Raw genomic sequence first — 112962 nt, 5'->3', positions numbered from 1 at the left:
CGGCGGCGATATCGACGCATATAAGGACAAGGTGGCCATTGTCGCCGATGCCGGCATCTTCGGACCTGAGCAGCGGCGGCAGGTGATCGCCGACCGCATCGCCGCGTGGGGTGTTGCCGACGAGCCGTCGCTGAAGCAATTCGCCTGACGAGTTAGCCAACTCGCCGCTACGGCAGGCGGCATCGGATACGGCGCGCCTGCACGGCGCGAAGCGAGAAGCCGGAGTAGCGTCGTTTCTCGATGGCTAGCGACATGCTCTGCTATCCGGGCGGTACCGATCGTCATCACGAGAGGACCGGCCCCGGTCCTGGTACCGCAGCGTCCGCCGATGTGTTCGTGCGGGGTCGCATGAACTCCCTCGCCTCGAGGAGCGCTACGTGACCAAAACTACCGTCCGGACCTACGTACTCGACACCTCCGTGCTGCTGTCCGATCCCTGGGCCGCTACGAGGTTTGCCGAACATGAAGTCGTGGTCCCGTTGGTGGTCATCAGCGAACTGGAAGCCAAGCGGCATCACCATGAGCTTGGCTGGTTCGCCCGGCAGGCATTGCGGATGTTCGACGATCTGCGGCTCGAACACGGACGGCTGGACCAGCCGATTCCCGTTGGGACGCAAGGCGGAACGCTGCACGTCGAGCTCAACCACAGCGATCCCACTGTATTGCCCGCCGGGTTCCGCAACGAGAGCAATGACGCGCGGATTCTGACGGTAGCGGCCAACCTCGCTGCAGAGGGCAAGCGAGTCACGTTGGTCAGCAAGGACATTCCACTGCGCGTGAAGGCAGGCGCCGTCGGTCTGGCCGCCGACGAGTACCACGCGCAGGACGTCATCACGTCCGGCTGGACGGGGATGGACGAGATCGAGTTGTCGGCCGACGACATCGACAAGCTGTACGCAGACAGCGAGATCGATCTCGAAGCGGCGCGCAATCTGCCGTGCCACACCGGAGTTCGGCTGCTGGGCGGCAGCTCGCATGCGCTGGGCCGGGTCAACCCGGAGAAGCGGGTGCAGCTGGTGCGCGGCGATCGCGAGGTGTTCGGGTTGCGCGGGCGCTCCGCCGAACAACGGGTGGCACTGGATCTGTTGCTCGACGAGTCGATTGGCATCGTTTCACTTGGCGGCAAGGCCGGCACCGGCAAGTCTGCGCTCGCGTTGTGCGCGGGACTGGAGGCGGTGCTGGAACGCCGCACCCAACGCAAGGTCGTTGTGTTCCGGCCGCTGTATGCGGTCGGCGGGCAGGATCTCGGCTATCTGCCCGGCAGCGAGAGCGAGAAGATGGGCCCGTGGGCGCAGGCCGTCTTCGACACACTCGAAGGTCTGGCGAGCCCCGCGGTGCTCGAGGAGGTGCTCTCCCGCGGCATGCTCGAGGTGCTGCCGCTGACGCACATTCGCGGGCGCTCGTTGCACGACTCGTTCGTGATCGTCGACGAGGCGCAGTCGTTGGAACGCAACGTGTTGTTGACCGTTCTGTCGCGGCTGGGCGCCGGATCGCGGGTGGTGCTCACCCACGACGTCGCCCAGCGCGACAACTTGCGGGTGGGCCGCCACGACGGTGTGGCGGCGGTGATCGAAAAGCTCAAGGGCCACCCGCTGTTCGCACACATCACGCTGCTGCGCAGCGAGCGCTCGCCGATCGCGGCATTGGTCACCGAGATGCTGGAGGAGATCAGCCCCGGCGCGCTGCCGTGAGCCTGGCGCGCTACCCGTGCAGTTGCGGGAGGTACTGCGGGCAGTAGGCCGTCATCGAGGCGACGATCATCGCCCTGTTCTGCCCGTGCGTGGCGAACACGTGCTTCGCGTCGAACGCCGCGAGCACCAGATCCGGGTTGGTCGTGCCCTCGTCGAGGTTCTGGCACACGGCGTGGCCTGCCGAGATCTCCATGGCCGCCGGAATCTGCGGAATGCCGGCCTGGGCCAGGCTGGCGACGAAGGTGTCGTCGACGGAGTCGGCGTTGGCGGCAGCGGCCCCGGCGATCGCGCCGAAACCCAGCGTGGCGGCGACGAGTGCGGTTCCTGCGATTGACTTGGTGAAGCGGTTGGTGAGCATCGTGGTAGGTCCTCTCCTGGTAGTGCCGACCCTGGTGGCCGGGCATGTCCAGGTTGTGGCGGACGCCTCTTGCGACTCTCAACGGTTTCTTGGCGAATCCTTGTAATGGGGGGAGATACTTCCTCGGTGGACTCGCGCGTCGGCACGACGTTCGGCAAGTACAACGTCACGCGCCTGCTCGGCAAGGGCGGCATGGGTGAGGTGTACGAAGCGTACGACAATGCCAAGGGACGCACCGTCGCGCTGAAGATACTTGCCCACAAGCTGTCTGACGACGACTCTTTCCGCACCCGGTTCCAGCGCGAGTCGCAAGCGGCTGCGGTTCTGCAAGAGCCGCATGTCATTCCGATCCACGACTGGGGCGAGATCGACGGCAGCCTGTATATCGACATGCGCCTGGTGCAGGGCCAGACGCTGCTCGACCTGATCGAACAGGGTCAGCTGGATGCTTCCCGCGCGGTCAACATCGTCTGCCAGGTGGCCGCCGCCCTGGATGCGGCCCACGCCGAGGGGCTGATCCATCGCGATGTCAAGCCTCAGAACATCCTTGTCACCCCTGCTGATTTCGCATACCTGGTCGATTTCGGCATCGCCGAGGCCACCGGCGAGACCCGGTTGACGACGGCGGGCACTCAGATCGGCACCTTGGATTACATGGCACCTGAACGGCTTAGGGGCCAGCCCAGCACCCCGGCGGTCGATGTCTACTCGCTGACGTGTGTCCTTTACGAGGCGCTGACTGGTGAAATCCCTTTTACGCGTGACAGTTTGGAGAACTTGATAGCGGCGCATATCGCCTCGCCGCCGCCACGGCCCACTGAGGTCAATCGGCGCCTCCCGGCTGCGATGGACGACGTCATCGCCCGCGGAATGGCCAAGGAGCCCGACGACCGCTACGGATCGGCGGGCGCACTGGGGCGCGCGGCGCAGCGCGCGATGCAGACGGTGGCCAATGTCGATGTCACCTCTTTGCCGACCGCGCCGACGTACTCGGGTGTCACCGTTACGCGGTCGTCCGAAGCGGCCATGGCCGAACCCACGGAGGTGCACAACGATTCGCGGCGGCGACGATGGTTGGTGCCGACCGTGATCGCGGTCGCCGCAGCGTTGATTCTCGGGGGAATCGGCGTGGTGATCGGGCTGCTCGCTAGCAACAACAATGGGCACGCGGGCACCGACGAACCGGCGGCCGCGGTGCCGCCGCTGGTGACCGGACCAGACCTGAGCGTTCGGCACGAACTCTGCGACGCGGGCTTCTCGTTACCCGACGCCACCGGATTCGGCACCCACGGCGGACGCGGGACGCCCGAAACGTCGTGCCTATTCGCCAACAGCGTGTTGACGTCGTACTGGGCTGCTTACGGCAATGCCAGCCCGCTGCCACGGGCCGTGTCCGCGCCTGGCGCCGTCGACTGCCAGGCCGTGCCGGGCGCGTTGTGCAACGGCTCGAACTTCCTCATGCACTGCAAGAAGGAGCCGGGGGACAGCTGGATCACGTGCATCGGCGGCAACAACGCTCGCGTCTACTTGTGGTAGTCGCAGTGGCCCGCCGGCAGTGCCGATAGGTGGGCGGTCAGCCATTTCGCCATTTCAGTGACCGCGGTGACCCCGTCGTCGAACTTTCCCGACGACGGCTGCGCGGCCAACGCAACGGCGATCATTCCGGTCGGGCCGGTCAACACTCCCATTTGCCTGACCACATAGCTACCGCTGGGCGACGGCCCCCAGCCGCCTTTGAACCGACTGTCCGGGAGTGTGCCGATACCCCAGCTCTGGTCCGACGTGACCTGGCCCATCAACGCAAAGACTGGCTCAGTTGCCCTGTCGCACACGGCAACTGAGATGAAGTGCACTTGATCGGTCAACGGCCACTCGGTCTGGCCGAAGGCGGAGAACTCCGGACGTACTCGTTGCGACTGCACCGTCGTCGGATCGCCTGCCTGTCTCAGCACCGCGTCGACCTTGCGCGCCGCGGTAGCCGGATCGCCAAGGCCGGCCCAGATCGATTCCGCCGCCGCATTGTCTGATTCGGTGACAGCGGCCCTCATCGCTTCGGTGAGTACCGGCGGCTGATGTTCACCAAGCGCAGCGATGACGAGCGGCACCTTGATAGTCGACCAGGCGGGGCCACTGCGCCAGTGGCCCAAGACGATCGGGGCTCCTCCTGCGCCAACGGCACTGAGTGCGATGCCGACCTCCGCATGCAACTGCGACTCCAATCCGGCGAAGTCAGTCGCCAGCGCTGACTGCACCGACGGGTGTGTACGGCCGCCGAGGTGCAGGCCGACAAGCACTCCGACCACCAGCACCAGGGTCGCGAGCACGACGAGACCCGCGATGAGCCAGACAGGCCGACCGCTACGCATTACTGTCCGCGGTGGACGACTCACAATGGGTCCTGACGCATTGCCGAATTGAAGGGGTTGCTGCCGCGATGGCCAACAGCGCTCTGCAGTTCGGGGTGCTCGGTCCTCTGCAGATGAGCGTCGGCGGCTCCGATATCTCGTTGGGCGCCGCCAAGCAACGGGCGGTGCTGGCGGTGTTGGTGATCAATCGGAATCGCGCCGTCGCGATCGATTCGTTGTTGGACGCGGCGTGGCGAGGAAACCCACCCCCGGACGCTCGAGCCAGCCTGCACACCTACGTCTCCAATCTTCGCCGCCTGTTGACCAAGGCTGGTGTCGATCCTGCCGTTGTTCTGGTCAGCGCACGGCCGGGGTATCGCCTGAACGTAGCCGACACGGAGTGCGATGTCGGCCGCTTCAACGCTGAACTCGCGGCCGGCGTGCGGGCCGCCGCGAGCGGGCGGTTCGACGAGGCCAGCGGTCACCTGTCTACGGCGTTGGCCCCGTGGCGCGGCCCGGTGCTCGACGACCTGCGCGAGTTCGAGTTCGTCGAGCCATACGCCGCCGCGCTGGCTGAGGACAAGCTGGTGGCGCAGACGCTGCGGGCGGAAGCCGAGATAGCCTGTGGCAGAGCTCATTCCATCATATCTGAGCTCGAAGCGCTGGCGTCAGAGCAGCCGTACCGAGAACCGTTGTGGGCGCAGTTGATCACTGCCTACTACCTGATGGAACGGCAATACGACGCGCTCGAGGCGTATCGACGATTGAAGACCACGCTCGCCGACGAATTGGGCATCGACCCCGGACCCACACTGCGAGCCCTGCACGAGCGGATCCTTCGCCAAGAACCGCTGGACGTCAAACGAGTAGCCCGCGCGACCGCCAAACGTGCTGTCGCGACACTCGCGCGAGGCACCAGTGCGTCTTCGCAGTCTTCCGTCGCGCATCTGCGCGACGGCTCCGGGGACCTGTATCCGCTGAGGGGCGCCATCGTCCGCATCGGTCGTCTTGCCGACAACGACATCGTTATCGACGATGCGATGGTCAGCCGCTACCACGCGATGATCGTCGATACGGGCACCAGCTTTGTCGTCACCGACCTCCGCTCGGTAAACGGAGTCACCCTGGCGGACAACCGGATTCGCGGCAGCGCCACGTTGGCCGACGGGGATCGCATCCGCATCGGCGACCATGAATTCACCTTCGAACTCGGCCCCTAGCAGGATTCCGCCGGAAACCCGCGGCTAGCATTCGAGTTCGGCGACGATCGACGGTGGTACGCCCTCGTTGGTGCAATTGAATCCACTGCCGTATGTCACGACGCGCCAACTGCCGCCGACGCTGTGGAACGGCCACGAGTCCGGGGGGATTCGTGTCGGGGGGTGCCAGTCGGTGCAGCGTCGCGTGAGACGCCTGCTTCGCAAGCTGTTACCGATGCCACGGCAGCCGCACAGACCGCCGCGTACTGGATCATGTCCATCGCATTAACACCTCGCTCGGGCCCGAACGGTAACCGTGCCCACGAGGTCACCCGAGCTCGTAGGAGTCGCGGGACACCCGAAAGAAGTGGCCGGAACTGGTGTCGGTGCACATCACACCCGAGGTCTCGCTGACGCAAGTCATTACGCCTTCGGACTTCGATTGCCCGTAGTCGAGCGTCATGTTCTTGCCTATGTCCTGATACGTGCTGAGCGGCTTGTCGGTGCACCACAGCGTCGCCACCGCGCCCTTGTTGAGCGAGAACGAATGGGGCGAATCGGGCGACACGCAGTCCGCTGATTGCCCTTGCACTGAATACGAGTGGTCGACCACCTGGCAATCGGACGAGTACGGCGTCATCCAGCACAGGATGTTGCCGGACGGCGTATGAAAAGCCTCAGGAGGCGGCTCCCCGCAAGCGTAGGCGGCTGCCGGGAGGGCGACCGTCGCCGCGATCGTCGCCGCGGAGAGCATCGTGAACTTGCCGATAGTGGTCATGTCGGTTCCTTTCCGGCGGCCGGTGTGGCGGCTCACGGAAAGGCTGCGACGGACCCCTCAAGCGGTTCTCAAGGAAATCTTGGCGGCGGTTTCGGCGTGAAAACCATCGCTCAGCGCTTCAAATCGCGCCGAAGTCGCAGCCGGTAAACTCGCGGCGTGCCGAAACGACCCGACAGCCAGCGCTGGCGCTACGCCAGGACCGCCATTGGCGTGCTCGCGGCCGCCGCGGTGCTGATCATCGGCGGGCTGACCGGGCACGTCCGCAAGGCCAGCGCCGAGGACGTCGACTGTTCGAAAGAGAAGTGCGTTGCGCTGACGTTCGACGACGGGCCGAGCCCGTACACGGACCGACTGCTGCAGATCCTCAAGGACAACCACGCGCGCTCGACGTTCTTCCTGATCGGCAACAAGGTCGCGGCCAACCCCGCGGGCGCCAAACGTGTCGCCGACGCCGGCATGGAGGTGGGCAACCACACCTGGGAACACCCCAACATGACGACGATCCCGCCCGAGGACATTCCGAGCCAGATCTCGAAGGCCAACGACGCCATCCAAGCGGCGACGGGTCAAAAGCCCAACCTTCTTCGGACCGCCGGCGGGCTGATCAACGACAACGTCCTTGCCGCGGCCAAGCAGCAGGGGATGGCCGACATCAACTGGGACGTCATTCCTTTCGACTGGGCGAACGACTCCAACACCGGCGCAACGCGCTACATGCTGATGACCCAGATCAAACCTGGCTCGGTGGTGTTGTTCCACGACACCTACTCCAGCACAGTCGATTTGGTCTACCAGTTCATCCCTGTCCTGAAGCGCAACGGCTACCACCTGGTGACCGTCAGTCAGCTCGTCGGCCCGCGCGAACCGGGCAGCAGCTACGGCAGCCGGGAGAACGGCCCGCCGGTCAACGACTTGACCGACATCCCGCCGGCCGAGATCCCGACGCTGCCGAATACGCCGTCGCCCAAACCCATGCCGAACTTTCCGATCACTGACATCGAGGGTGCGAACTCCGGCGGCGCGAACAACGGCGCCTGAGTAGGGGACAGGGTGCGCACCGACACGGCGTTCGTGCTCACCATCCTGGTGCTCTGCTACGCGGTTGTCTCGGGTCTGGTCAAGCGGTGGTACATCGCTCCTGCGCTGATCTTCGTCGCGTCCGGAATAGTGTTGGGCCCGTTCGGGTTCGGCGTCATCGAGGTCGGCCCTGACACCGCCGGGTTCACCGTCCTGGCCCAGTTGGCGCTGACCGTCATCCTGTTCAACCAGGCCGCGATGCTCGACCTGCCGTCCGTGGTGCGTCGCGGCCACGTGACGTTTCGGTTGCTTCTCTTCGGCTTCCCCCTGACCATGGTCCTCGGCACCGCGCTCGCGCTGTGGGTGATGCCGGTGATGCCGTTGTGGGAGGCGGTGTGTCTGGCGGCCATCGTCGCGCCGACGGAGGTGGCGCTGATCGACGCGCTGCTCGACAACCGTCGCATCCCGGAACGCGTCCGCCACGCGCTGTCGGTTGAGAGCGGTTGCTATGACGGCCTTGCGCTCGCGGCGATGCTGGCCGCATTGGCGCTGGCCTCCGAGCAGAACGACCCGGACCCCGGTCGGTGGGGTTGGTTCGCCATTCGCACCGAGGTGGTCTCGATCGGCGTCGGCCTCGGCATCGGCGTGCTCGGTGGTTGGGTGATCATGAGGTCGCGAAAGCGCGGCTGGATGAGCGACGTCTGGGCCCAGTTGGCCACCCTCGCACTGGCATTGGTCTGCTTCGAAGTCGGAGAGCGGTTGCACGGCAGCGGATTCGTCGCGGCCTTCGCCGGTGGTTTGGCGTACTCCATGATGGCGCGCCGGGCAGACGCGCAGTTGCCGTCACAAGTGACCGACGCTGCCGGACAACTGCTGGAGCTGATGGTGTTCGCGATGTTCGGCAGCTACGCGGTGTTCGTGGGATGGCGCGACGCCGATTGGCGGGTGGTGGTTTTCGCCGTCGGCGCGCTGTTCGCGGTGCGAATGATCGCGGTGTCCGTTGCGCTGCTCGGCACCGACCTCCCCGGCCGCAGCAGGCTGTTCATCGGATGGTTCGGGCCGCGCGGGATCGGCACCCTGGTGCTCGGTTTGTTGATGATCCAGCGAGGCGAGATCCAGCAGACCGCGATGATCACTCAGGCGGTCGTGGTCACAGTCACGGTCAGCCTCGTGTTGCACAGCCTCACTGCACCGTTCGGGATTCGGCTGTGGCCTGCCCGGCCGCCGGAGACCGCGACGCCAGAATCGTGAATTCCGGTTCGATGAGCCGTGTTTCGATGATGCCGCTGGACGGCTTCAGCCAGGACGCCTCGGGCGACGCGTTTCCGGCGTCGTACTCCCACTTCTTGCACACCTTGTCGATCCCGATCGGATAGACGGTGATGGCAGTCGTCGTCACATGGATGCGCAGAAAGTTCTTGTAGCCCGAGTAGCGGAACGACGAGAAGGCCTCTGTGCTGTTCCAACCGAACAGGGTGAACCACAGGAACAAAAACGTCGCGAAGATGAGCGAGCCGACAACGCTGCCGACCAACCCGACCAGCACCATGCACAGCAGCAGGCGCCAACTCGTCAGCGGCGAGAAATACTGAACGCACAGCCACGTGATCGTTGCCTGTGCCACGACATGGCATGCGGTCTGAGCCAGTCCGGCGAAGCCCCGCAAAAAGCGCGAGGGCCATACGGGCACGCGTTTGGGGACGATACAGAAGGCCGACAACAGTGCCGCGACACCGAGGATCAGGGTGAGTGGCGCCAGGCCCACCTGGCTGGCCAGAATGTCGTGAAACTTCCACGGCTGTGGGTCGACACGTATCTCCCCGCCGTTGTCCTGGCTTGCCAGTCTGGAGACGGTGGCAAAGAACAGCAGTATGTACAACATCGCGGGGATGACCATGAACGACGGATTGCGCAGTCCCAGTAGGAAAATGCGACCGTTGAGCCTGCGCGACTGGGGGGCGGTGGGGTAGCGGCTCTCGAGCTTGAATCGTTCCGTTTCGTCGGTCGCCGGATCGTTGTCGGCTTTTGGTCTCGGCACGCTCAAGATGTCATCGAGCTTCTGCGTGGTCGACAGGAATGCGCCGCCGCCGCCGGCGGTGATCCTCATTCGCGGGCCTTTTGCGCCGACGTCTTCGACCGCCTCATAGCGCGCGTAGTGGTGCTTGTCGCCGGACAGCATGAGAACGGTCCTGACATACCGAGGCACCATCGTCCGTTCGACGAACGCGAGATTGCGATAGGCATCCTTTGAATTGCCGACTTCGGTCCAGCTGGGTTTGGCCGTGCACAGGATCAGCGCATCCCCTGCGGCCATCCGCGTTGCGGCGGTGTGGAAGTACTCGATCTGTGCGGCATCCACATAATTGTCGCTCTGAATGTCGATGCCCCACAGCCAAAATGGGCCCGGCAGGTCGACGGCGAAGTAACTGCGGGTCTGCTCGAGCTCACGGCCACCTATCCAATTGGCCTGCGCGAACAGCCGCATGAACCCGGTGAGGCCGTCGTACCAGTCGTGGTTGCCCGGGATGGCCAGCATCCGCGGATGCTTCTCGTGCGGGCGTGACTCGTCGGGCTCTGTCCACGGCAGAGCGGCAAGGTATGGCCCGCTGAACCTGTCTTCGTATTCCTTGGGGGTGGCATACGGATACACTTCGTCGCCGCCGAAGACGACGAGCTGCGCGCGGGGCAACTCGCGGTCGAGACCGATCGGCGCAATTTCGGACTGCGAGGCGCACCACGCAACGGAATACGTTTGATCGAATCCGTCTGCGGTGTCGGCGATGAAGTCGATCCACACGTCGTCCGAACCGGCGCCCGCCGTCAGCACGCGGGCCTTCAGCGTGCTTTCCATTTCCCGCTTGTCGAGATAGTCACCGAAGGCCGCCGACAGCACGACCTTGGCGGCCGCTCGCGCCAACGTGGACGGGCTGAACCAACGCACCGCCTTGCGCCGGGTGAACCCGAGTTCGACGTCGCTGTTTGGTCGCGGTCGCGGTCGAATATCCGATGTCATGTCGCCTCCCCGAACAGCGACCATATCGTTTGAAACCGCAAGAAGTGACCGCATTGCGCACCGGGCCGCGGGCCCGGCGCAGTCAACGGGGGGCTAGCGGCGCCTGCTGCCCCGCACCAGGAACCAGCCCGCTGCCGCCGCACCGCCGAGCGCGACCACCCGATCCGCACGGTCCGCCTTGGGCAGGTCCAGCAGCGAGATCAGGCCGAGCAGCGCGAAGCCGGTGCGCAACGCCGGCTGACTTGTCGCGGTGGTCACCAAGGTTGCCGGGCTCCGGGTTGCCGGGTCCAGGGTTACCGTCACCGTTCCTCCTGCTGACTGAGATCCATCGCGGGCCGGAGTCGACGGTAATTTGCCCAAGGGCATTCAGAAATAGGGTGTTTCCCTACTTCTACCGGGTCAGGACTTGCCCATATGGCGGCCGAGTTCAGCACGCGACTTGATGCCCAGCTTGCGGTAGATCCTCGCCAGGTTCGCCTCGACAGTCTTCGGGCTGATGAACAGGGCAGTCGCAACATCGCGGTTCTTCATTCCCGACGCGGCGAGCTCGGCGACCCGTCGTTCGGACGGGGTGAGCTGCCCGCTCTGCCTGGGGCCCACGTTCGCGCGGGCCAGCTCGGCGCGGGCACGGTCGGCCCACAGCGGGATGTGCAGCCGCTCGAAGATGTCCAGAGCCTCGGTCAGGCTCGCCGAAGCGGCTTCCTTCCTGCGTTGCCGCCGCTGTAATTGACCGAGCAGCAACAACGTTCGGCCACGCTCGAACGGCATCGGCAGCCGGTCGTGTTGCGTCATCGCGGACGCGGCCGCCGCGCTCGCCGCGTCGAGGTCACCGCCTGCGGCCAGCAGCATACTTCTGCCGCGCGCGCCCGACGCCAGCATCCACGCCCGGTCGTGCCGGTTCCCGTTGCGCTCGAGCGCTTCGATCAGTGGCTGCGCCTCGGCCCCGCGGCCCAGCTGGATCAGCGCCTCGATGGCGTCGACCAGGAAAGCGGCGTTGGGAAGCTCGGTGGGTGTCGATGCCGGGTCGAACTTCGCGAGCAATGGCCCCAGCGTTGCCAGCGCCTCCTCGTAACGGCCAAGCGAGAGGTCGAGGAAGCCGAGCGCCGCAACCACCCTGTCCGTCAACCGAACTGCTCCTGTGCGCTTGCCGCTCTGCAGGGCCTGCGCGGCTGCCTTCCTCGCGTCGTCCTCACGGCCGGCATATGTCGCCAGCTTCGTGCGGAGGCTGTACGCAAGGAACATCGGGGTGTCGCCACCCAACTGGCGGGCGCGCTCCATGGCGTCCTCGGCCACCAACTCGGCTTCGACGAACTCGCCCCGCCAGATGCTGCCCAGCACCACGTGCTGGGAGATGAAGATCAACTCGCCCTCTTCACCTGTCTCAAGGCAACGACGACGAACACCCTCGAGCACTTGGTGAGCTTCGTCGAGCCTGCCCGTCCATTCGAGCAGCAGGGCCCGCTGGACCGAAGGCCGAAACACCAAGGGGGTGAAGATCTTCGGATCTTCGAGCTCCGTCGCCCGACGCAGCTGTTCTTCGTCGAACCCGCCGCCGCCGAGGAACCGCTGGATCACCCGCATACCGAGCGCAAGTCCGAGCAGATGCGACTGGTCGAGGTGTTCGGCCTGGGTCACCGCCTCTTCGGCTATCTGTACGCTCTCATCGAGCTGGCCGGCTTGAAGCCGGGCGTAGGCCAACGTGATCAGTATCTGCACGCGTAGCTGGCTGTCCGGGTGCAGCTCACTGACGGCGCGCTGCAGGAGGGCCGCGGCCTCGAGGAATCCGTCCGCATACAGTCGCACCACGGCGAGCCGGTTCAATGCCTCTGCGCGTAGGTCGCCCGGCTCCAGTCGCTCGACCGTCTCTTCGAGAATGGTGCGCGCGCGTTCGTGGTCGCCTGCATCGAAATGGTGTAGCGCGGAACGGAGTCGACGTTCGGCGGTGTCGCCGCCGAGGCCGATCGCCAGGTCCATCAACTCGGCGGCTGCGGCGGGCGCGCCGCGGACGCGCGCGGACTCCGCGGCCGTGTCGAGCGCTCGCAACGTGACCTGGTCGCCGCTGGTGGCTGCCAACGCCAGATGCCGTGCCCGCAACTCGGGCTCGTCGACGATGTCAGCGAGCCTCCGATGCATCGTTCGCCGCAGGCCGGGCGCGGCTTCGGTGTACACACCTCTTGCCAGCAGGGGGTGGGCGAAGTGGATCCTGTTGCCGTCGATGGCGATGATGCCTTTGGTTTCGGCGTCCTCGAGCAATTCGATCAACCGGTCCTCATCGCCGATCGTCGCGCGCGAAACCAACTCCACGGTCGGCGACGCCATGCACGATGCCGCGAGCAGCGCATCGTGGACGTCGGAGTCGAGGCCGGACAGTCTCGTGCGCACAGCATCGGCCAGCGTGCGGGGCAGCGACGTGTCGACGCCGGGGCTGCGTTCGGCGATTGCCCGCGCCAATTCGATTGCGTAGAAAGGATTCCCGCCGGACAGCTGGTGAATCCGGCCCATCGTCGGACGTGAGAACGGCCGACGCAGCCGCGCCGAAACCGCCTGATGTAAATCTTGGATACCCAAGGGATGCAACCGAACTCGGTTCACTGCGTCCGGCCGCGGCATCTGCAGCCAGGCGGCGCCGCTGCCGTCACCGTTGGTGCGCACGCTGCCGAGGATCCCGACGGGGCCGGAGAGCCGGCGCGCCGCGAAAGCCACGACGTGCATGCTGGACGGGTCGATCCATTGCATGTCGTCGATGGCCAGCAGCAACGCGCGGTCGTCGGCCAGGTATCCGAGCACCGACAAGAAGGCCGCGGCGACTGCGCGTTGATCCGTGGCGGTCCCGTCCTCGGCCCGCATCAGCACCTGGGCGACCGCATATCGCTGGGGATCGGGCAGGTCGGCCCATGCCGACGCGGGCACGCCGTCCAGCAAGTCGGCAAGGGCCGCGTAGGCCAGCACGGATTCGGCTGCGGCCGCGCGCGCCGACAGCACCCGGAACCCGGAGTCGCGCGCCAACTCGACGGTCTCGAGCCACAACGTGGTCTTGCCGATTCCCGGCTCGCCTTCGATCAGCAATGCCGACGGCTCGGCCGTCGCCGACGACAGGAACCGGTTGATCGCGCGGCCCTCCGTCGGGCGGCTCTGCACGTCTGGTCCTGGCACAGCTAAACAATTCCAGCTAACGGCAAATTGGTCTACTTTTCGAATCAACTAGGTGGAACATACGCTCTGGCAACATTCGCGCCAGTATGGTTACCCGCTACTGCCCGATCGTATCCATGTGCCTGCCGAGCTCTGCGCGCGACCGGATACCCAGCTTGCGGTACACCCGCGCCAGCGTGGCCTCGACGGTCTTCGCGCTGATGAAAAGCATGGCCGCCACATCGCGGTTCGTCATCCCCGACGCCGCCAGTTCGGCGACGCGTTGCTCGGCCGGAGTCAGGCCTTCCTGGGCCGTCCTGACGCGTGGCCGGGTGCCGGCAAGCTCCGCGCGCGCACGGTCGGCCCACAGCGGGGTGCCGAGTTCCTCGAACACGGCCAAAGCCTCCCGCAACACGGCCGTCGCCTCGGCGCGTTCTCTGTGCAGCAACTGGCCGAGCAGCAACTGGGTGCGCGCCCGCTCGAACGGCATCGGCAGCCGGTCGTGGTCAACCAGCGCCGCTCGCGCGCTCTGCACGGCGGCGTCGGTGTCACCGCGGGCGGCCTGCACCATCGCGCGCCCGCGGGCGCCGACCGCCCGCATCCAGGCACGGTCGAGCCTGCGTCCGTTGCGCTCGAGCGCCTCGACAAGCGGTTCGGCCTCGTCCGCTCGCCCGGTGGCGGTCAACGCCTGCACCGCGTCCGGCATGAACGACGCCGCGTTGATCTCGGTGGAGTCCGGTACGTACGCGGACAGCAACGGCTGCAGTGCGTCCACCGCGGCGCCGTAGTTGCCGAGTGAAACTTCGAGGAATCCGAGGGCCGTGAGCGCCCATCCCTCGTGCCACGCGGTACCACTGCGTTTACTGGCGTCGATCGCGTACACGACGGCCTGCCGGGCTTCGTCTTCAGAGCCGCCGTATACGGCGAGCCATGCCTGCAACACGAGGCTCAACATGGCCGGGAAATCGGCGTCGAGTTGCCTGGCCAGTTCCCTCACGTCGTCGGCCAGTCGCCTGGCTTCACCGAGATCTCCCCTCCAGATCCGATTCACCACGACGTAGAAGTCAACGAAGATCAGCTCGCCTTCTTCACCCCTGTCGGTGCAGCGTCGCTCGATGGCCTGCATGCGGTCATACGACGCATCGAGTTCGCCGATGCAGGCCAGAATCAGCGCGTGTTCGACGCTGGGCCGAAGCATGATCGGGGTGAACGAGTTGTGGTCCTCCAGCTCCAGCGCTCGCCGCAGGCTTTCGTCGTCTATGCCACCGCCGACGAAGAAGCGAATGGTCGCCCGTGCCCCGAGGGCCTCGCTGAGCAGGCCGGGGTGCCCGAGGCGTTCGGCGAGCACCACGGCTTTTTCGGCACACTGCCACGCGGGGTCCGGCGCCCCGGTCATATACAGCGCGTATGCCAACGTGGTCGACATGCGAACCTGAAGCGGCACACCGGGATTGTCTTCGTCCAGCGCGCGCTGCAGTAACGCCGACGCCTCGAGGTAGCCGTCGTCGATGAACCGGACGACGGCCAACGCATACCGGGCCTCTGCTCGAAGCGGTCCGGCAGGCACGTCCGCAATGACCTTCTCGAGCAACACGCGTGCTCGCGCGGGTTCACCGGCGTCAAATGTATTGATGGCCAATTTGATTCGACGTTCGGGCGTATCGCCGCCGAGACCGATGGCCAGCTCGAGTAGCTCGGCGGCCGCTGCGGGTGCGCCACGTGCATGCGCCGAAGCCGCCGCATCGTCCAGCGCGGCGAAGGTCTCGGTGTCACCCGTTGTCGAGCCCAGGGCCAAATGCCGTGCGCGCAGCTCCAATTCGTCGACGATCCCGGCGAGGCGACGATGCATCGATCGACGCTGTGTCGATGAGGCATCGGCGTATACGCCACTGGCCAGCAGGGGATGGGTGAACCTGATCCGGTTTCCTTCGATGGCGATGATGCCGTGGCGTTCCGACGTTTCCACGAGCTCGATCAGCCGATCTTGGCCGACGCCCACCGCCTCGCCGACCACCTCGACTGTCGGCGTGGCCAGGCACGCGGCAGCGAGTAGCACCTCCTGTGCCGCGGAGTCCAAGCTGCCTATCCTCACCCGCACCAACTCGGCCAGCGTGCTCGGCAGCGTCTCGCCGGCCTTCGCTACGAATGCGCGGGCCAATTCGATGGCATAGAACGGGTTTCCGGCCGACATCCGGTGGATGCGGGCCATCACTGGGCGCGGTATCGTTCGGCCCAGCTCGTCTTTGATGATGGTCTCCAACGCCCGAGACGGCAACGGCTGCAACGTGATCCGGTGGACGGCATCAGGACGGGGAAGATGCAACCACGCGATCGCGCCGCCGTTGTCGGGTTCGGTGCGGACGGTGGCAAGCAACCCCACCGGGCCAGACAGCCGACGCGCCGCGTATGCGATGACGCTGGCGGACGACGGGTCGAGCCACTGCAGGTCGTCGATCGCCACCAACACCGGTGCGCTGTCGGTCAGGCGATCGATGACCGAAAGGAATGCGGCGGCCACGGCCCGCTTGTCGGTGGTTGCTTCGGCCGCTTGTTCACGCACCAACATCCGGTCGAGGGCGATGCGCTGAGGAGCCGGCAGGTCCGCCCAGATGCTCGCATCGACATCGGCCAGCAGGTCGGCCAGCGACCCATACGCCAGAACAGACTCCGCATCGACCGCGCGCGCCGAGAGCACCACAAACCCGAGGGCGCGCGCCCGCGCCAGGCAGGCATGCAAGAGGGTGGTCTTGCCTATCCCTGCTTCACCGTCGAGCAACAGCGCCGCCGGCTCTTGCGCCGCGACGGTCAGGAACTCACCGAGAGCCTGTTGCTCGGCGGGGCGACTGGCCATGCCCGTGGTCATTGCCGCAAGGATGTCAGTTAACACCCGCGGTCGGTACCCGATTGCCTCGCTTGCTAGGCGTCGCCGTCGTTTACCTTCGCCATCGCCAACACATCCAGGCGCTTGTCGAGTTCCTCTTCCGACAGCTTGTCGCCGATCAGACCACGGTCGATCACCGTCTGACGGATGGTCTTCTTCTCCTTGAGCGCCTGCTTGGCGACTGCGGCGGCTTCCTCGTAGCCGATCGCGGAGTTCAGCGGCGTCACGATCGATGGTGAGGATTCGGCGAGTTCACGCAGCCGCTCCTCGTTGGCGACCAGCCCGTCGATGCAGCGCTCGGCGAACAGCTTTGAGACGTTGGCCAGAATCTTGAACGACTCCAGCACGTTGCGGGCCATCATCGGGATGTACACGTTCAGCTCGAACGCGCCGTTGCCCCCACCCCACACGATCGCCGCGTCGTTGCCGATCACCTGAGCTGCGACCTGCGTAACCGCTTCGGGGATAACAGGATTGACCTTGCCCGGCATGATCGAGCTGCCTGGCTGCAGGTCTGGCAGCTGGATTTCGCCAAGACCAGTCAGCGGTCCTGAGCCCATCCACCGGATGTCGTTGGCGATCTTGGTCAGCGACACTGCGATGGTGCGCAGCGCCCCGGACGCCTCGACCAGCCCGTCGCGCGCGGCCTGGGCCTCGAAATGGTTTGCGGCGACCCGCAATTCAGCAATACCCGTCTGGTCGGTCAACACGGCGACCACACGCTGGTCGAAATCGTCGGGGGCATTCAGGCCGGTGCCGACAGCCGTTCCGCCGATGGCAAGTTCGCCCAGTCGCGGCAGGGTGGCCTTGACCCTCTCTATGCCGGCTTCGACCTGCCGCGCGTAGCCGGAGAACTCCTGGCCCAGCGTCACGGGCACGGCATCCATCAGGTGCGTGCGACCCGACTTCACCGTCGTGCGCCATTGCCGAGCCTTGCCCGCCAGCGATTCGTGCAACACCTCGAGCGCCGGAATCAGATGGCGCACAGCTGCTTCCGTCGCCGCGATGTGGGTAGCGGTCGGGAAGGTGTCGTTGGACGACTGCGACATGTTGACGTCGTCGTTGGGATGCACGGTTACGCCGTTCTGCGCGGCGATGCCTGCGATCACCTCGTTGGTGTTCATGTTGGAGCTGGTGCCCGAACCGGTTTGGAACACGTCGATCGGGAACTGGTCGTCATGCAGGCCGTCAGCGATCTCACCTGCCGCCGCGATGATCGCGTCGGCCTTCTCGGGAGCCAGCAGCCCGAGGTCCTTGTTCACTTGCGCGCAAGCGCCTTTGAGCAGTCCGAGCGCGCGGATCTGCGTGCGCTCCAGGCCGCGTCCCGAGATCGGGAAGTTCTCCACCGCCCGCTGGGTTTGCGCGCGCCACAGCGCGCTGACAGGCACCCGGACCTCGCCCATGGTGTCGTGCTCGATGCGGTACTCGACATCTTCCTTGGGGGACGAGTCGATGCTCATGTGGATCCTTTTCGGTCTGGTGGTTACGGGAGCGGATAGACGGCGCTGCTGTCGCCGGTGAAGTCGATGGCGGAGTATTCGTTGAGCTTGGACAGCCGGTGGTAGGCCTCGATCATCCGCACGGTGCCCGACTTCGACCGCATCACGATCGACTGCGTGGTGCAGCCACCGCCGTAGTAGTGCACGCCCTTGAGCAGGTCACCGTCGGTGACACCGGTGGCGCAGAAGAAGACGTTGTCCCCTGAGACCAGGTCTTCGGTGAACAGCACCTGGTCAAGGTCATAGCCGCGGTCGAGGGCCTTCTGGCGTTCGTCGTCGTCCTTGGGCGCCAACTGGCCCTGGATGGCGCCGCCCATGCAACGGATCGCGGCAGCGGCGATGATGCCTTCGGGCGTGCCGCCGATTCCGACGAGCAGGTCGGTGCTGGTGTTGGGCCGGCACGCCGAGATTGCGCCCGCGACGTCACCGTCGGAGATCAGCCGGCACCTGGCGCCCGCGGCGCGCACGTCGGCGATCAACTGCTCGTGCCGTGGCCGGTCCAGAATGCACACGGTCAGGTCGGACACCGACACGTTCTTGGCCTTGGCCACCTTGCGGATGTTCTCGCCGATCGGGGCGGTGATGTCGATGGCGTCGACGGCATCGGGTCCGACGGCGATCTTGTTCATGTAGAACACCGCCGACGGGTCGTACATGGTGCCGCGCTCGGACACCGCGAGCACCGAGATCGCGTTGGAAAGGCCCTTGGCCATCAACGTCGTTCCGTCGATCGGGTCGACGGCGAAGTCGCATTCGGGACCGTCGCCGTTGCCGACGTCCTCGCCGTTGTACAGCATCGGAGCGTTGTCCTTCTCGCCCTCGCCGATCACCACGACACCGCGCATGGACACCGAGTTGACGAGCTCACGCATGGCGTCGACGGCAGCGCCGTCGCCGCCTTCCTTGTCGCCGCGGCCTACCCAGCGGCCTGCGGCCATGGCGCCGGCCTCGGTGACTCGCACGAGTTCGAGGGCGAGGTTGCGATCAGGGGCTTCACCGCGCGCGGGGCTCATGGGTGCAGATTCTCCCATTGCCAGGTCGGAGTTTGGCAGCTGGGATACTGGCGGCCATGACGATGGAGCCACTACCGGCCCCCAAGCCCCCAAAGCCCCGGATCCTGCAGGACGGCCGGGACATGTTCTGGTCCATCGCACCCCTGGTGATCGCGTGCATCGTGCTGGCGGGCGTGCTCGGCATGTGCTCGTTTGCGCCGAACGGGCCCGGCAAAGGTCCGGCGCCCAACTACGACGCTCCCGCCGCGCTCCAGGCCGACGCCGATGCCCTGAAGATCCCGATCCGGGTACCGAAGCTGCCCGACGGCTGGCACGCCAACTCCGGCAGCCGCAAAGGTATCGACGGCGGTCGCACCGACCCGGTCTCGCGCCAGCAGGTCCGCGCCGTCAGCTCCACCGTCGGATACCTGACCCCGAGCGGGATGTACCTCAGCTTGACGCAGAGCAACGCCGATGAGGACAAGCTGATCGCCTCGCTGAACACCGACGTGTATCCGACCGGGGCCCAGGACGTCGACGGCGTGAAGTGGGTGGTGTACGAGGGCGCCGAGGGGTCCGGCCAGGACGGCAAGCGGGCTGAGCCGGTGTGGACCACCCGGCTGAACGGTCAGGGCGGCCCGGCGCAGATCGCCATAACGGGCGCCGCGGGTACCGGCGAGTACCGTACGCTGGCTGCGGCGACGCAGACCCAGTCGCCGCTGCCCGCCAAATAGGAGAATCCATGACTGCGCCGGACCCCAATGTCGCCGGCCAGGCGGCCCCGGAAGCCGACTTGACCGGTTGGACCGCCTCGCCGTTCTCGGCTGCCGGTTTCACCTATGACGTCTACCGCAAAGGCGAAGGCCCCGGCGTGGTGTTGATCCCCGAGATGCCCGGTATTCATCCAGGAGTACTGGCACTGGGTAATCACTTGGTGGACAACGGATTCACCGTCGCGTCGCCGTCGCTGTACGGCACGCCCGGCGCCCCGGGTGTCCGCCCCGGTGCGGTGCCGGTGATGCTGCGCGGTTGTGTGGCAAAGGAATTCGCGGCGTTCGCCACCAACGCGGACCGTCCGGTCGCGCACTACCTGCGTGCGTTGGCACGCGATCTGAACGAGAAGACGCCGGGTAAGGGCGTCGGCGTGATCGGCCAGTGCTGGAGCGGCGGTTTCGCGCTCGCGGCCGCCGTCGACGACAGCGTGCTGGCACCCGTTTTGAGCCAGCCGTCGCTGCCGATCGGGTTGACGGCCAAACATCGACGCGACCCAGGCTTGTCCGAGGCCGAGTTGAAGGTCATCGAGCAGCGTGCCGCCAACGACGGATTGTGCGCACTGGGCCTGCGTTTCAGCGAAGACCCGCTTTCGCCGGGCGCGCGCTTCAAGACGTTGAAAGATCGGCTTGGCGATGCGTTCGAGGTCATCGAGATCGATTCCAAGAAGGGCAACGAGCACGGTTTCGGCAAGATGGCCCACTCGGTGTTGACGCTGGAAGTTCGCGAGGTCGACCTGCATCCGGCCTACGAGGCGCGTAAGCGGGTCGTCCAATTCCTCAAGGAGCGACTGGCTTAGCGGGCGCCTGCACCGGCGCCTTGGCCCTGCCGAGGCGCGCGAACCAGCCGGGAAGCCTTCGCTGCTTTGGTTTTTCGTCCTCATCGGGGTCATCCATCGGTACGCCCTTGTACACGGCGAGGTAGACGCTGATCGTGGTGACGATGACGATCATCAACACCGGGCCGATCACGATGCCCCACGCGCCGAACATGGCGATGCCGGAGAACACCGCGAGCAGCATCAGCGCCGAGTCGAGGCGCGCGGTCCGCGGCACCAGGATCGGTCGCAAGAAGTTGTCGATGTTCGTCACCACGATGAGATGGAAGAGGATCACGAAGGCACCGCCGAATACGTTGCCGAACAAGATCATTCCGATTCCGAACGGGATCGTCACAATGCCGCTGCCGAGCGGTATCACCGATAGCGCCGACAGCAGCACCGCGAAAAGGAAGAAGCCTTGGTGGAAGCCGGCGATGTAAATGGAGGCCGCGCCTGCGATGCCCTGACAGATGGCGATGACGAACTGGCCCATCACGGTACCCTTCACCATCGCGCCCATCTTCGACATGTAGAGGTCGGTGATCTCCTCGCCGAGCGGGTTGAGTCGACGGATCAGCATGAGCACCTTGTCGCGGTTGGTCAACAGCGACAAGAACACGTAGAGAAACAGGATCGCCGCCGTCACACCGCCGAACACGCTGCCTGCCGCACCCTGCAGCAGACCCAGCAGCCACTCACCGACCTTCTGCGCCGCGGTCGCCATCGACCCCCGTAGCGAGTCGGGCGTGACGTCGACATTGATGAACGGCACCTTGTCCAGCGCGTCGTTGACGAAGCGCAGCGCCTGATCGCCGAGGGTCGACAGGTCGGTGCGGCCCACCCACTCCGCCACCCGTTCGACCATGTTCGTGATCTGCACGACGGCGAGCATCACGAACAGCCCCATGGGCACCACCACCGACGCGATCGCCGCCAACAAGGTCAGCGTCGCCGACAAGCCGGTGCCGAAGCGCTTGTTGAGCCGGTCGAACAACGGCGTGAACAGGTAGGCGGCGACGGCCGCGACGACGATCAGAATGAAGTAGCCGCGCAGGAAGTAGGCGCCGAACAGCAGCGCGATCACGGTCGCAACGGCCAGTGCACGCCTTTGTGTCAGCGTGAACTCGGTGTCCATGGCCGTGACGCTAGCCCAGCTGGGAACGTGCTGTGGCCTGGCTGGCGCGCTGGCGTTCGATGAACCCGATCGATACGCGGTTCATCAGAGTCGGCGCGAGTCGGGCGAAAAGCCACTGAGCGTGTGCCAGTCGCGGCTTCACCAGGATCGCCTTGTTCTTCTCGATGGCGCGCAACGTGTCTCGCGCGAGCCGGTCGGGGTCGTAGGCGGTCTTCACGCCTTGGCCCTCGAGAAAGTAGGTGCGCCCGACGAATCCGCCGATTGCGCCCTTGTCGAGGATCGGAGTCTCGACGGCTGACGGGCACACCACCAACACGCCGACGCCGCGACTGACGGCTTCGGAGCGAAGGGCCATCGACAGCCCGACGACGGCGTGCTTGGTGGTGACGTAGCTGGTGATCTGCCCTGCCGCGGTCAGCCCCGCCATCGAAGCGGTGTTGATGATGTGGCCGTGGCCTTGTTGGACCATCAGCGGGTAGGCCGCCGCGACGCCGTGCACGACGCCTCGGATGTTGACGTCGATGATCGCGTTCCACTGGTCGAGCGTCAGCAGTTCGGTGTCGCCGCCCCACACGATGCCTGCGTTGTTGAACATCAGGTCGAGCCGTCCGGCGCGATCCACCACGTCGTCGACGACGGCCTGCACTGCGGCCGCGTCGGTCACGTCGACTCGGGCGGAGCGGGCGTTGCCGCCGAGCGCCGCGGCGGTGCGCTCGGCGGCGTCACCGTCGATATCGGTGCAGACGACAGTGACGCCCGCATTGACCAGCGCGCGGCACAGCGCAGCACCGATGCCCGATCCGGCGCCGGTGACGATCGCGTTTTTACCCGCGGAACTCATTGCGGCGCCTCCGCCAGTTTCATGACGTGGCCGAGGATGTCGGGGTAGCGCTTGAGGTGCGCGCCGCCGTTGAGGTCGAGCACCTCTCCGGTCAGCCACGACGACGCTGGCGAGCACAGGTACAGCACGGCGCCCGCGATGTCCTCCGGCGTGCCTGCCCGGCCCAGCGCGGTGTTCTCGACGTACTCCTCGATCACGCCGGGGATGGCGGCTGCCGGCTCGGTGAGAGGGGTGTGGACGAAGCCGGGCGCGACGGCGTTGACGCGGATGCCGCGCGGGCCGAGCTCGAGCGCGGCGACCTGAGTGAGCATCGAAAGCCCGGCCTTGGCAGCGCAGTACGCGCTCATGCCCGCTGCGGGTTGACGGCCGTTGAGCGAGCTGATCGAGACCAGCGCACCGCCGGAGCGCAACGTGCGCCCCGCGTGCTTGGCGACGATGAACGCTCCGGTGAGGCAGACGTCGATGACGTCGCGGAACTGGTCGACGGGCATGTCGGTGATCAGCCCGACGTTGGAGAACCCGGCGGTGTTGACGACGATATCGACCGGTCCGGTCTGTTCGAACAGCCGCTGTACGGAGCCCTCGTCGGTGACGTCGACGGCTGCGCCGGTGTGCGGATCGCCGAGTTCTGCGGCCCGGCTGCGCGCGCCGTCGGCGTTGCGGTCGGCGATGGTGACCCGGTCTTGTTGGGCTGCCAGCGCCTGCGCCGTCGCCCAGCCGATTCCGGACGCTCCGCCGATCACGATGGCGCTGCGCTGATTACCGTTGCTCATGCCGGACGGCCCTTCGACGGTGAACTAGAACGCGTTCTAACTTAGCGCTAGGGCAGACTGCCAATGTGACCGAATTGAAGATGTCCGATTCGATTTCTGTTGCCCTGACACCCGATGAGTTGTATGCGTTGGTGTCCGACGTGACCCGGATGGGTGAGTGGAGTCCGGTCTGCAAGGCGTGCTGGTGGGACGACGGCGCGGGCCCGGAAGTCGGTGCCTGGTTCACCGGCCGCAACGAGCTTCCGGAGCGAACCTGGGAGACCCGCAGCCAGGTGGTCGTCGCGGACCCCGGTCGTGAGTTCGCGTGGGAGGTCAACAACGGCTGGGTGCGGTGGGGATTCACCTTCGCACCCGAGGACGGCGGCACCCGGCTCACCGAACATTGGGAGTTCCTGCCCGCAGGCATCGCCGGCTTCCACGAGCGTTGGGGCGAGCACGCCGACGCGCACATCGAGCATCGTCGCGAACTCGCCAGGACAGGCATCCCCGCCACGCTCGCGGCGATCAAGAAGACCGCGGAAGCCTGACTGCTGGGCGCGGCGAAAAACAACCTCAGCGCTTGACGCAGCGAAAGCCGATGTGGCTCATGCCCGTATCGACGGGTTGCGGTCGCCGCGCCGCCGGACGGTAGCGCAGGCAGTAGTTGTCGGCGCACAGGAACGACCCACCCTTCACGACCTTGCGCGGCACCTGGAACTGCGGCTGGCGCGGGTCGTAACTGCCTGCCTCGCAACAAGGATCGCCTTCGCGCGAGTCGGCGTAGAAGTCCGTCGTCCACTCCCACACGTTGCCTGCCATATCCGCCAACCCGTAGCCGTTCGGCGGGAATCTGCCGACGGGCGTGGTGCGGCCATACCCACGATCGGGCCGCCACGGGAATTCGCCGTGCCAGTAGTTGGCCATCGGCTGGTCTGGCTGTTCCGGCTCGTCGCCCCAGGTGTAAGTCGCGCCGTCGAGACCGCCGCGCGCGGCCGTTTCCCATTCGGCTTCGGTGGGTAACGCCAGCCCCGCCCACGCCGCGTATGCCTCCGCGTCTTCGAAGGCGACGTGCACGACGGGGTGATCGGCGCGCTTGTCGATCGACGAGTTCGGGCCGACCGGATGCCGCCACGACGCTCCCGGCGTCCACGTCCACCACAGATTCAGGTGACGCAGGTCGACCGGTCCGTTCGTGCGGGTGAACACCATCGACCCCGGTTGCAGGTTCTCGGCAGGTGCGCCGGGATAGTCGGCCGGGTTCAGCGGCCGCTCCGCGACCGTGAGATAGCCAGTGGCGGCAACGAATTCGGCGAACTCGGTGTTGGTCACCGGGTGGGTGTGGATCCAGAAGCCGTCGACGCTGACCGCCCGCGCAGGCCTCTCCTCGTCGTAATGTCGATCGGATCCCAGCACCGATGTCTGCGGTGGGATCCACACCAGTTCGTTAATCACCGAAGACGGTCGTCCAGTCGTTGCACACACTGACCACGGTCCAGTCGTCCTTGCTCGCCTGCTCAAGGGCTTTCTCCGCGCCGGCGGTGTAGTCGAATTCGCGATCGGCATCGTCGTGCAGCACAAGCAGCCGCAGACCGCGGGTGAACTCCAGCATTTCGATGTCGCCGTCCGAATTGCCGGCGGCAAGAATAGGTCTGCGCCCGATCCGGCTCCACAGTCGCACCGGCTTCATCGGCCCGTCATCGAGGAATTCCGGCTGCGCCGTCGTATACAGATGACCGTCCTGATAAATCAATCCCACCGAGCTGCCGACCACGCGTTCGGGCGGAATCCCGTACAGCGCAGCGGTAATCGGCCGCATGAAGTCCCGACCCCCACCGGACACGATGTAGTTCGTGAAGCTGTGCGCTTCCAGGTAGCGCAACAGTTCGACCATCGGCCGATATCCACAGGACGCATAGGATCGCTTGAGTGTCGGATGCTTGGCGTCGGCGAAGAAGTTTTCGACGCGACGGCGGTGCTCCTCGACAGTGATCGCTTCGTGTGCGGTGAGCACGGCCCCCATCAGCGTCGTGATGTCGGCGTCATCGCCCTGATAGTGCTTGGTGACGGCGTCGGCCAGCCACTTCAAGTTCCCCTCGAAGGCCGACTTGTACGGTTGCTTGTCCCGCAGTGACGGATCGGCCTTCGCCTGTTCGGCGAATCTGCGCACGAGGAAGTCGAGCTGTATGTACATCGGTTTCTCACACCACAGCGTGCCGTCGTTGTCGAAGACCGCGACACGCTGTTGGGGCTCAACGTAATCCGGCCCGCCGTGGGTGGTCACGCGGTCTACGAAGTCGACAATCGCCGCCTTCGCAGAACCGTCTTGCCATGACTCCAGCACGCTCACCCGCCGCGGGAGGAAAGGAACTTGTTGAGCTCTTCGACCGCGTGGTTGATGGTGAACGACGACGGCTCTTGACGCGGTGGGAACTCCTTGAACGTCTCGAGGAACTGGGTGGCGATCGCCGATCCGAAGAGGACCAAGTAGATACGGTCGATCATCCAGTCCCAGTAGGTGTTCGACGTGATGTCCGCGCGTTCGTATGGGTCCGTGCGCAGATTGAACAATTTCGGCGCCCGCAGTGGCGTGAACGGCTCGAACCAGATCTGCAGCGTGCCCTGGCACCGCTGCTCCATGAAAACGACCTTCCAGTTCTCGGCCCTGATTCCCAGCACGTCGCAGTCGTCGGAGAAGTAAATCATGCCGCGGCGTGGGCTCTTGTCCACCTCACCGGTGAGATAGGGCAATAGGTTGTACCCGTCGATGTGAACCTTGTAGGTCATGTCACCGACGGTGTGGCCGGCCTTCAGCTTGTCGATGATGCCCGGATCCCCCGCTGCGGCAAGGAAAGTCGGTAGCCAATCATGATGCTGGACGATCTCGTTGGAGACACTGCGGGGCTTGATCTTTCCCGGCCAGCGGATCATCTCGGGAACACGGAAGGCCCCTTCCCAGTTGGTGGCCTTCTCGCTTCGGAACGGCGTCGTGGCGCCGTCCGGCCAGCTGTTGGCGTGCGGGCCGTTGTCGGTGCTGTAGATGACGATCGTGTCCTCGGCAATGCCCAGCTCATCCACCAGGTCGAGCAGTTGGCCGACGTTGCGGTCGTGGTCGATCATGGTGTCGTGGTACGGCGACTGCCAACGGCCCGCCTGGCCAAGGCTCTCCGGCTTGGTGTGCGTCCGGAAGTGCATGTGCGTCATGTTCATCCAGACGAAGAACGGAGTGCCGGCCTCATGCTGGCGCCGGATGAAATCGGTGCACGCACCGGTGGTTTCGTCGTCGATGGTCTCCATCCGCTTCTTGGTCAGCGGCCCGGTGTCCTCGATGCGCTGCTTGCCGACGGGTCCGTATCGTTCATCGACTTCGCCGGAGTCCTCGTCGGTGGCCCAGGAGTGGATGACGCCACGCGGCAGCAGCGCCCGGCGCAGTAGCGGTGCTTCTTCCTCGGTGGGGTAGTCGGGGTTCTCGGGCTCTTCTTCGGCGTTGAGGTGATAGAGGTTGCCGAAGAACTCGTCGAACCCGTGCGCGGTCGGCAGATACTTGTTCAGGTCCCCGAGGTGGTTCTTGCCGAACTGGCCGGTGGCGTACCCCAGCGGTTTGAGCAACTCGGCGATCGTCGGGTCCTCTTTCTGCAGCCCGACGTCGACCCCTGGCATGCCCACCTTGCTCATGCCGGTGCGGTAGACGCTCTGCCCGGTGATGAACGATGACCGCCCTGCGGTGCAACTTTGTTCACCGTAGGAATCGGTGAACAGCATCCCCTCATCGGCGATGCGATCGATGTTGGGGGTGAAGTAGCCCATCATGCCGCGGCTGTAGCAGCTCAGGTTACTGATGCCTATGTCGTCGCCCCAGATGACGAGAATGTTCGGCTTTTCGTTCGGCACGGCTGCTCCTTGACCAATTGACGATTAGGTCGAAGCCTAGGGGCGCAGTGCGGCAGTGATCGGGTATTCGGCCAACGGTTCACCGATTCGTGAGCTCTCGGACCAGCGTCGGGTACCGGGCGCGGTCGGGCCGGAAGATGTCGTGGGGGGAGTCGTGGAACTCGTGCAGTTCCGCCGACGGAAACAACCGCCGATAGCGGGCCCATGCGGCGTCATCGATCAAAGGGCTGTTGGGGCTGCGCACCACCAGCATCGGCGGCTGCAGCGCCGACAAATCTTCCCAATACGACCGACCCCGCGCCGCGCGGAACATCTTGACCGCCGCCTCGTAGTCGAGCCGGTTGCGAACCGGCGAACCGCGCCACCGGCCGTCCAGCAGGTGACGCATATGCGGCTCGGGCAACACGATTTCCGCTGGCACGTAATCGCCGATCGAGAGCGACAGCACGCGATCCGGGTGCGCCAGCGCCCACGCGATCGCATACGTCGTGCCGCGGGAGAACGTCATGAGGTGCACCGGTCCGTCCGTGACCGCGTCGACCACCGCACCGACGTCCGCACTGAGCGCGCCAAGGTCATACCCGGTTTCAGGCGCGTCGCTTTGGCCGTGCCCGCGCAGCTCCACCACGACCGTTCGCCGCCCGAGCAGTGGCAGGATCTCGACGTAGTCGTCCGCGAGATCGGTCACCCCTGGGACGAAGATGATCGGCGCACCGCGATCGTCGCCGCCAGAGTCGAGGTAGTGAATGCGGGTGTCGCCGTTGGTGGCAAAGCGGGAACGCGGCACTGGACCACGATGCCGTCTCGCGGTCGGCCAGTGTGCGGTTTCGGTGCAAAGCATGCCTGAGAGGCGCACCCTGGTAACCGGAAGGTGATGGCAGGGGAAGACCATGTATGACAAGGATTTGAGCAACAAGTGGCGCGTCGAGATCGACTTCGACGAGGACGAGACGCACACGCATGCGATGGTGCACGCCCAGTGCGGCGACGGTAAGAGCGTGACCACGCTGGGGGACGCTTACCGCAACCCGAAGGACTCGGCTGCGCCGATGATCGGCGAGGAGATCGCGGCCGCGCGCGGGCTCATCGCACTGGGCACCGAGCTGTTGCATCGGGCGTCATCGCAAATCGAACAGGTCACGCATCAGCCGGTGCATCTGTATCGCTGACCCGCGACAGCAGCGCGCAGTGGCTGCAGATCAGCCCTCCAGCGGAGATGCCGTCATCACGCCGACCGCCGGCTCGTGGACCTCACCCTTCATCTGGTGGAACAGGTCGACGTAATACGGCAGGCACTCCGCCATGGCCTGCTCGGTGGTGAACAGCGGCTGGTAGCCCAGGTCGCGCTGCGCCTTGGCGATCGAGAAGTAGTTGTCCAGGTAAAGCCGTTCCACCCCAAGGGGTTCCAGCAGCGGCTTGGGCAGGCCGAACCGGAAGTGGAACCACTGCCACACCGTCATCACGGCTTTGACCAGCCGCCCCGGCACCCAGATCTTCGGCCACGGCTGACCGCACGCCTCGACCACCGGTTGGGAGAACTCGAACATGTTGATCGGTTCGCCGTCGTTGATGAAGTACGCCTGACCTGGCGCCGTTCCGCCCGGGACCAGATGCTCGGCGGCAAGGATGAATCCGTGAATCAGGTTGTGTACGTAGGAGTTATCGAGCTTGACCTTCTTGCTGCCGACCAGCACCTTGACGTGGCCTGCGAGCACGTTCTCGAACACCTTGCGGAACATCGTCTGATCGCCGCGGCCCCAGATGCCGCTGGGCCGGATCGAGCACGTCAACAACCCGTCAACGCCGTTCTGCGAAAGGACGAATTGCTCCGCGGCGACCTTCGTCTCGGTGTAGAGGTCGTTGAAGCGTTTGGTATAGGGCAGCGTTTCGTCTCCGCCGGAGATCCGCTGCCCGCCCATCACCACGCTGTTGGAGGCGGTGTAGACGAACCGCTTGGTGCCTGCGGCCTGCGCGGCGTGCACCAGGTTCTTGGTGCCCTCGACGTTGACCGCGAAGCTGCGCTTGCGGTACTCCTCGGTGACCGACCCGCCGCCCATCAGATCGATGATCGCCGCGGTGTGGATCACGGTGTCGATGTCCTTGACGGCGGCGGCCACCGTCGCGGCATCACAGATATCGCCCTCGAGGACCTCGAGCCGCGGATGCGCGGGCAGAGGGGAGGGAACTCGGTCGAACGAGCGGACGTGGTGTCCTCGGTCCAGCAGTTCGGTCACCAGGTTGGCGCCGACGAAGCCGGAGCCTCCGGTCACGAGCACGCGGCCCAGTTCGGTGGTCAGCGTTGAATCACCCATGCCGGAGAGCATAAATGAAACGTGTTACAGTTTCGAGTCCTCGCGCGAAAAATTGTTTCGAACTCAAGCGTCGTCGGCGTCCTTCGAGGCCAGTGCATCCGCCACCCGCTTGCGCGCGCCAGCTAAGTGCTCTTCACAGCGTTTAGCCAGCTCTTCGCCTCTTTCCCAGAGTTTCAGCGATGCCTCTAGATCCAAGCCGCCCTGTTCCAGTTGCTGCACCACGGCGATCAGTTCGTCGCGCGCATCTTCGTACCCCAGCTGACTAATAGGCTTCATTCAATGCCCCTCGCTGCCCTCGCTCGTTGCGATGACCGCCCCGTCGGCGACCCGCACCCGCAGCCGCGTCCCCGCGGGCGCATCTGCTGTCGTGCGCAGGATCGTGCCCGCCGCCGTCTGCACGACGGCGTACCCGCGGTCCAGTGTGGCCGCCGGCCCCAGTGTGGCGAGCCGCGCCGACAGATGGCCGATCCGGTCGGATTCGGCGGCCACCAGCCGGTTGATATCGCGTCGGATGCAGCTCGTGGCTCGCTGGATCTCGTCGCCGCGCGCGGTGAGCGCGGCCAGCGGCTGGGCCAGCACCGGCCTGCTGCGCAATTGGGAAACCACATGCTCTTCGCGGTGCACCCAGTTGCGCAGCGCGCGGCCGCAGCGCCGGCGTAGGTCGGTGATCAACGCCTGCTCGGCGGCGGCGTCCGGGACGATCCGCTTCGCCGCATCGGTCGGCGTGGCCGCGCGGACATCGGCGACCAGGTCGCACAGCGGGTTGTCGGGTTCGTGGCCGACCGCGCTGACGACGGGCGTGGTGCACGCCGCTATCGCGCGGCACAGCGTCTCGTCGGAGAACGGCAGCAGGTCCTCGACGCTGCCGCCGCCGCGGGCGAGGACGATCACGTCGACGGCTTCGTCGCGGTCCAGGTCGCCAAGCGCCTCGACGATCTGCGGGACGGCGTTGGGGCCCTGCACCACGGTGTTGCGCACCTCGAATCGCACGGCGGGCCAGCGGCCCGTCGCTACGGTCATCACGTCACGCTCGGCGGCCGATGCGCGACCGGTGATCAGCCCGATGGTCGAAGGCAGGAACGGTAGCGGTCGCTTCAGCCGCGGATCGAACAGCCCCTCGGCATGCAGCAGTTGACGTAGCCGGTCGATTCGGGCGAGCAGCTCGCCGACGCCGACCGCGCGAATCTGGTTGACCCGCAACGAGAATGTGCCGCGGCCGACGAAGAAATTCGGTCTGCCGAGCATGATCACCTGGGTGCCCTCGGCGAGCTTCACCGGTGCGTTGTGAACCAGCTCCCGCGGACAGGTGATCTGCAGGGACATGTCCGCGGCGGGGTCGCGCAGCGTGATGTAGGCGGTGCTGGAGTTCGGGCGCACGTTCATCTGCGCGATCTGACCCTCGACCCAGACGGTGCCCAGCCGGTCGATCCACCCCTTGACCATCATCGCGACGGTGCGGACCGGATACGGATTGTCCGCGGAGTTGGGTTGCTCCTGCGCTGTCACTTGGCGGTCGCGCGGGTGATCCTGTTGGACAGCAGGGTCTGAAACGGTGCGCGCGACTTGGTGGCGTCCTCGTAGGCGAGCAGCGCCTCGAGATCGGCAACCCGCAGCGAGCTCAGGCGGGCCCGCAGCTGGGCCAGCGTGAGCGACTCGTAATCGAGCTCGGTGACGATTTCGGGCGTATCGGCCTGCGCTGAGTTCGTCCCGCTGTCGGCCTTGGCCCGTGTGTCGGCGGTCTCCGGCTCGCCGCCGGTGAACAGCGCGAAGCGGCCCTCGGTCAGCCGTTCGCCGTCACCGCTCGGCGCTTGCTCGCCCTGTTCGAGATCCTCGTCGAACGTCGCCCACTCCGGCTGCTCATCCTTGGGCGGAAACAGCTGCTCGAGCGTCTCGTCGCCCTTGATGACCAGATCAGCGACGTCCTGCTGCATCTTCATCACGAGGTGGGCAACCTGACTGGCGACGGTCATCGGGTACATCAGGATGGTCTGCGGAAGCTTGCGGGTTTCCTCGAGGGCGGTCACCGCCGCACCTACCAGCAGGCGGACCCCATACGGTGCAGTTGCCATGGCCCCCAGCGTACGGCTGGCCTCCCGCGGGCGCGGGTCAGTACCCTTGGAACCATGCCGCCGACGATAAACATGGGGATTCCGGGTGCCTCCAGCTCGGCGACCGGCGGTGTTACCGGTAAGCGGGTGCTGCTGGCCGAGCCGCGCGGGTACTGCGCGGGCGTCGATCGGGCCGTGGAAACCGTGGAGCGCGCGCTGGAAAAGCACGGCGCCCCGGTCTACGTGCGCCACGAGATCGTGCACAACCGCCACGTGGTCGACACGCTGGCCAAGGCGGGCGCGGTGTTCGTCGACGAAACCGACGAGGTGCCCGAGGGCGCGATCGTGGTGTTCTCCGCCCACGGCGTCGCGCCGACAGTGCACGAGACCGCCGCCGCGCGCGACCTGAAGGTCATCGACGCCACCTGCCCGCTGGTCACCAAGGTGCACAACGAAGCCAAGCGGTTCGCCCGGGACGACTACGACATCCTGCTGATCGGCCATGAGGGCCACGAGGAGGTCGTCGGCACCGCAGGGGAGGCGCCCGACCACGTACAACTCGTCGACGGACCCGACGCGGTCGACAACGTGACCGTGCGCGACGAGAACAAGGTGATCTGGCTGTCGCAGACCACGCTGTCCGTGGACGAGACGATGGAGACCGTCCGGCGGCTGCGCGAGAAGTTCCCGACGCTGCAGGACCCGCCGAGCGACGACATCTGCTACGCCACACAGAACCGTCAGGTCGCGGTCAAGGCGATGGCGCCGGAGTGCCAGCTGGTGATCGTGGTCGGCTCGCGCAACTCGTCGAACTCGGTGCGGCTGGTCGAGGTGGCGCTGGGCGCGGGCTCTGATGCGGCCCATCTGGTCGACTACGCCGACGACATCGACCCGGCCTGGCTCGAGGGCGTGACGACCGTCGGCGTCACCTCCGGTGCGTCGGTACCCGAGGTGCTGGTGCGTGGGGTGCTCGAGCGGCTGGCCGAATACGGCTACGGCACCGTGCAGCCCGTCACGACCGCGAACGAGACGCTGGTGTTCGCGCTGCCGCGGGAGATCCGCCCGGCGCGCGCATAATGCGCTTGCGCCACAAGCTGTTTGGTCTCCTCGCGACGCTCGTCTTCCTCCTTGCCGGCTGCGGTGACGACGCAGCGAACCGGTTGAACAGCACCGTGCACGCGTTCGCCGATGCGCTCAGCAAGGGCGACACGCAGGCGGCCGCGGCAGTCACGACCGATCCGGCGCAGGCCTCCGACACCCTTGGCAAGCTGTTCGACAGCCTCGGCCACAACGCCCACTTCGACGTGTCGGCCGTCGATCACAAGGACGACAACGGAACGTTCACCCTTGCCGCCACATGGAAATTCGGCAAGGACGACCGCAACCAGTGGACCTACAGCACCACTGGCAGCGCCAGCCAGAACGGCGGCCAGTGGAAGCTCCAGTGGAATCCGGCGACCGTCGCGCCCGGTCTTGACGCCGGGCCGCTGTCGTACAGCACCCTGACGCCCGATCCGGCGGCCAGGGTGCTGGACCGGACAGGAGCAGAGTTGTTCACCCAGCAGGTCGTCACGCTGGTCAATGTGTCGCCCGGCGTCGACGCGAATGCCGTTGCAGCGCTGCTGAATCCGATCGACGGCGGCATCACGGCAGAGTCGCTGCAGTCGCAGCTGGCCGCGGCCAACGGCCAGCCCGTCACCGCGATCACGCTGCGCGCGGAGGACCTCGCGCCGATCCAGGATGCGTTGTCGGCCCTGCCGAACGTGACGCTGGCCGCGCAGACACGGTTGCTCACCACCGACAAGGCGTTGACGTCGCCGACGCTGTCGGGGCTGTCCGACCTGTGGCAAGCGGCTACCGACGACGCCACCGGGTGGTCGGTGAGCACCAAGACCGCCACCGGCAGTCAGCATGTCGGCGGACAGGACCCCAAGCCCGTCGCCGACGTCCACAGCACGCTCGACATCGGAATGTCACGCGCCGCCAAGGACGCACTGGCCCCGATTCCCACGCCCGCCGCGATGGTGGTGATCCAGCCCTCGACCGGCGACGTGCTGGCCATCGAGCAGAACCCCGCCGCCGACGCGCAGGGGCCGATCGCGCTGACGGGGCTTTATCCGCCTGGCTCGACGTTCAAGACCGTGACGGTCTCGGCGGCGCTGCAGGCCGGCCAGGTGACGCCTGACAGCATCGTCGGCTGTCCGGGGACCGAGAACATCGAGGGCCGCCAGATCCCCAACGACGACAACTTCGACCTCGGTCAGGTGCCGTTGCACACCGCGTTCGCGCGGTCGTGCAACACCACGATGGGGCGGCTGGCGGTCAACTTGCCGCCTGATGGCCTGACGAAGGCCGCCGCGCAGCTGGGCCTCGGCATCGACTACACCGCCCCGGGCATGACGACGGTGACCGGCAAGGTGCCCGTCGCCGACACGTCGGCGCTGCGCGTCGAGGAGGGTATCGGGCAAGGCCAGGTCACCGCGTCGCCGTTCGGCATGGCCCTCGTTGCGGCCGCACTGGCGCACGGTTCGGTACCCGCGCCGACGATCGTGGCAGGCCAGCCCGGGAAGCCCGATCACGCTCCTGACCCGCTACCGGCAAGCATCGACGATCAAGTGAAAACGATGATGCGCGAAACGATTACGAGCGGCACCGCCACGCAACTGCAGGACATCCCCGACATGCTCGGCAAGACCGGAACAGCCGAATACATCGACAACACCCACGCCCACGGCTGGTTCGTGGGTATCGACGGCGACCTCGCGCTGGCGGTATTCATCAGTGACGCGGGCAGTTCCGGCCCCGCTGTGGACGCGGCAGGCCGATTCCTGCGCACGCTGCACCCCTGAATCTCGTTTCAATCGCAATCTCCGCTATCGGCCCGGTGTTTGCAGTTACGATCTGCGGTGATGGGGAGGTAGGCCGAAAAATTGGGTTCTCCGGGCATAGAGGACACGCGGTTCTCCACGGCTTGGCTGCGACGGTTTGCCCGAACGACGCCCGGTGTCATCGCCATCATCGCGCTCGCGGTCGGGGCCATCTGCGTCGTCGCCGGGGTGGTGTGCGGCGGCCAACTCAACGGGCGGATCGACCAACGCGATGCCATCCTGGCTCGCTCTGAACCGTTCGCCTATGCAGCGCAAAATCTGTACGCCGCCTTGTCGGCCGCCGATGCCGCGGCAGCATCGGCGTTCCTGTCGGGCGGGATCGAAACCGGCCAGATGCGTGCGCGGTACCAGGAAGCCCTTGCGCGCGCTTCCTCGGCGCTCGCCGACGCGACCGCAGGCGCTACGGACAGGGAAACCCGCACCTCGATTGCGGAGATATCGGCGCAGCTTTCCGCGTACACGGCGCTTGTCGAGTCGGCAAGGGCGAACAACCGGCAGGGCTTTGTGATCGGGTCGGCATATCTGCGCGAAGCATCGTCGTTGATGCAGACGTCGCTGCTGCCCAGCGCCGAAAAGATCTACACCCGAAATCTCGCCACGGTCGCAGACGATCAGCGCGCCGTCGGTTCCCTACCGGTCATCAGCCTGGCGCTGCTGCTGCTCGCCCTGGTGGCCATCGGGGTTGGTTCGGTGATGATGTATCGCCGAACGAACCGGCAGTTCAACATCGGGCTCGTCGTCGCGGCGACAACGGTGGTGGTGGTGATCGGCTGGGTTGTGCTGGCCACTCAGCTCGCGGCAGGCGAAATCGAGCACAGCCGAACCGAAGGCAGCGAACGGTTCGAACAGCTCGCGAAGGCGCGCATTCTCGCGCAGCAGGCACGGACCGACGAAACTCTTGAGCTGATCGCGCGGGGTGACATCACCGCAAGAGAAAAATCGTTCAACGACCACATCGACGAGATGGGCAAGCTGATCGAAGCTGCGCCGGCAGCCACGAAGGACGCGGTCGAAAAGTGGACCACCAGCCACGCCAAGCAAGCCGAGGCGTATGGCAGAGGTGACTACGACGCCGCCGTCGCCCAGGCGCTCGGCCCCTCCGCGACGCAGTTCTTCGCCGTCGAAGCCAGCCTGCGCGACGGCACCGAGGGAACGCGGAATACGTTGCGCGACCGGGTGTCCGCCGCGGGGCGATGGATGGCATGGAGCCCAACAGGAACCCTTGTGTTGATGGTCGTTGCTGCCACAACAGCCGTGGTCGGCTTGTGGCCGCGGCTCAAGGAGTTCCTGTGAGAACACGAATTATATTGGCACTGAGCGCCATTGCGCTCACCGTCGCCGCGTGTGGGTCGTCCGCGGCGCCGGCATCGGTTTCGGTCGCCCCTGTCGAGCCGCGGCCGGCGGGCGCGACGGAGGTCACTGCACCGCCGGCCGCCGTGAATGCGGACTGCGACAGAGAAGCAAGCCCCCGTCCCGAGCGGCCGCTGCCGTCGCCGGGTGCGATGCCTGCCGGTTCGACGATGGCAAAGATCTTCGACCGCGGCCGGCTTATCGTCGGCGTCGACCAGAACACCTATCTGTTCGGGTTCAGGAATCCGGCCACGGGGCAACTGGAGGGGTTCGACATCGACATCGCCCGCGAGATCGCGCGGGCCATCTTCGGTGATCCGGACCGGATCCAACTGCGCGTGGTCGATGCCAGCCAACGCGAGTCGGTGTTGGCCAACGACGAGGTGGACCTTGTCGTCCGGACGTACTCGATCACCTGTGCCCGCAAGCAGAAGGTCGCATTCTCGACCGTCTACTTCAACGCCAATCAGAAGGTTCTCGCGGTCAAGGGCTCCGGAATCGAATCATTTCAGGCACTTTCGGGCAAGCGGGTGTGCGCGGTGTCGGGCACGACGTCGCTGTCGAAGTTGTTCGAGCTGAACCCGCGACCACAGGTGTTCGGGGTCGCGACGTGGACGGACTGCCTGTTGATGTTGCAGCAAGGGCAGGTCGACGCGATCAGTACCGACGACGTGGTGCTGCGGGGACTGGCACATCAGGACCCGACGGTCGAGGTCATCGGCCAGAGTGTGGCCGTCGAGCCCTACGGCATCGGGATCAAGAAGGAGAACATCGATCTGGTCCGATTCGTCAACGGTGTGCTCGAGAAGATCCGCGATGACGGCACCTGGCAACGGCTCTACGACGCCAGGCTGCAGGAACTCGGGCCGTCGGCAGGTCCTCCGGAACCGCGCTACGAGGGCTGATCATGCGCGTGCTGACCCCCGACGAGATCGATCGCGAACTCCAGTCGCGCACAACGGAAGTCGCGGCGATGTCGTCGACGCTGGTCGAACTGGAGAACCACCCGGGGCTGGAACACGTACGGGTGTATGCGCCGATCGGCCTGACAGCGCAGCGGTGGACGGTGATCGAGAAGTCGCTGAGCCAGCTGTGGGAGGATCTGCGCCGCATGACGTCGATTCTGGAATCGGCCCGGTTGGTCCGGTCGCGCCGGTCGAGGCCCGATGACGATGACTGCCGGGAGTTGACGAAGTTGCTCCGTGAGCCGACGCTCGAGGTGTCCCGGCAGCCGATCCCGTTGGCGAAGCGCAAGATCAGCGGAGTCAGCGAGTCGGTCGAATACGTCGGGCTCGCAGATACGGCAGAGCGGATGCACGCCGCCTATCCCGCCGTCGTCGAATTCCTCGACGCCGTCGATCGCGTCAACTCGCTTGTGGCCGAAAAGCTCGCACCGACACGGAAACGACTCGACGCAGCCGGCGTATCCGGGCCCGCCGAACTTGCCGACCTGTTGGAGGTCACCGCGACGGATCCGCTGTCCTTGACCACCCGGGACATCGAAGCGCGCATCAACTCGATAGCCGAAACCGTCGAGCGGCAATCGGCCGAGCTCGCCGAACTCGCTGCAATACAGTCGAATTGGCCAGCCAGTCTGGCCGCCGCCGCGGAGAGCCTCGACGCGCTGCGCGAGGCGGGCATGCGTGCTACGGAAATTCGCAGACATGCGGTGCAGAAGGTATTGGCGGGCGCGTTCCCGGCGCGCAGCGACGCCGAGCCGGCCCTGCGCGCCGAGCTCGCTGCGCTCGCCTCCCCGGACCCGAAGGCGCTTCGATCGCTTCGGCGCCGCATCGATGCCGCGCTGCACGCCGCGCGTGAGGAGGAGCAGCTCGCACAGGGACTGCTCGACCGTCGCGATGAGCTCAAGGGGCGGCTGACGGCATACCAGGCGAAAGCCGCCAGGCTCGGCTTCGGAGAGGACCGAGACCTGCTGGCGTGCATCCGAATCGCGAAGGGGCTGCTGTCGCGGCAGCCATGCGATCTGCGCGCCGTCACCCGTGCCATCTCGGACTACCAGCAGTTGATTGCGGACAAGCAGGAGAAGACGGAATGAAATGCGCTGAAGCGGGATGCGATGGGACCGTCGTCGACGGCTACTGCGATGTCTGCGGCACCGCCCCGGGACCCGAAGCACCGCAAGCGGTTTCCGTCGCAACCGCGCCACGGCATTCCGTCCCGTCGGCTCGCACCGCCTCGGTGCGCACGTCTCGTACCGGTTCGTCGACTCGAGGCAGTTCCCGCGGCCGCCTCGGCGCAGGAATTGTGGAGATGCCGCGCATACCGAAGGGCGACCCGGCGGCGGCGATACTCTCCGATCCGCAGGTACCCGAGAGCAGCCGCTACTGCGGCAACCACGACTGCAACAAGCCGGTGGGTCGCCAGCGTGACGGGCAACCCGGCCGCACCGAGGGCTTCTGCCCCGAGTGTGGCACGCGATACTCGTTTGTTCCCAAGCTTTCTCGCGGTGAAGTCGTCGGCGGCCAGTACGAAGTTCAGGGCGCGATAGCGCACGGCGGCCTCGGCTGGATCTACCTGGCGACCGACCGCAACGTCGAAAACCGCTGGGTGGTGCTCAAGGGCTTGCTCAACTCCGGCGATGCCGAGGCGATGGCCGTGGCCAAGGCGGAGGTTCTCGCGCTCGCGGGGGTCCAGCATCCGAACATCGTCCAGATCTACAACTTCGTCCAGCATCCGGATGCGACGGGGGTCCCGGTTGGCTACATCGTGATGGAGTTCATCGGCGGCAAGTCGCTGAAGCAGATGCGCAAGGAGCTCAACGCTCCGCTGCCGCCGGATCAGGCGGTCGCCTACATGGTTGAGATCATTCCGGCGCTCGGCTACCTGCATTCACAAGGTCTCGCCTACTGCGACTTCAAGCCGGACAACGTGATGCAGACCGAAGACCAGGTCAAGCTGATCGACCTCGGCGCCGTCATCCGCATGGACGACGAAGAGAGCGCGATCTACGGCACCATGGGCTACCAGGCGCCGGAGATCGCCGAGACCGGCCCGACAGTCGCCAGTGACGTCTACACCGTCGGCCGAACGCTCGCCGTGCTCGTGATGGACGTGCCTCAGGAGCGAGGCCGCTTCGTCGAGCAGTTGCCCGGCCCGGAGACGGTACCGATGCTTGCCAAGCACGAATCGCTCTATCGCGCGATTCTTCGTGCCACCGACCATGATTCGGGATACCGGTTCGCGTCCATGGAAGAGCTGGCCGACCAACTGACCGGTGTGCTGCACGAGATCGTGGCCGTCGAGCGCGACACGCCACAACCGCGAATGTCGAGATACTTCAGTCCGCAACGCGGCATCTACGGCGCGGGTATCGAGGTGGCCGTGAACCCCGAAGACGTGATCGCCGCGCTGCCTGTCCCCGTCGTCGACCCCACCGACCCCGGCGCCGCAGTGCTCGCCACCACCAGCGGCACACCTGCGGCTCAACTCGAGCATGCGCTCGATCTGGCCAGAACGGGTGCGCAGCAGGCCAACCGGTCCTCGGTCGAGGTGCCGTTGCGTCTGGTGCGCGCATCACTCGAGATCGGCGCGCCCGACAACGCCAGAAAACGTCTCACCGAGTTGGAGACGGTCATCCCCGGAGACTGGCGGCTGAGTTGGTACGGCGCCCAGTGCGCCTTGCTGGAGCACGCATTCGACAAGGCCGCAGCCGATTTCGAGGCGGTGTTGGCCGCGCTGCCCGGCGAACTCGCCCCGAAGATTGCGATCGCCGCCACCGCCGAATTACGCGGCGACCGCGAGGTGGCCGCCCGCTACTACGAGACGGTGTGGCGCACCGACCGCAGCTACGTCAGCGCCGCATTCGGGCTGGCACGGCAGCGGGTGCACGCCGGCGACACCGCGGGCGCGGTCGCCGCACTCGACCAAGTGCCCAACGACTCAGCGCATTTCACGCCCGCCGGCGCGACCGCGATCGAGATCCTGCTCGAGGGCAGAACCGCCGACAAGCTCGACGAGCAGATCCTGCTCGACGCGGGCAAGCGCGCCGACGCGCTGAACATCGAGTCGGCCACCAAGCGCGCAATGATCCGCTTGCGGGTGCTCGGCGCGGCGCTGGACTGGGTGGGCGCCGGGCACAAGAGCAGCGCGGGGTGGCTGCTCGGTGCGGCGTTCGACGAGCCGAGAATCCGGACCGGGATGGAACGCAGCTACCGCGAGTTGGCGCACGAGACACCCGACATGTGGGACAGAATTGCCTTGGTGGAGAAGGCGAACAAGATTCGGCCGAGGTCACGCGTATGACAAGTTCAAACAGCAGGTGTCCGCATTGCGCTACTGCAGTTGCGCCCACCGACCGGTTCTGCGAGGACTGCGGTGGCTCGTTGTCCGAGCTTCAAAAGGTGGCCATCCCGCGTCCCCCTTCGACGGATGGACCGTGCACGGACTGCGGCAACGAGGGTCAGTTCGACGAGTACTGCACCGTCTGCGGGCACCGCCGCGAGCAGCCCGACCGAGACGAGGCGTGCCTTGGCGAGGTGGTGCTGATCACCGACCGTGGCATCGAACACGCAGGCAATGAGGACGCCGCCTCCGCAGGGATGTTGGTGGGCAACGACGCAACGCGACCCGATGCGATCGCCGTCGTGGTGTGTGACGGGGTGTCCAGTTCCGATGAGGCGCACAAGGCGGCGGTCGCCGCTTCGGCCGCGGGCGTCGACGCGATGCTCGCAGCGATCGCGGCGGCCAAGAAGTCGCGTGCGGCTGTGCTGGCGGGATTGGATGCGGCGGCCAAGGCTGCGGTTGCGGCGGGTAGCGGTTCCGCCTCCGCGCCGTCGTGCACCTACACGGCGGCGATCGTTCTCCCCGGCGAGGGTTCCGCGCAGGTCACCGTCGGCAACGTCGGTGACAGCAGGGCGTACTGGCTGCCTGAGCCACCCGCAGCCCCGCAGCAGCTGACGGTCGACGACTCGCTGTCACAAGAGCTGATCACCGCAGGCGCCTCGCCGGAATCGGAAGCCGTCCGCCGTGGCGCACACACGCTGACGCGCTGGCTCGGCGCTGACAGCGATGCCGAGCCGTGGTCGGAGTCGAGCGTGCAGACCATCACCGCCGAGGGCCCGGGCACGCTGTTGCTGTGCAGCGACGGACTGTGGAACTACCTGCCTGAGGCCGCCGACATCGCCCGGTTCTGCATCGGCGTCGAGCCGAGCGCCGCGGCGCGGGCGCTGACCGAATACGCACTGAACGCCGGTGGCCAGGACAACATCACCGTCGCGATAATCCCGATCGGAGGGACGTCATGAGTTCGGCTGAACACCAAGGCATTTCCGTAGACGTCGATCACAATCCCTACCTCGCAGAGGGCAGCGGCACCGTCGACGCCATTGTCAGCATCACCGCCGATGTCGACGCGACGGCCTCGGCACCCGAGCGGGTCGAGGCCATCATCATCGACTGCTCGACGTCCATGCAGGCACCGATCGAGAAGTTCGAGGCGGCCAAGCGGGCCACCGCCGCGGCCATCATGGAACTCGTTGACGGCACGTATTTCACGATCGTCGACGGCACCGAGAAGGCCGCGAGTGTCTACCCGAACGAAGGGCTGGCGCGGGCGAGCACGGAGACCAAGGCCGCGGCCATGCGTGCCGTCGACGGCCTTCGGCCCCACGGCGGCACCGCGATGGGCACCTGGCTCGCACACGTCCGGGGCATCGTCGGGCAGCGCAAGGGCGCGATCGTGCACGCGATCCTGCTCACCGACGGCAAGGACGAGCACGAGACGCCGGAGGAGTTGGGGCAGGAAATCGGGCTCAGCGAAGGCGAATTCACGTGTGACTGCCGGGGTGTCGGCACCGCCTGGGAGGTCGACGAGCTGCGTGCGATCTCGACCGCGCTGCTGGGCACGGTCGACATCGTGGCCGACCCGGAAGATCTCGCAGACGACTTCGCGTCGATGATGAAAACGTCGATGAGCAAGGCGATCCCCGATCTGACGCTGCGACTGTGGACGCCGGCCGGGGCGAGGGTCGAATTCGTCAAACAGGTCGCGCCGACTGTGGAAGACCTGACACACCGCCGCGTCGAGGCCGGAAATCAGTGCGGCGAATACCCGTTGGGCTCGTGGGGCTCGGAGGACCGCGACTACCACATTCAGGTCGAGGTGGAGCCGGCGGCGATTGGGCGGGAGAAATTGGCCGCCAGGGTGAGCGTCGTTGCCGGCGACGAGGTGGTGGGCGAGGGGCTGGTCAAGGCGATATGGACCGCCGACACGGGATTGTCGGCCCAGATCAGCCGCCGGGTTGCGCACTACACCGGCCAGGCAGAGCTGGCGCAGGCGGTTCAGGAGGGCTTGAGCGCGCGCAAAGTGGGTGACGTCAGGACCGCGACCGCCAAACTGCAACGCGCGATGGAGTTGGCGGTCGAATCGGGCAACGACGGCACGGCCAAGCTGCTCGGACGGGTCGTCGAGGTCGACGAGCGGACCGGCACGGTGCAACTGCGGCGGGAGGTCGCGGCGGCGGACGAGATGGCACTCGACGCCCGGTCCACCAGAACTGCTCGAGTGCGGAAGGAGACCTGATGCCGACCTGCGTCGAGGGACACTCGTCGAAGGCCGCCGACTATTGCGACGTATGCGGTGCGCCGATCGGAAGCGCTGCGGCACAACCGGATTCGCCGGCATCGGGGGAGGCCAAGGCCTGCCCGGCATGCGGGATGCCGGTGAGCGGCCGATTCTGTGAGTCGTGCGGGCACGACTCTGCGCTGCCCGAACCGTCGGCGACCGTCGCGCCTGCCGCCGTTGCCAAGCCGGTCGGGTGGACCGCCGTCGTTAACGCCGACAGGGAGTTCTATGAACGGGTGCTGGCCCAGGGCGGCCCCGACACCGTCGAGTTCCCACAGTTCTTCCCCGCACGCCGAATCGCGCTGCAGAGCGACACCACACTGATCGGAAGGGGAAACGCAAAGCAGGGCGTGGAGCCCGAGATCGATCTGGGCATCCATCCGGCCGACCGCGGCGTCTCGACGCAACATGCCGTGCTGCGGCTGCGCGACTCCGGCCTGACCGTCACCGATCTGGGCTCCACCAACGGCACCAGCCTCAACGGCAGCAATGACCGCTTGACCGAAGGTGAAGAGACCCCGCTTGCAGACGGCGACCGCATCCACGTCGGTGCCTGGACCACGATCACGGTCGTGCAGGGCTAGATGTCGTACTCCCAGCTGTCGGCTTCCCAGCTGCTGCGCGATGCGCGCGGCCGCGACCGATGCTCTGCGCGGTCGTCGCCCTCGTCGGAGCCGCGGTAACGCACGCGCGAGACCGGGTGATGCGTCCCGTTCCCGTTGCTGGAGCGAGGTTCCCGGGGCGGGTAGTCGTCGTAGCGACGGCGCCGTTCGGGGCGCTCGGACCGCTCCGGCCGCTCGGTTCGCTCGTAGGAGGAGCGTCTTTCGGTCGGCACCGCCTTGCGGGGCTCGCGGGTCGATGACGAGCGCTGGCGGCGGCGAGGCTCGGCCGGAGGCACCGGCGGCTGGTCGGTCTGCCGCGATGGGCGCGGCCGGCGGGGCCGCTCGGTGACCGGTTCGATGAGTTCGGTCTCAGGCGGGCGGGCGTGCCGGGACCGCGACGGGGCCGTGCGCTTGCTCGTTCTGGGCGTGCGCGTGGTCCCTGCGCCCGGCTTCGCGGCCTTGGTCGCGCGGGTTGGGCGGTCGATGGTGTGCCTGCGGCGCGACGACGCTGCGGTGTCTGCGGCGTCGTCGTCGGCCTCGTCCGTCTCACCCGTCAGCAACGAGGACATCTTCGATGTGACCGAAGACACACGGCTGCTTGCCTTCTCTGCGCCGTCCTTGGCCGTGGATCGGGTGGTCCCGCGGCGCGACGACATGCCGTAATACCACCGGCCCATGCCGATGAGCAGGACGGCGGCCGATGTGAAGAACATCAGCGGGAACCGCTCGATCAACGGGTAGCCGCAGTTGATGGCCAGATCTTTGATGCCACCGAGCTGGCCGCCGTGGAACAGGAAGTAAGCGGTGGGGACGGCGCCGAACAGAATCAGCGGCGGCTGGATGACAGCGGTGAAGAGGCCGGACTGACGAACGGCCAGCACAGCGAAGATGCAGCCCAGCACGTATGTCGCTGCGAAGAACATGCCCAGCTCTTTGGCACCGGACCCTGCGTCATAGGCGAAGCCGACAGCGGTCAGGGTGACGGCGACCAGCACGGCACCCCACCACGGAACACCCGGGATGTTGGGGTGCGCAGAGCGATGGTCGGGCGTGACCGCCGACCGCGCGCGCTGAGCTGACACAGGTAGACCGTACCGGCTCTACGTAAAAGTAGCTGTCAGCGCGGTTCTGGCGTGCCTGTCAGATTCTCCTAGACTCTGGTGCCTGTGGGCCTGAATCTGGGAATCGTCGGATTACCGAATGTCGGCAAGTCGACCTTGTTCAATGCGCTGACGCGCAACAACGTGCTGGCAGCCAACTACCCGTTCGCGACGATCGAACCGAACGAGGGCGTGGTGCCGCTGCCGGACCCGCGGCTGTCGAAACTCGCCGAGATGTTTGATTCCGAAAAGATCGTGCCGGCGCCGGTGACGTTCGTCGATATTGCCGGAATCGTCAAAGGCGCGTCGGAAGGCGCTGGTCTTGGCAACAAGTTCTTGGCCAACATCCGCGAGGCCGACGCGATCTGTCAGGTGGTGCGGGTCTTCACCGACGACGACGTCGCCCATGTCGATGGCCGCATCGATCCGAAGTCCGATATCGAGGTGATCGAGACCGAGCTGATCCTCGCCGATCTGCAGACCCTCGAGCGCGCGGTGCCCCGGCTGGAGAAGGAGGCCCGAACGCACAAGGACAAGCGCTCGGCGCACGAAGCCGCGGTGGCCGCGCAGGAGATTCTCAACGGCGGCACGACGCTGTTCGCGGCGGGCACGGCGGTCGACACGTCACTGCTGCGCGAGCTGAACCTGCTCACGACCAAGCCGTTCCTCTATGTCTTCAACGCCGACGAAGCGGTGCTGACCGACGAGGCGAAAGTGGCGGCGTTGCGGGAGATGGTGGCGCCGGCGGATGCGGTGTTCCTCGACGCGAAGATCGAGGCCGAACTGCAAGAGCTCGACGACGAATCGGCCGCGGAGTTGCTGGAGTCGATCGGTCAGACCGAGCGAGGGCTGGATGCGTTGGCGCGGGCGGGTTTTCACACGTTGAAGTTGCAGACCTATCTGACGGCTGGTCCAAAAGAGGCCCGCGCGTGGACAATTCACCAGGGCGACACCGCGCCTAAGGCTGCCGGCGTCATCCACACCGATTTCGAGAAGGGCTTCATCAAAGCCGAGATCGTGTCGTTCGACGACCTTGTCGAGGCCGGGTCGATGGCTGCGGCCAAAGCCGCAGGCAAGGTGCGGATGGAGGGCAAGGACTACGTGATGGCCGACGGCGACGTGGTCGAGTTCAGGTTCAACGTCTAGGGGCCGATCTACAGTGCCTGCATCAAGGAGTCCGGCATGTCTCTTCTTGAACGCCTCGCCGAGATGCTCCGCTTGTTCGAGGGTCGAGTACCCGAGCGTGACATCGCCATTGCCCGTGAGTTCCTTGACGTTGGCGAGTATGGCGTCGCTCTCGAGCAACTCACGTATGCGTTGACGGAGTACGAGGCAGTGCCGTTGCGCACCTCCGAACGTGCTGAATTGCTCGACCTTGCCCACACAATGGGGATTGAAAGGTCCGTCGAACAAATCGGCGATTGTCCCCCGTATAGCGATGAACAATGAACCGCAACTTCGTCGAGTTCGGGTTCAACGTCTAGGGGCCGATCGGAGCCTTTGCTCGACCGCCTCCGTCAGCAAGGATCAGTCGGTAACCTTCGGCAATGGCGCAACTCGACTTCGATGGAAGTCTCGTCAAATCGATGGAGATTCTCTATAACCGACGCGACATACTGCGCCGGCGGCATCTGGTTCATGAAGCCCTGGACGCCCAACCCGGTGAACGGGTGCTCGATGTCGGATGTGGCCCGGGATTCTACGTAACCGAGTTGCTTGATCGTGTCGGCCCGCAGGGATGGGTGACGGGGGTTGACGCCGCACCGGCAATGCTTGCGGTGGCAACCAAGCGCAGCGAGGGTCACGCGAATACAACTCTTTGTCAGGCCGGTGCTACCGAGTTACCAGTCAACGACGGTGATTTCGATGCGGTTCTGTCGGTTCAAGTGCTCGAGTACGTGCCCCACGTGGCCGCTGCACTCGCCGAAATGTACCGGGCCCTGCGGCCGGGCGGTCGTGTGGTGATCTGGGATGTGGACTGGACGACTGTGTCATGGCGGTCGGACGACGCTGATCGAATGCAACGAATGCTCGCAACGTGGGACAAGCACCTGACTCACCCAGCGCTGCCCCAAGTCCTTGCAGATCATCTGCGGGACACCGGTTTTGTCGACGTCACTGTCGCCGGCCATGCCTTCGTCACCCTTGAACTGACTCCGGAGGCCTATGGCGGTGCGCTGGTTGACATCATCTTCGATTATGCGGTGAAGCAAGGCGGAGTGGACCGAGCCCATGCCGCCGAATGGCGCAGCGAACAAAAGGAACTCGACGCCGCCGGCAGGTTCTACTTCGCATGTGTCCAATGCTGCTTCGAGGCGCACAAGCCGGCATGAGACAAATCGTCTGAGGGCGGATTCGTTATTCGTCAGGCGAGTGTTCTGGCACCCGATTGGCCGGAAGGACTCTTTCGTTCATCTCCCGAATCAGTTGCTCCACGCTTTCCTGGTGGTTTGCGTACGAGCCCAGTTCCCGCGACGGTCCCAGCGGATGTTCGATCGCATACCAGAAATTGTTCAGACGACTATTCATTTTTCCTACTTCTGTAGGTGTTCAACCTAACACAGTTTTTGGCCTATGACCTGCGAATATCTGCCGACAGAGCATATTGGCTGGGACCACCGGCCAACCGACGTACGCTTTCTCGATGAGTTTCGCTGTTTCGCCGGACAAATACACGCGATATATGGGCCGCTACGCCGAACCTCTTGCCAAGGTCTTCGTGACATTCGCCGGGATCGGCGCTGGGGGAAGGGTGCTCGACGTGGGCTGCGGGCCTGGCGCGTTGACGGCGGAGTTGCTCTCGGGTGGCGCCGAGGTCTCGGCAATCGATCCTTCGCCGCCGTTCGTCGACGCGATCCGGGACCGCTTTCCAGAAATCGACGTGCGGCAAGGCACGGCCGAGGAATTACCTTACGACACTGCAGCTTTCGACGCTGCCCTTGCGCAGCTGGTGGTGCACTTCATGACGGATCCGGTGCTGGCCATCGGGCAGATGGCGCGCGTGACCCGGCCCGGCGGCGTCGTTGCGGCGTGCGTGTGGGACGGGCCGACCGGTGCGCTGGCGCCATTCTGGGATGCCGTTCACGTGATCGACCCGGATGCCGAGGATGAGGCGCTTCTTTCCGGCGCACACAGGGGACACCTGACTGAGTTGTTCGACGCTGCGGGACTGCGCGATGTGAAGGAAGACTCGATCGCGGTCGACGTTGTTCATCCGACCTTTGAGGAATGGTGGGAGCCCTACACATTCGGTGTCGGCCCCGCGGGGGATTATGTCCAGCGACTCGATGACGAGGGTCGCGCGCGTTTGGCTTCGGTGGCCCGCGAACGTCTGGGCAACGGCCCGTTCACCGTTACCGCAACCGCATGGGCCGCGCGCGGCACAGTGTGACCGAACTGTAGTCGGCCCGCTCCGCCCAAATGCCGATTTGGGCTGCTCGGCCGGGGCTACTGTCGCCTATGGGCAGAGTCTTGGCTGCGGCGTGCGTGGCAATGTTGGTCGCTGCCTGTTCGTCGACGAGCGCCCCAGTGTCGTCAGCACTTAAACCCATCGATCCGAAGGCATTTCAAGCGGTTGTCGACGCCGCGGCGAAGAAGCTGATGGTCCCCGGAGCGATGGTGCTGCTGCACACGCCGCGTGGCAGCTTCAGAGTGGCCTACGGCACCACTGAACTCGGCGCGCACACACCACCGGCGCCGAACACCCACTTCCGGATCGCCTCGAATACCAAGACGATGATCGCGGCGCTGATCGTGCTTCTTGCTCAGGACGGCAAGCTGAAATTCAGTGACCGGGTCTCCGACTACGTGGCGAACGTGCCGAACGGTGAGAACATCACCGTCGCAGAGCTTTTGAAGATGCGCAGCGGGCTGTACGGCTACTCGGCCGATCCCGGGCTTGCGGCCGTCATGGATGCTGACCCCGCGAAGGCGTGGACGCCGCAGGAAGTACTTGACATCGCATTCCGGCATCCGCCGCTGTTCGCGCCTGACGCCTCCTACGACTACAGCAACACCAACTACGCGCTTCTCGGCCTCATTGCCGAGAAGGTCGGCGGTCGCCCGTTGGGCCAGCAGTTGCAGGAGCGACTGTTCGGCCCGTTCGGTCTCAAACAGACGTCCCTTCCCGCTGCCAACGACACGTCCATGCCTGCGCCGTTCTCGAATGGCTACATGTACGGCGGCAGCGTCTACGCACTGGCCGACGAGCCGTATCCCGCCGAGATTCAGGCAGGCGCGCAGGCCGGGACGTTGCGGCCGAACGACTACACGAACCAGAACGCCTTCTACGCCACCGCGGCCGGTGGAGCGATATCCACAGCCGACGACCTGGCGAAGTGGCTGAAAGCCCTCGTCACGGGCGCGGTTTTCGACGCCGACTACCAGCAGCAGTGGATGGCGAGCCTGCAGGCCGAGGACCCGAACGCCCCTGACGGCCAGAAGTACGGGTACGGAATCTCATATCAGCGCTTCGGTCCGGCGGCGGCGATGTTCTATCACGGCGGTGAACTTCCCGGCTTCAATTCATTCATGGGCTATGACCCCGATAACGATGTGGCGCTGGTCATTTGGACGAACCTGACGCTTTCGCCAGACGGCAAGACGACCGCGCAGGCCTTGTTGCCGGTCCTGCTCGACGAGATCTACGCGGGCCTGTCGCTGGCCTCTTCGCCGACACCGACGACCACACGGTGAGTTCTGGCTGCCAAGAATCCTCCAAGGATCCTGTGATCGGTTTGCTGATAGCCAGCGGGGAGGCGCCGATCAGGAAGGGAACCACCATGAATCAACTCAAAGCGGTCGTCGCCGGGCTGGCCACGGCTGTGGCATCGGTTGGGCTCGGTATGGGATTGGCCGCAGGCGTTGCCGAAGCCCAACCTGCGCCGATGGTCTGCCAGGACCCCAACTCGCCGCCGGCCCCGGACAACTTCTGCACCTATCAGTGGTGTCCGGGGTCCCCGGTGATGAAGCACATGCCCGACTGGGACATGAATACGTGCCATCCCTGGTATTTCGATCCCAACAGTCCGGTGACTGATTCGACAATCATCGAGGGCTTTCCCGACCCGCCTCCGCCGCGGTTCTATGGTCCATGCCCGCCGTTCGCGTTCCTGTGCCCGTAGCCGCAGCACACGCGAAACAGCCCGCCACCCAATAGAATTCACGGGTGGCGGGCCGCTCCGGCGGTGAGGGCGCCGAGTCAGAAGGGCACGTCGACGTCGTCGCCGAGCCAGGTGTGGTATCCGAAGATGGCCGGGCTCTCAGGATCCGTGCCGTACGGCGTGGCCGGATCGGTATCGGTGACCGCGGCCGGCGTTGTGTGCGTCGTGGCGGTCGGGACAGGCGTCGGCTGGGTGGCAGCACTGGCGATCGGCGCGAGCGTGATCGCGGTTCCCATCGCGGCTGCGGCCAACCACGGTGCGGCGAGCGTGAGGATCTTCATTTCGATCTCCTATGTGAGGGCCGGTGAATCAGAACGGCACGTCGACTTGGCCGTTGGTGGTGTCGGACTCGTCGTGGTCTGAGGTGTGGTAGCCGAACACGTAGGGGCTGTGGGGGTCCGTGCCGAAAGGCACCAGCGGATCGGTGCCTGCAGTGCCGGTGGTGACTGCGGGCGCGGGAGCGGGAGGGGTTGCAGCGCTGGCGGTCGGGGCGAGGGCCACGGCTGCACCGATTGCAGCTGCCGCCAACCACGGCGCAACGTACTTGATTGCCTTCATGATGTCCTCCTGGCTTGTGGGGTGGCCCTGTTGGGCTGTGTAAAGAATCCCGCCTCAGCAAGCCAATGTCGTCAGTGTTACCGCCCGTTCCCGGCCTGCTGCTAGCAGGAAGTCGGCGCGGCAGCCAGCCGGTAATGCGCAGGTCGGCGGACTGCGGCGAAGAGGATTGAAGTGATGCCCAACCGGACTTGCCATCAAATGTTGACAGCGCACGGCTACCACCATTCAGTCCAAGCCGCGATGACACACCGAGATCAGCGTGGTCTGACTCCGATATGAGGCAGAATCGCGCACGTGACTCCGCCTCAACGCCCCGGGCAACCTGACTGGCGCGGCAGGGGTACGCCACCGCCGCCGGGGCCGCCTGGACGCCGTCCACAGCCTCCCCGTCAGCCCGAGCCGCCGACCGAGCAGCTGCGCCAGCCGCAGCGACCCGATGTCGGGCCCACACAGCGAATCCCTCGGCCTCAGTCACCCGCGGATGTTGCTCCCACACAACAGATTCGGCGCACACCCCCGCCGCCGCCCGCTGCGCCGCCGCCGCCGGCGGTACCGCCGCAGCCCGAGAAAAAGCGCCGCTCGCGCGGTTTCTCCCGGACGTCGATGATCCTGATCGTCGTCATCGTGGTTGCACTGCTCGTCGGCGGACTGGCGGGCGGCGAACTCTACGCCCGGTACCGCGCCGACCAGGTCTTGACGGAGGTCGCCGAGTGCGTCGTGCAGGACGGCGTATCCATCTCGTTCGGGGTGAATCCGCCGTTCCTGTGGCAGCACATCACCGGTCACTACACCAACATCTCGGTCACCACCGCCGGCAAGCGGGTGCAGAGCGCGGACGGGATGACCGCCGACGTGACGCTCAAAGACGTCCGGCTGCAGGACTCGGCCAACTCCAAGGGCACCATCGGATCGCTCACGGCGACCCTGTCGTGGACGTCGGCAGGCATCAAGGACACCGTGGCCGCCAACCTTCCGGCCGTAGGCAACCTGGTTACCGGCGTGAGCACCGACCCTGCAGCGGGCACAGTCATCATGGAGGCCAGCGGCAGCAGCATCAGCGCCAAGCCCGTCGTCACCGACGGTGACCTGAACCTGGATGTCGTCGACGTCAGCGGCCTGCTGCCGAAAGACGTGGTTCAGACGGCGCTGAATGGTCTTACGAAGAAGTTGAACGACAACTATCCGCTCGGCATCCACGCCGACAGCGTCAAGGTGACCGATACCGGAGTCGTTGGTACCTTCTCGAGCCAGAACGCGTCGATCCCCAAAGAAGACGCGAATCCATGCTTCGCCCGACTCTGAGCACCAATTAGTCGACGGTGACAGCGATTTCGTCGCTGAGTTGATACCCGGGCGCCAGGGGCAGCGCGTCGCCGCTCCAGAAGCGGCCGGGATCAAACCAATTCGAATCCTTGTCGGTGACGATCAAGCCCATCTCCTCGTACGTGATGGCGACGGTCTCGGCACAGTACGCGGTTTCCAAACCCATCTTGCGCTTGGCGGCCTTCCGTCGCTTCGTCGACTCCTGGACCCTCTTGTCGAGGAACGGTATCCCCCTGGTCCAGTCGCCTGCGGTCGGCACCCGGCCACGAAACCATCGGCCTGTCACGCGCGCGGTACTGGGAAACGGGGTGCCGTCCATCCGGGCGATGACCCGAAGCAGCCGGTCCTCCTGCTCGCGGGTCGCGTACGGCGTCAGCTGACGCAGCCAGCAGCGCTGCCCGTAGACGTTCCACCACTGCTCGACGGATTCACGAGCGTCGTTGAGCTGAACGCCACGATGGTGGCCACCGGTCCACACGTCGATCAGCTTGTTGCCGAGTTCCGCACTCCACATCAGCGGCGGCAAGTCGTCGATGGCGACCGTCATTCCCACGTGGTTGACCGGGGCGTTGCTCAAGGTCCGGATCGCCCGGTCGGGTCCAGAGCTGCCCCGGAACAGCCAGATGTCCCCGGTTCGGGTCTCCTCGAGTGCCCGCTGCAACGACACCGTGCTTTCACTCACCCGGGCAGCTTAGGCAGACTGTTGCACTATGCGCGGTATATGGAAGTGGGTTGGACTGGCCGGTGTCGCCGGCGTGGTGGCCGGCGGAGTGCTGGTTGCGCGGGACCAACGCAAGCGCAACTCCTACACGCCCGAGGACATCCGCGCGCGGCTGCATCAACGGTTGGCCGAGGCCGGCGAGACCACCGACTAGTTGGCGACGGCGTAGAGCCGGTGCGAGCCGGAGAACCCCTTCAGCGCGACCTCGCGACCGTCGTCGAAGTCGATGTCCTCGTCGCTGAGGGCGTCGCGTACCACCTCGCTGACGAGGATCTCGCCACCGTCGGCCTGCGCGGCCACCCGGGCCGCCATCGCGACGTTGCGACCGAACAGATCGTCCCCGCGGCGCACCGACTTGCCCATGTGAATACCCATTCGAACGCGAATACCATTGGGTCGCAGGCGAAGTGAGCGCTGCAGATCGATGCTGCACTGTACCGCCTGCTCGGGTTGTGCGAACGCGATCATGAAGCCGTCGCCTTGACTCTTCACGACGTGGCCGGAGTGTTTTTTGACGTGTTTGCGAACCAGCTTGTCGTGGCTGCCGATCAGCCGCACCCACGCGCGGTCGCCGATGCGCTCGTTGAGCGCCGTCGACTCCTCGATGTCGGAGAACACGATCGCCACCTTGCCGTTGGGCGCCAGCCGCGCCAGATCCGGTCGCTCCACCTCGGCCCAGTCCGCGAGGTCTTCGATCGAGGACCTGACGGCCGCGCCAAACCCGTCCTTGCGCAGGATGTTGGCGGTCTGCCAGACCTGTTTGACGGCTTCCCGACCGCCCGACAGCAGGGTGTTCCTGGCGTCGAGGCGGTGGCGCAGCTGCTCGAGTTCGTGCTGCTGGTGCCGGTAGCGCAGGCCGAGCACGACCAGCGCCACCGCCTCCACCGCGGCGAGTCCTGCAAGCACATAAGCCGCAATCTGCGCTCCGATCACCCGTCAAGTATTGGATGCTGATCCCGTGATGCGTGAGGCGCCCTACTACGAGAGCCGCTACATCCGTGCCAACCACCCCGAGCGGCCGCTCGCGCTGTGGCTCCGCGAGACCCTGCTGCTGCCAACGGCAGGTGACGCGGTGGCCGATGTGTGGGTGATGATCTTCGACCCCGAGGGGCACGGCAATCGGGCGCTCAAGCAGTCGTACCCAATTGACGCTGCCGACTACGAGTACGACAACTGGACCGCCCGCATCGGCGCGACATCCATCGACGACCGCTCCGCGGAGGGAACGGTGACGGGCGGAAACCGTTCGGCGCGATGGGATCTGCGGATCGACCCTGGCTCCGAAGACGCGGTCAAGCTCCTTACCGAGCGGGCCTATAAGGCGCGCGTTCCGACGGCGAAGACGACAGTGCGCCATCCCCTCGCGCAGTTCGACGGGGTCGTGGAACTCGACGATGTCACGCTGGTCCTCGACGGCTGGACCGGCAGCGTCAACCACAATTGGGGCACCCGACATACGCCGGCCTACGCGTTCGGTCAGGTGTGCGGCTTCGACGACGCGCCCGACTCGAGCCTGGAGATCGTGACGGCGCGCGCCGCGATCGGACCGCTATTGACGCCCGCGGCAACGCTGTTCGTGTTCCGGCACGCGGGCCAGGAGTTCGCGGTGCGCACGATCCTGGGCAGCCTGCAGACCCACGGCCGATATCGGCCGTTCTCGTGGGCGTTCGGCGGGCGAGTCGGCGATCAGATGATCGAGGGCGAGATCATCACCGAGCCAGCCGACGTCATCGGCCTGACCTACACCGACACCGACGGCGGTGCGAAGTTCTGCTACAACTCGGCAGTTGCAAACTGCCGAGTTCAGGTCGCGGGCAAGGCTTTTGAACGTCGGGAGCTGTTGGCCCCCCGGCGGGCGATGTTCGAGATCCTCACCGACGAGCGCCACGCCGAGGTGCCGCTCTTGGCTTAGGTGAATGCGTTGGTGACCGTCGCCATGTCGAAGTAGTCCCGCCACTTGGCGATCTTGCCGTCGACGATCTCGAAGACTCCCACCACCGGCAGCGGTATCGCACCGCCGTCCTTACGGCGCATCGTGTCGGTTCGCTCGTTCATCACCACGTCGCCGTCAGTGATCTGCCGGTGAATCTGGAAGTCGATCCCGTCGAATGCGGCGGTGAAGCCTGCGATGAACTGCTTGATGGCCTCGCGTCCCTGCACCGGGTCCATCGGGATGTTGTGGTAGACGGCGTCTTCGGTGAAATACTCGGCGAGCTCGTCCGGATCGGGCGAGGCCCACTTCTCGGCGAATTCGGTGACCACGTCGGCGGGGGAGAGTGTCATGCGTCGATAGAACCCAGCGGCGCGACGTAAATCAACCCCGCTGTCCCTCACAGGGCGCATATGTTCAATTGCCCGGCTCTAGGCGACAAAGTCGGTGCGAGCGACTTTGTCGCCCAGAGCTGGGCACTTCGGATATCCATACCTCAGACACCGGTCGTCGACCCCGGCCGCACGATCATCAGGACGGTGACGACAACCCAGAGCAGGTTGAAGATGCCCGTCGTCATCGCCAGCCGAGCGGCCGTCTTACCTGCCAAGGCCGCGCGCTGATCCGGCAGGATGCTCACGATGAGCAGGATGGCGGCGACCGCTGTCAGCGCGATCGACACCAACACCCACGCCTGAGTCAGCACCCCCATCGAAGCGGCCGTTGCAATGCCCAGCAGTGGAACGGCAACGCCCACCACGGCGTACGTCCGGCAGACGCGGTAGAGCACGCCCGCGACTGCACCATCTTCGCGGGCGTAGCGGGGGAACATGCTGGCAGCGACCGCGACTGGGCCAACCGCGAGGATCGCCACGATGACATGGGCGCTGAGCAGTATCGCAGACATCAACGCCGAGGCTAGGGGAGTGAAAGCAGTCCGAACCTCTCGGTTTTGGCCAAGATGCGAACGGATCTGGCCAGCAAGGCCTTACCAGCCTTCGGTCAGTACCCGATCCAGTGTGTCGACATAGAAATCCGCGCCCTCGACGTCAATGCACAACGGCGGCTTGGTCTTCAGGATGTTGCCGTGGTCACCCGTTGGCTGGATGATCACCCCGAGTTCGAGCATCCGATCGCAGATCGCCGACGTTTCTTCCACCGCCGGTTCCAGCGTCGACGGGTCGCGGACCATCTCGACACCCAGGTACAGCCCGACGCCATGAACCGTCCCGATGATCGGGTGCTTTTCCTGCAGCGCTTGCAGTCTCGACTTCAGATGCGCGCCCACCTGCCTGGCGTTCTCCTGCAGCCCTTCGTCGCGCAGCACATCGAGCACCGTCATCCCGATCGCACACGACAGCGGGCTGCCGCCAGTCGACGAGAAGAAGTACCCCTGCGACCGGAATCCATCAGCGACCGCACGACTGGTGATCACCGCGCCGAGCGGATAGCCGTTGCCAACCGACTTCGCAATCGACACGACGTCCGGCACGGCGTCCTGTTGCAGGAAACCCCAGAACCATTCGCCGAGACGGCCATACCCGACCTGCACTTCATCAGAGATGGCCAATCCGCCCGCTGCCCGCACCGCCGCATAGACCTGCCGCAGGTAACCATCGGGCAGCGCCATGCCGCCTGCGTTGCCGTACACGCTTTCGCAGATGAACCCTGCCGGCGGGCGACCCTCCGCCACCAAACGCTCGACGACCTCGACTGCCTCGCCCGCGTATCGACCGGCCTCGGCCCCCCGGTACTTACCGCGAAAGCTGTTCGGCGACTCGACCGTGTGCACCCAATCCGGCCGGGTGGCAAGCGCATTGGGGTTGTCCGCCATCGATGTCGAGACCGCGTCCGTGCCGTACGTCCAGCCGTGATACGCCTCGCGAACGGCGACTATGTCGCGTCTGCCCGTCGCCGCTGTCGCCAGCCGAATCGCCAGATCGCTTGCCTCCGAACCGGAGTTGACCAGAAAGACCGTGTCGAGCGGCTCCGGTAGCAGCCCGGCGAGGCGTTCGCTGAACTCGACCACGCTCGAGTAGTTGAACCGCGAGTTCGTGTTCAGCTTGCGCAACTGCCTGGCCGCGGTGTCGGCTATCCGCGGATGCGCATGGCCCAGCACGGTCACGTTGTTGACCATGTCGAGGTAGGTACGGCCGGCCGTCGACATCAGGTAATGCCGTCGGCCCCGTTCGATCTGCGGCGGCCTGCGGTAGTAAAACTCTTGCACTGGAGCGAAACTCGCGTCGCGCCGCGACAACAGATCACCGGTCTCCGCCACTTCAACAGCGGGCAGGCCGAGTAGCGGCCGCGGGTCACGGGTCAGCCCCAGCCAACCGGGCGCCATCTCCGGCCGGACAAAAGCCGGCGCCGGCGGCGCGCCGACCGGTCGCACGCCGACCTCGATCCACGCGCCCGCGGGTGCTTCGCCCAGCGGATCGCCAGCGCGCACGCGCCCCGTGACCGGTTCGAACCCGGCCAATGTCAACTCGTATTCGGATCCGCGGAGCACCGATCCCTCGACCTCGCCGTCCCACGGGGCGACGAGCGGGGTCACCGAGGCCGCCCACATGCCGATGCCCGTCGCGACGGTCTCCGGACTCTGTTGGCTGAGCCTGCGAGTGCGACTGAGCCGCGCTTGGCCGTACTGGGTGACGACCAGCTGGGCGCCGTTCTGCACTGCGGCCGAGGCTAATTCGTCTTCGACGTCGGCCTGCAACGAACCGTCGTCTTCGAAAGCGAAGTCGTAGACATCGGACGTGGTTGACAAGTCCAGCGTCACCACCGATGCGGGATCTACGTCGACGAGGGCGCCGCTCACAGGGCCCGATGTTTCAGCGAACCCGAGGTCGGCCTTGATCGCCTCGGTCATCACATCGATCGGAACCGACGTCGCCTGGTCGAACATGCGCCACTCGCCGCCAGATTGATCGGCGAGATACTGGTTGTCAGGATCCAGGGTCGCCTGTTGTGCGCCGCTGACGATGAGCACCGCGGTCCGCAATACCAGCAGCGGCCACAACACCTCCACCTCAGCGGCCGTCAACGGTCGGATGGAATGAAATGCGCGCACGGCAGGAAGGATCGAAATCGGTTCGCAGCCAGGATGGCCCAGTACCGATGACGCCGCGATCGCGAGTTCGCAGACCGCCCAGCTGTCCGTCAGGTCGCCGAAGTCGATCACGCCGTCGGGCTGTCGCGACGGCGAGACCACGATGTTGGCATCGGTCAGATCCAGATGTACGGCCTGCCGCGGCAATGCATCGGCCAGCGGCGCGATCCGCGCCCACGCTTCGGTCACCGCAGCGTCCAGCCGCGCGCGGTGCAATGGGTCGGCGACATACGAAATCAGCTCCGCGACAACGGCGGTGCTGTAGCGCAGGTCCCATTGCAGTACGCGGTCGAGGCCGGCGTGTGTGAAGCCCTCGAGTGCCCGGCTGACACGTGCAGCCACCTCGCCGAGCCCCGCTACTGCGTTCGGCGAGAGGTATCCCGACTTCAGCAGCGTCCCGCCCGGCAGGTAGCGCAGCAGCCGCACGTATGCGTTGCCCTCCACCAATCCCTCGATGGCCGTACACGTTTGACCGGAGACGTTACGCAGCGGTACCGCCATCCGCAGCGTCGTCTCGGCCGCGGCGATCCGCTCCGCCGCCAGATCCTGCGCCTCGATTTCAATCGCATTGAACACCGGATTGGCGATCTTCAGCACCCCGACGATCTCACCGTCAGCATCGGTTACGGTGAAGTTCTTGTCCTGGTTGCTGCCAAGCGATGTCGCGCGAGCCCGCAAACCGTAGTGCGTGGCGAGGATCTCCTCGGCCTGCTCCTCGCTGACCTGAGGTGCCGGAAGTTCCGGTGCCTCAAGGAAATTGAACCCGACGGTCACCGGCTGACAAATTGGACGACGGCTTCGGAGAACGCATCGTTGTCGTCGCCTGCCGCGGTGTGTCCGGCATCGGAGAGTTCGACGAACTCGGCGTGCGGCACCTTCTCCAGAAAGTCTTTCACGCCCTCGGTGCTGACCACATCGGACAGCTTGCCACGAATCAGCAGGATCGGGATGGTCAGGTCGATGACCGCCTGCTCGAGCTTCTGCATTCGGACGAACCTGTCGTCATCGGGTGCGGTCAGGAACGCCGGATCCCAGTGCCAGTACCACCGACCGTCGCGCAACCGCAGGTTCTTCTTCAGGCCCTCGGGACTGCGTGGCTTGGTCCGATACGGCAGGTAGGACGCCACCGCATCCGCGGCGTCTTCGAGCGTCTCGAATCCGTCCATACCGCTCGCCATGAAGTCGCGGATCCGGGCGCTGCCGTTCTTGTCGTAGCGCGGTACCACGTCGACGAGCACCAGCTTCTTGACCGTGTTCGGTCCGGCGGTGTCGGCCACCAACATCCCGGTCATCCCGCCCATGCTGGCCCCGATCAGCACCACCGGCCGCCCGATCTGCTCCAGCACGGCCAGCGTGTCGGCGCACAGCGCGTCCACGGTGTAGTTCCCGTCAGGGGAGCGGTCGCTGTCGCCATGGCCTCTGCTGTCCAATGCCACGACGTGGAAGCCCTCGTCGGCCAGGATCTGGCCGGTGTTCTTCCAGGAAAACCGGTTCTGACCGCCGCCATGAAGCATCAACACGGACGGCCCCGACTGCGCCGAGGGGTTCCATTCGTCCGCGACCAGCACCAAGTCCTCAGAGCCGCGGAACTTGACGGTCTGCGGTTCGCTTCGTGTCGTGGTCATGGACGTCCTCTCGGCTGGCCCCGAGCCCTGACGTTACCCAGCCGATAATTTGCGTCAATCTTCGGCCCGGCCGGTACCAGGCGTCCCTAGACTTTGCGATCGTGCAGCCTGATTCCGCCAACGAAGACGACCGCGGCTGCATCATCGACGCGGCCTACAGCTGCCTGTCGGAACCGCACACCGGCCCGATCCCGGTCGCCGCGATTCTGCAGCGCGCGGGGGTCTCCACCCGGGCGTTTTACCGGCACTTCCAATCCAAGGACGAGTTGTTCCTCGCGTTGCTGCGACAGGAGAGCGACACGCTCGCCGAACGCCTCGACCGCATCGTCGACGAAACCGGCGACCCGGTCGGCCAGCTGAAGGCGTGGATCAACGGGATGTTCGGCTGGATGCACGACGAAGAGATGCGGATGCATCTCATGGTGATCGACTCCGACGAGGTGCGGGCCGCCAAGGGCTATCGCGAGACGCGTGAGCGTGCACACGCCGACCGGGAACGCTCCCTGGTCGAGATCCTGCGACGCGGCCGGGCCGACGGCTCATTCCCGCGGGCCGACCCCGAACACGACGCGGTCGCCATCAGCGCGGTCATCAGCCGCGAGATGGCCAACCAGTCGCCGGGCGACGAAGCGCGGCTGCAACGGTCCCTGGACTGGGTCCTGGAGTTCGCGCTGCGTGCGCTTGGCGCCGAGCGGACCGCCGGTCGGCGATGAATCTGCGGCGTCTCGACAGTCGATAAGGGAAAGCCGCCTAGCCGAAGGAACCCGCCATGCCGTCGATCACCCCCTCCCTGTGGTTCGACAACAACCTCGAGGAAGCTGCAGCGTTCTACACATCGATCTTTCCGAACTCGACGATCGAGTTGCTCAACCGGAACACGGCCTCCGCAACGCCCGACGACGTCGTGTACGGGATCTTCGTCCTCGACGGTCAGCGGTTCCTTGCGATCAACGGGGGTCCGGAGTTCGTCTTCACCGAGGCGGTCTCGTTCATGATCCACTGTAAGGATCAGGACGAGGTCGACTACTACTGGGATCGGCTGCTCGACGGCGGCGAGGAGTCGCAATGTGGCTGGCTCAAGGACCGGTTCGGACTGAGTTGGCAGGTGGTGCCAGATCGGCTCCTCGAACTGCAGCAGGACCCCGATCCCGCGCGCGCCGGGGCGGCGATGAAGGCCATGATGGGGATGCGCAAGATCGTCATCGCGGAACTGGAGGACGCGGTGAGTTCGTCAGGCGCCTGAAGCAAGTTATGCATTCCATGCCGGGATGGAACGCACTTCTGAAAGGATGGCGGCTACCAGGCCCTGTATATGTGCTGTAACTGGCCGTGGGTAGGCGGGCGTGGTGTTCCTTGCTGTGGGGTTCGTGTTGCTGGTCCCGAAATCGGTGATGTACGGTTCTGCGGCGTCCTCCCGTGCAACACTCACACCTTGCGCGCACGGGTTGTTCGATGGAGGGATCGTCAGCCGATGGCGGTGAGGAGAACGCGAGGGAGGGCCCGGTAATGGTCACTTCCAATCTCATTGCCAAACCGGTACGTGGTTTCGGCGGCTTCTACTCAATGGCGCTCGACACGTTCGTGGCGATGTTCCGGCCGCCGTTCGCATGGCGCGAATTCATCTCGCAGTCTTGGTTTGTCGCGCGGGTGTCGATCGTGCCGACGCTGATGCTCACGATTCCGTACACCGTGTTGCTGACGTTCACGTTCAACATCCTGCTGACCGAGTTCGGCGCCGCCGACTTCTCCGGCACCGGCGCGGCGCTCGGCACAGTGCGACAGATCGGCCCGATCGTGACCGTGTTGGTGGTGGCAGGCGCCGGGGCCACCGCAATGTGCGCCGATCTCGGCGCACGAACGATCCGAGAAGAACTTGACGCCCTTCGAGTGATGGGCGTCAATCCTATTCAGGCCCTTGTTGTTCCGCGGGTTCTCGCCGCGACACTCGTGTCGCTGGCGCTGGCGGCGACGGTGATCCTCGTCGGCCTCGCGGGCGCGTACTTGTTCTGCGTCTACATCCAGCACGTCTCGCCCGGTGCGTTCGCGGCGGGCCTGACACTGATCATCGGTGCTGCCGACGTCACGATTGCACTGCTGAAGGCCGCGCTGTTCGGTCTTTCCGCCGGCATGATCGCCTGCTACAAGGGCATTTCCGTCGGTGGCGGCCCCGCGGGTGTCGGCAACGCGGTCAACGAAACCGTGGTGTTCACCTTCATGGCGTTGTTCGCGATCAATGTGGTCGCAACCGCCGTCGCCGTAAAGGTGACGATGTGACAGTTTCCCGCCCGCATTCTCAGTTTCCCTGGCTGAAGGCCAGGTTCGCCGCGGTGGCCGAGCCGTGGAACCGGGTCGGCAGGCAGACGAAGTTCTACGGCAATACGCTGCGCTCGATCCACATCGCCGTCACGTCCTACCGGGTCGAATTGATCCGGCAGATCGCCGCGATGGGCCTTGGCGCGGGCGCGCTGATCATCATCGGCGGAACCGTCGCGATCGTCGGCTTTTTGACCGTCACGACCGGCGCGCTGGTGGCGGTGCAGGGCTACACCGACTTCTCCGAGATCGGCGTCGAAGCACTGACAGGGTTCGCGTCAGCGTTCTTCAACGTCCGACTGATCGCACCGGCGACCACCGCAGTCGCGCTGTCGGCGACCATCGGTGCCGGCGCCACGGCGCAACTCGGTGCCATGCGCATCAACGAGGAAATCGACGCACTCGAGGTGATGGGCATTCGCTCGGTCGCCTATTTGGCTTCCACGCGTGTGCTTGCCGGCCTGCTGGTCGTCATCCCGCTGTATTGCGTTGGCGTGATTGCGGCGTTCTGGGCGGCGAAGTTCGGTACCACCGTCATCTACGGTCAGTCGAGCGGCGTCTACGACCACTATTTCCGAACGTTTTTAAATCCCACCGACCTGATGTGGTCGTTCATTCAGTGCGTCGTGCTGGCGATCGTCATCATGCTCGTGCACACGTACTACGGCTACACCGCAAGCGGTGGCCCTGCAGGCGTCGGTGAGGCGGTCGGGCGTGCCGTGCGCACCTCGCTGATCGTCGCCGCATTTGTTCTCGTGATGATGTCACTGGCCGTCTACGGCCAGTCCGGAAACTTCAACCTGGCCGGGTAGCACATGGACAGCGACGAACACGGCCTCCACCCAGGGTGGTACACGCTCATCCTGGTGGTGGTCTTCGCCGTCCTGATCTGGTTGAGCTACGCGCTGTTTGCAGGAACCCTCAAGAAAGAGGTTCCGGTCACGCTTACCTCCGACCGGGCGGGCTTGGTGATGGAGACCAACGCCAAGGTCAAGATGCGAGGCGTTCAGGTGGGCCGGGTCGCGGCCATCAACGGCGGCAAGGAGCCTGTCTCGTTGAAGCTGCAGATCGACCCGGACCAGATCAAGTACATACCCGCGAACGTTGAGGCGCAGATCCGCGCGACCACGGTGTTCGGGGCGAAGTTCGTCGACCTGGTGTATCCGGAGGACCCCAGCCCGCAGCGGCTGGCCGAAAATCAGGTGTTGAAGTCGCGCAACGTCAGCACCGAGGTCAACACGGTGTTCCAGAACGTGGTGTCCGTGCTGAACCAGATCGACACCGCCAAGCTCAACGCGACGTTGTCCGCTCTCGCCGAAGGTGTTCGCGGACAAGGGCAGCGGATCGGCGAGGCCACCACCGACGCGAATCAGGTGCTGCTGCAGCTCAATCCGCGCAATGAGACGATCCGCGAAGACTGGCAGGCCCTCAAGGGCTTCAACGACGCGTACAGCGGTGCGGCGCAAGACATTCTGACCGTCTTGAACGCGGCGAGCACCACCAGTCAAACCATCACCAGCCACACCAAGCAGCTGGATGCGTTGCTGCTGGCCACGATTGGGCTGTCCAACAGCGGGATCAGCCTGCTGGCGCCGAATCAGGCCAACCTGATCAAGGCCATCAACGTGCTCGAGCCGACAACCAACCTGTTGTACAAGTACAACCCGGAGTACACCTGCCTGCTGATGGGCGCCAAAACCATCCTGGACACCGGCGGTTATCAGTCGGCTGGCGGCAACGGCCGAACGCTCGTGCTCGACACGTCCCTGGCGCTCGGCGACGACCCGTACCACTATCCGGACAACCTGCCGGTCATCGGTGCCAAGGGCGGCCCTGGCGGCAAGCCGGGCTGCGGTTCGCTGCCCGACGTCGCAAAGAACTGGCCGGTGCGCAATCTCGTCACCAACACCGGATTCGGCACCGGTATCGACTGGCGGCCCAACCCCGGCATCGGCTTCCCGGCATGGGCGAACTACCTGCCGGTCACTCGCGCGGTGCCCGAACCGCCGAGTATCCGCAATCTGTTCGGCGGCCCTGCGCCGGGACCCATCCCGTATCCGGGTGCCCCGGCCTACGGTTCCGATCTGTACGCGCCAGACGGCACCCCGCTGTGGCCGGGGCTTCCGCCGGCGCCACCACCGATGGCGCCGCGGGATCCGGGTGCGACGCCAGGTTCGGAACCGTTCGTTGTGCAGGAGCCCGCGCATATGCAACCGACGCCGTTGCCGCCCGTTCCCCTTCCGGAATTCGCGGCCCCGTCGCCCTAACCGTCCCGTCTCAACGTCACGAAAGGCAACCCAGTCATGAGAGAGAACCTGCGAGCCACGGTGGTGCGCCTCGCTGTCTTTCTGACTGTGTGTCTGCTGGGCGTGTTCGGGCTGTACGCGGTGTTCGGGCAGTTGCGCTTCGGTGAAAAGGCCAACACCTATCGGGCGGCTTTCACCAGTGTGACCGGCCTGGAGACCAACGACTTCGTCCGCATCGCGGGTGTAGAGGTCGGCCAGGTGAAAAAGGTTGCCATCCAACCTGATACGACGGCATTGGTGGAGTTCACTGCCGACGATTCGGTGGTGCTGACCGAGGGCAGTAGAGCGGTCATCCGATACGACGACCTGATCGGCGGCCGGTACCTGGCATTGGAAGAAGGTGTCGGCGGCACCAAGAAGCTGAACCCCGGCGACACCATTCCGCTGGCCCGCACGTCACCGGCGCTCGATCTGGATGCACTGATCGGCGGGTTCCGGCCACTGTTCCGGGCGCTGGACCCGGACCAGGTGAATGCGTTGTCCGGCCAGCTGATTGCGGCGCTGCAGGGTCAGGGCGGCACGATCAACTCTTTCCTGTCGCAGACCGCTGCGCTGACGAGCACACTGGCCGACCGCGACCAGTTGATCGGGCAGGTCATCGTCAACCTCAACACCGTGCTCGGCTCGCTCGGCGACCAAAGCGACCAGTTCGCAAAGGCAGTCGACGCGCTCTCCGGACTGGTCGAGGGTCTCGCGTCACGCAAACAGGACATCAGCAACGGTCTGGCCTACAGCAACGCCGCGGCTGCGAGCATCACCGATCTGTTGTCACAGGCGCGTCCGCCGTTCGCCAAGACGATCCACGAAACCGATCGCGCCGCGGGGATCGTCGTCGCCGACCACGATTACTTCGACAACCTGCTCAACACCCTGCCGGACGCCTACCAAGCGCTTGCACGGCAAGGCATTTACGGTGACTTCTTCAGCTTCTACCTGTGCGACATCGTGCTCAAGCTCAACGGCAAGGGGGGCCAGCCGGTGTACGTCAAGGTCGCGGGCCAGAGCACCGGGAGGTGCGCGCCGCGATGAAGCCCTTCTCCGAACGCAACCAGCTCGTCATCGGTGCCATTGGCATCGGTGTCACCATCGCCATCATCTTGGGTGCGATCAACTACGACAAGCTGCCGTTCATCAACCAGACCAAGGAGTATTCGGCCTACTTCGCCGAGGCCGGCGGGCTGATGAACGATGCGGCCGTTCAGGTTTCGGGTTTCCAGGTGGGCAAAGTGGAGTCCATCGAGCTCGACGGGCCACGGGTGCTTATCAAATTCACCGTCGACAAGACCATCCGGCTCGGTGATCGCACCGAGGCGTCGATCAAGACGAAGGGTCTGCTCGGCACGAAGATCCTGGAAGTCACGTCGCGCGGCGACGGTCGACAAGACGGCACGATTCCCCTCGACCGCACCACGTCGCCGTATCAACTGCCCGACGCGCTCGGCGAATTGGCAACCACGATCAGCGGTTTGAACACCAATCAGCTGTCGGACTCGCTGCGAGTCCTTTCGGAGACGTTCGCCGACACCCCGCCCGAACTGAAGATCGCGATCGAGGGCGTGTCACGGTTCTCGCAAACGCTCAACGAGCGCGACGCCCAGTTGCGTGGGCTGCTGACCAACGCCGACAAGGCCACGTCAGTGCTGGCCGAGCGCAGCAACCAGGTGGTCAGCCTGATCGGCAATACCAACGCGCTGCTGGCCGAGCTCCAAAGTCAAAGTGCGGCAGTGGATCAAATCGCTGGAAACATCTCGGCGCTGTCGCAGCAGCTGCAGGGCTTCATCGGCGAGAACAAGGCCACCATGAGACCCGCGCTCGACAAACTCAACGGTGTGCTGACGATATTGGACAACCGTAAGGAACGGCTGCAGAGATCGCTTCACCTGCTCACCGAATACTCGATGTCGCTTGGTGAATCGGTGGCCTCCGGACCATTCTTCAAGACCTACGTCGCCAACCTGCTGCCGGGCCAGTTCCTGCAGCCGTTCATCGATGCCGCGTTCTCCGATCTGGGCCTGGATCCCAACGTGAAGCTTCCTTCGGAACTGTCCGACCCACAGGTCGGCCAGCCGGGGACGCCTGCACTGCCGGTGCCTTTCCCGCGCACAGGACAGGGCGGGGAGCCGCGTCTGACCATTCCCGATGCGATCACCGGCAACCCCGGCGATCAGGGTTGCGGTCCGCCCGGCTTGCCGTTGCCAGGACCGACGGGGTGCTACCCGTACCGTGAGCCGCCGCCTGCGCCGCCGCCAGGCGGTCCGCCGCCGGGGCCGCCCGCGCTGCCGCCGCCCGGGCTGGATTCGACGGCCCTTCCGACGCCAAGCCCGGTCATGGTGCCTGCGCCCGGGGAGGCTGGACAATGAGCCACGTTCGCAGGAGCTGGGTCGCCGTCGGCCTCGTGGTGCTGTTGGTCGCGGGCGTGGTCGTGCTGTTCAGAACCAGTGACACCATCAACCGCACGAATGCCGTTGCGTACTTTGAGAACAGCAACGGCATCTATGTCGGCGACGACGTGCGCATCCTGGGCGTGAACGTCGGCAAGATCACCGAGATCCAGCCGCAGCCCGAGCGGGTGAAGATCTCGTTCTACTACGACAGCAAGTACAAGGTGCCCGCAGATGCGAAGGCCGCGATCCTGTCGCCGACGTTGGTGACCGCGCGGGCCATTCAGCTCACCCCCGTCTACACCACCGGCCCGGTGATGAAGGACAACGCGGTCATCCCGCGGGAGCGCACCGCGGTTCCGGTCGAATGGGATCAGGTGCGAGCACAGTTGGAGAAACTGGCCACCTCATTACAGCCGACCGAGCCGGGCGGTGTCGCCCCGCTGGGATCGTTCATCAACACCACGGCCGACAACCTGCGCGGCCAGGGTGCCAACATCCGCGACACCATCATCAAACTCTCACAAGCGTTTTCGGCGCTTGGAGATCACAGCACCGACATCTTCTCTACGATCAAGAACCTGGCGATTCTGGTGTCGGCACTTCAGGACAGCACCAACCTGATGCGGCAGCTCAACCAGAACCTCGCATCGGTGACCGGCCTGCTCGCTGACGACCCGAACGAAGTCGCCAACGCGGTGAAGGATCTCAACGCCGTCGTGCCACAGGTTCAGCAGTTCGTCGCCGATAACCGCGAAGCCCTTGGTACCACGTCGGACAAGTTGGCCGGGGTGACTCAGGCGTTGAACGACAGCCTTTCCGACCTCAAGCAGTTCCTGCACGTGGCGCCCAACACGTTGCAGAACTACGTGAACATCTGGCAACCCGCCCAGGGGGCGGTGAGCAGCGTGCCGATGATCAACAACTTCGCCAATCCGATCTCGTTCCTGTGCGGCGCGATTCAGGCAGCCTCACGGCTCGGCGCCGAGCAGTCGGCGAAGCTGTGCGTGCAGTACCTGGCGCCGATCATGAAGAATCGGCAATACAACTTCCTGCCCCTCGCGTCGAACGTGTTCGTCGGTGCCACGACGCGGCCGAATGAGTTGACCTACAGCGAGGACTGGATGCGCCCGGATTACATTCCGCCGCAACCGTCGCCGGGTCCGGCGCCGCAGCCCAGCGAAGGCGCGCCACCGCCGCCTCCTGGCCCCCCGCTCCCTGCGGAGGCCCCAGTCACGCCGAACCCCGCTGATGGACTGCAGGGCCTGATGGTGCCGGCGGGAGCCGGATCATGATGCGCACCAAGGGGATACGCGTCGCGATCGGCACGCTGGTGCTCGCCGTCGCATTGGCTGGCTGCAGCGACTGGCGCGGGCTGAACTCGGTTCCGTTGCCCGGCGTGGAGGGTGTGGGCCCAGGTGCGTACACCGTCCAGGCTCAGATGCCCGATGTGGACAACATCGAGCAGAACTCGCGCGTGCGCGTCGGCGACGTGAACGTCGGCACGGTCACCAAGATCGAGCGGCAGGGCTGGCATGCGCTGGTCACCATGCAGCTCAACCGCGATGTCGAGCTGCCTGCCAATGCGACGGCCACGCTTGGCCAGACCAGCCTGTTGGGGTCGCTGCACATCGAGCTGGCGCCGCCGAAAGATGCGCCACCGCAAGGAAAGCTGCATGAGGGCTCGCTGATTCCGCTTGCCTCGTCTGGAAAGTATCCGAGCACCGAACAGACCTTGTCCGCGATTGCGTTGCTGCTCAATGGCGGTGGTATCGGCAACATTCAAGACATCACCGAGGCGTTGAGCGTCGCCTTCACGGGGCGTGAGGACGACCTGCGTAGCCTGATCGAGCAGCTCGACAAGGCCATCGGCTACCTCGACGACCAAAAGCACGACATCATCGCGGCCAGCGAGAGTCTGAACAACCTGGTCGGTCAGTTCGCGGCGCAGAAACCCGTGGTGGACAAGGCATTGAAGACCATCCCCGACGCGCTTGCGGTGCTCAAGGATCAGCGCAACAACCTCTCGGATGCGCTCACACAACTGGGCAAGTTCAGCGCGCTGGCCGCCGACTCGGTCAACCAGACCAAGGACGCGCTCGTCCAAGAGCTCAAAGACCTTGGCCCGGTGGCGCAATCACTGGCTGACGCAGGCCCGGCGCTGACCCGCGCGCTGAGCTTCCTGCCCACCTTCCCGTTCCCCAAGGAGACGCTGACCAACTGGATGCGCGGCGACTACGCGAACCTGACGTTGATCCTCGACTTGACGCTGAGCCGAATCGATCAGGGCATCTTCACCGGATCCCGGTGGGAATGCGATCTGACCTGGCTCGAGCTGCAGTGGGGCCGCACCATCGGCCAGTTCCCGAGCCCATGCAACGCGGGCGGCCCTGGCACCGCCGGCAACCCGCTTGTCGCTCCGTATCGCTTCGATCAGGGGCCCTGACATGATTCTGACGAGGCGCATCCTGATCCAGATGGCCGTCTTCGCCTTGATCGCGACGACGGCCCTCGCGGTCATGCTGTTCGGCTACATGCGGGTGCAGGACATGGCCGGCATCGGGCAGTACACCGTGAAGCTGAACCTGCCGGAGACTGGCGGCCTGTATCCGCGAAGCAACGTCACCTACCGCGGCGCGCAGGTCGGCATCGTGGACAGCGTCAACCTGACCGATACCGGTGTGCAGGCGGTCCTTTCGCTGGACTCCAACGTCAAGATCCCCGCCGATCTCAAAGCCGAAGTGCACAGCGTGTCGTCGGTGGGTGAGCAGTTCGTCCAACTGGTCCCACAAAGCGGCAGCGGACCGTCGTTGAAGGACGGCGACGTGATCGCCGCGAACCGCACGACGGTGCCGACGGACATCAACAAGGTCTTGGCGGACACCACCCGTGGGCTGCAGGCGATTCCGCAGGAGAACCTGAAGACGGTCGTCGACGAGGCGTATGTGGCGGTTGGCGGGCTCGGTCCCGAGCTGCGCCGGTTGGTCAGCGGCAGCACCACGCTGGCCATCGACGCGCGCAAGAATCTCGACCCCCTGACGACATTGATCGATCAATCCAAGCCGGTGTTGGACTCGCAGACGGACACCGCGCCCTCGATTCAGGCCTGGGCATCGAACCTGGCCAGCATCACCGGTCAGCTGCAGAGTCAGGACCAAGCCGTCGCAGGGATTCTGGAGAACGGGCCTGGCGCGGCTGACGAGGTGCGGGCGCTGTTCGATCGGCTGCAGCCGACATTGCCGATCGTGTTGGCCAACCTGGTCAGCCTCGGGGATGTGGCCGTCACGTATCAGCCGAGTCTCGAGCAGCTGCTGGTCTTGCTGCCGCAGGGCACCGCGGTCACGCAGGCCGTCGGCGTGCACAAGCGCAACACCAAACAGGACTACATGGGCGACGCCCTGACCTTCAACCTCAACCTGATGATCCCCGCGTTCCCGGCGCCCATCCCGCTGCCGCCGCAGCAGATTCCGCCGCCGTGCACCACCGGCTTCCTGCCCGCCCAGCAGCAGCGGGTGCCCACCTTCCAGGACTACCCCGACAGGCCGGCGGGCGACGTGTATTGCCGGGTTCCTCAGGACGCGCCGTTCAACGTGCGCGGGGCAAGGAACCTGCCCTGCATCACCGTGCCCGGCAAACGCGCGCCGACCTGGCAGATGTGCGAAAGCAATGAGCATTACGTGCCGCTCAACGACGGCTACAACTGGAAGGGCGACCCCAACGCGACGTTGTCCGGTCAGGCCGTTCCGCAGTTGCCGCCGGGTTCACCACCTGCGCAAGCAGCTCCGCCGCCGGGTCCGGCGCCACCGCCAATAGCGGCCGCCGAATACGACCCAGCCAACGGCACGTACGTTGGACCGGACGGACGTGTGTACACACAGTCCAACCTGGCCAACGGTGCCAAAGAGGAGCAAACATGGCAGACGATGCTGCTGCCCCCGAAGGGGAACTGACCGAGTCGACGGCCGCCGAGCCGGAATCGGGCGGTAGCGAACTTTCGGACGCGGCGAAGACGGACGAGGCCACCGACGACGCTACGGAAGTTGCCGACGAAGCTTCGGAGGAGGAAACCGCACCGGCCAAGCCGCGGATGTCGCACGTGCGGCTGGCGATGATCGCCGGTCTGGTTCTGGTGGTCGCACTGGCGGGCTTGACGGGTTGGCTGGGCTTCCGCGCGTATCAGTCGCATCAGGCCGATGAGCAACAGAAGCTGTTCCTGTCCGTCGGCAGGCAGGGTGCGTTGAACCTGACGTCGATCGACTGGCAGCACGCGGACGCGGATGTGCAGCGCATCCTCGACTCTGCGACCGGCACCTTCTACGACGACTTCCAGAAGCGCGCTCAGCCGTTCATGGAGGTCGTCAAGCAGGCGCAATCCAAGTCGGAGGGCACCATCGCCGAGGCAGGGCTCGAGCCGCAATCCATCACCGCCAACGGTGCTCAGGTCTTGGTTGCGGTGACGGTCAAAACCTCCAATGCCGGTGCGCCCGACCAAGCGCCGCGCGCGTGGCGAATGCGCCTCACGGTGCAGAAGGTCGGGGATGAGGCCAAGGTCTCCAACGTGGAGTTCGTGCCATGAGTAACCACAGCCAAGACCAGACCACAGAAGAAGAGACCACTGTGCCTTCCGACACGGATACCGAGCAGGTCGAGGATGCGGTCGCCGAGGCCGACGCGCCCGACGACGCCGAAAATGTCGATGAGTCAACGGAACCCGCTGAACCGGACAAGCCCAAGCGGAAGATCCAGTGGGCGCGGGTATTCGCCTTCGGGGTACTGCCCGCGATAGCGCTGCTGCTTGCGCTGGGCGCCGGATACCTGAAGTGGATGGACAATTCGGTGCGCAACGACGAGTCGGCGCGCGATGAGTCGCTGAAAGCCGCCAAGGACAGCACCGTCGCGTTGCTGTCCTACAAGCCCGACACCGTGGAGCAGCAACTCCACGCCGCGCGCGACTTGTTGACCGGAGACTTCCGCGACTCGTATACCTCGCTGACCAACGACGTCGTGATCCCGGGCGCCAAGCAGAAGCAGATCTCCGCGGTGGCAACGGTTCCCGCGGCGGCGTCGGTGTCGGCCAATCCGCGCCACGCCGTGGTGTTGGTGTTCGTCAACCAGACGGTGATCGTCGGTCAGGACGCGCCGACCGATACCGCCTCGAGTGTGCGGGTGACGATGGACAAGGTCGGCGACCACTGGCTGATCTCGAAGTTCGACCCGGTGTAGCAGTGATGCAACCTCAATGGCTCGACGTGGCGGCGCCGACCGTGCAGTTGCGTGCGTTGACGTGGGGTCCGGCGGACGCACCAATAGCGTTGTGCCTGCACGGTTTTCCAGATACCGCTTACGGGTGGCGCAAGGTCGCGCCGACCTTGGTGGACGCGGGATGGCGGGTGGTGGCACCGTTCATGCGCGGCTACGCGCCGTCCTCGTTGCCCTCGGATGGCAGTTACCACGTCGGCGCGTACATGGACGACGCGCTGCGGGTGCTGCAGGCCGCGGGCCCGACCGGACGCGACGTGTTCATCGGCCACGACTGGGGGGCGCTCGCCGGCGCCGGGCTAGCGGCGATGCCGGACAGCCCGTTCAGCAAGGCGGTGATCATGTCGGTGCCGTTCAGTGCCGCGTTCCGGCCGCTCGGTCGGGTACCACAAGTGGCCCGGTTGGCCGCGAAGCTGCCGCGTCAGCTGCTTTTGTCCTGGTATCTCGCCTACTTCCAATTGCCTTGGCTACCAGAGCGTTCCGCGTCGTGGGTGATACCTCGGCTGTGGCGGAGGTGGTCACCGGGCTATCGCGCCGACCAGGATCTGCGCTACGTCGAGGACGCGATCGGTGCGCCCGAGCGATGGCGTGCCGCGCTGGCGTTCTATCGCGCGACCATCCGCGGCACCCGTCCGCCTGCGCAGTACGCACAGCTCAACAAGCACTGGCTTGAGGCGCCGCGGCTGCCGACGCTGTATCTGCACGGCACCGACGACGGCTGCTCGGAGGACTACACGCCGTGGATCGAGCGGGTGTTGCCCGAGGAGAGCGAGGTCGTGCTCGTCGAGGATGGCGGGCACTTTCTTCAGCTCGATCAGCCCGAGGTAGTTGCGCGGCGCATCGTCGACTTCGTCGGGCAGGCTTAGTCGATCGGTGGCGGCGCGCCGTGCGACGCCCGGAAGGCCACTTCTATTTTTGCCCGGCTCTAAGCGACTTTGTCGCCGTGCGTGACTTCGTCGCCGCCGGCTGGCTCCCCGTTTTACTTCTTCAGTCCCGGATGGTTGCGCGCCACCAGTCGGGTGAGCAGTCCGCGCGGTGAGTGGTGGTTGACCACCGCCGCGATCCGGTTGGCCGCACCGGGAACGATCACACCCTTGCCTGACGCGAGACCCTTGACCGCGACCCTGGCCACGGCATCTGGCTGTTGCCAGAGGAACTTCGGCAGCGTCTTCTCAGTTTCCTCGTCCGCGATGCCGTAGGACTCGAGAAACCCGGTGTAGACCGGCCCAGGGCACAAGGCGCTGGCGGTGACGCCCGTGTCGCGCAGTTCTTCGCGCAGCGCCTGCGTGTAGGACAGCACGAACGCCTTGGCCGCGCCGTAGGAGGCCTGACCCGGAACGGGGCCGAACGCGCCGACCGATGCGACGTTGAGCACCGCTCCGCGTCCTCGCTTCACCATTGCAGGGACGAACCGACAGCAGAGGTCCACCACCGCGGCGACATCGACTTCGACCAGGTTGAGTTCGGCTTGGACGTCGGATTCGGCGATCGGGCCAAGCGTTGCGAGCCCCGCGTTGTTGACCACGACCTCCGCCACCAGCCCCAGCGCGGCCACCTGGTCGGGCAGCGTGGCTCTTTCGTCACGGTTCGACAGATCGAGCGGCAATACATGGGCGCGTCCGCCCAGTTCCTCGGCGATGCCGCGCAGTCGGTCGGCCCTGCGCGCCACCAAAACCAATCGGTAACCGCGGCGCGCGAATTCACGGGCGATCTCCTCGCCGATACCCGACGACGCACCGGTGACTATGACGGCGCTGTCGGCGCTTATAGGCGGAAGCATGGGCCAGACAATAGCCTCTAGACATGATGGTCCGTCGGCTCTCGGCGGTCGATGCGCAAACGTATTGGATGTCGGCCAAGATTCCCAACGATTCGTTCCTGCTTTACGCGTTCGCGGGCGAGGTGTCCGAACCCGACCGGGCGGTGGACGCGATACGCGGGCGAGCCTGGGCATGCCCCGAGTTGCGGCTGCGCATCGAAGACAGCAATCCGCTGCGCTATCCCGCTTGGGTGACCGGCCACATCGGGTCCGATCAGTTCGTTGTGCACGATCTCGCCGACAACACCTGGCCGGGTTGCCTCACTGCTGTGGCAGGGCTGGGCGAGCACCAACTCGACCCTTGCGAGATGGCGTGGCGACTGCACGTGTTCACAGCTGTCGAAGGGATACCCGGTAGCGGCGTTGGGACGGTGGCGGTGCTGCAGGCCGCTCATGCGCTCGGCGACGGCATCCGGTCGTCGGCGCTGGCGGCGTGGCTGTTCGGCCGCGCGAAACCGGTACCGCCCGTGCCGGCGCCACCGCCGTTTCGCGGCGCAGCGCTGCCGTGGCGCAGCATTCGGGCCGCCCGGGCACATCAGCAGCTGGAACACGATACCGAGGCGGGACTCGTTCCGCCGCAAGCTGATTCGCGCCCAGCGTTGCGTTGCAACACCCCGCCTGACGGTCTGCGGAGTGTCCGCACTGTGGTCAGGAAGCGCGCCGGCCTGGCGGGCCCGACCGTGACGGTCGGGGTGCTGGCGGCGGTGTCCACCGCGCTGGCGGGACACCTGGAGGAGCTAGGTGACGACGCGTCGACGCTGGGCGCCGAGGTGCCGATGGCGAAAACCGGTGTCCGCAAGGCGAACAACCACTTCGGCAACGTCGGCATCGGACTGTATCCGCAACTGGACATCGACGCGCGCACCGCCCAGATCGTCGGCGATCTTGCCGACCGTCGCCGCAGGGCCGCGCATCCGGCGATGCTGGCTGCCAGTAGGGCGTCCGCGGCGGTACCCGCAATCCTATTGCGTTGGGGTGTCAAGCAATTCGACCCGTTGGTGCGATCGCCGACCGTCACGGGTAACACCGTCGTCTCCAGCGTCAACAGAGGGCCGGCCGATCTGTATTTGGGTGACTTGCCGGTGGTGTTGACCGCGGGCTATCCGGGGCTCTCGCCGATGATGGGCCTGACGCACGGCGTGCACGGCATCGGCGACACCATCGCGATCAGTGTGCACGCCGCAGCGTCGGCGATCGGCGACATCGACGCCTATGTCGATCGGCTGGAACGCGCGCTAGGTCCCGCGCAGTAACCCGAAGGCCCAATTGGTGCCGAAGCCGCGGCGCAACGCGAGGTGGATCCACACCAACGCGTACGGTTCGAGCAGTCGGGCCAGTGTGAGGTCGCCCGCGTCGACCGCCTCGAAGCCCAACTGCGTAACCAGCTCGGCGGTGACCTGCTTGGCCTCGTCGTCGTCACCGCAGACGAACATGACCGGCGCGCTTGGCAATTGAGGGTGATCCATCATCGGGGCGCCGATCTGGTTCATCGCCTTGCACACCCGCGCCCCCGGCGCCCACGCCGCGACCTGCTCGGCCCCCGATGTGGTGTGCCCGACCTCCAACGCGGAAAAGTCGGGGGTCAGCGGGTTGGTGCAGTCGATGAGCACCTTGCCCGTGAGGTCGCCGCATGCCTTGACCGCTTCCTCGGTGGCCTGCCACGGCGTGCACAGCACGACGACGTCGCCGGCGGCCGCGGCCGAATCGTTGGTCGAAACGGGCGTGTCGAGGTCGGCGTATTTGTCGTCGTCGGGGGAGCGGACGCCGTAGGTGATGTCGTGGTCTGCGCTCCATGCCCCGCCGAGCGCGCGACCGACGTTGCCTGCTCCGATGATTGCGATCTTCATTGGGGCTACGCTACGGCCGAGGGCGGACACCGATAAGTACGCACTTTGAGGTGAGCTACTGACCGGGAGGTGGGTGTGGACGATCAGTTCAACTGTCCGGTAGAGGCGACGCTCGAGGTCATCGGCGGCAAATGGAAGGCCGTGCTGATCTTTCACATGATGCACACCGGGCCGCATCGCTTCGCCGAACTCAAGCGCAAGACGCGGGGAATCAGTGACCGCGTCTTGACTCGTCAACTGCGCGAACTGGAGACCGATGGCATCGTCCGCCGCGAGGTGTTCGCCGAAGTGCCGCCGCGCGTCGAGTACTCGCTGACCGAATACGGCGAATCGCTGCGGCCCGTGACCGAGGCGATGTGCACGTGGGGTAAGCGGCACATGGCCACCGGGGCCGCCTAATCCGCTTCGCGCAGCGACGAGATGCCGACGTCGAGGGCGGCCTCGAGATAACCCAGATCGCCAGTTGCCAGCATCACGCCGACGCCGCCCTGGATTCCGGCGAGCAGCGCGGCGGCCACCCGATCGGCGTCCAGCCTGGCATTGACCTTGCCCTGTGATTGCATGTGCCGCACGCCCGCGGTGATCTCGTCGTGCCACTGGCGCATCAGCGCCTTGGTCACCGCCTGAGCGCCCGGTGTGCTGCGACCGATCTCGGACATCAGCACACCGAGCGGGCAATGTTGACCCTGCCTGCGATATCGGTCCACGACCGCGTCGCGCCACCGCTGCCATGCCGCCCACGATGTCAACGCGCCGAGATAGGGCTGCTGATCGTCGAGGACCATCTGTGCCTCATGCTCGGCGACGGCGAGCAGCAGCTGCTCCTTGCCGTCCGGGAAGTAATGGAATAGCTGGCTTTTGGAGGTTCGGGTGCGCGCTCGAATATCGTCGAGCGTGGTGGCGGCCACCCCGCGGTCCCGGATCTCGGCGGCCGCCCCTTCGATGATGCGCTGCCGCGTCGCCTGACCCTTGGCCGTCAGCTTCTGGACTTGCTGGTCCATTTTTGCAAGCGTACCAGTGGAGCCATGGGTTCAAACAACGCGCGGCTCGCTGGCCGCACAGCACTGGTTACCGGTTCCACCGGCGGTCTCGGCGTCGCGATCGCGAGAGCGTTGGCGGCGGAGGGCGCGTTCGTTGTTGTCAGCGGCCGCGACAAGTTCCGCGGCGATGCCGTCGTCGCGGACATAAAGGCCGCAGGCGGCACTGCGGAATTCGTCGTGGCCGATCTCGGTGCGGGCGAGCGCGAGGTAAGGCGCCTGGCCACGCAGGCCACCGCCGCAGCGGGAGGCCAACTCGACGTCCTGGTCAACAATGCGGCGATGCTGCTGATGCCGACACCGACGGCCGAGGTCTCCGAAGAATTGCTGCGAGATGCGTTCGCGGTCAACGTGTTTGCTCCGTTTCTGCTCACCGGTGTGGTGGCGCCGGCCATGGTGCAGCGAGGTGCGGGCGCGATCGTGAACATCGGGTCGATCGCCGGGCTTCGCGGTATGGCGGGTTCGGCGGTCTACAACGCCAATAAGGCCGTGATGCATTCGTTCACCCAGGCGTGGGCCGACGAGTACGGGCCGTCCGGTGTCCGAGTGAACGCCGTCGCTCCCGGGCCGATCGCGACCGAACGCCAGGCGGAGTTCGCCGATCACACCGCGCCGCTGCTGGCCCGCATCCCGTCGCGCCGGCTGAGTACGCCCGCGGAGGTCGCCGCGGCGGTGGTCTTCCTGGCCAGCGACGACGCGGCAAACATTCACGGGATCGTGCTGAGTGTGGACGGGGGCTGGGCGGCGGTTTAACACATGGCCTAGATTTTGTTACATGACTGCGTACCACACGGCGATCGACACCGGCCTGCTGATCCTTCGGGTGGTGCTGGGCCTGACGATGGCCGCACACGGCTACAACAAGTTCTTCGGTCCTGGCGGCCTGAAGGGCACCGCGGGCTGGTTCGACAGCATGGGAATGAAACCGGGCATGTTCCACGCTCGCGTCGCCGCCACCACGGAGATGTCGGCGGGCATCGGTTTGGCGGTCGGACTGCTGACGCCGATTCCCGCGGCGGGCTTCGTCGCGCTGATGCTCGTCGCGGCGTGGACTGTGCACCGGCCCAACGGCTTCTTCATTGTCAAGGAGGGCTGGGAGTACAACCTGATCCTGGCGGTGTCAGCGGTCGCGGTCGCCACGATCGGGGCAGGCAAGTTCAGCCTCGATTACGCGCTGTTCCGCACGTCCGGGCTCTACGACTTCCTGCACGGCTGGTGGGGTCTGCTGATTTCGGCTGGGCTCGGCCTCGCCGGCGGTATCGGCCAGCTGGCCATTTTCTATCGGCCCCCAGCGAAAACCGAAGCCTGACAACTTGACTCACGTGAGCGCAGGTGGCCGAGAGCGCGGCCACCTGCTCACGTAGCGCGACTAGTTGCTCTTGCCGAGAAGACTGTTCAGCAAGCCCTTGATCGCCCGGCCTGTCTGGACGCTGTAGTAGGTGCCCGCATGGCCAACCTGATGGTTCAGGAACGTGCCAAGGTGCCCCAGCTGATGGTTGTAGTACGTACCGGCGTGACCGATCTGCTGATCGATCGTGTCACCCGGTGCCGCGGACGCCATTCCTGCGCCCCCGAGCGCAATGCCGCACGAAACAATGGCGGCTCCGCCGACGTACGCGATCCTCGACAACATGCCTTTGCGACGCATGGCCGTATCTCCTCTTCCTATGTGAACTCCCTACCCAGCAAACGGCTTTGCCAGGCGCGAAGAGGGATTAGCCATCCTGCTCAGCGTTAAAACCGTGAAATTTCAAATAGTTGGCCCGTTTGCCGCTCACAGGATTCCTACAGGCTGGCTGTGCGATCCAGTGGCGATGACGTTAACCACCGTACGATCACCCGCGGGCGGCTCGGCACCTCGCCCGTTCAAATCATGATCGGCGAAACGGCATCCAGTTAACCAAATTTGCCAATTTCGTCCAGGCCGAGCCGATGTTCGTCGTAACTATTTCCCGAGCGGCTCGCGATGTGATTTGCTGCCAACGCGTCGCGCGGCGGAATTACCCGGCCAGGCCGATCAACACGTCGGCCAACTCGGCAGGCCTGGAGTAGAACGGCGAGTGTCCACCGGGAAGCTCGACCAAGTCGGCGGAGAGCCGCTCACGCACTGCCCATCGAGACCAATCCGGTCGTAGCATCTGGTCGTCCTTCGACAGGATGTATGTCGTTGGCACCGTTGGGTGTTCGACGAGGGAGCACGGAGCAAGGGCCGGACTGACCGACTGGGGTCGTAGGCGGTCACGCGCGGCGTGCGCGAGTTCGCCATCACAGTCGCCATAAAAGACCTGACACGCGATGTCGAGATCGATCCATCGCTGGCAGAGGCTCTCGTCGAGCTCGCTGAGACCCCGCATGTAGACCGGGTTGAGCATCTCGGGTGTATCGGTCAGTTGCTCGGCGAGGCTCCGGCCGACGTCAGGAATCATGGCGCACAGATAGACCAGATGGCGCAGCGGTCGGCGCGCCGCCACCAGCGGAATGGTGTTTCCAGCGTAGGAGTGCCCGACCAGCACCACATCGCCGTCGCGATCGTCGAGTGCGGTGCACACGACGTCGGCGTAGGTGTCGAACGTCGCCGAGCTGTCCTCGAGTGGCAGGTCCATCGTCACGACCTCGTGGCCTGCCTGCTGCACGAGCGGGGTCAGCAGTTCCCAGCACCACGAACCGTGGTATCCGCCGTGCACGAGGGCGAAGGTCGTCACCCGGCAAGGCTAAACGCATTCCGCTCGGCTAGAACACGTTCTAGTCTGATGCGTCATGGGGTTTCTGAAGCAGGACGCACCCGTCGTCGATTACCAGGAGTGGAGCAAGGGCACCCGCGCCGAGAAGATCGTCCCGATGGCCCGGCACTGGGCCGAAGTCGGCTTCGGAACGCCGGTCGTGCTGCACCTGTTCTACGTCGTCAAGATCCTGCTCTACATTCTCGGCGGTTGGCTGTTCGCGCTGGCGACCAAGGGCATCGACGGCTTCACCAACGTCGCGCAGTGGTACGCCGAGCCGATCGTGTTCGAGAAGGTCGTGCTGTACACGATGCTGTTCGAGGTTGTCGGACTGGGTTGCGGCTTCGGCCCGCTGAACAACCGGTTCTTCCCGCCAATGGGATCGATCTTGTACTGGTTGCGGCCCAACACCATTCGGCTGCCACCGTGGCCGACTCGGGTGCCACTGACCAAGGGCACCACGCGCACGCTCTTCGACGCAGCGTTGTATGGGGCGCTGTGTGTGGTGCTGCTGATCGCGTTGTTCTCCGACGGCACCGGCCCGGTACCTGCGCTGGGCACGACGGTCGGTGTGCTGCCGATGTGGCAGATCTGGGCGGTGCTCGGTCTGCTGGCCGTGCTCGGACTGCGGGACAAGGTGATTTTCCTGGCCGCGCGCGGCGAGGTGTACGCGTCGTTCACCGTCGCGTTTCTGTTCGTCGGCTACGGCGTCGACATGATCATCGGGGCCAAGCTGGTCTGCCTGGTGATCTGGCTGGGCGCCGCCACCTCCAAGCTCAACAAGCACTTCCCCTTCGTCATCTCGACGATGATGAGCAACAACCCGGTGTTCCGGCCGCGGTGGATCAAACGCCTGTTCTTCGAGCACTTTCCGGATGACCTACGGCCGGGCCGGCTTTCGCGGTGGCTCGCGCACTTTTCCACCGCGATCGAGGGCCTGGTCCCGCTGGTGTTGTTCTTCACCCACGGCGGCTGGCCGACAGCCATCGCCGCGTTCGTCATGTTGTGCTTCCACTTCGGCATCCTGTCTTCGATTCCGATGGGCGTGCCGCTGGAGTGGAACGTTTTCATGATGTTCTCCGTGCTGGCGTTGTTCATCGGCCACGCTGGAGTTGGGTTGGGTGACATGACGACGCCGCTGCCGGTGCTGTTGTTCGTCGTCGTCGCAGGGACTGTGGTGATCGGAAACCTCTTCCCGCGCAAGGTGTCCTTCCTACCCGGCATGCGGTATTACGCAGGCAACTGGGACACCGGACTGTGGTGCGTCAAGCCCTCGGCGGCGGAGAAGATCGAGAAGCACATCGTGTCGATCGCCAGCATGCCGCAGGCCCAGATGGAGCGGTACTACGGCAGTCCGGAGACCGCGCAGATGTACCTCTACATGGGATATGCGTTCCGCGCCTTCAACACTCACGGTCGCGCGATGTTCACCCTCGCCCACCGGGCGATGGCCGGGCAGAACGAGGACGACTACGTGCTGACCGACGGCGAGCGGATCTGTTCGACGGCCATCGGCTGGAATTTCGGCGACGGGCACATGCACAACGAGCAGCTGATCGAGGCGCTGCAGGAACGCTGCCACTTCGAACCGGGCGAAATCCGCATCCTGCTCCTGGACGCCCAGCCGATCCACAAGCAGCGCCAGGAGTACCGGCTCGTGGATGCCGCTACCGGTGAATTCGAAAGGGGCTACGTGAAAGTCGCCGACATGGTGACGCGCCAACCGTGGGATGACACCGTGCCGGTGCACGTTACATGGGAGAAGGACAGCGCGGACGCACCCTGACCCGGTGGTTGTCCGGTCGGCTTGCGGTCTGGCCGGACTAGGGGAGCACATACCAAAATGCCCGGCTCTGAGCGACTTTGTCGCTACTGACGACTTTGTCGCCAAGAGCCGGGCAATTTGATGACCACTACCTCAGGGACCCTCTGGGACGTCGCGGACGTTAGCCCATCACGTCGCGGACCTTGACGGTCTCGAGTCCCTCCAACATGAGGTTGCGGGCGACGTCGAGATGTTTGCGCCAGTGCGCCTCGGCCGCCGCCCCATCGCCTGCGCGCAACAGCTTCATCAGGCGTGCATACGAGCGCATCAATTTGTCGTAGTCGGCCTTGGATACCGGCCGGTTCTCTTTGAAGACGAATGCGGTGTGGCGCACGGTGATCTCGTGCAACATGCCGGCCATGATGGCGAGGGTCGCATTGCCGGAGAGCTCCACCATGCGGCGATGAAAATCCCCGGTCGTCTCGGCCAGCCGGCCGGACTGCCAGCCAGAGGGAATCTGGTCGGCAAGCATCTTGTCCAGTTCGTCGAACGCCTCGGCATTCCCGGATTCCGCGAGCAGTCGCGCGGCCATCGGCTCGATACCGGCCTGGGCCACCATGACATCAGCGATGGTGGCACCGGTCAGTTCGAGCAGCAGCCCCGCAGGCCGCGCCACGATCTCGGGCCCGGGCACTCGGACACGGGCCCCGGTGCGCGACCCGCGCCGCACCTCGACGAGCCGTTCGGACTCCAGCACCCGGACCGCCTCGCGCAGCGTCGGGCGGCTGACACCGAAGTGAGCCATCAACTCGGCCTCGTTGGGCAGGAAGTCGCCGTCCTTGAGTTGACCGTCGACCACCATCCGGCGCAGAGTGCCCGCGACAAGCTCGGCGGTCTTCGGTGACCGGACCGCGGCGCCGGCTGAAACGGCGTTAGGGCCGATCATCGGCGCCAGCGGTGTGCTTCGCGTCACATCTTCTCCCAAACAGTGTCTCCCCGAGCTATGCAACTCAGTAAACCATGTCGGGGAACATGAGTCCGGCACGAATGCTCGTCCACAGCCTACCAACCAGTAGGTTGACCTAGTAAACTTTGTTGCTCTACCTTCGGGGAAACACCACGTTCAAAGGAGAAGTGTCATGGCTGAAGCCGTCATCGTCGAGGCTGTGCGGTCGCCTGTCGGCAAGCGCAACGGTGGGCTGTCGGGTGTGCATCCCGGTGAGCTGTCCGCGCAGGTGCTCAACGGACTTGCCGAGCGCACCGGCATCGACCCCGGGATCGTCGACGACGTGATCTGGGGCTGTGTGATGCAGGCCGGGGAACAGGCCCTCGACATCGCCCGCACCGCGGTGCTGGCGGCCGGCTGGCCCGAGAGCGTGCCGGGTGTGACCGTCGATCGGCAGTGCGGATCCAGCCAGCAGTCGATCCACTTCGCGGCGGCAGGCGTCGTCGCCGGGCATTACGACGTGGTGGTCGCAGGCGGTGTCGAGGTGATGTCACGGGTGCCGATGGGCTCATCGTTGGCCAACGGTGGCCACCCGTACCCCGAGGCGTTCCGCAACCGCTACAGCCAGACCCCGAACCAGGGCATCGGCGCCGAGATGATCGCAGACCAGTGGGGTTTCGACCGCACCATGGTCGACCAGTTCTCGCTCGGCTCACACGAAAAAGCCGCGGCGGCACAGGATTCCGGTGCATTCGATGACCAGATCGTGGCGATCAAGGACCAGGACGGCAATCCAGTGCTCAAGGATGAGGGCATTCGCCGCGGCACCACGATCGAGAAGATGGGCCAGCTGAAGCCGGCCTTCAAGGAGGACGGCGTCATCCACGCGGGCAACTCGTCGCAGATCTCCGACGGATCGGCCGCGATCCTGTTCATGTCCGCCGAGAAGGCGAAGTCGTTGGGCCTCAAGCCGCTAGCCAAGGTGCACACCGCAGTGCTGGCCGGTGCTGATCCGGTGATCATGCTGACCGCACCGATCCCCGCCACGCAGAAGGCGCTGAAGCGCTCCGGCCTCTCGATCGATGAGATCGGCGTGTTCGAGGTCAACGAGGCGTTCGCCCCGGTACCGATGGCGTGGCTGAAGGACATCGGCGCCGACGAGAAGAAGCTCAACCCCAACGGCGGCGCGATCGCCCTCGGCCATCCGCTCGGTGGCTCCGGCGCCCGCATCATGACCACGATGCTGTATCACATGCGGGACAAGGGAATTCAATACGGCTTGCAGACGATGTGCGAGGGCGGCGGCCAGGCCAACGCCACGATCATCGAGCTGCTGTGACATCAGACGTTCAGGCACCCGCCGCTCTCACCGAGCGGCGGGGCAACGTCTTGATCATCACGATCAACCGGCCCGAGGCCCGCAACGCGGTCAACAGTGCGGTGAGTACCGCCGTCGGTGACGCGCTGCAGGCGGCGCAGGATGATCCCGACGTGCGGGCTGTCATCATCACCGGCGCCGGCGAATCCTTCTGCGCCGGAGCTGATCTCAAGGCCATCTCCCGCCGGGAGAATCTGTTCCATCCCGATCACGGCGAGTGGGGCTTCGCGGGATACGTGCACCATTACATCGACAAGCCGACCATCGCCGCCGTGAACGGCACCGCGCTCGGCGGCGGCTCGGAGCTGGCACTCGCCAGTGACCTCGTTGTCGCGGAGGAGCGCGCGAAATTCGGCCTGCCAGAAGTGAAGCGGGGACTGATCGCCGCCGCTGGCGGAGTGTTCCGCATCGTCGATCATCTGCCCCGCAAGGTAGCGATGGAGTTGATCTTCACCGGCGAGCCGATGAGTTCGGCCGACGCGCTGAAGTGGGGGCTGATCAATGAGGTCGTACCCGACGGCACCGCGGTGGAGGCGGCTCTCGCGCTCGCCGAACGCATCACGTGCAACGCGCCGCTTGCCGTGTGGGCGAGCAAGCGGGTCGCGATGGGCGTCGACGACGGGGTGATCACCGGCGACGAGGCGGGCTGGGCGAGAACCATGCGCGAAATCGGGACGCTGATCCGTTCCGAGGACGCCAAAGAAGGACCGCTGGCGTTTGCGGAGAAACGTCAGCCCGTATGGAAAGCAAAATAAATGAAGCGTCTGGTATTCGAAGCCGAGCATGACCAACTGCGCGAGACCGCGCGCCAGTTCCTGGAAAAGGAATGCGCGCCGCACGTCGAGAAGTGGGAGAGCGAACGCCTCGTCGACCGCGAATCCTACGTGGCCGCAGGCAAATACGGCCTGATCGGGTTCAACATGCCCGAGGAGTACGGCGGCGGCGGCGTCGATGACTTCAGGTTCAACGCGGTGATCGTCGAGGAGTTTTCGAAGTTCGGTCCCGCGACCCCGGGGGTGAGTCTGCAGAACGACATCGTCGGGCCGTACTTCGCGTCGCTGGCCACCGACGAGCAGAAGGAGCGGTGGCTGCCGGGCTACATCACCGGTGAGCTGATCGGCGCGATCGCGATGACGGAACCCGGCGCGGGCAGCGACCTGGCCGGCATCAAGACCACGGCCGTTCGCGACGGCGATGACTGGATCCTCAACGGCTCCAAGACATTCATCTCAGCGGGCATCAACAGCGACCTGGTGATCGTGGTGGCCCGCACCGACCCAGAAGCCGGCCACAAGGGTTTCTCGCTGCTGGTCGTCGAGCGCGGCATGGAGGGCTTCGAGCGCGGACGCAAGCTCGACAAGATGGGCCTGCACGCCGCAGACACCGCCGAGCTGCACTTCGAAAACGTCCGCGTGCCCGGCAACAACCTCCTCGGCGAGGAAGGCAAGGGCTTCTACCATCTGATGCACAACCTGCCGTCCGAGCGGTTGTCCATCGCGATCGCCGCGATCGCCGGTGCGCGTGAAACCTGGCGCGAGACACTGCAATACGTCAAGGACCGCAAGGCGTTCGGGCAGCCGATCGGCAGCTTTCAGCACAACCGGTTCCTGATGGCCGAGATGGACACCGAACTCGAGATCGCCGAGCAGTACATCGACCGGTGCCTGCGCGCCGCCGTCGACAAGGACCTGACCGCGGTGCAGGCGTCCAAGGCCAAGTGGTGGTGCACCGAGCTCGGCAAGCGCGTCGTCGACAACTGTGTACAGCTGCACGGCGGGTACGGCTACATGAACGAGTACAAGGTCGCCCGTGACTACGTCGACGTCCGAATCCAGACGATCTTCGGCGGTACGACCGAGATCATGAAGGAGATCATCGGCCGCGACCTCGGGCTCTAGCCGGCCGGCCGGCGTGGCCTCTAGCCGGCTCGGCCGGCGTGGCCTCTAGCCGGCCGGCGCGGGGGCCGGTGCCGCCGGTGCCTCCGTCGACGTGCTGGTGGTCGTCGTGGTGGTGGTCGTGGCGCTGGTGCCGGTCGGTGTGACCGGCTCCGGCGCCTGGTTCGGATCCAGCACCTGATCGATGATGTAGATCCGGGCGTTGTTGGCCTGGATGCCACCGCAGACGACCTTGGCCGTGTCGTTGACCTTGATGTCGCCGCCCTTGCCGGTCACCTTGATCTCGGCACCCTGCTGTGTGGGCCGCTGGCCCTTCAGGTCGTCGGGGCCGAGCAGGCCGAGGAAGGCGTGGTAGTAATCGAGCTTGTACAGCGCCGCGGGGTCGGCCGTGATGGTTGCGAGATCCGGCATCGCCGCGAAAGCGTCGTTCGTCGGGGCGAAGACGACGTACGGACCGCCGTCGAGCACCGAGAGGATGTTGACGGCCGGGTTGGCCCCACCGGAGATCAACGAGTTGAACGTCGAGATCTCGGGGATGCTGCCGAGCACCTGGCTGACGGGCTGCTTGGCGAAGGCCTTCCAGTTCGGCAACTCGGTCTTGAAGGCGTCACAGCCAGAGCCTTGAGGGTCGGGAATCGGCGCAACGGGCGTCGAGACGTCCGTCGGCGGCGGATCGGCGTACGCGTTGCCGGTGAACGGGGCGTTCAGCGCGAACGGCACCGATACGGCGATCGCGGCAATCCCGGCCGCGGCTCCCAATGCCTTGCTGGCGCGAGTCTTCAATGTCGGCTCCTTCGTCAGGTCGCATCGCATGTTAAGGGCAGCGAAGGCCCAATTCCAAAGTCGTTCCGACGGCCTGGTTACGTTACAGGTGCGCTGACCTGCACATTTCTGACTTGGCCACACAGCAGCGCAGCGACGAAACAGAGGCCGGCCGCCAGGTAGAACGCCATGTCGTAATTGCCCTGCAAATCCCGCAGCCGGCCCGCGCCAGCGGCGGCGATCGCGGCGCCGAGCTGGTGGGAGGCGAACACCCACCCGAACACGACGGGGGAGCGGGTACCGAAGTAGTTGCGGCACAGTACGATCGTCGGCGGCACTGTCGCGACCCAGTCCAGGCCGTAGAAGATGACGAACACCCAGGTGCTCGGTTCGGCCTGCGGCGAGAGCAGCACCGGGAGCAGCAGCAGGGATATGCCGCGGCCGGTGTAGTACACGACCAGCAGCAGCCGGGGGTCGACGCGGTCGGTCAGCCAGCCCGAGAACACCGTGCCCGCGACGTCGAGGATGCCGATCGTCGCCAGTAGTCCCGCAGCCACCGTGGTTGGCATGCCGTGGTCGTTGGCGGCGGGGATGAAGTGCGTGCCGATCAAGCCGTTCGTCGTCATTCCGCAGATCGCGAAGCTGCCCGCCAGCAGCCAGAAGGCCGGCACCCGAGCGCCGATGCGCAACCCGTCGAACGCGGCCTTGAAACTCGACGCGGGCACGACGGCGGGCTCGGTGGCCGTCCCGCCGTATGCCGTTAATCCCTTGTCCCGCGGGTAGTTTCGCATGAACACGAGCACCAACGGGACCACGCTGAGGGCCGCGGCGGCAACGATCAACGACGCCCACCGCCAACCGTGCCGGGTGGTCACCTCCGCGACGATCGGCAGGAAGATCAACTGCCCGGTCGCGCTCGCCGCGGTCAGCACACCGGTGACGAGGCCGCGGCGGGCCTCGAACCAGCGGGTCGCGACTGTCGCGACGAAGCCCATCGAGATCGAGCCTGTGCCGACGCCGACCAGCACGCCCCAGAGCAGCACCAGCTGCCAGCTCGCGGTCATCGTCACGCTGAGCGCCGACCCGGTCGCGATCAGCAGCAGCGCCACCGACAGCACCGGGCGCACACCGAACCGGTCCATCAGGGCCGCCGCGAACGGCGCGGTCAGCCCGAAGAGCGTCATGTTGACCGACATCGCCAGCCCGACCACCCCGTGCGACCAGCCGAATTCGTGGTGCAGCGGGTTCATCATCACGCCGGGCACCGAGCGGAACCCGGCCGCGCCGAGGATCGCGACGAAGCTGACGGCGGCCACCACCCAGGCCCAGTGAATCCGGGCCAAGGGCGTGCGTTTGCGTGCGGCGGTGAGCGTCACCGGATCACTGTCGCGGATCTGTCGAGCTGCGACTAGTGGCATGAATGACACTAATCATCAAAAACATGCCAAAATGGCGGCATGCATCGCGTCGCTGTCCTGTTGTTGCCTCCTGTGGTGGGGTTCGACGCGGCGATCCCGCCCTTGCTGTTCTCGAACGCGACCGACCCCGACGGCAACGCGCTCTACGAGGTCGTCACATGCGGGCTGACGCCGGGTCCGGTGACAGCGACGACGGGCTTCGCGGTGGTGCCTGAGGCGGGACCTGAGGCACTGGAGAGCGCAGACACGGTCGTCATCCCCGGCACGCGGTTCCCGTCGGCCCGCACCGAGGGGGTGGTCACACCTGAGGTGACCGAGGCGCTGGCGCGGATCCAGCCGGGCGCCCGCTTGGTGTCGATCTGCACGGGCGCGTTCATCCTCGCCGCGGCCGGACTGCTCGACGGGCGCCGTGCGACCACCCATTGGAAGTTCGCCGACGACATGCGACGGCTGCATCCGCGGGTGCTGATCGACGAGAATGTGTTGTTCGTCGACGAAGGAGATGTGCTCACCTCGGCTGGCCTTGCCGCGGGAATCGACTTGTGCCTGCACATAATTCGATCCGATCACGGTGCACAGGTGGCCAACGCGGTAGCCAGGTACTGCGTGGTGCCGCCGTGGCGAGAAGGTGGTCAGGCGCAGTTCATCGACAGGCACGTACCTGCGCCGGATCACTTTTCGACTGCGACGACGCGCGAGTGGGCGCTGCAACACCTCGACGAGGAGCTCACGGTGCAGCGGCTGGCGCGGCACGCGAAGATGAGCGCGCGCACGTTCAACCGTCGGTTCCGCGAAGAGACCGGGCAGTCGCCGGGCACGTGGATTCGTCAGCGTCGGATAGATCGCGCCCGCGAACTCTTGGAGTCGCGCGATCTACCGGTCGACGAGGTCGCACGGTTGTCTGGTCTCGGGACGGGCGGCAACCTGCGGCACCATCTGCGCCGCGGGATGGGCATATCACCGTCGAGCTATCGCAAGGTGTACCAAGGCGCCTAGTCCGGCCACGGCGGGCGGGCGACGAACCGGCAAACCGCGGGTGAATACGATGTCCGTCATGCCAGAGCCCCTGATCCTGCCCATCCGCGGGCGCGCGCCCCAGTTGCACGCCGAGTCGTGGGTCGCGCCGACTGCGAGCGTGATCGGCCCGGTCACGCTGGCCGCGAGGGCGAGCGTCTGGTACGGCGCGACGTTGCGCGCAGAGGCCGAACCGATCGAGATCGGCTTCGGCGCCAACGTCCAGGACGGCGCGACGATCCACGTCGACCCGGGTTTCCCGGCAAGTATCGGCGCCCATGTCAGCGTCGGGCACAACGCTGTTCTGCACGGCTGTGAGATCGAGGACGGCTGCCTCATCGGGATGGGGGCGGTGATCCTCAACGGTGCCAAGATCGGTGCGGGGTCGCTGATCGCTGCGAGTGCGTTGGTGCTGCAGGGCGTGGTGATCCCGCCGCGGTCGCTGGTGGCAGGCGTGCCGGGCAAGGTCCGTCGCGTACTGTCCGACGCCGAGGTCGCCCACAACCGCAACAATGCGCAGGTGTACCAGGCAATGACCGAACTGCACCGCGAGGCCCTCAGCTAGGCGCCGATCGGCGGATTGAGCCGCGTGAACCCCTCTTGCCGGAAGTACGGGAAGTAGGGGTACGGCGCTTCGCGTGAACTGACGGCATCCAGCCGGGCCATCTGGTCGGAATCGAGCCGCCAGCCGACGGCGCCGAGGTTGTCCCGTAGTTGCCTCTCGTCGCGCGCGCCGATGATCACCGACGCCACCGTCGGCCGACGAAGTAACCAATTCAACGCAATCTGAGCTACGGACTTGCTTGTCTCGGAAGCGATCTCATCCAGCACGTCGACGATCGCGTAGAGCTGATCGTCGTCGACCGGGGGGCCCGCGGCTGCGGTGGCACGCAGCCGGCTGCGTTCGGGCAACGGCGTGTCTCTGCGGATCTTTCCTGTCAGCCTGCCCCAGCCCAGCGGGCTCCACACGATTGCCCCGACGCCTTCGGCGACGCCGAGCGGCATCAGCTCCCATTCATAATCGCGGCCAACGAGTGAGTAATAGACCTGGTGCGCGATATACCGCGGCCGGTGGTCTGCGTCGGCAAGCGACAGCGACTTCATCAACTGCCAGCCCGAGAAGTTGGATGCGCCGGTGTAGCGCACCTTGCCCTGCTCGACGAGCATCTCCAGCGTCTGCAGTACTTCGTCGATGGGGGTGAACGCGTCGAAGCCGTGCAGTTGGAACAGGTCGATGTGGTCGGTCTGCAGCCGCTGAAGCGCACGGTCGACCGCACGCAACAGGCGGGGACGCGACGAGCCCCAGTCGTTGGGCCCGGTGGGCAGGCTGGCCTTGGTCGAAATCAGCACGTCGTCCCGCCGGCCGCGCAGCGCCTGGCCGAGTAATTCTTCGGCTGCACCGTCGGAGTACACATCCGCCGTGTCGACGAGGTTGACTCCCGCTTCCAGGCTGATGTCGATGAGTTTGCGCGCCTGTTCGACGTCGGTGTTGCCCCAGGCACCGAAAAAATCCCCGACTCCCGCGAATGTAGCGGTGCCCAGGCTCAGTTCCGACACCACAAGTCCGGAGTCGCCAACTCTTCGATACTCCACGATCTCTCCTTAATAGGAATCCAGTCTCATTAGTCCTCGCCTCCCTCCAACCTGGACTAACGAAACTCTATTCCCGTTAATATCGATGGCATGAGCACCCCGGGCTCGCTGCGGCCGGGCGGACGAACGGCCGCCGTGCGGACTGCCGTGCTGCGTGCGGCCGGCGACATGCTGGTTGAGTCCGGTTTACACGGCCTGGAATTGACGGCCGTCGCCGAGCGGGCGGGGGTCGGCAAGTCGACGGTGTACCGGCGGTGGGGATCAGTGCCCGGGCTCGTCACCGATCTGCTGTGCGACATGGCCGCTCAGTCGCTGCCGCGTGCCGACACCGGATCGCTGCGGGGTGACCTGCGGGCGAACGCCGCCCTCGTGCGGCGGACTCTGGCGAACCCGCGGCAGGGCCGCCTGTTTAAGGCGATTATCGCGGCGTCGAGCTGCGATGACCGCACTGCGGCCGCGCTGTCGACGTTCTATGACCGTCGGGTCGCCGAGTGGTCGGTTTGCGTCGACGACGCGGTGGCGCGCGGTGAAGCGCCGGAGGGGACGGATGCGGCCGCCGCGATTCGGCAGGTCTCGGCGCCGCTCTACTATCAATTCCTCACCAGCACAAGGCCTCTCACCGCAAGAGATGCTGAGCGCGCTGTCGATGCCGCGATTTCGGCGATTACTGCCGGGGTTTTCGTGCGTGGCCGCCGCCGATAATTTGATTCCGAATCGACAGCTGCGGGTACCTCCGTACGGTGACTCCCGTGCGAACTCTGGTTACCGGTGCGACCGGTTACGTCGGCTCCCGGCTCGTCAGTGCGCTGCTGGACGAGGGCCATGACGTGATCGCCGCCACCCGGAACCCCGATCGGCTGGTGAACTTCGGCTGGCATGACCAGGTCACGGGCGTGACGCTCGACGCGCACGACGAAGAGTCGGCCAAGCAGGCGTTCGCCGATGCCGGTGCCGTCGATGTCCTCTACTACCTGGTGCACGGCATCGGCCAACCCGACTTCCGCGAGGCCGACAACCGCGCCGCGGCCAACGTCGCCAACGCTGCGAAGGACGCCGGGGTGCGGCGCATCGTGTATCTGGGCGGCTTCGTCCCAGATGACGACGAACTCTCCGAACACCTGACCAGCCGCGCCGAGGTGGCGCACGCGTTGAGCGTCGACGGCGGACCCGATGTGGTGTGGCTGGGCGCGGCGATGATCATCGGGGCGGGATCGACGTCGTTCGAGATGCTCCGTTACGTCAGCGACCGGTTCGTGCTGATTCCGATGCCCGCGTGGTCGGCGAACCCGATGGACCCGATCTCGATCCGCGATGTGCTGTATTACCTCGTCGCTGCGGCTGACTCTGCGCGAGTACCCGCCGGTGCCTATGACATCTTCGGCCCCGAGACGACGTCCTACAGTGAATTGCTGCGTACCTATGCGCGGATTTCCGGCCACTGGCGCGCGGAGCTGCCGGTACCCATGGTCGACACCGGTGTGGTGTCCTGGATGACGGCGGCCGTGCTACCGGTGCCCGGCGGCCTGGCATCGGATCTGGTTGAGTCCCTTGACTATCCGATGATGGCGTCGGACGCACGACTGCGTGATGTGGTGCCCGACCCGCCGGGTGGACTGGTGGGCATCGACGACGCGATAGCTCGTTCGTTGTCCAGTGATCGGCCGCGACCGGTCAATGATCTCGCCGATCCGCATCACCTCGCCGACTCCGACCCGTCGTGGGCCGGCGGCGACACGGCCCGCATTCGGCAACTGGCGCAGGCGATTACGCCGTCGATCATGTGGCCCGCGCTCGGGCTGCTCGGGCTTGTGCCGGGACCGGTCGCGGGCGCAGTGCGCACCGGGCTCGACACGGTGATCAACCTCGCGCCGAAGGCGGGTTGAGAATGTCTCAATCCACCGCCACTCGGCCCGGTTGGCTCGCCGAGGTGAAGGAGATTGTGGGTGCCTGTCCAGTCCCGCACCACGAACCGCCTGCAGTCGTGCGGCGGCGCCGGATCGTCGTCGCGATCGTCCTCGTCATCGGTGCTGCGCTGCTTGGATATTCGCTCACACGGCGACCTGGGGACGAGTCGTTCTACTGGTTGACGCTCGCCCTGGCGGCAGTTTGGGCGGTGGGCGCGCTGCTTTCGGGACCCCTGCATCTCGGCTGTATCCGATTCCGCGGGCGCAACCAACGTCCACTGATCACCGGCGCGGCGGTTGGCTTGCTGTTGGGCGGCGCTTTCCTTATCGGCGGCCTGATCGCGCGTGAGATTCCCGGCGTACGCGAATACATCACGCAGGTACTGGAATTCGCCCGTTATGGCCCGCTGGCGTTGGTCGTGTTCATCACCGTGATCAACGGAATCACGGAAGAGATGTTCTTCCGTGGTGCCCTGTACACCGCGTTGGGCAAGGCCTATCCGGTGGTGATCTCGACGGTCATCTACGTGATCACGACAGCGACCACCAGTAATCCGATGCTCGGCTTCGCCGCTGTGATACTTGGTGCGGTGTGCGCATGCGCCCGCCGCATCACCGGCGGTGTACTCGCTCCCATGCTGATCCACTTCTTCTGGGGTCTGGTCATGGTGCTCGCATTGCCCCCGATTTTCGGCGTCTAGCGCAGCGGGTGGGCCACCTCATCGCGGCGCATCCGAGCCGCATACATGGCGACGGCCGCGAGCACCACCGGCACGATCCCGGCCACCAAGAAGATCGTTTGCATGGAAACGACTTTCGACAGCGGACCGACGATCGCGAACGACACCGGCATGAACGCCAGCGACACGAAGAAGTCCAGGCTCGACACGCGGCCCAGCATCTCCGTCGGGACGCGCCGCTGCAGCAGCGTGCCCCAGATGACCATGCCTGCGCCGTCAGTGACACCGATGACGAACGTCGCCGCTGCCATCAACGGGAACGACGAGGTGATCCCGACGATCACGAGTGGTATCGAGCCGACGCTCCACATCGTCATCATCACCGAGAGATAGCGCCGCGGCAGTCGTCGCGACGAAACCGCGAGCGCGCCCAATGCGCTGCCGACGCCGAAGAACGCCAGGATGAAGCCGAACGTGCGGGCGCCGTCCTCGAAGCGTTGCTTGGCGATGAAGGGCAGCAGCACTTCGATCGGGCCGAGCACCACGAGCACGAACATGCTCGCGAACAGCAGCGTCCACAACAGCCACGGCGTGCGGATCATGAACACGAATCCTTCGCGAAGGTCCCGCAGCAGATGGGGCTGATCCGGTTGGTGCACAGCCGCTTTCACCGCTGGCCTGGTGGCCACCAGCAATGTCAGGCCGATCGCGAACAATGCCGCGACCACGACGGCGCCCAACGAAGGGAATGTCGCGCCGACGACGAGGCCGGCGATCGCGGGCCCAACAGCGCGCTGAAACACCGGACGCACGACACCTTCGACACCGTTGGCGGCGAGCAACTGTTCGGCGGGCAGGATCCTGGGCAGGATCGCGCTGTAGGCGGGGAAGAAGAACGCCGCCGCGATGCCGAGCGCAGCGGCAGCCACCGCCATATGCCAGATCCTCAGGGCGCCGGTGAGTCCGAGGACCGCGACGGTCGACACCGCGATCAAGTTGACCGTCTCGACGGCAATGATGATGGCGCGCTGACTGATTCGGTCGGCAGCCAGCCCGCCGACCAACACGAACGTGACAAGGCCTGCGCCAAGGCAGGTGGCGACCAGCGACAGCGACGCGGGGTCGTTGTCGAGTTCGATGACCTGCAACGCCATCACGACGGCCCACATGCCTTCGGCGAAGATCGACAACGACACCGCGGCGATCAGCAGGCGGTACTCGCGGAATCTGAAGGGTGCGAGCACGCGCCAGCCGCCGGCGTCGACCACCGGCTGTTCGATCTCGAATTGCGTACTCACCATGAGATGGTCGCGGAGCGACGATGCTCCAGTCCACCGAATTTCGGCTAGTAGGCGAGCCGCCCCAGGTCTGGGTGGGTGACGATGATTGCTCCGGGACGAGGTGTGCGACCGGAATCGGAATCGGCCGGCGGCCAGATGCAGAAGCCGTGGTGATAGTCGCTCGTGCTCCACGACCCACCGGTGGTGAGGCAGCAGTCGTGGGTGGCGCTGTCGGCGTCGTCCTGTGTCGGCGGATCGTGCGGGGCGTGCGAGATCATCTCCTTGTAGCACGCTAGGAACGCGCCTTGACCTTGGTTGTTGTCGACGGCATGCGCCGTCGCCGCTGAGCTGATGCCGAACGCCGCCGCGAATAGCGATACGGACGCGAGTCGAAGCCACCGGCGGCAGGTGTCGTTGCTGGTCATGACTACTCCTTGAGGTGCGTCGCAGCCCCGGGTGGGCTGCGTTCACCTCGTAGGAGCACGCGCTACCGGCGATTCCCACAGTTTTCTGTCGAGCAGTTTTTGCGAGCCGCTCAGGAGTCGGTGAAGGTCGCCGCCCGACGCTGCTGAAAGGCCCGGGTGCCCTCGCGGAAGTCCGCGGACTCGAGCAGCACCAACTGGCCCCGCTTCTCGCGTTCCAGCGCTGCCTCCAACTCCACCAGCGTCGCGGCGTTGATCGCGTCCTTGGTCTTGCGCAGCGCCACCGCGGGCCCTGACACCAGCGTTGAGATCACCTTGGCGACCTCGGCATCGAACTCGTCGGCCGGATACACCGCCGTGACCAGGCCCCAGTCGAACGCCTCCGCGGCTGAAATCCGTTCGGCCAGCAGTGCCATGCGCATCGCCCTGATCCGCCCGACCGCCGCGGCGATCAACGCCGAAGCACCACCGTCGGGCATCAGCCCGATCTTCGTGAACGCCAGCATGAAAAATGCTTTCTCCGAAGCCAATACGATGTCGGAGGCCAACGCCAGCGACGCGCCGACCCCTGCCGCCGGCCCCTGCACGACCGCGACCACCGGTTGCGGCAACGCCACGATCGAGCGGACCGCCCGATTTGCGGCGTCGAGCACATCGGCAGGCGTGCCTGCAGTACCTGGATTCGCGTGGTCTTCTTCGCTGATCCCTGCGCCCGACGAGAAACCGCGGCCCGCTCCGCCGAGGCGCACCACGCGCACCCGCGGGTCGTCCGCCGCCTGCTCCAGCGCATCGCCGATGCCCGCGAGCATCGCCGCGGTCAGCGAGTTCAGGCTGTCCGGACGGTTCAGCGTCACCGACAGCACACCGTCGGCAAGCTCGACGGAAAGGTCGTCGATGCTCGTGTACGCGCCCGCGCGGGAGTCCGTTGTCGTCATACCAGGCACCCTAGGTCGGGCCACATGGTTATACAAGTAAGCTATGTCGCGGTCACCTAACGGAGGGCGGGTTTGGACATGGCTGGACCACTGCACGGACTGCGAGTCGTCGAATTGGCCGGCATCGGCCCAGGCCCACACGCTGCGATGCTGCTGGGCGACCTCGGCGCCGACGTCGTCCGCGTCGAGCGTCCCGGCAAGGGGCCAGGGCCGGCGACCGAACCCGGGCGCGACTATCTGTTGCGCAACCGGCGCTCGGTCACGGCCGACCTGAAGAGCGACGAAGGTCGCGAGTTCGTACTGCAGCTGGTGGCCAAGGCCGACGTGCTGATCGAAGGCTTCCGGCCCGGTGTCACCGAGCGGCTCGGGCTCGGCCCGCAGGACTGCGCGAAGGTCAACGACAAACTGATCTACGGCCGGATGACCGGCTGGGGTCAGACCGGCCCCCGCAGTCAGCAGGCCGGCCACGACATCAACTACATCTCGCTCAACGGTGTGCTGCACGCGGTCGGCCGCGCAGGCGAACGTCCGGTTCCGCCGCTGAACCTCGTCGGTGATTTCGGCGGCGGCTCAATGTTTCTCGTCGTCGGCATTCTGTCGGCGCTCTGGGAGCGCGAGCGCTCCGGCAGGGGACAGGTCATCGACGCGGCGATGGTCGACGGTTCGAGCGTGCTCTCGACGATGATGTGGGCGTTCCGCGGGATGGGCATGTGGAGCGACGAGCGCGGCGTCAACATGCTCGACACCGGCGCTCCTTATTACGACACCTACACCTGCGCCGACGGTCGCTATGTCTCGGTCGGAAGCATCGAGCCGCAGTTCTTCGCCGAGCTGCTCGACAAGCTCGGGCTCGACGCCGCTGACCTGCCCCCGCAAAACGACATGAGCCGCTGGCCCGAGTTGCGCGCCAAGCTGACTGAGGTGTTCGCGTCACAGGATCGCGACCACTGGGCCAAGGTGTTCGCCGACAGCGACGCCTGCGTCGCGCCCGTGCTGTCGTTCGGCGAAGTCGAAACCGAACCGCACAACACCGAGCGCGACACGTTCTACCGCGAGAACGGTTTTCTGTATCCCGCACCGGCGCCGCGGTTTTCGCGCACTGTGCCCGACCAACCGAAAGCGCCGGGAGTACCCGGTGCCGACACCGACGCCGTCCTGCGCGACTGGCAGTAGAGGAAAGGAACGCAATCAGTGGAGATCAAAGACGCCGTAGCGGTTGTCACCGGGGGAGCCTCGGGTCTCGGCCTGGCGACCACCAAGCGACTGCTCGACCGGGGCGCATCCGTTGTCGTCATCGACCTGCGTGGTGAGGACGCGGTGAAGCAACTCGGCGATCGCGCCCAGTTCGTGGAGACCAACGTGACCGATCCCGAAGCGGTGTCCGCAGCACTGGACGCCGCCGAGAAGATTGGCCCGCTGCGCATCAACGTCAACTGCGCCGGCATCGGCAACGCGGCCAAGACGTTGTCCAAGGACGGACCGTTTCCGCTCGACGCGTTCAAGAAGGTCGTCGAGGTCAACCTGATCGGCACGTTCAACGTGCTTCGGCTGTCCGCCGAGCGCATCGCGAAGACCGAACCGATCGACGGCGAGCGTGGCGTCATCATCAACACCGCGTCCGTCGCGGCGTTCGAAGGGCAGATCGGCCAAGCCGCGTACTCCGCATCCAAGGGCGGCGTCGTCGGCATGACACTGCCGATCGCCCGGGACCTGTCGCGCGAGCTGATCCGCGTCGTCACGATCGCGCCCGGCCTGTTCAAGACCCCGCTGCTGGGCTCGCTGCCCGAAGAGGCGCAGCAGTCGCTTGGCAAGCAGGTGCCGCATCCGGCCCGCCTGGGTGATCCCGACGAGTACGGCGCGCTGGCCGTGCACATCGTCGAGAACCCGATGCTCAACGGTGAGGTGATCCGTCTGGACGGCGCAATCCGGATGGCGCCGCGATGATCACGACGAAGTTCACCGAGACGTTCGGCATCGAGCATCCGATCGTCCAGGGCGGTATGCAGTGGGTCGGTCGCGCGGAACTTGTTGCCGCCGTTGCCAATGCGGGTGCGCTCGGCTTCATCACCGCGCTGACGCAGCCGACGCCCGCGGACCTGGCCAACGAGATCGCCAGGTGTCGCGATCTGACGGATAAGCCGTTCGGGGTGAACCTGACGATCCTGCCGACGATCAACCCGCCGCCGTATGACGAGTATCGGCAGGTGATCGTCGACGCCGGAATCAAGATCGTCGAGACGGCAGGCTCGAACCCCGCGCCGCATCTGCCGATGTTTCACGACAACGGGATCAAGGTGCTGCACAAGTGCACCTCGGTGCGGCACGCGGTCAAGGCCCAGAGCCTCGGCGTCGACGGCATCAGCATCGACGGATTCGAGTGCGCCGGGCATCCCGGCGAGGACGACATCCCAGGCCTGGTGCTGATCCCCGCGGCGTCGACCAAGATCGACATCCCGATGATCGCCTCCGGCGGCTTCGCCGATGCGCGCGGCCTGGTGGCCGCACTGGCATTGGGCGCCGACGGCATCAACATGGGCTCACGGTTCATGTGCACCGTGGAATCGGCGATTCATCAGAACGTCAAGGAAGCGATCGTCGCGGGCAGCGAGCTGGACACCGAGTTGATCTTCCGTCCGCTGCGCAACACGGCGCGGGTGGCAAGCAACACGGTGTCGCGCGAGGTCGTCGAGATTCTCAACCGCGGCGGGCAGTTCGAGGACGTCAAGGATCTGGTCGCGGGCAAGCGCGGTGTGAAGGTCTACGAGGTCGGCGATCTGGATGCGGGCATCTGGTCGGTCGGCACGTCGATGGGCCTGATCAACGACATCCCGACGTGCGGAGAGCTGGTGGCCCGGATCGTGGACGAGGCCGAGGAGTTGATCACCGGCCGACTGGCCGACATGGTCGAGCCTGAGGCTGCAGAGAACGTGGCCTAGAAACCGAGAAAACGAAAGATCGACGAAACGCCCGTACTGGGCAAACTGTCATGGGTGAACGCGCGCCGCGAGGCGCGCGATTACTCAGACTGCGGTTGGCAGGGTGTGCTCGTCGTCGAGCTGCTCCGAGGTGTCGCCCTCAACCAGGACATCGCCGTGGTAGAGCGCCTCAAAGTCAACCTTGATGACATCGGCACTGGTGTCGTCGATCCACATGTACTGAACAGTAACCATCACCATTAAGGAATCTTTGAGTCTCGATTCGGAAAATGGTGGCAATTCTTACTGCGGGGTAGGTTCCGGGCTCACGCCGGCGGCGGCGCCATGAAGCGGATCGAGTTCGTCCCGTTCAGCAATATCCAGGTCAATAGAGCGGCGGTGACCGCTACGACCAGCAGGCTCACAGCCACGCGGGCGTCGAACCGGGTGCGGCCGAGGATCCTGGCGTCAACGAAGTAGCCGCGCCAGCCACCGGATTCCATACATCCGACGGCGGAGTTGAAGTCGAGCGCCTTGATGGACGGCAGCCCAGGTGGCTGCCAAAGCGCTGTGAGTGTTTGCGTGGTGAACATCGGTCGGCGCCGCGACGTAGTTATCAAGAGAAAGACATGTTGATCTCGCTAAGTTACCGCTGGTAAGTTATCGGCGATATCTCGTTTGGAAGGACGCCACGTGCTGCAACGAATCGCCCTACTGGCCATCGCCGCGCCGCGGCGAATCATCGCGGTCGCGCTCCTGGTGATGGTGGCTTGCGGCATCTTCGGCATCCCTGTTGCCAAGCATCTGTCCGCGGGTGGCTTCCAGGACCCGACTTCGGAGTCCGCCCAAGCGACGAAATTGCTCGTCGACAAGTTCGGTCAGGGCGACATGGAGCTGTTGATCAGCGTGACCTCGGGTGCCGGCGCGCAGGGCGCTGCGGCCCGCGCCGTCGGAACCGACATCGTCGACCAGTTGAAGGCGTCGCCCTATGTCGGCGATGTGACGTCCGTGTGGACTGCCCCCGAGTCCGCCGCGCCGGCGCTGATGAGTAAGGACGGCAAGACCGGGCTGATCGTCGCAGGCATCACCGGCGGGGAGAGCGGCGCCCAGCAGCATGCCAAAGAGCTGACTGAGCGACTCATCCACGACCGCGACGGCGTCACGGTGCGCGCGGGCGGCGAGGCGATGACCTACGTGCAGATCAACGCCCAGAGCGAAAAAGACCTGCTGACAATGGAATCCATCGCGATCCCGCTGAGCTTCATCGTCTTGGTCTGGGTGTTCGGCGGGCTGATCTCCGCTGCGCTGCCGTTGGCCGTCGGCGGCTTCGCGATTCTCGGTTCGATGGCGGTGCTGCGGGCGGTCACCTTGATCACCGACGTGTCGATCTTCGCGCTGAACCTCACGGTCGCAATGGGTTTGGCGCTTGCCATCGACTACACGCTGTTGATCATCAGCAGATATCGCGATGAACTCGCCGAAGGCGCCGACCGCGACCGCGCGCTGGTGCGCACCATGATGACCGCGGGGCGCACGGTGCTGTTCTCGGCGATGACCGTCGCGCTGTCGATGGTCGCGATGGTGCTTTTCCCCATGTACTTCCTGAAGTCGTTCGCCTACGCGGGCATTGCCGTGGTGGTGTTCGCGGCCATCGCCGCTATTGTGGTGGCACCTGCTGCGATCGCGCTGCTCGGCGACAGGCTGGACTCGTTGGACGCGCGCAGGCTCGCGCGCTGGGTGTTCCGGCGGCCCGATCCGGTGCCCAAGCCGATCGAGCAGAACTTCTGGTACCGCTCGACGAAAATCGTTATGCGCCGGGCAGTTCCGATTGGTATCGCGATCGTCGCACTGCTGCTGATGCTCGGCGCACCGTTCCTCGGCATCAGGTGGGGCTTTCCCGACGAGCGCGTGCTGCCGCAGTCGCTGTCTGCCCGTCAGGTCGGCGACGACCTGCGCGCCAACTTCGCGGTCGACTCGGCGCGCAACGTCACCGTCGTCATGCCCAATGCCGCAGGCGTCACACCCGCCGACGTCGATCGTTACGCCTCGGCGCTGTCGCAGGTGCCCGATGTGTCGTCGGTGTCCGCGCCGGGCGGCACATTCGCGGGCGGTCGATCGGTCGGCCCCCCTTCTGCCGCAACCGGATTCAAGGACGGTAGCGCATTCCTCACGGTAGGTAGCACTGCGCCGTTGTTCAGCGACGCATCCGAATCGCAGCTCGACCGGTTGCGCGCGGTGCCGCCACCGGCGGGGCAGCATGTCGAGTTGACGGGTGTCGCGCAGGTCAACCGTGACAGCTCGGAAGCGATCACGTCGCGGCTGCCGATGGTTCTCGGGATCATCGCGGTGATCACGTTCGTGCTGCTGTTCCTGCTCACCGGCAGCGTGATATTGCCGCTCAAGGCGTTGGTGCTCAACGTCTTATCGCTGACCGCGGCATTTGGCGCGCTGGTGTGGATCTTCCAGGAGGGACACCTCGGCGCACTTGGCACGACTCCGACTGGAACGCTCGTCGCGAACATGCCGGTGCTGTTGTTCTGCATCGCGTTCGGGTTGTCGATGGACTACGAAGTGTTCCTGGTGTCGCGTATCCGCGAATACTGGCTCAAATCCGGTAAGACGCGAGCCGACAACGACGAGAGTGTCGCGCTCGGTCTTGCGCGTACCGGCCGTGTCGTCACCGCCGCCGCGCTGCTGATGGCGATTTCGTTCGCCGCGCTGATCGCGGCCAAGGTGGCGTTCATGCGGATGTTCGGCGTCGGCCTGACGCTCGCGGTGATCGCGGACGCGACCCTGGTCCGCATGCTGCTGCTGCCCGCGTTCATGCACGTGCTCGGCCGGTGGAACTGGTGGGCACCAAAGCCGCTCGCCAGGCTGCACGACCGCATCGGGGTCGACGAGTCCGGTGACGGCGACGCGCCCATAGAGAAACGTGAACGCGTCGCGGCGTCGGTAACGGACACTGAGTAGCGTGTCGATCCAGCCGTTGCGTCGCCGCCGCGCCCCGCGCGGTTCCGGCGAACAGTTGCGTGACGAAATCCTCGACGCCACGACCGAACTGCTGCTGGAAACCGGGCACGCGAAGTCGGTGTCCATCCGCTCGGTCGCCCAGCGGGTCGGGGTCACGCCGCCGTCGATCTATCTGCATTTCGCCGACAAGGACGCGCTGCTCGACGCCGTCTGCGCCAGGTACTTCGAGAAGCTCGACGAGGAGATGCAGCGTGTCGCGGCGGATCAGCCCTCGACCATCGACGTCTTGCGCGCACAGGGTCTGGCCTATGTCCGGTTCGCGTTGAAAACCCCTGAGCTGTACCGGATTGCGACCATGGCCGAGAGTCGCCCCGGCAGCGACATCGACGTCGCGCTGAACAGTTCCGCCTTCGTCCACATGCGCGCGTCGGTGGAAACGTTGATGGCCGAGGGAACCTACCCGCCTGGCGACCCCGTTGTTAAGGCACTGGAGCTGTGGACCGTGGCCCACGGGCTGGCTGCTCTGCTGATTTCGCGGCCGTACCTGCCGTGGGGCGATATCGAAGAGTTCGCCGACCGAGTGATGAGATCGGTGTGCGCCGGCCAGATCGTTTCCGGTGCCATCGATCCGGATCTGCCGCCCTCGGCGGCCATCGCACTGCTGAAGGGAATGCTCGATGAGCACAAGCGAAGTGGACAACCCGTTCTTCGCGCGGATGTGGACGTGGATGGCAAGCCATGAACCGGAGTCATTGAAGCAACTGCGCCGCGAGAACCTCGCCGGCCTTTCGGGACGCGTGCTCGAGGTCGGCGCAGGCACCGGGACGAACTTCGAGTTGTATCCCGACACCGTGACCGAGGTGGTCGCCGTCGAGCCCGAGCGCAGGTTGTCGGTGCAGGCTGAGCAGGCGGCCGCTGCGGCGTCGGTGCCGATCCGTGTCAGCGCCAACACGGTGGAACAGTTCGCGGACGCTGAGCCGTTCGACGCGGCGGTGTGTTCCCTGGTGCTGTGCTCGGTCGACGACCCTGATCAGGTTGTGCGTCAACTCTTTTCGGTACTCAAGCCCGGTGGTGAACTGCGCTACTTCGAACACGTCGCCAGCAGCGGTTGGCGCGATCGGCTGCAGAGGTTCGCCGACGCCACGCTGTGGCCGCGGATGGCAGGCAACTGCCACACGCATCGCCATACCGAGCAGACAATTGTCAATGCCGGCTTCAAAGTGTCCGGATCGCGTCGCGAGTGGGTGTTGCCGGCGTGGGTGCCGGTGCCGTCGTCGGAAGTCGCTATCGGCCGGGCCGTCAGACCGTGAGCTGTGTGCAGCTTGTGGCGGTGAGCGCAACAAACTGCACAGAACCGCTAGGGGAGTAGGGCGGGCAGGCGCTGCAGCAAGGTGGGCAGCGCGGTGGCCGCAGATTCGCGGACGACGGCCGTCGCGGCGTCGGACAGCGGCGTGGGCTCCGGGTTCACTTCGACGACGACGGTGCCGTTGGCCAGCGCCAGCTCAGGCAACCCTGCGGCGGGGTAGACGATCGACGAAGTGCCGACGACGATCACGAGGTCGGCATGCGTGACCGCGTCGAGCGAGCGTTGCCACGCCTCGTCGGGCAGTGCTTCGCCGAACCACACCACATTCGGGCGGATCAATCCGCCGCACACGCATCGCGGCGGTTCGACCGATTCCACGGGTTCAGGCATCGTCGGCAACTCGTCGAGATACTCGCGGCCGCAACGGTCGCAACGGAATTCGAACAAGCTGCCGTGCAGGTGATAGACGCGCTTGCTGCCCGCGCGCTCATGCAGATTGTCGACGTTCTGGGTGACCACGTGCACGTCGGCGTAGTCCTGCCAGGCCGCCACGGCGAGATGGCCGTCGTTCGGCTGCACCGAGCCCATCATCTGATGACGCCACAGGTACCACGCCCACACCTTGTCGGGGTGGTCCTGCCAACCCTCGGCGCTGGAGATCTCATAGGGGTCGACCTTCGCCCACAGCCCCGTCTCGGCATCGCGGAAGGTCGGCACCCCGCTCTCGGCGGAAATGCCTGCTCCGCTGAGCACCGTCACTTGCACATCACCAAAGTAGCCCGTTTAAGCGATACTGATGCACGTGGCCGAGTTGGGGGATTGGGTTCGCATTGACCAGCACGCCGCCAAGCCGCTTTTCGACCAGCTCAGGACGCAGATCATCGACGGGATCCGGGACGGCAAGCTGCCGCCGGGCACCCGATTGCCGACGGTCCGCGAACTGGCGGGGCAGATGAGCCTGGCGGTCAACACGGTGGCGCGCGCATATCGGGAGCTGGAGTCGGCGGGTGTGCTCGAAACCCGGGGCCGCTTCGGTACTTTCGTTGCCCGTGTCGATCCGGCCGACTCCGCGATGGCGACCGCGGCGCACACGTTTGTGTCCGCGGCGCGCGCGCTGGGCGTCGACAAGGACGAGGCCTTGAAATACGTCGAGGCGGCCTTCGGCTGATCAGCCGCGCCAGCGCAGCACGTCCAGAGCGACCGCGACGTCGACGCTGGCGTCTGCCAGCGGTCGGGGCAGCAGTTCATCGGCGCGGGCCAGGCGCCGCAGCAAGGTGTTGCGGTGGGTGTAGAGACGTTGCGCGGCCCGCGACGCGTTGCACTGTGATGCGACGAAAGTCCTTACGGTGTCCTGCAATTCGGATCCTGCGGACTCGAGATCGCCCAGCGTGTGTTTGACGAACTCGGCGGCGCGGTCGGTGTCAGCGGTGATCAGTGCGACGAGTTGGACGTCGGTGAACAGCGCGACCTGCTGAGGCGAATGCAACCGCGCCATGAACTGTTGGGTGGTGATCGCGTCGAAGTGACTGCGCCGAAATCCGTCGATTCCGGTGGCCATCGGGCCGATCGCGATGCGGACGTCGGGCGTCGCGGCGACTGACCGCAGCACTGCGCCGGTGTCGAGTGCGCCCGCCACCCAGACCCATCGGGTCGCCGTACTGGCCAGCACGCTCAGCATGCGGCCTGCCGCTGCGTGCCCGAAAGCCTGGGCTGCGCGGTCGAGTCGGGCCAGATCGCCGCCGGGATCGTCGGTCCAGATGACCGCGGCGGTGTGAGGTCCGGTCAATGCATAGCCGAGTCGTTCCTCGGCGCGCCTGCGGGGAATGGGCGCGCCATCGAGAAGCAGCGCGACGGTCTCGCGACGTTCGGCGTGCGTCCCGCGGGTGAGTTCGTCGCGCTCCAGGTCGATCTGGGCCGCGATGGCCGCCAGCGTGGCGTCGACGAACGCGCTGATCGACCGCGAGCACACGTCGAGCAATTCGTGCAGCTCCACCGGATCCGAGGTCAGCCCGAACGCGATCTCCATCAGCCGCCGCCACGCCACTCCCTCCCCGACGCGATACGCGTCCAGCGCGAACGCGTCGAGTCCTCGACGCACCAGTTCACGCGCGACGGTCACCGGCTCTGGTCCGGTGTTGGGCGGTACCGGCGCGCCGGGATCGCGGACGTTGGCGGTGGACCAGAAGTACAGGTTGGCCTGATTGCTGCGGCTCACCGCCCCGGCGAGGTCGGGGTCGGCGGCGATCGCCGGGTTGGCGCCGAGCACGGCGGTGTCGAGCTCCTCGAGCCACTCCGGCGGCGCGTTGACGATGACCTGCGCGCACTGCCGGATCAGCTCCCTGACCGGGGCCGACGGGGGATTCGACGTCATCGCACCACGGTAGACCGCCTGGTGCAAAGTGCACCATAGAAGAGCGATATTGAGACGATTTGCTCTTGGGTTCGCGGACCTCCAGACGCGACCATCAATGCAACGAAAACCCGTCGTCAGGAGTCACACCATGGCCCGCACCTCCAGTCACATCGAGCACGTCGACGTTCTGATCGTCGGCGCAGGCATCTCCGGCATCGGCGCGGCGTACTACCTGCAGCAGGAGCATGCGGACCGGACCTACGCCGTTCTCGAGGCGCGTGGCGCGTCGGGTGGCACGTGGGACCTGTTCCGCTATCCGGGGATTCGCTCGGATTCCGATCTGCACACGTTCGGCTACGAGTTCAAGCCGTGGCAGGACGAGGACGCGATTGCGTCGGCCGACAAGATCCTGGCCTACCTGCGTGAGACCACCGCGGAGAACGGCATCGACGCCAACATCCGGTTCCACCACAAGGTGCTGGCCGCGGCATGGTCGAGCGACGACGCGCGCTGGGTCGTCGACGTCGAGCGCTTCAACGACGAGGACGACACCGAGGAGTTGGTGCAGTTCAGCGCGAACTGGATCTTCTGCGCCGGTGGCTACTACCGCTACGACAAGGGCTACACGCCGGAGTTTCCCGGCCGCGATCGATTTCGCGGTCAGATCGTGCATCCCCAGCACTGGCCCGAGGATCTCGACTACGCGGGCAAGAAGGTCGTCATCATCGGCAGCGGCGCGACAGCGGTGACGCTGGTGCCCGCGATGGCAGGCACGGCCGCCCACGTGACGATGCTGCAGCGCTCACCGACCTATGTGCTGCCGGTGCCGTCGAAAGACACGTTCGCCAACGCGGCGCAAAAGCTGCTCGGCGCCAAGCGCGGTTATGCGTTGGCCCGGCGCAAGAACATCGTCAGGCAACGCGCGGTCTACCAGTTGTCGCAGAAGTATCCCGCCGCGGCGCGCAGGCTGATCCGTCACCTCAACGCCAAGGAGCTACCCGAGGGCTATCCGGTCGACGAGCACTTCCGCCCCGCATACAACCCGTGGGATCAGCGGCTGTGTACGGTGCCTGACGCCGACTTGTTCAAGGCGATCAGCAGCGGTGCGGCCTCGGTGGTCACCGATCGGATTGCCACCTTCACCGAAACCGGCGTACAGCTGGAATCCGGAGAGCATCTCGACGCTGACATCATCGTCACCGCAACGGGTTTGAACATTCAGCTGTTCGGCGGTATGTCGTTGACAGTGGATGGGACGCCAGTCGATCCCACCGATTCCGTCGTCTACAAGGCCATGATGCTGGCAGGCGTGCCGAACTTCGCGTTCGCGTTCGGATACACCAACTCCTCGTGGACGCTGAAGGTGGGCCTGTTGTGCGAGCACTTCTGCCGCCTGTTGACGCACATGGACGCCTGCGGCTACGACATCGCGCGGCCCGAACTGGCCGACCCCGCGATGTCGACCCAGCCGATGCTCGACCTCAGCGCCGGCTATGTTCAGCGTGCCCTCGACCAGTTGCCGAAACAGGGCGATGGTGACCCGTGGCGCGTGCAGATGAACTACTACCACGACATCGAACAGCTGCGCGAGGGATCAGTTGTCAACCCCCACTTGCACTTTGGGTCTTCGAACCGCGAGGCTAGCCGAATTCCAGCAGAGTCAGCACGGGCCTGATCGGATCGAGTAACGGGATCCGGTGCGCCGTCCACAGCAACGCGTTCAGCACCTTGCCGCGACCCGCGGGAAACGGCAGATCATGGACTGCCCGGATGCCTGGCACGGAACTGACCAGATTCGCGGCGTCGGATACCGACAAGCTGAATGGCATCGGCGGGACCCGGTAACGGAACGAGGTGCGCATGCCGCGGCGGTGCAGTGCCGCCAAGCCGGAAGGCGGCAGGTCGAACATCATCTGCCCGCCGGGAAACCGCGCGGCGCACGCGGCGATCAGGCCGAGCGCATCGTCGGGTTGCAAGTACATCAGCAGCCCCTCTGCGGTGATGAACACGCCGTGTTCGGCGTCCACCTGATCCATCCAGGTGAAGTCGAGCGCAGACTGGGCGCACATCCGCACCCGATCCCTCGCGGGCAGCAGCTTGCGACGCAGGTCGATCATCGGCGGGAGATCGACTGTGAGCCATTGGAATTGGTCACCGACGCCTGCGGCATCCAGACGGTAGAAGCTGGTCTGCAGCCCCTCGGCCAGGGCCACCACGGTGGCTTTGGGATGGTCAGTCAGATAGCGGCGGGTGTACCTGTCGTAGGCCACGGCCCGCAGCGCCATGTCCTGGCGCCGGGAAAAACCGAACTTCGCGAAGTCGTAGTCGATCGAGTCGGCCAGCTCGATGGCCACCGGGTCGTCGATGATCGAATCCGGTCCACGCGCCTCGTTCGCTCGCACCCGCAAGGTCAGCAGCGCGGTCTCGGACACGCCCGTCAGCACCGTGCCATCGACCTTGACGGTGGGCGCGGAGCTCACCGCAGCACCTTTTCGACGGTGCGCAGATTGCGGGTCGTGGTCGAGGACTTGTAGCGCTTCTTGCCCATGGTTTTCCCGATGGTCGTGCCGAGCGTGCCCTTGGGGCACTGCCAGTAGATGACGCCCTTGCCGCGTTTGACCTTTTCGTCCGGTCCGGCGTCCTTGCCGAGTGCGGCCAGTTCGTCGAGCACGTCTTTGTCGGTGACGAACGTGACGTAGGAGTGCTTACCCTCTACCTCGCGCTCGAACGGAAAAGCCTTCGAGATTGCTGCGACCGTCTTCAAGTCGTAGGCCAATACCCAGGCGTCGTATCCGAAGGCGTCGCGTAACGCCTTCTCTGCCTTCTTTCGCACGGCATCGACACCCGCGCTGCTTTCCAGGAGCACGTTGCCGCTGGCCAAAATCGTTCGCACATTGGTGAATCCGGCTTCTTCGAACGCCTTGGCCACCTCGGCCATCTTGAGGTTGACGCCGCCGACGTTGACGCCACGCAGAAAAGCAGCGTATTGGGTCATGGCCGCCATGGTAGGCGGCGCGGGCCGGCGGACGTAGGCTCGACCAATGGGACGCCACGTATTCGACGACAAGCTGTTGGCGCTGCTCTGCGGGAACTCGCTGGGCGTGCTGGCCACGATCAAGCGCGACGGCAGGCCGCAGTTGTCGAATGTGTCCTACTGGTTCGACAAACCCAATCTGGCCATCCAGGCGTCGATCACCGAGCAGCGGGCCAAGACCCGCAACCTGCGCCGTGACCCGCGGGCGTCCATCCATGTCAGCTCGGACGACGGCTGGTCCTACGCCGTCGCCGAGGGCGAGGCGGACCTGACACCGCCGGCCGCGGCGCCCGACGACGCCACTGTGGAGGCGCTGATCGCCTTGTACCGCAATATCGCCGGTGAACACCCCGACTGGGACGACTATCGACGGGCCATGGTCGAGGACCGCAGGGTGGTGCTGACGTTGCCGATCTCGCACGTCTACGGGATGCCGCCGGGCAAGCGGTAAAGGGTACGACGGCTGTGGCGGCGTCGGGTTAGGCTGCCGTCTATGGCAGATGCACCGGAAGACGACACCAAGCGCAAGTTCCGGGAAGCGCTGGAGCGGAAGAAGGCCAAGGCCGCAGGCGGATCCGCCCACAAGGACGGCGGAGCCAAGCAGCCGCGGGCGCATGGACCGCTCGAGAGCCGCAGGGAGTTCCGCCGCAAGAGCGGTTAACTCGTGACGCCGGAATTTTTGATCACGACCCTGATTGTGGTCGCGACCCCAGGGGCGGGCGTGCTGTACACCGTCGCCGCAGGCCTGTCGCGCGGTCCCCGGGCCAGCCTGGTGGCGGCCTTTGCATGCACGCTCGGGATCGTGCCCCACATGATCGCTGCGGTGACCGGCCTGGCGGCGATCATGCATGCCAGTGCGGTGGCGTTCTCGATCCTCAAATGGCTGGGCGTCGCATATCTGCTTTACCTGGCGTGGAAGACATTTCGCGACAAGTCGGTCTTCGAGGTGCAGCCCGATCACGCGAAGCCGTCAGCCTGGCGGGTCATCGTGTCCGGTGTCTTGGTCAACGTGCTGAACCCGAAGTTGACCATCTTCTTCTTCGCGTTCCTGCCGCAGTTCGTGGCGCCCGACAGCAATGGCGCGGTGCTGCACATGGTGTGGCTCAGCACCGTCTTCATGGCGGCTACGCTCGCGGTGTTCAGCCTCTACGGTGTGTTCGCCGGGGCGGTCCGCCGCGAGGTGATCTCGCGGCCACGGATCGTCGCGTGGATGCGGCGCAGCTTCGCCGCGACCTACGTGGTGCTGGCGGGCAGGCTCGCGGCGCAGACCCGCTGAGAGTCTCGGGCTCCGCCGAACGTGGGTTACCCGCACGCTTGAGGGCCTGATGGTGTGCGGGTAACCCACGTTCGGCGGGATCGGGCGAGCTAGAGCGCCGGCTCCCGGCCAGCTTCGTAGCTCAGAGCCCGGCGGAGGTGAGCTGGTGATCGGCCTCGAGCAGCATCCACCCGCTCAGCTGTATCGAAAGATCGCGGCTCTGGTTCGGCGACGACGCCAGCGTCGAGTCCGCGAGCCGGGGAAAGGTTTCCAGACCTGTCGGCGCGATGACCGGGCGGGTCCAATCCGCACCAAACAGCGGCAGGCCGTCCACCTCGGCGCGGTTGCGCCAGGCCGCCCGCGCAGAGGCGTGCACGAGCTCCGCGGCGGTGGTGTCGCCCAGGGCCAGCGCGGTCTGGGCGAGATACCTGGCCAGGATGCCCATGAACAGCCCGGAGTCGTTCCCGCCGGCCCCGGCGATTACGCCCGCGTCGGCGAGCCTGTCGGCGGTAGCGGCGACGAGCGCTGCCGCGCGGTCACGATGGCTCGAATCGTTTGTGCGCAGGGCTAATTCGGTCTCCAGTCCGATGGCCACGCCCTGAGAGTAGGTCCGCAATGCCTGGTCCACCGGCCCGCTGGGTTCGTGCACGCCGTCGAAGATGAGACCGCTTTCGGTGTCGCGCAGCCGGGTGTTCAGGAAATCGGCGAGTTGTTCGGCGTGGGACAGCTTGCCCAGGCGCGCCATCGCGATGCCGGTCGGACCGATCGCGGAGGTGCTGTAGTAATCGTGCCCGACCTTCCACGGCACCGCGCCAGCGGCCGGATTCCAGCCGTCGAGCAGGGCGGTCCGCAGTTTCGGAACGGCATCGTCGAACCGGACGCCGAGCAGCCTGTCGGCGCGTTCGAGCGCCAGCAGCAGCCATGACATGTCGTCGCAGTACGCGTTGGTCCAACCGGTGAGATTGCGGGTGTGAATGCCACGCGCGATGGCGCCGATCCGGTCGATGCGTTCGGGGGAGGGTGCGCGGTACGCGGCATCCACCGCGCAGTCCAACAGGTGGGCCTGCCACCAGTAACACCAACGCGCCAACAACCATTTGTCGAATAGCGACGACGGCCAGTGCAGCGCGCCCAGTTGCGTCCCCGGTTGCCCCCAGAGCGTGTGCACGTGCCGCTCCATGACCGCCCGCTCAGCCAGGTCCGCGCGCTCACCGGGCCCCACCGGGCCGGGGGACGGCTTCTCCATAAATGCCACCGCTTGCATCGGCTGTGTCACTGCGGTGAGTGCGATAGCGCCGGCGACCGCGAAAAGCGCACTGCGCCGGCTGATCCCCTGGTTCCGGCGATCCATCCGCTCGCGCTCCCCTTTGCCGAACAACGATCGCCGGAGGCCGGAAACCGTGCAGCTGAATTTATCGCGACGCGGCCGCGCGCGACGATGCTGGATGTTGAACCTGCGACCGACGCTCTGAGAGAGGTGAGACAGGGAGGCCGAACCGGATGCCGAGCTGTATCCAGACTCAGACGAGTGACTGCTCCGATGTCTCAAGTGCGACGAGTTAGGAGAGTGTCGAAAGTTAGTCGCGATTAGCCGGTTGACGTGCGCATTTTGTGACATCCTGTGCGAGTGTCCGCGGGGGGCCCGCCTTCGGGGGTTGTGACGTTCCTGTTCACCGATATTGAGGGTTCGACCCGTCGGTGGGAAGCCGACGCCGAAGCGATGCGGGCGGCCCTGTCCAAGCACGACCAGGTGCTTCAAACCGCGATCGCGTCGCACGACGGATACAAATTCAGCCACACCGGTGACGGCGTCGTTGCGGCGTTCGCGTCGCCGCGGTCCGCTGTCGACGCGGCGGTTGAGGCCCAACGGGCTCTTGAGTTGCCGGTGCGAATGGGTATTGCGACCGGGGAGGCTGAGCTTCGGGACGGTGACTATTTCGGCACGGTACTCAACCGCGCAGCCCGGGTGATGGCCGCCGGACACGGTGGTCAGATCCTGGTAGCCGACTCAACGGCCGGACTGCTCGGCGGGGTTGACCTGGTGAACCTGGGGCCGCGACGACTGCGTGACCTGCCGAACCCGATCACTGTTTTTCAACTGCATGCGTCGGGCCTGGATACTCAGTTTCCGCCATTGCGGGGAGTCGATTCGAATCCGGGGAACTTGCGGCCCGCGATGACGAGTTTGATCGGACGCGACACCGAGGTCTGCGATGTCAAGACGGCCGTGCACTCCCATCGGTTGGTGACATTGGTCGGTGTAGGCGGGGTGGGTAAGACTCGGCTTGCGTTGGAAGTCGCGACCAAGTTGGCCGACGAATTTGTCGACGGGGTATGGGTTTTCGAGTTGGCTGCGGTCGCTGATCCTGCCGCGGTGCCCGATGCGGTCGCGGCGGTGTTGGGAATCACTCAACAACCTGGCAAGAGTGTGAGCGAGTCGGTGGCTTTCGCCTTGGAGGGCCGGTCGCGGCTATTGGTGTTCGACAACTGCGAGCACGTTGTTGACAGCGTCGCGGATCTGATCGAGGCCATCTTCGCGCGCTCGGCGACGGTGAAGATTCTGGCCACCAGTCGCGAAGGATTAGGAATCGCGGACGAACAATTGTGGCTGGTGCCGTCGCTGGACGTGGGGGCGGGTATCGACTCAGCAGCGGCGAACCTTTTCATTAATCGCGCTCGGAGCGTGGATTCGGGCTTTTTGGCGGCCGATCAAGAGGCCGCTGTCGTGGAAATCTGCCGTCGCCTCGACGGAATCCCATTGGCGATCGAATTGGCGGCCTCGCGGGTGGCATCGATGACCGCAAGCGAAATCAGTGATCGTCTCGATGACCGATTTCGTCTGCTGGTCGGGTCGCGGCGCGGCCTTGGACGTCACCAGACGCTGCGCCAAGCGGTGGGGTGGTCCTACGAACTGCTCGATGAAGCGGAGAAGGTGCTGTTGGACCGTTTGTCGATATTCGTAGGCGGCTTCGACCTCGAAAGCGCTTGCGCTGTAGCGGCATCCGAACACATCGATGACTTGGTGGTCTTGGACCGCCTGGACGCGCTCGTGCGCAAGTCGCTTTTGGTCGCCAATCGGTCCTCTGGTCGGACCCGGTTCTCGATGCTGGAGACCATCCGTCAGTTCGCCGAGGAGCGGCTCGTCGCCAGCAGCGTTGGCCATGACGTCCGCGCGGCGCATGCTCGCTACTTCGCCGACCGCGAGTCCGACGTCCTTGCCCTGTGGGACAGCCCTCGCCAGCGGGAGGCCTACGAATGGTTCGTCACCGAGTTTGCCAATCTGCGGGCGGCATTCCGGTGGGCCGCCGACCAGAACGATCTCGACTCCGCCGCCGCAATCGCGACGTATTCGGTGTTCCTCGGCATCATGGTCGAAAACCATGAGCCGATCGCATGGGCTGAGGAGGTCATTGACCGGGCCAGGGCAACAGGCCACCGGCGACTCGCGACGCTGTGTGTGATGGCGTCAGCGTGCTATGTCACCGGCCGTATCGAGGAATCGCTCCGCTATAGCCAGGCGGCCGAGCGTGCCCTTGTCGGTACTCGCGACGAGGTGCCGTACGGCCGAACGGCCTGGAGTCTGGGTGGATACATGGCCGCGGGCAAGTTGCAAACGTGGATCGATTTCTGTCGCGCGGAGTTGACGCGCAACATCAACAGAGATGTGTTCACCAGGGCGTGCCTAGTTATGGCATTGGCGATGGTGAACTCGCCCCACGAGGCAAGCGCTGCCGCAGAAGGTGTCATCGAGGCTGGAGAGGCGACACAAAACGCCCAACAGCTTTCTTATGCCCTTCATGCCTATGCGTTCGCCAATCGCGACGCCAATCCTGTCAGCGCGCTGAACGCCCTGCGTCGGGGTCTGGTAGTCGCGCGGGACAGCGGCAACCGTTACAACGAGTCGAACTTGCTGGCGATGCTGTGCCGCCAGGAGGCCGACCACGGCGAGCCCGCTGCCGCGTTCGACTACTCCTGCGCAGCCATCGGTCGCTATCACGACTCTGGAAACACCACGATGATGCGCATCCCCTTGGCGGTTGCCGCAGCCTTGTCCGACCGGTGCGGACGCCACGAAGCGGCGGCGACCATCGCCGGCTTCGCTGTGCACCCACTGATCGCGGTGGCGTACCCGGAGTTCAATCGCACAGTCGCGCACCTACGCGATGCTCTCGGTGACGACGCATATGAATCGTTCGCACACAAGGGCGAAATAATGACCACCGCCGAGATCGTCGCATACGCCTACGAGCAAATCGACCAAGCCCGAGCAGAACTGACCGCTGCCTCGGAATAGACCACATATTGAGCCGCACGTCCTGTGACCGCGACAGTGTGCTGGTAACTAGTCCACTGCCTCCGGCGCATCCGTTGCCTTCACCAACTGCACCAGTGGCCGCGCTGGGACCTCGTCGGCCAGAAACCACCGGAACGCCAGGTTGCCGCGCGGATAGTCCAGCGTCGTCAGCGAATTCGGATGTTCCGTCATGCCGCGGGAGACGACGATCGTCACCGACCCGTCGGCGTTGGGCACCGCACTGTGGCCGTTGACCGAACTGCGCGCGTCGTTGACGTTGTGGGTCGCCATGAACTGGTTCCACACCACCAGGTTCCAGAACCGGCACTTCGGCGGCCGATGGGTGATCACCAACGCCTCGTCGTCCTCGAGCACGAAGCTGCCATACGCGTAGCACGCATCGCGCGCCGACCAGCCGAAGTTCGCGTCGGGTACCTGATACGGGTCGGCGAATTGGTTTGCCACTTGCGATACTTCATGCCCCAGCTGGTGTGAATCATCGACGCGTACGCCGACCGCGAGCGGCACGATCGCGAACATGGTGCGCAGCCAGGCCGCGCTGGCCCGCAGTGCCGCAGCGGTTTCGGCGTCCCCGTGCCGAATCGGCTCAGGGTCGTCGAGCGCTGTTATCTGCCAGCGGACCGGCCTGCCGGTCAGCGGATCGGCCTGGTAGTCGCGGGTCATCAACACCGCCCCGTCGTCCGTCGGCCCAAGGTCGAAGGAGAAGTTGCCTTCCCCGTC

114 protein-coding genes (2 of these 114 only partly in view) are annotated in these 112962 nt (G+C 65.5%); 66 read left to right on the top strand and 48 right to left on the bottom strand.

The features are described from left to right. Together J3E61_RS01905 and J3E61_RS01900 are read left to right on the top strand one after the other, a co-directional pair. Positions 1–148: the 3' portion of an acyl-ACP desaturase gene (locus J3E61_RS01905; protein ID WP_210082404.1), read on the top strand. The gene continues 674 nt to the left of window position 1, outside the view; the window shows 148 of its 822 coding nt (coding positions 675–822); its start codon lies beyond the left edge, outside the window; the stop codon is at positions 146–148. Between the two features lie 229 nt (positions 149–377). Continuing rightward, positions 378–1691, top strand: a complete 1314-nt coding sequence (locus tag J3E61_RS01900; protein ID WP_210082403.1) for a PhoH family protein — start codon at positions 378–380, stop codon at positions 1689–1691. Between the two features lie 10 nt (positions 1692–1701). On the opposite strand, the gene J3E61_RS01895 is transcribed toward J3E61_RS01900, so the two are convergent. Beyond that, positions 1702–2049 (bottom strand): DUF732 domain-containing protein, encoded by a 348-nt coding sequence (locus tag J3E61_RS01895; protein WP_192726851.1) that lies wholly within the window; start codon positions 2047–2049, stop codon positions 1702–1704. 126 nt (positions 2050–2175) lie between these two features. Here J3E61_RS01895 and J3E61_RS01890 point away from each other — a divergent pair, with 126 nt between their 5' ends. Beyond that, a complete protein-coding gene (locus tag J3E61_RS01890) occupies positions 2176–3585 on the top strand; it encodes a serine/threonine protein kinase (protein ID WP_210082402.1) in 1410 nt (469 codons plus the stop codon). Here J3E61_RS01890 and J3E61_RS01885 read toward each other — a convergent pair. Beyond that, positions 3573–4415, bottom strand: coding sequence for a hypothetical protein (locus tag J3E61_RS01885; protein WP_210082401.1), 843 nt, complete (start codon positions 4413–4415; stop codon positions 3573–3575). The genes J3E61_RS01890 and J3E61_RS01885 overlap by 13 nt on opposite strands. A 68-nt stretch (positions 4416–4483) precedes the next feature. Between J3E61_RS01885 and J3E61_RS01880 the strand changes: the two genes are divergently transcribed. Next, entirely contained in the window at positions 4484–5614 is a 1131-nt protein-coding gene (locus J3E61_RS01880; protein ID WP_210082400.1) for an FHA domain-containing protein, read from the top strand. A 307-nt stretch (positions 5615–5921) separates the two neighbouring features. On the opposite strand, the gene J3E61_RS01875 is transcribed toward J3E61_RS01880, so the two are convergent. Beyond that, entirely contained in the window at positions 5922–6371 is a 450-nt protein-coding gene (locus tag J3E61_RS01875; protein ID WP_210082399.1) for a hypothetical protein, read from the bottom strand. A gap of 156 nt (positions 6372–6527) precedes the next feature. Between J3E61_RS01875 and J3E61_RS01870 the strand changes: the two genes are divergently transcribed. Together J3E61_RS01870 and J3E61_RS01865 are read left to right on the top strand one after the other, a co-directional pair. Continuing rightward, complete coding sequence (locus J3E61_RS01870; RefSeq protein ID WP_210082398.1) at positions 6528–7409, top strand: polysaccharide deacetylase family protein; 882 nt, start codon at positions 6528–6530, stop codon at positions 7407–7409. Between the two features lie 12 nt (positions 7410–7421). Beyond that, complete coding sequence (locus tag J3E61_RS01865) at positions 7422–8639, top strand: cation:proton antiporter (RefSeq protein WP_210082397.1); 1218 nt, start codon at positions 7422–7424, stop codon at positions 8637–8639. On the opposite strand, the gene J3E61_RS01860 is transcribed toward J3E61_RS01865, so the two are convergent. The 6 genes from J3E61_RS01860 to glpX form a co-directional block, all read right to left on the bottom strand. Then, a complete protein-coding gene (locus J3E61_RS01860; protein WP_210082396.1) occupies positions 8572–10401 on the bottom strand; it encodes a hypothetical protein in 1830 nt (609 codons plus the stop codon). The genes J3E61_RS01865 and J3E61_RS01860 overlap by 68 nt on opposite strands. Before the next feature lie 93 nt (positions 10402–10494). Beyond that, positions 10495–10704 carry a hypothetical protein gene (locus J3E61_RS01855; protein WP_192726843.1) on the bottom strand — a complete coding sequence of 70 codons (210 nt, stop codon included), beginning with the start codon at positions 10702–10704 and terminating at the stop codon, positions 10495–10497. A 96-nt stretch (positions 10705–10800) separates the two neighbouring features. After that, complete coding sequence (locus tag J3E61_RS01850) at positions 10801–13554, bottom strand: AAA family ATPase (protein WP_210082395.1); 2754 nt, start codon at positions 13552–13554, stop codon at positions 10801–10803. Positions 13555–13651: 97 nt separating this feature from the next. Beyond that, complete coding sequence (locus J3E61_RS01845) at positions 13652–16396, bottom strand: AAA family ATPase (protein ID WP_210082394.1); 2745 nt, start codon at positions 16394–16396, stop codon at positions 13652–13654. 53 nt (positions 16397–16449) lie between these two features. Next, positions 16450–17874: a class II fumarate hydratase gene (locus tag J3E61_RS01840; protein ID WP_210082393.1), complete on the bottom strand. Its 1425-nt coding sequence runs from the start codon at positions 17872–17874 to the stop codon at positions 16450–16452. A gap of 23 nt (positions 17875–17897) precedes the next feature. Continuing rightward, positions 17898–18926, bottom strand: coding sequence for a class II fructose-bisphosphatase (gene glpX, locus J3E61_RS01835; protein WP_192726839.1), 1029 nt, complete (start codon positions 18924–18926; stop codon positions 17898–17900). Between the two features lie 56 nt (positions 18927–18982). Here glpX and J3E61_RS01830 point away from each other — a divergent pair, with 56 nt between their 5' ends. Then, positions 18983–19639 (top strand): DUF4245 domain-containing protein, encoded by a 657-nt coding sequence (locus tag J3E61_RS01830; RefSeq protein ID WP_210082392.1) that lies wholly within the window; start codon positions 18983–18985, stop codon positions 19637–19639. A gap of 8 nt (positions 19640–19647) precedes the next feature. Further along, on the top strand, positions 19648–20475 hold the full coding sequence (locus J3E61_RS01825; protein WP_192726837.1) for a dienelactone hydrolase family protein: 828 nt from the start codon (positions 19648–19650) through the stop codon (positions 20473–20475). Here the strand turns inward: J3E61_RS01825 and J3E61_RS01820 are convergent. The 3 genes from J3E61_RS01820 to J3E61_RS01810 are packed head-to-tail and all read right to left on the bottom strand — an operon-like array spanning position 20456 to position 23245. Next, complete coding sequence (locus J3E61_RS01820) at positions 20456–21631, bottom strand: AI-2E family transporter (RefSeq protein WP_210082391.1); 1176 nt, start codon at positions 21629–21631, stop codon at positions 20456–20458. The genes J3E61_RS01825 and J3E61_RS01820 overlap by 20 nt on opposite strands. Before the next feature lie 10 nt (positions 21632–21641). Continuing rightward, positions 21642–22472, bottom strand: a complete 831-nt coding sequence (locus J3E61_RS01815) for an SDR family NAD(P)-dependent oxidoreductase (RefSeq protein ID WP_210082390.1) — start codon at positions 22470–22472, stop codon at positions 21642–21644. Beyond that, positions 22469–23245: an SDR family oxidoreductase gene (locus tag J3E61_RS01810; protein ID WP_210082389.1), complete on the bottom strand. Its 777-nt coding sequence runs from the start codon at positions 23243–23245 to the stop codon at positions 22469–22471. Before J3E61_RS01810 ends, J3E61_RS01815 begins: the two co-directional genes overlap by 4 nt. Before the next feature lie 80 nt (positions 23246–23325). Here J3E61_RS01810 and J3E61_RS01805 point away from each other — a divergent pair, with 80 nt between their 5' ends. After that, positions 23326–23772 (top strand): SRPBCC family protein, encoded by a 447-nt coding sequence (locus J3E61_RS01805; RefSeq protein ID WP_192727015.1) that lies wholly within the window; start codon positions 23326–23328, stop codon positions 23770–23772. 25 nt (positions 23773–23797) lie between these two features. Here the strand turns inward: J3E61_RS01805 and J3E61_RS01800 are convergent, their stop codons facing one another. From J3E61_RS01800 to J3E61_RS01785, 4 genes are all read right to left on the bottom strand, one after another. Then, the gene (locus J3E61_RS01800; protein WP_210082388.1) at positions 23798–24676 is read right to left on the bottom strand and encodes a formylglycine-generating enzyme family protein; all 879 of its coding nucleotides are present in this window, start codon (positions 24674–24676) and stop codon (positions 23798–23800) included. Next, positions 24669–25565: a haloacid dehalogenase-like hydrolase gene (locus J3E61_RS01795; protein ID WP_192727014.1), complete on the bottom strand. Its 897-nt coding sequence runs from the start codon at positions 25563–25565 to the stop codon at positions 24669–24671. Before J3E61_RS01795 ends, J3E61_RS01800 begins: the two co-directional genes overlap by 8 nt. Before the next feature lie 2 nt (positions 25566–25567). Further along, entirely contained in the window at positions 25568–27112 is a 1545-nt protein-coding gene (locus J3E61_RS01790) for a sulfatase-like hydrolase/transferase (protein WP_192726832.1), read from the bottom strand. Positions 27113–27191: 79 nt separating this feature from the next. Beyond that, positions 27192–27953: an alpha/beta fold hydrolase gene (locus J3E61_RS01785; RefSeq protein WP_210082387.1), complete on the bottom strand. Its 762-nt coding sequence runs from the start codon at positions 27951–27953 to the stop codon at positions 27192–27194. 49 nt (positions 27954–28002) lie between these two features. Between J3E61_RS01785 and J3E61_RS01780 the strand changes: the two genes are divergently transcribed. Then, the gene (locus J3E61_RS01780) at positions 28003–28281 is read left to right on the top strand and encodes a DUF1876 domain-containing protein (RefSeq protein WP_210082386.1); all 279 of its coding nucleotides are present in this window, start codon (positions 28003–28005) and stop codon (positions 28279–28281) included. A 30-nt stretch (positions 28282–28311) separates the two neighbouring features. On the opposite strand, the gene J3E61_RS01775 is transcribed toward J3E61_RS01780, so the two are convergent. The 4 genes from J3E61_RS01775 to J3E61_RS01760 are packed head-to-tail and all read right to left on the bottom strand — an operon-like array spanning position 28312 to position 31493. Further along, positions 28312–29436, bottom strand: coding sequence for an NAD-dependent epimerase/dehydratase family protein (locus tag J3E61_RS01775; protein WP_210082385.1), 1125 nt, complete (start codon positions 29434–29436; stop codon positions 28312–28314). Positions 29437–29487: 51 nt separating this feature from the next. After that, on the bottom strand, positions 29488–29700 hold the full coding sequence (locus tag J3E61_RS01770; protein ID WP_192726828.1) for an exodeoxyribonuclease VII small subunit: 213 nt from the start codon (positions 29698–29700) through the stop codon (positions 29488–29490). Beyond that, positions 29701–30930 (bottom strand): exodeoxyribonuclease VII large subunit, encoded by a 1230-nt coding sequence (locus J3E61_RS01765; protein WP_210082384.1) that lies wholly within the window; start codon positions 30928–30930, stop codon positions 29701–29703. Then, positions 30927–31493: a lipid droplet-associated protein gene (locus tag J3E61_RS01760; RefSeq protein WP_192726826.1), complete on the bottom strand. Its 567-nt coding sequence runs from the start codon at positions 31491–31493 to the stop codon at positions 30927–30929. Before J3E61_RS01760 ends, J3E61_RS01765 begins: the two co-directional genes overlap by 4 nt. Positions 31494–31547: 54 nt before the next feature. On the opposite strand from J3E61_RS01760, the gene J3E61_RS01755 reads away from it, so the two are divergent. The 9 genes from J3E61_RS01755 (at position 31548) to J3E61_RS01715 (ending at position 42874) form a co-directional block, all read left to right on the top strand. Then, positions 31548–32549, top strand: coding sequence for a 4-hydroxy-3-methylbut-2-enyl diphosphate reductase (locus J3E61_RS01755; protein ID WP_210082383.1), 1002 nt, complete (start codon positions 31548–31550; stop codon positions 32547–32549). Next, on the top strand, positions 32549–34321 hold the full coding sequence (locus J3E61_RS01750) for a penicillin-binding protein (protein ID WP_210082382.1): 1773 nt from the start codon (positions 32549–32551) through the stop codon (positions 34319–34321). Before J3E61_RS01755 ends, J3E61_RS01750 begins: the two co-directional genes overlap by 1 nt. 165 nt (positions 34322–34486) lie before the next feature. Further along, positions 34487–35653, top strand: a complete 1167-nt coding sequence (locus J3E61_RS01745) for a hypothetical protein (RefSeq protein WP_210085388.1) — start codon at positions 34487–34489, stop codon at positions 35651–35653. Continuing rightward, positions 35650–36615 carry a transporter substrate-binding domain-containing protein gene (locus tag J3E61_RS01740; RefSeq protein WP_210082381.1) on the top strand — a complete coding sequence of 322 codons (966 nt, stop codon included), beginning with the start codon at positions 35650–35652 and terminating at the stop codon, positions 36613–36615. Before J3E61_RS01745 ends, J3E61_RS01740 begins: the two co-directional genes overlap by 4 nt. Before the next feature lie 2 nt (positions 36616–36617). Continuing rightward, positions 36618–37763 carry a hypothetical protein gene (locus J3E61_RS01735; protein WP_210082380.1) on the top strand — a complete coding sequence of 382 codons (1146 nt, stop codon included), beginning with the start codon at positions 36618–36620 and terminating at the stop codon, positions 37761–37763. After that, positions 37760–39970 carry a protein kinase gene (locus J3E61_RS01730; protein ID WP_210082379.1) on the top strand — a complete coding sequence of 737 codons (2211 nt, stop codon included), beginning with the start codon at positions 37760–37762 and terminating at the stop codon, positions 39968–39970. The genes J3E61_RS01735 and J3E61_RS01730 overlap by 4 nt, the downstream gene beginning before the upstream one ends. After that, positions 39967–40971, top strand: coding sequence for a protein phosphatase 2C domain-containing protein (locus J3E61_RS01725; protein ID WP_210082378.1), 1005 nt, complete (start codon positions 39967–39969; stop codon positions 40969–40971). Before J3E61_RS01730 ends, J3E61_RS01725 begins: the two co-directional genes overlap by 4 nt. Then, positions 40968–42248, top strand: a complete 1281-nt coding sequence (locus J3E61_RS01720; protein WP_210082377.1) for a VWA domain-containing protein — start codon at positions 40968–40970, stop codon at positions 42246–42248. Before J3E61_RS01725 ends, J3E61_RS01720 begins: the two co-directional genes overlap by 4 nt. Continuing rightward, on the top strand, positions 42248–42874 hold the full coding sequence (locus tag J3E61_RS01715; RefSeq protein ID WP_210082376.1) for an FHA domain-containing protein: 627 nt from the start codon (positions 42248–42250) through the stop codon (positions 42872–42874). Before J3E61_RS01720 ends, J3E61_RS01715 begins: the two co-directional genes overlap by 1 nt. Here J3E61_RS01715 and J3E61_RS01710 read toward each other — a convergent pair. Further along, positions 42871–43974, bottom strand: a complete 1104-nt coding sequence (locus J3E61_RS01710; protein WP_210082375.1) for a hypothetical protein — start codon at positions 43972–43974, stop codon at positions 42871–42873. The genes J3E61_RS01715 and J3E61_RS01710 overlap by 4 nt on opposite strands. Before the next feature lie 84 nt (positions 43975–44058). On the opposite strand from J3E61_RS01710, the gene ychF reads away from it, so the two are divergent. The 6 genes from ychF (at position 44059) to J3E61_RS01680 (ending at position 49115) form a co-directional block, all read left to right on the top strand. Then, on the top strand, positions 44059–45138 hold the full coding sequence (gene ychF / locus J3E61_RS01705; RefSeq protein WP_192726816.1) for a redox-regulated ATPase YchF: 1080 nt from the start codon (positions 44059–44061) through the stop codon (positions 45136–45138). A gap of 36 nt (positions 45139–45174) precedes the next feature. Further along, on the top strand, positions 45175–45441 hold the full coding sequence (locus tag J3E61_RS01700) for a MafI family immunity protein (RefSeq protein ID WP_210082374.1): 267 nt from the start codon (positions 45175–45177) through the stop codon (positions 45439–45441). Positions 45442–45539: 98 nt separating this feature from the next. Next, on the top strand, positions 45540–46325 hold the full coding sequence (locus tag J3E61_RS01695) for a methyltransferase domain-containing protein (protein WP_210082373.1): 786 nt from the start codon (positions 45540–45542) through the stop codon (positions 46323–46325). 311 nt (positions 46326–46636) lie between these two features. After that, positions 46637–47383 carry a methyltransferase domain-containing protein gene (locus tag J3E61_RS01690; RefSeq protein WP_210082372.1) on the top strand — a complete coding sequence of 249 codons (747 nt, stop codon included), beginning with the start codon at positions 46637–46639 and terminating at the stop codon, positions 47381–47383. 101 nt (positions 47384–47484) lie between these two features. Next, positions 47485–48687 carry a beta-lactamase family protein gene (locus tag J3E61_RS01685; protein ID WP_210085387.1) on the top strand — a complete coding sequence of 401 codons (1203 nt, stop codon included), beginning with the start codon at positions 47485–47487 and terminating at the stop codon, positions 48685–48687. Positions 48688–48773: 86 nt separating this feature from the next. Next, positions 48774–49115 carry a hypothetical protein gene (locus J3E61_RS01680; protein ID WP_210082371.1) on the top strand — a complete coding sequence of 114 codons (342 nt, stop codon included), beginning with the start codon at positions 48774–48776 and terminating at the stop codon, positions 49113–49115. A gap of 77 nt (positions 49116–49192) precedes the next feature. Here the strand turns inward: J3E61_RS01680 and J3E61_RS01675 are convergent, their stop codons facing one another. After that, entirely contained in the window at positions 49193–49435 is a 243-nt protein-coding gene (locus J3E61_RS01675) for a hypothetical protein (RefSeq protein ID WP_210082370.1), read from the bottom strand. Positions 49436–49463: 28 nt separating this feature from the next. After that, positions 49464–49712 carry a hypothetical protein gene (locus J3E61_RS01670; protein ID WP_192726811.1) on the bottom strand — a complete coding sequence of 83 codons (249 nt, stop codon included), beginning with the start codon at positions 49710–49712 and terminating at the stop codon, positions 49464–49466. A 414-nt stretch (positions 49713–50126) separates the two neighbouring features. Between J3E61_RS01670 and J3E61_RS01665 the strand changes: the two genes are divergently transcribed. Further along, positions 50127–51014: a DUF2993 domain-containing protein gene (locus tag J3E61_RS01665; protein WP_210085386.1), complete on the top strand. Its 888-nt coding sequence runs from the start codon at positions 50127–50129 to the stop codon at positions 51012–51014. A 7-nt stretch (positions 51015–51021) separates the two neighbouring features. Here J3E61_RS01665 and J3E61_RS01660 read toward each other — a convergent pair whose 3' ends face one another. Continuing rightward, complete coding sequence (locus J3E61_RS01660) at positions 51022–51702, bottom strand: guanylate cyclase (RefSeq protein WP_192727009.1); 681 nt, start codon at positions 51700–51702, stop codon at positions 51022–51024. A gap of 43 nt (positions 51703–51745) precedes the next feature. Between J3E61_RS01660 and J3E61_RS01655 the strand changes: the two genes are divergently transcribed. Further along, the gene (locus tag J3E61_RS01655; protein ID WP_192726810.1) at positions 51746–51910 is read left to right on the top strand and encodes a hypothetical protein; all 165 of its coding nucleotides are present in this window, start codon (positions 51746–51748) and stop codon (positions 51908–51910) included. Here the strand turns inward: J3E61_RS01655 and J3E61_RS01650 are convergent. Next, complete coding sequence (locus J3E61_RS01650) at positions 51907–52689, bottom strand: adenylate/guanylate cyclase domain-containing protein (RefSeq protein ID WP_210082369.1); 783 nt, start codon at positions 52687–52689, stop codon at positions 51907–51909. The genes J3E61_RS01655 and J3E61_RS01650 overlap by 4 nt on opposite strands. A gap of 28 nt (positions 52690–52717) precedes the next feature. On the opposite strand from J3E61_RS01650, the gene J3E61_RS01645 reads away from it, so the two are divergent. Further along, the gene (locus J3E61_RS01645; RefSeq protein ID WP_210085385.1) at positions 52718–53668 is read left to right on the top strand and encodes a hypothetical protein; all 951 of its coding nucleotides are present in this window, start codon (positions 52718–52720) and stop codon (positions 53666–53668) included. On the opposite strand, the gene J3E61_RS01640 is transcribed toward J3E61_RS01645, so the two are convergent. The 4 genes from J3E61_RS01640 to J3E61_RS01625 all read right to left on the bottom strand — a co-directional run bounded on the left by J3E61_RS01640 (position 53665) and on the right by J3E61_RS01625 (position 58420). Further along, positions 53665–54039 (bottom strand): nuclear transport factor 2 family protein, encoded by a 375-nt coding sequence (locus tag J3E61_RS01640; protein WP_210082368.1) that lies wholly within the window; start codon positions 54037–54039, stop codon positions 53665–53667. The two genes, J3E61_RS01645 and J3E61_RS01640, sit on opposite strands and share 4 nt — an antisense overlap. Positions 54040–54182: 143 nt before the next feature. Continuing rightward, on the bottom strand, positions 54183–54593 hold the full coding sequence (locus J3E61_RS01635) for a hypothetical protein (protein WP_210082367.1): 411 nt from the start codon (positions 54591–54593) through the stop codon (positions 54183–54185). Positions 54594–54674: 81 nt separating this feature from the next. Beyond that, positions 54675–57569 carry an aminotransferase gene (locus J3E61_RS01630; RefSeq protein ID WP_210082366.1) on the bottom strand — a complete coding sequence of 965 codons (2895 nt, stop codon included), beginning with the start codon at positions 57567–57569 and terminating at the stop codon, positions 54675–54677. After that, entirely contained in the window at positions 57566–58420 is an 855-nt protein-coding gene (locus tag J3E61_RS01625; protein ID WP_192726805.1) for an alpha/beta fold hydrolase, read from the bottom strand. The genes J3E61_RS01630 and J3E61_RS01625 overlap by 4 nt, the downstream gene beginning before the upstream one ends. Before the next feature lie 101 nt (positions 58421–58521). Between J3E61_RS01625 and J3E61_RS01620 the strand changes: the two genes are divergently transcribed. From J3E61_RS01620 to J3E61_RS01560, 13 genes are all read left to right on the top strand, one after another. Beyond that, entirely contained in the window at positions 58522–59133 is a 612-nt protein-coding gene (locus tag J3E61_RS01620) for a TetR family transcriptional regulator (protein ID WP_192726804.1), read from the top strand. 56 nt (positions 59134–59189) lie between these two features. Continuing rightward, positions 59190–59663, top strand: coding sequence for a VOC family protein (locus tag J3E61_RS01615; RefSeq protein WP_210082365.1), 474 nt, complete (start codon positions 59190–59192; stop codon positions 59661–59663). A 263-nt stretch (positions 59664–59926) separates the two neighbouring features. Next, positions 59927–60694: an ABC transporter permease gene (locus J3E61_RS01610; RefSeq protein WP_192726802.1), complete on the top strand. Its 768-nt coding sequence runs from the start codon at positions 59927–59929 to the stop codon at positions 60692–60694. Continuing rightward, complete coding sequence (locus J3E61_RS01605) at positions 60691–61545, top strand: ABC transporter permease (protein WP_192726801.1); 855 nt, start codon at positions 60691–60693, stop codon at positions 61543–61545. The genes J3E61_RS01610 and J3E61_RS01605 overlap by 4 nt, the downstream gene beginning before the upstream one ends. Positions 61546–61548: 3 nt before the next feature. Further along, the gene (locus tag J3E61_RS01600) at positions 61549–63000 is read left to right on the top strand and encodes an MCE family protein (RefSeq protein WP_192726800.1); all 1452 of its coding nucleotides are present in this window, start codon (positions 61549–61551) and stop codon (positions 62998–63000) included. A 36-nt stretch (positions 63001–63036) separates the two neighbouring features. Beyond that, on the top strand, positions 63037–64068 hold the full coding sequence (locus tag J3E61_RS01595; protein ID WP_192726799.1) for an MCE family protein: 1032 nt from the start codon (positions 63037–63039) through the stop codon (positions 64066–64068). Beyond that, the gene (locus J3E61_RS01590; protein WP_210082364.1) at positions 64065–65399 is read left to right on the top strand and encodes an MCE family protein; all 1335 of its coding nucleotides are present in this window, start codon (positions 64065–64067) and stop codon (positions 65397–65399) included. Before J3E61_RS01595 ends, J3E61_RS01590 begins: the two co-directional genes overlap by 4 nt. Next, positions 65396–66715, top strand: coding sequence for an MCE family protein (locus J3E61_RS01585; RefSeq protein WP_210082363.1), 1320 nt, complete (start codon positions 65396–65398; stop codon positions 66713–66715). The genes J3E61_RS01590 and J3E61_RS01585 overlap by 4 nt, the downstream gene beginning before the upstream one ends. A 14-nt stretch (positions 66716–66729) precedes the next feature. Beyond that, positions 66730–67866, top strand: coding sequence for a virulence factor Mce family protein (locus J3E61_RS01580; protein ID WP_210085384.1), 1137 nt, complete (start codon positions 66730–66732; stop codon positions 67864–67866). A 1-nt stretch (position 67867) separates the two neighbouring features. Next, positions 67868–69370, top strand: coding sequence for an MCE family protein (locus tag J3E61_RS01575; RefSeq protein ID WP_192726796.1), 1503 nt, complete (start codon positions 67868–67870; stop codon positions 69368–69370). Then, complete coding sequence (locus tag J3E61_RS01570; RefSeq protein ID WP_192726795.1) at positions 69334–69996, top strand: Mce protein; 663 nt, start codon at positions 69334–69336, stop codon at positions 69994–69996. The genes J3E61_RS01575 and J3E61_RS01570 overlap by 37 nt, the downstream gene beginning before the upstream one ends. After that, the gene (locus tag J3E61_RS01565) at positions 69993–70643 is read left to right on the top strand and encodes a hypothetical protein (protein ID WP_192726315.1); all 651 of its coding nucleotides are present in this window, start codon (positions 69993–69995) and stop codon (positions 70641–70643) included. Before J3E61_RS01570 ends, J3E61_RS01565 begins: the two co-directional genes overlap by 4 nt. Before the next feature lie 2 nt (positions 70644–70645). Beyond that, positions 70646–71545 (top strand): alpha/beta fold hydrolase, encoded by a 900-nt coding sequence (locus tag J3E61_RS01560; protein ID WP_192726793.1) that lies wholly within the window; start codon positions 70646–70648, stop codon positions 71543–71545. Between the two features lie 113 nt (positions 71546–71658). On the opposite strand, the gene J3E61_RS01555 is transcribed toward J3E61_RS01560, so the two are convergent. Then, positions 71659–72459: an SDR family oxidoreductase gene (locus J3E61_RS01555; RefSeq protein WP_210082362.1), complete on the bottom strand. Its 801-nt coding sequence runs from the start codon at positions 72457–72459 to the stop codon at positions 71659–71661. A gap of 23 nt (positions 72460–72482) precedes the next feature. Between J3E61_RS01555 and J3E61_RS01550 the strand changes: the two genes are divergently transcribed. Further along, positions 72483–73751, top strand: coding sequence for a DUF1298 domain-containing protein (locus J3E61_RS01550; RefSeq protein ID WP_210082361.1), 1269 nt, complete (start codon positions 72483–72485; stop codon positions 73749–73751). Here the strand turns inward: J3E61_RS01550 and J3E61_RS01545 are convergent. Further along, positions 73734–74345 (bottom strand): NADPH-dependent F420 reductase, encoded by a 612-nt coding sequence (locus tag J3E61_RS01545; protein WP_210082360.1) that lies wholly within the window; start codon positions 74343–74345, stop codon positions 73734–73736. The genes J3E61_RS01550 and J3E61_RS01545 overlap by 18 nt on opposite strands. A 75-nt stretch (positions 74346–74420) precedes the next feature. Between J3E61_RS01545 and J3E61_RS01540 the strand changes: the two genes are divergently transcribed. Continuing rightward, entirely contained in the window at positions 74421–74744 is a 324-nt protein-coding gene (locus J3E61_RS01540; RefSeq protein WP_192726789.1) for a winged helix-turn-helix transcriptional regulator, read from the top strand. On the opposite strand, the gene J3E61_RS01535 is transcribed toward J3E61_RS01540, so the two are convergent. Beyond that, positions 74741–75346 (bottom strand): TetR family transcriptional regulator, encoded by a 606-nt coding sequence (locus J3E61_RS01535; protein ID WP_192726788.1) that lies wholly within the window; start codon positions 75344–75346, stop codon positions 74741–74743. The genes J3E61_RS01540 and J3E61_RS01535 overlap by 4 nt on opposite strands. A gap of 24 nt (positions 75347–75370) precedes the next feature. On the opposite strand from J3E61_RS01535, the gene J3E61_RS01530 reads away from it, so the two are divergent. Next, positions 75371–76135, top strand: coding sequence for a glucose 1-dehydrogenase (locus J3E61_RS01530; RefSeq protein ID WP_210082359.1), 765 nt, complete (start codon positions 75371–75373; stop codon positions 76133–76135). Between the two features lie 22 nt (positions 76136–76157). Then, the gene (locus J3E61_RS01525) at positions 76158–76691 is read left to right on the top strand and encodes a DoxX family membrane protein (protein ID WP_192726786.1); all 534 of its coding nucleotides are present in this window, start codon (positions 76158–76160) and stop codon (positions 76689–76691) included. 60 nt (positions 76692–76751) lie between these two features. Here J3E61_RS01525 and J3E61_RS01520 read toward each other — a convergent pair whose 3' ends face one another. Beyond that, complete coding sequence (locus J3E61_RS01520; RefSeq protein ID WP_210082358.1) at positions 76752–77030, bottom strand: hypothetical protein; 279 nt, start codon at positions 77028–77030, stop codon at positions 76752–76754. Positions 77031–77382: 352 nt separating this feature from the next. Continuing rightward, positions 77383–78084, bottom strand: coding sequence for an alpha/beta hydrolase (locus J3E61_RS01515; protein WP_210082357.1), 702 nt, complete (start codon positions 78082–78084; stop codon positions 77383–77385). Between the two features lie 55 nt (positions 78085–78139). Between J3E61_RS01515 and J3E61_RS01510 the strand changes: the two genes are divergently transcribed. Next, the gene (locus J3E61_RS01510; RefSeq protein WP_210082356.1) at positions 78140–79888 is read left to right on the top strand and encodes a DUF3556 domain-containing protein; all 1749 of its coding nucleotides are present in this window, start codon (positions 78140–78142) and stop codon (positions 79886–79888) included. A gap of 160 nt (positions 79889–80048) precedes the next feature. Here the strand turns inward: J3E61_RS01510 and J3E61_RS01505 are convergent, their stop codons facing one another. After that, entirely contained in the window at positions 80049–80840 is a 792-nt protein-coding gene (locus J3E61_RS01505; RefSeq protein ID WP_192726782.1) for a GntR family transcriptional regulator, read from the bottom strand. A 166-nt stretch (positions 80841–81006) separates the two neighbouring features. Here J3E61_RS01505 and J3E61_RS01500 point away from each other — a divergent pair, with 166 nt between their 5' ends. Genes J3E61_RS01500 through J3E61_RS01490 form a run of 3 tightly spaced genes read left to right on the top strand, consistent with a single transcriptional unit; the run spans position 81007 to position 84089 of the window. Beyond that, complete coding sequence (locus J3E61_RS01500) at positions 81007–82152, top strand: acetyl-CoA C-acyltransferase (protein WP_210082355.1); 1146 nt, start codon at positions 81007–81009, stop codon at positions 82150–82152. Then, positions 82149–82946: a crotonase/enoyl-CoA hydratase family protein gene (locus J3E61_RS01495; protein ID WP_210082354.1), complete on the top strand. Its 798-nt coding sequence runs from the start codon at positions 82149–82151 to the stop codon at positions 82944–82946. Before J3E61_RS01500 ends, J3E61_RS01495 begins: the two co-directional genes overlap by 4 nt. Further along, on the top strand, positions 82947–84089 hold the full coding sequence (locus J3E61_RS01490; RefSeq protein ID WP_192726779.1) for an acyl-CoA dehydrogenase family protein: 1143 nt from the start codon (positions 82947–82949) through the stop codon (positions 84087–84089). It abuts the gene before it with no gap. 45 nt (positions 84090–84134) lie between these two features. Here the strand turns inward: J3E61_RS01490 and J3E61_RS01485 are convergent, their stop codons facing one another. After that, positions 84135–84869, bottom strand: a complete 735-nt coding sequence (locus tag J3E61_RS01485) for a fasciclin domain-containing protein (RefSeq protein WP_210082353.1) — start codon at positions 84867–84869, stop codon at positions 84135–84137. Positions 84870–84946: 77 nt separating this feature from the next. After that, positions 84947–86224: an MFS transporter gene (locus J3E61_RS01480; RefSeq protein ID WP_210085383.1), complete on the bottom strand. Its 1278-nt coding sequence runs from the start codon at positions 86222–86224 to the stop codon at positions 84947–84949. An 81-nt stretch (positions 86225–86305) separates the two neighbouring features. Between J3E61_RS01480 and J3E61_RS01475 the strand changes: the two genes are divergently transcribed. Then, complete coding sequence (locus J3E61_RS01475; RefSeq protein ID WP_210082352.1) at positions 86306–87262, top strand: helix-turn-helix domain-containing protein; 957 nt, start codon at positions 86306–86308, stop codon at positions 87260–87262. A gap of 58 nt (positions 87263–87320) precedes the next feature. Then, complete coding sequence (locus tag J3E61_RS01470) at positions 87321–87845, top strand: gamma carbonic anhydrase family protein (protein WP_210082351.1); 525 nt, start codon at positions 87321–87323, stop codon at positions 87843–87845. Here the strand turns inward: J3E61_RS01470 and J3E61_RS01465 are convergent. Continuing rightward, positions 87842–88873: an aldo/keto reductase gene (locus J3E61_RS01465; protein WP_210082350.1), complete on the bottom strand. Its 1032-nt coding sequence runs from the start codon at positions 88871–88873 to the stop codon at positions 87842–87844. The genes J3E61_RS01470 and J3E61_RS01465 overlap by 4 nt on opposite strands. A gap of 90 nt (positions 88874–88963) precedes the next feature. Between J3E61_RS01465 and J3E61_RS01460 the strand changes: the two genes are divergently transcribed. From J3E61_RS01460 to J3E61_RS01450, 3 genes are read left to right on the top strand one after another with little or no spacing between them, the layout of a single operon-like run. Continuing rightward, positions 88964–89575, top strand: a complete 612-nt coding sequence (locus tag J3E61_RS01460) for a TetR/AcrR family transcriptional regulator C-terminal ligand-binding domain-containing protein (protein ID WP_210082349.1) — start codon at positions 88964–88966, stop codon at positions 89573–89575. Positions 89576–89613: 38 nt separating this feature from the next. Next, on the top strand, positions 89614–90756 hold the full coding sequence (locus tag J3E61_RS01455; RefSeq protein WP_210082348.1) for an NAD(P)H-binding protein: 1143 nt from the start codon (positions 89614–89616) through the stop codon (positions 90754–90756). A gap of 2 nt (positions 90757–90758) precedes the next feature. Next, a complete protein-coding gene (locus J3E61_RS01450; protein WP_210082347.1) occupies positions 90759–91478 on the top strand; it encodes a CPBP family intramembrane metalloprotease in 720 nt (239 codons plus the stop codon). Here J3E61_RS01450 and tet(V) read toward each other — a convergent pair. The 3 genes from tet(V) to J3E61_RS01435 form a co-directional block, all read right to left on the bottom strand. After that, entirely contained in the window at positions 91475–92758 is a 1284-nt protein-coding gene (tet(V), locus tag J3E61_RS01445; RefSeq protein WP_210082346.1) for a tetracycline efflux MFS transporter Tet(V), read from the bottom strand. The genes J3E61_RS01450 and tet(V) overlap by 4 nt on opposite strands. A 44-nt stretch (positions 92759–92802) precedes the next feature. Continuing rightward, positions 92803–93162 (bottom strand): hypothetical protein, encoded by a 360-nt coding sequence (locus J3E61_RS01440; RefSeq protein ID WP_210082345.1) that lies wholly within the window; start codon positions 93160–93162, stop codon positions 92803–92805. 110 nt (positions 93163–93272) lie between these two features. Next, positions 93273–94094, bottom strand: a complete 822-nt coding sequence (locus J3E61_RS01435) for an enoyl-CoA hydratase (protein WP_210082344.1) — start codon at positions 94092–94094, stop codon at positions 93273–93275. A gap of 78 nt (positions 94095–94172) precedes the next feature. Here J3E61_RS01435 and J3E61_RS01430 point away from each other — a divergent pair, with 78 nt between their 5' ends. The 3 genes from J3E61_RS01430 to J3E61_RS01420 are packed head-to-tail and all read left to right on the top strand — an operon-like array spanning position 94173 to position 97030. After that, positions 94173–95267: a CoA transferase gene (locus J3E61_RS01430; RefSeq protein ID WP_210082343.1), complete on the top strand. Its 1095-nt coding sequence runs from the start codon at positions 94173–94175 to the stop codon at positions 95265–95267. A gap of 18 nt (positions 95268–95285) precedes the next feature. Continuing rightward, on the top strand, positions 95286–96038 hold the full coding sequence (locus J3E61_RS01425; RefSeq protein WP_192726767.1) for an SDR family NAD(P)-dependent oxidoreductase: 753 nt from the start codon (positions 95286–95288) through the stop codon (positions 96036–96038). Next, the gene (locus tag J3E61_RS01420) at positions 96035–97030 is read left to right on the top strand and encodes a nitronate monooxygenase (RefSeq protein WP_192726766.1); all 996 of its coding nucleotides are present in this window, start codon (positions 96035–96037) and stop codon (positions 97028–97030) included. Before J3E61_RS01425 ends, J3E61_RS01420 begins: the two co-directional genes overlap by 4 nt. Positions 97031–97335: 305 nt before the next feature. Here J3E61_RS01420 and J3E61_RS01415 read toward each other — a convergent pair whose 3' ends face one another. Further along, positions 97336–97602, bottom strand: a complete 267-nt coding sequence (locus tag J3E61_RS01415; protein ID WP_210082342.1) for a hypothetical protein — start codon at positions 97600–97602, stop codon at positions 97336–97338. Between the two features lie 100 nt (positions 97603–97702). Here J3E61_RS01415 and J3E61_RS01410 point away from each other — a divergent pair, with 100 nt between their 5' ends. Genes J3E61_RS01410 through J3E61_RS01400 form a run of 3 tightly spaced genes read left to right on the top strand, consistent with a single transcriptional unit; the run spans position 97703 to position 101289 of the window. Continuing rightward, the gene (locus J3E61_RS01410) at positions 97703–99979 is read left to right on the top strand and encodes an MMPL family transporter (RefSeq protein ID WP_210082341.1); all 2277 of its coding nucleotides are present in this window, start codon (positions 97703–97705) and stop codon (positions 99977–99979) included. Between the two features lies 1 nt (position 99980). Then, complete coding sequence (locus J3E61_RS01405) at positions 99981–100721, top strand: TetR/AcrR family transcriptional regulator (protein ID WP_210082340.1); 741 nt, start codon at positions 99981–99983, stop codon at positions 100719–100721. Then, complete coding sequence (locus J3E61_RS01400; protein WP_210082339.1) at positions 100657–101289, top strand: class I SAM-dependent methyltransferase; 633 nt, start codon at positions 100657–100659, stop codon at positions 101287–101289. Before J3E61_RS01405 ends, J3E61_RS01400 begins: the two co-directional genes overlap by 65 nt. Positions 101290–101336: 47 nt before the next feature. Here J3E61_RS01400 and J3E61_RS01395 read toward each other — a convergent pair whose 3' ends face one another. Then, complete coding sequence (locus J3E61_RS01395; protein WP_192726761.1) at positions 101337–102050, bottom strand: NAD-dependent protein deacylase; 714 nt, start codon at positions 102048–102050, stop codon at positions 101337–101339. 37 nt (positions 102051–102087) lie between these two features. Here J3E61_RS01395 and J3E61_RS01390 point away from each other — a divergent pair, with 37 nt between their 5' ends. Then, complete coding sequence (locus J3E61_RS01390) at positions 102088–102453, top strand: GntR family transcriptional regulator (protein WP_210082338.1); 366 nt, start codon at positions 102088–102090, stop codon at positions 102451–102453. Here the strand turns inward: J3E61_RS01390 and J3E61_RS01385 are convergent, their stop codons facing one another. Continuing rightward, positions 102454–103656 carry a PucR family transcriptional regulator gene (locus J3E61_RS01385; protein WP_210082337.1) on the bottom strand — a complete coding sequence of 401 codons (1203 nt, stop codon included), beginning with the start codon at positions 103654–103656 and terminating at the stop codon, positions 102454–102456. Between the two features lie 130 nt (positions 103657–103786). On the opposite strand from J3E61_RS01385, the gene J3E61_RS01380 reads away from it, so the two are divergent. Continuing rightward, entirely contained in the window at positions 103787–105313 is a 1527-nt protein-coding gene (locus J3E61_RS01380; protein WP_210082336.1) for an NAD(P)/FAD-dependent oxidoreductase, read from the top strand. Here the strand turns inward: J3E61_RS01380 and J3E61_RS01375 are convergent. Together J3E61_RS01375 and J3E61_RS01370 are read right to left on the bottom strand one after the other, a co-directional pair. Beyond that, entirely contained in the window at positions 105279–106118 is an 840-nt protein-coding gene (locus tag J3E61_RS01375) for a class I SAM-dependent methyltransferase (RefSeq protein ID WP_210082335.1), read from the bottom strand. The genes J3E61_RS01380 and J3E61_RS01375 overlap by 35 nt on opposite strands. Continuing rightward, entirely contained in the window at positions 106115–106633 is a 519-nt protein-coding gene (locus J3E61_RS01370; RefSeq protein WP_192726756.1) for a DUF1697 domain-containing protein, read from the bottom strand. The genes J3E61_RS01375 and J3E61_RS01370 overlap by 4 nt, the downstream gene beginning before the upstream one ends. 46 nt (positions 106634–106679) lie before the next feature. Here J3E61_RS01370 and J3E61_RS01365 point away from each other — a divergent pair, with 46 nt between their 5' ends. Genes J3E61_RS01365 through J3E61_RS01355 form a run of 3 tightly spaced genes read left to right on the top strand, consistent with a single transcriptional unit; the run spans position 106680 to position 107948 of the window. Continuing rightward, entirely contained in the window at positions 106680–107123 is a 444-nt protein-coding gene (locus tag J3E61_RS01365) for a PPOX class F420-dependent oxidoreductase (RefSeq protein ID WP_210082334.1), read from the top strand. A 42-nt stretch (positions 107124–107165) separates the two neighbouring features. Then, the gene (locus tag J3E61_RS01360; RefSeq protein ID WP_192726754.1) at positions 107166–107333 is read left to right on the top strand and encodes a DUF5302 family protein; all 168 of its coding nucleotides are present in this window, start codon (positions 107166–107168) and stop codon (positions 107331–107333) included. 3 nt (positions 107334–107336) lie between these two features. Continuing rightward, on the top strand, positions 107337–107948 hold the full coding sequence (locus J3E61_RS01355; protein WP_210082333.1) for a LysE family translocator: 612 nt from the start codon (positions 107337–107339) through the stop codon (positions 107946–107948). Between the two features lie 121 nt (positions 107949–108069). Here J3E61_RS01355 and J3E61_RS01350 read toward each other — a convergent pair whose 3' ends face one another. Beyond that, on the bottom strand, positions 108070–109278 hold the full coding sequence (locus tag J3E61_RS01350) for a fructose-bisphosphate aldolase (RefSeq protein WP_210082332.1): 1209 nt from the start codon (positions 109276–109278) through the stop codon (positions 108070–108072). Positions 109279–109584: 306 nt separating this feature from the next. On the opposite strand from J3E61_RS01350, the gene J3E61_RS01345 reads away from it, so the two are divergent. After that, complete coding sequence (locus tag J3E61_RS01345) at positions 109585–112221, top strand: adenylate/guanylate cyclase domain-containing protein (protein ID WP_210085382.1); 2637 nt, start codon at positions 109585–109587, stop codon at positions 112219–112221. A gap of 48 nt (positions 112222–112269) precedes the next feature. On the opposite strand, the gene J3E61_RS01340 is transcribed toward J3E61_RS01345, so the two are convergent. Then, positions 112270–112962, bottom strand: partial view of a DUF1214 domain-containing protein gene (locus tag J3E61_RS01340; RefSeq protein ID WP_210082331.1) — the 3' portion only. It continues 411 nt past the right edge of the window; the window shows 693 of its 1104 coding nt (coding positions 412–1104); its start codon lies beyond the right edge, outside the window; its stop codon occupies positions 112270–112272.

The organism is Mycobacterium sp. OAE908 (assembly GCF_017872775.1).
Taxonomy (GTDB): domain Bacteria; phylum Actinomycetota; class Actinomycetes; order Mycobacteriales; family Mycobacteriaceae; genus Mycobacterium.
The sequence above is the reverse complement of the archived record's forward strand: the minus strand, read 5'-3'. Positions and strand labels throughout refer to the sequence as shown.

Excerpts from the sequence above, each read along its gene's own strand:
- J3E61_RS01895 (WP_192726851.1), bottom strand. The coding sequence starts at position 2,049 with ATGCTCACCAACCGCTTCACCAAGTCAATCGCAGGAACCGCACTCGTC.
- J3E61_RS01885 (WP_210082401.1), bottom strand. The coding sequence starts at position 4,415 with ATGCGTAGCGGTCGGCCTGTCTGGCTCATCGCGGGTCTCGTCGTGCTC.
- J3E61_RS01880 (WP_210082400.1), top strand. The coding sequence starts at position 4,484 with ATGGCCAACAGCGCTCTGCAGTTCGGGGTGCTCGGTCCTCTGCAGATG.
- J3E61_RS01875 (WP_210082399.1), bottom strand. The coding sequence starts at position 6,371 with ATGACCACTATCGGCAAGTTCACGATGCTCTCCGCGGCGACGATCGCG.
- J3E61_RS01860 (WP_210082396.1), bottom strand. The coding sequence starts at position 10,401 with ATGACATCGGATATTCGACCGCGACCGCGACCAAACAGCGACGTCGAA.
- J3E61_RS01845 (WP_210082394.1), bottom strand. The coding sequence starts at position 16,396 with ATGACCACGGGCATGGCCAGTCGCCCCGCCGAGCAACAGGCTCTCGGT.
- J3E61_RS01840 (WP_210082393.1), bottom strand. The coding sequence starts at position 17,874 with ATGAGCATCGACTCGTCCCCCAAGGAAGATGTCGAGTACCGCATCGAG.
- glpX (WP_192726839.1), bottom strand. The coding sequence starts at position 18,926 with ATGAGCCCCGCGCGCGGTGAAGCCCCTGATCGCAACCTCGCCCTCGAA.
- J3E61_RS01830 (WP_210082392.1), top strand. The coding sequence starts at position 18,983 with ATGACGATGGAGCCACTACCGGCCCCCAAGCCCCCAAAGCCCCGGATC.
- J3E61_RS01825 (WP_192726837.1), top strand. The coding sequence starts at position 19,648 with ATGACTGCGCCGGACCCCAATGTCGCCGGCCAGGCGGCCCCGGAAGCC.
- J3E61_RS01820 (WP_210082391.1), bottom strand. The coding sequence starts at position 21,631 with ATGGACACCGAGTTCACGCTGACACAAAGGCGTGCACTGGCCGTTGCG.
- J3E61_RS01815 (WP_210082390.1), bottom strand. The coding sequence starts at position 22,472 with ATGAGTTCCGCGGGTAAAAACGCGATCGTCACCGGCGCCGGATCGGGC.
- J3E61_RS01810 (WP_210082389.1), bottom strand. The coding sequence starts at position 23,245 with ATGAGCAACGGTAATCAGCGCAGCGCCATCGTGATCGGCGGAGCGTCC.
- J3E61_RS01805 (WP_192727015.1), top strand. The coding sequence starts at position 23,326 with ATGTCCGATTCGATTTCTGTTGCCCTGACACCCGATGAGTTGTATGCG.
- J3E61_RS01785 (WP_210082387.1), bottom strand. The coding sequence starts at position 27,953 with ATGCTTTGCACCGAAACCGCACACTGGCCGACCGCGAGACGGCATCGT.
- J3E61_RS01780 (WP_210082386.1), top strand. The coding sequence starts at position 28,003 with ATGTATGACAAGGATTTGAGCAACAAGTGGCGCGTCGAGATCGACTTC.
- J3E61_RS01775 (WP_210082385.1), bottom strand. The coding sequence starts at position 29,436 with ATGCTCTCCGGCATGGGTGATTCAACGCTGACCACCGAACTGGGCCGC.
- J3E61_RS01770 (WP_192726828.1), bottom strand. The coding sequence starts at position 29,700 with ATGAAGCCTATTAGTCAGCTGGGGTACGAAGATGCGCGCGACGAACTG.
- J3E61_RS01760 (WP_192726826.1), bottom strand. The coding sequence starts at position 31,493 with ATGGCAACTGCACCGTATGGGGTCCGCCTGCTGGTAGGTGCGGCGGTG.
- J3E61_RS01755 (WP_210082383.1), top strand. The coding sequence starts at position 31,548 with ATGCCGCCGACGATAAACATGGGGATTCCGGGTGCCTCCAGCTCGGCG.
- J3E61_RS01750 (WP_210082382.1), top strand. The coding sequence starts at position 32,549 with ATGCGCTTGCGCCACAAGCTGTTTGGTCTCCTCGCGACGCTCGTCTTC.
- J3E61_RS01735 (WP_210082380.1), top strand. The coding sequence starts at position 36,618 with ATGCGCGTGCTGACCCCCGACGAGATCGATCGCGAACTCCAGTCGCGC.
- J3E61_RS01730 (WP_210082379.1), top strand. The coding sequence starts at position 37,760 with ATGAAATGCGCTGAAGCGGGATGCGATGGGACCGTCGTCGACGGCTAC.
- J3E61_RS01725 (WP_210082378.1), top strand. The coding sequence starts at position 39,967 with ATGACAAGTTCAAACAGCAGGTGTCCGCATTGCGCTACTGCAGTTGCG.
- J3E61_RS01720 (WP_210082377.1), top strand. The coding sequence starts at position 40,968 with ATGAGTTCGGCTGAACACCAAGGCATTTCCGTAGACGTCGATCACAAT.
- J3E61_RS01715 (WP_210082376.1), top strand. The coding sequence starts at position 42,248 with ATGCCGACCTGCGTCGAGGGACACTCGTCGAAGGCCGCCGACTATTGC.
- J3E61_RS01700 (WP_210082374.1), top strand. The coding sequence starts at position 45,175 with ATGTCTCTTCTTGAACGCCTCGCCGAGATGCTCCGCTTGTTCGAGGGT.
- J3E61_RS01695 (WP_210082373.1), top strand. The coding sequence starts at position 45,540 with ATGGCGCAACTCGACTTCGATGGAAGTCTCGTCAAATCGATGGAGATT.
- J3E61_RS01690 (WP_210082372.1), top strand. The coding sequence starts at position 46,637 with ATGAGTTTCGCTGTTTCGCCGGACAAATACACGCGATATATGGGCCGC.
- J3E61_RS01685 (WP_210085387.1), top strand. The coding sequence starts at position 47,485 with ATGTTGGTCGCTGCCTGTTCGTCGACGAGCGCCCCAGTGTCGTCAGCA.
- J3E61_RS01680 (WP_210082371.1), top strand. The coding sequence starts at position 48,774 with ATGAATCAACTCAAAGCGGTCGTCGCCGGGCTGGCCACGGCTGTGGCA.
- J3E61_RS01675 (WP_210082370.1), bottom strand. The coding sequence starts at position 49,435 with ATGAAGATCCTCACGCTCGCCGCACCGTGGTTGGCCGCAGCCGCGATG.
- J3E61_RS01670 (WP_192726811.1), bottom strand. The coding sequence starts at position 49,712 with ATGAAGGCAATCAAGTACGTTGCGCCGTGGTTGGCGGCAGCTGCAATC.
- J3E61_RS01655 (WP_192726810.1), top strand. The coding sequence starts at position 51,746 with ATGCGCGGTATATGGAAGTGGGTTGGACTGGCCGGTGTCGCCGGCGTG.
- J3E61_RS01645 (WP_210085385.1), top strand. The coding sequence starts at position 52,718 with ATGCGTGAGGCGCCCTACTACGAGAGCCGCTACATCCGTGCCAACCAC.
- J3E61_RS01640 (WP_210082368.1), bottom strand. The coding sequence starts at position 54,039 with ATGACACTCTCCCCCGCCGACGTGGTCACCGAATTCGCCGAGAAGTGG.
- J3E61_RS01635 (WP_210082367.1), bottom strand. The coding sequence starts at position 54,593 with ATGTCTGCGATACTGCTCAGCGCCCATGTCATCGTGGCGATCCTCGCG.
- J3E61_RS01625 (WP_192726805.1), bottom strand. The coding sequence starts at position 58,420 with ATGACCACGACACGAAGCGAACCGCAGACCGTCAAGTTCCGCGGCTCT.
- J3E61_RS01615 (WP_210082365.1), top strand. The coding sequence starts at position 59,190 with ATGCCGTCGATCACCCCCTCCCTGTGGTTCGACAACAACCTCGAGGAA.
- J3E61_RS01610 (WP_192726802.1), top strand. The coding sequence starts at position 59,927 with ATGGTCACTTCCAATCTCATTGCCAAACCGGTACGTGGTTTCGGCGGC.
- J3E61_RS01600 (WP_192726800.1), top strand. The coding sequence starts at position 61,549 with ATGGACAGCGACGAACACGGCCTCCACCCAGGGTGGTACACGCTCATC.
- J3E61_RS01595 (WP_192726799.1), top strand. The coding sequence starts at position 63,037 with ATGAGAGAGAACCTGCGAGCCACGGTGGTGCGCCTCGCTGTCTTTCTG.
- J3E61_RS01590 (WP_210082364.1), top strand. The coding sequence starts at position 64,065 with ATGAAGCCCTTCTCCGAACGCAACCAGCTCGTCATCGGTGCCATTGGC.
- J3E61_RS01585 (WP_210082363.1), top strand. The coding sequence starts at position 65,396 with ATGAGCCACGTTCGCAGGAGCTGGGTCGCCGTCGGCCTCGTGGTGCTG.
- J3E61_RS01575 (WP_192726796.1), top strand. The coding sequence starts at position 67,868 with ATGATTCTGACGAGGCGCATCCTGATCCAGATGGCCGTCTTCGCCTTG.
- J3E61_RS01570 (WP_192726795.1), top strand. The coding sequence starts at position 69,334 with ATGGCAGACGATGCTGCTGCCCCCGAAGGGGAACTGACCGAGTCGACG.
- J3E61_RS01565 (WP_192726315.1), top strand. The coding sequence starts at position 69,993 with ATGAGTAACCACAGCCAAGACCAGACCACAGAAGAAGAGACCACTGTG.
- J3E61_RS01555 (WP_210082362.1), bottom strand. The coding sequence starts at position 72,459 with ATGCTTCCGCCTATAAGCGCCGACAGCGCCGTCATAGTCACCGGTGCG.
- J3E61_RS01550 (WP_210082361.1), top strand. The coding sequence starts at position 72,483 with ATGATGGTCCGTCGGCTCTCGGCGGTCGATGCGCAAACGTATTGGATG.
- J3E61_RS01545 (WP_210082360.1), bottom strand. The coding sequence starts at position 74,345 with ATGAAGATCGCAATCATCGGAGCAGGCAACGTCGGTCGCGCGCTCGGC.
- J3E61_RS01535 (WP_192726788.1), bottom strand. The coding sequence starts at position 75,346 with ATGGACCAGCAAGTCCAGAAGCTGACGGCCAAGGGTCAGGCGACGCGG.
- J3E61_RS01530 (WP_210082359.1), top strand. The coding sequence starts at position 75,371 with ATGGGTTCAAACAACGCGCGGCTCGCTGGCCGCACAGCACTGGTTACC.
- J3E61_RS01525 (WP_192726786.1), top strand. The coding sequence starts at position 76,158 with ATGACTGCGTACCACACGGCGATCGACACCGGCCTGCTGATCCTTCGG.
- J3E61_RS01520 (WP_210082358.1), bottom strand. The coding sequence starts at position 77,030 with ATGCGTCGCAAAGGCATGTTGTCGAGGATCGCGTACGTCGGCGGAGCC.
- J3E61_RS01510 (WP_210082356.1), top strand. The coding sequence starts at position 78,140 with ATGGGGTTTCTGAAGCAGGACGCACCCGTCGTCGATTACCAGGAGTGG.
- J3E61_RS01500 (WP_210082355.1), top strand. The coding sequence starts at position 81,007 with ATGGCTGAAGCCGTCATCGTCGAGGCTGTGCGGTCGCCTGTCGGCAAG.
- J3E61_RS01490 (WP_192726779.1), top strand. The coding sequence starts at position 82,947 with ATGAAGCGTCTGGTATTCGAAGCCGAGCATGACCAACTGCGCGAGACC.
- J3E61_RS01475 (WP_210082352.1), top strand. The coding sequence starts at position 86,306 with ATGCATCGCGTCGCTGTCCTGTTGTTGCCTCCTGTGGTGGGGTTCGAC.
- J3E61_RS01470 (WP_210082351.1), top strand. The coding sequence starts at position 87,321 with ATGCCAGAGCCCCTGATCCTGCCCATCCGCGGGCGCGCGCCCCAGTTG.
- J3E61_RS01460 (WP_210082349.1), top strand. The coding sequence starts at position 88,964 with ATGAGCACCCCGGGCTCGCTGCGGCCGGGCGGACGAACGGCCGCCGTG.
- J3E61_RS01450 (WP_210082347.1), top strand. The coding sequence starts at position 90,759 with ATGTCTCAATCCACCGCCACTCGGCCCGGTTGGCTCGCCGAGGTGAAG.
- J3E61_RS01440 (WP_210082345.1), bottom strand. The coding sequence starts at position 93,162 with ATGACCAGCAACGACACCTGCCGCCGGTGGCTTCGACTCGCGTCCGTA.
- J3E61_RS01435 (WP_210082344.1), bottom strand. The coding sequence starts at position 94,094 with ATGACGACAACGGACTCCCGCGCGGGCGCGTACACGAGCATCGACGAC.
- J3E61_RS01430 (WP_210082343.1), top strand. The coding sequence starts at position 94,173 with ATGGCTGGACCACTGCACGGACTGCGAGTCGTCGAATTGGCCGGCATC.
- J3E61_RS01420 (WP_192726766.1), top strand. The coding sequence starts at position 96,035 with ATGATCACGACGAAGTTCACCGAGACGTTCGGCATCGAGCATCCGATC.
- J3E61_RS01415 (WP_210082342.1), bottom strand. The coding sequence starts at position 97,602 with ATGTTCACCACGCAAACACTCACAGCGCTTTGGCAGCCACCTGGGCTG.
- J3E61_RS01400 (WP_210082339.1), top strand. The coding sequence starts at position 100,657 with ATGAGCACAAGCGAAGTGGACAACCCGTTCTTCGCGCGGATGTGGACG.
- J3E61_RS01385 (WP_210082337.1), bottom strand. The coding sequence starts at position 103,656 with ATGACGTCGAATCCCCCGTCGGCCCCGGTCAGGGAGCTGATCCGGCAG.
- J3E61_RS01380 (WP_210082336.1), top strand. The coding sequence starts at position 103,787 with ATGGCCCGCACCTCCAGTCACATCGAGCACGTCGACGTTCTGATCGTC.
- J3E61_RS01370 (WP_192726756.1), bottom strand. The coding sequence starts at position 106,633 with ATGACCCAATACGCTGCTTTTCTGCGTGGCGTCAACGTCGGCGGCGTC.
- J3E61_RS01365 (WP_210082334.1), top strand. The coding sequence starts at position 106,680 with ATGGGACGCCACGTATTCGACGACAAGCTGTTGGCGCTGCTCTGCGGG.
- J3E61_RS01360 (WP_192726754.1), top strand. The coding sequence starts at position 107,166 with ATGGCAGATGCACCGGAAGACGACACCAAGCGCAAGTTCCGGGAAGCG.
- J3E61_RS01350 (WP_210082332.1), bottom strand. The coding sequence starts at position 109,278 with ATGGATCGCCGGAACCAGGGGATCAGCCGGCGCAGTGCGCTTTTCGCG.